The organism is Pedobacter gandavensis (genome assembly GCF_014172405.1).
GTDB lineage: Bacteria > Bacteroidota > Bacteroidia > Sphingobacteriales > Sphingobacteriaceae > Pedobacter > Pedobacter gandavensis.
Genome location: NZ_WNXC01000005.1, coordinates 1 through 115,343 on the forward strand (window position 1 = coordinate 1; position 115,343 = coordinate 115,343).

At 41.0% G+C, this 115,343-nt stretch carries 74 protein-coding genes and 1 tRNA gene; 35 read left to right on the top strand and 40 right to left on the bottom strand.

Annotation, left to right across the window (positions count from 1 at the left end; all coding sequences use genetic code 11):
- The first annotated feature begins 578 nt into the window (after positions 1-578).
- A complete protein-coding gene (gene queD / locus GM920_RS14170) occupies positions 579-932 on the top strand; it encodes a 6-carboxytetrahydropterin synthase QueD (RefSeq protein ID WP_182958532.1) in 354 nt (117 codons plus the stop codon).
- A complete protein-coding gene (locus tag GM920_RS14175) occupies positions 922-1,956 on the top strand; it encodes a COX15/CtaA family protein (protein WP_182958535.1) in 1,035 nt (344 codons plus the stop codon). The genes queD and GM920_RS14175 overlap by 11 nt, the downstream gene beginning before the upstream one ends.
- Before the next feature lie 191 nt (positions 1,957-2,147).
- Here GM920_RS14175 and tsf read toward each other — a convergent pair whose 3' ends face one another.
- From tsf to rplM, 4 genes are all read right to left on the bottom strand, one after another.
- A complete protein-coding gene (gene tsf, locus GM920_RS14180; protein ID WP_062550775.1) occupies positions 2,148-2,987 on the bottom strand; it encodes a translation elongation factor Ts in 840 nt (279 codons plus the stop codon).
- Positions 2,988-3,087: 100 nt separating this feature from the next.
- Entirely contained in the window at positions 3,088-3,915 is an 828-nt protein-coding gene (rpsB, locus tag GM920_RS14185; RefSeq protein ID WP_062550776.1) for a 30S ribosomal protein S2, read from the bottom strand.
- 19 nt (positions 3,916-3,934) lie between these two features.
- Positions 3,935-4,321 carry a 30S ribosomal protein S9 gene (gene rpsI, locus GM920_RS14190; protein WP_069378174.1) on the bottom strand — a complete coding sequence of 129 codons (387 nt, stop codon included), beginning with the start codon at positions 4,319-4,321 and terminating at the stop codon, positions 3,935-3,937.
- Between the two features lie 16 nt (positions 4,322-4,337).
- On the bottom strand, positions 4,338-4,781 hold the full coding sequence (gene rplM / locus GM920_RS14195) for a 50S ribosomal protein L13 (RefSeq protein ID WP_008240173.1): 444 nt from the start codon (positions 4,779-4,781) through the stop codon (positions 4,338-4,340).
- Between the two features lie 149 nt (positions 4,782-4,930).
- Here rplM and GM920_RS14200 point away from each other — a divergent pair, with 149 nt between their 5' ends.
- Complete coding sequence (locus GM920_RS14200) at positions 4,931-5,203, top strand: hypothetical protein (protein ID WP_182958537.1); 273 nt, start codon at positions 4,931-4,933, stop codon at positions 5,201-5,203.
- Positions 5,204-5,338: 135 nt separating this feature from the next.
- Here GM920_RS14200 and GM920_RS14205 read toward each other — a convergent pair whose 3' ends face one another.
- Positions 5,339-5,710: a hypothetical protein gene (locus GM920_RS14205; protein WP_182958539.1), complete on the bottom strand. Its 372-nt coding sequence runs from the start codon at positions 5,708-5,710 to the stop codon at positions 5,339-5,341.
- 184 nt (positions 5,711-5,894) lie between these two features.
- Between GM920_RS14205 and GM920_RS14210 the strand changes: the two genes are divergently transcribed.
- The 3 genes from GM920_RS14210 to GM920_RS14220 are packed head-to-tail and all read left to right on the top strand — an operon-like array spanning position 5,895 to position 8,225.
- The gene (locus GM920_RS14210; RefSeq protein ID WP_182958541.1) at positions 5,895-6,101 is read left to right on the top strand and encodes a YtxH domain-containing protein; all 207 of its coding nucleotides are present in this window, start codon (positions 5,895-5,897) and stop codon (positions 6,099-6,101) included.
- 8 nt (positions 6,102-6,109) lie between these two features.
- Complete coding sequence (locus tag GM920_RS14215) at positions 6,110-7,507, top strand: MBL fold metallo-hydrolase RNA specificity domain-containing protein (protein WP_182958542.1); 1,398 nt, start codon at positions 6,110-6,112, stop codon at positions 7,505-7,507.
- Positions 7,508-7,535: 28 nt separating this feature from the next.
- On the top strand, positions 7,536-8,225 hold the full coding sequence (locus GM920_RS14220; RefSeq protein ID WP_182958543.1) for a class I SAM-dependent methyltransferase: 690 nt from the start codon (positions 7,536-7,538) through the stop codon (positions 8,223-8,225).
- 125 nt (positions 8,226-8,350) lie between these two features.
- Here GM920_RS14220 and pepT read toward each other — a convergent pair whose 3' ends face one another.
- Positions 8,351-9,604 (bottom strand): peptidase T, encoded by a 1,254-nt coding sequence (gene pepT, locus GM920_RS14225; protein ID WP_182958545.1) that lies wholly within the window; start codon positions 9,602-9,604, stop codon positions 8,351-8,353.
- Positions 9,605-9,633: 29 nt separating this feature from the next.
- Here pepT and GM920_RS14230 point away from each other — a divergent pair, with 29 nt between their 5' ends.
- From GM920_RS14230 to GM920_RS14240, 3 genes are read left to right on the top strand one after another with little or no spacing between them, the layout of a single operon-like run.
- Positions 9,634-10,335, top strand: a complete 702-nt coding sequence (locus GM920_RS14230; RefSeq protein ID WP_182958547.1) for a hypothetical protein — start codon at positions 9,634-9,636, stop codon at positions 10,333-10,335.
- An 11-nt stretch (positions 10,336-10,346) separates the two neighbouring features.
- On the top strand, positions 10,347-12,086 hold the full coding sequence (locus GM920_RS14235) for a M14 family metallopeptidase (protein WP_182958548.1): 1,740 nt from the start codon (positions 10,347-10,349) through the stop codon (positions 12,084-12,086).
- A 2-nt stretch (positions 12,087-12,088) separates the two neighbouring features.
- Positions 12,089-12,697 (top strand): rhomboid family intramembrane serine protease, encoded by a 609-nt coding sequence (locus tag GM920_RS14240; protein WP_182958550.1) that lies wholly within the window; start codon positions 12,089-12,091, stop codon positions 12,695-12,697.
- Here the strand turns inward: GM920_RS14240 and GM920_RS14245 are convergent.
- A complete protein-coding gene (locus GM920_RS14245; RefSeq protein ID WP_182958553.1) occupies positions 12,687-13,655 on the bottom strand; it encodes a hypothetical protein in 969 nt (322 codons plus the stop codon). The genes GM920_RS14240 and GM920_RS14245 overlap by 11 nt on opposite strands.
- An 83-nt stretch (positions 13,656-13,738) precedes the next feature.
- Between GM920_RS14245 and GM920_RS14250 the strand changes: the two genes are divergently transcribed.
- Positions 13,739-14,785, top strand: a complete 1,047-nt coding sequence (locus tag GM920_RS14250; RefSeq protein ID WP_202986118.1) for a dipeptide epimerase — start codon at positions 13,739-13,741, stop codon at positions 14,783-14,785.
- Here GM920_RS14250 and GM920_RS14255 read toward each other — a convergent pair.
- Positions 14,754-14,960: a DUF6358 family protein gene (locus GM920_RS14255; protein ID WP_182958556.1), complete on the bottom strand. Its 207-nt coding sequence runs from the start codon at positions 14,958-14,960 to the stop codon at positions 14,754-14,756. The genes GM920_RS14250 and GM920_RS14255 overlap by 32 nt on opposite strands.
- A gap of 3 nt (positions 14,961-14,963) precedes the next feature.
- Entirely contained in the window at positions 14,964-15,281 is a 318-nt protein-coding gene (locus tag GM920_RS14260; RefSeq protein ID WP_182959209.1) for a rhodanese-like domain-containing protein, read from the bottom strand.
- Between the two features lie 170 nt (positions 15,282-15,451).
- Between GM920_RS14260 and GM920_RS14265 the strand changes: the two genes are divergently transcribed.
- The 3 genes from GM920_RS14265 to GM920_RS14275 all read left to right on the top strand — a co-directional run bounded on the left by GM920_RS14265 (position 15,452) and on the right by GM920_RS14275 (position 21,311).
- Positions 15,452-16,549: a DUF4407 domain-containing protein gene (locus tag GM920_RS14265; RefSeq protein WP_182958558.1), complete on the top strand. Its 1,098-nt coding sequence runs from the start codon at positions 15,452-15,454 to the stop codon at positions 16,547-16,549.
- 96 nt (positions 16,550-16,645) lie between these two features.
- Positions 16,646-17,953, top strand: a complete 1,308-nt coding sequence (locus tag GM920_RS14270) for a M20/M25/M40 family metallo-hydrolase (RefSeq protein ID WP_182958561.1) — start codon at positions 16,646-16,648, stop codon at positions 17,951-17,953.
- A gap of 16 nt (positions 17,954-17,969) precedes the next feature.
- Positions 17,970-21,311 (top strand): S41 family peptidase, encoded by a 3,342-nt coding sequence (locus GM920_RS14275; RefSeq protein ID WP_182958564.1) that lies wholly within the window; start codon positions 17,970-17,972, stop codon positions 21,309-21,311.
- A gap of 19 nt (positions 21,312-21,330) precedes the next feature.
- Here the strand turns inward: GM920_RS14275 and GM920_RS14280 are convergent, their stop codons facing one another.
- The 12 genes from GM920_RS14280 to GM920_RS14335 form a co-directional block, all read right to left on the bottom strand.
- The gene (locus GM920_RS14280; RefSeq protein WP_182958566.1) at positions 21,331-21,828 is read right to left on the bottom strand and encodes a GNAT family N-acetyltransferase; all 498 of its coding nucleotides are present in this window, start codon (positions 21,826-21,828) and stop codon (positions 21,331-21,333) included.
- Positions 21,825-22,388: a thiamine pyrophosphokinase gene (locus tag GM920_RS14285; protein ID WP_182958569.1), complete on the bottom strand. Its 564-nt coding sequence runs from the start codon at positions 22,386-22,388 to the stop codon at positions 21,825-21,827. The genes GM920_RS14280 and GM920_RS14285 overlap by 4 nt, the downstream gene beginning before the upstream one ends.
- Before the next feature lie 86 nt (positions 22,389-22,474).
- Positions 22,475-23,980: a RagB/SusD family nutrient uptake outer membrane protein gene (locus GM920_RS14290; RefSeq protein WP_202986120.1), complete on the bottom strand. Its 1,506-nt coding sequence runs from the start codon at positions 23,978-23,980 to the stop codon at positions 22,475-22,477.
- 19 nt (positions 23,981-23,999) lie between these two features.
- Positions 24,000-27,086, bottom strand: a complete 3,087-nt coding sequence (locus GM920_RS14295; protein ID WP_182958572.1) for a SusC/RagA family TonB-linked outer membrane protein — start codon at positions 27,084-27,086, stop codon at positions 24,000-24,002.
- A gap of 335 nt (positions 27,087-27,421) precedes the next feature.
- Positions 27,422-28,720: a sensor histidine kinase gene (locus GM920_RS14300; RefSeq protein ID WP_182958575.1), complete on the bottom strand. Its 1,299-nt coding sequence runs from the start codon at positions 28,718-28,720 to the stop codon at positions 27,422-27,424.
- Positions 28,704-30,092: a sigma-54-dependent transcriptional regulator gene (locus tag GM920_RS14305; RefSeq protein ID WP_182958577.1), complete on the bottom strand. Its 1,389-nt coding sequence runs from the start codon at positions 30,090-30,092 to the stop codon at positions 28,704-28,706. The genes GM920_RS14300 and GM920_RS14305 overlap by 17 nt, the downstream gene beginning before the upstream one ends.
- Positions 30,093-30,127: 35 nt before the next feature.
- Entirely contained in the window at positions 30,128-31,297 is a 1,170-nt protein-coding gene (locus tag GM920_RS14310) for an ABC transporter permease (protein WP_182958580.1), read from the bottom strand.
- A gap of 11 nt (positions 31,298-31,308) precedes the next feature.
- Positions 31,309-32,550 carry an ABC transporter permease gene (locus GM920_RS14315; RefSeq protein ID WP_182958582.1) on the bottom strand — a complete coding sequence of 414 codons (1,242 nt, stop codon included), beginning with the start codon at positions 32,548-32,550 and terminating at the stop codon, positions 31,309-31,311.
- Positions 32,551-32,561: 11 nt separating this feature from the next.
- Positions 32,562-33,227 carry an ABC transporter ATP-binding protein gene (locus GM920_RS14320; protein ID WP_182958585.1) on the bottom strand — a complete coding sequence of 222 codons (666 nt, stop codon included), beginning with the start codon at positions 33,225-33,227 and terminating at the stop codon, positions 32,562-32,564.
- Positions 33,228-33,238: 11 nt separating this feature from the next.
- Entirely contained in the window at positions 33,239-34,792 is a 1,554-nt protein-coding gene (locus tag GM920_RS14325) for a TolC family protein (RefSeq protein WP_182958587.1), read from the bottom strand.
- Positions 34,793-34,797: 5 nt separating this feature from the next.
- Positions 34,798-36,045 carry an efflux RND transporter periplasmic adaptor subunit gene (locus tag GM920_RS14330; protein ID WP_182958590.1) on the bottom strand — a complete coding sequence of 416 codons (1,248 nt, stop codon included), beginning with the start codon at positions 36,043-36,045 and terminating at the stop codon, positions 34,798-34,800.
- Positions 36,046-36,180: 135 nt separating this feature from the next.
- Positions 36,181-37,662 carry a gluconokinase gene (locus GM920_RS14335; protein WP_182958592.1) on the bottom strand — a complete coding sequence of 494 codons (1,482 nt, stop codon included), beginning with the start codon at positions 37,660-37,662 and terminating at the stop codon, positions 36,181-36,183.
- A 220-nt stretch (positions 37,663-37,882) separates the two neighbouring features.
- Here GM920_RS14335 and GM920_RS14340 point away from each other — a divergent pair, with 220 nt between their 5' ends.
- The 9 genes from GM920_RS14340 (at position 37,883) to GM920_RS14380 (ending at position 50,232) form a co-directional block, all read left to right on the top strand.
- Positions 37,883-38,434, top strand: coding sequence for an RNA polymerase sigma-70 factor (locus GM920_RS14340; RefSeq protein WP_182958595.1), 552 nt, complete (start codon positions 37,883-37,885; stop codon positions 38,432-38,434).
- A gap of 50 nt (positions 38,435-38,484) precedes the next feature.
- Positions 38,485-39,132, top strand: coding sequence for a hypothetical protein (locus GM920_RS14345; protein WP_182958597.1), 648 nt, complete (start codon positions 38,485-38,487; stop codon positions 39,130-39,132).
- Between the two features lie 64 nt (positions 39,133-39,196).
- On the top strand, positions 39,197-40,348 hold the full coding sequence (locus GM920_RS14350) for a hypothetical protein (RefSeq protein ID WP_182958600.1): 1,152 nt from the start codon (positions 39,197-39,199) through the stop codon (positions 40,346-40,348).
- 174 nt (positions 40,349-40,522) lie between these two features.
- A complete protein-coding gene (locus tag GM920_RS14355; protein WP_182958603.1) occupies positions 40,523-42,907 on the top strand; it encodes a TonB-dependent receptor in 2,385 nt (794 codons plus the stop codon).
- Between the two features lie 20 nt (positions 42,908-42,927).
- Positions 42,928-44,151 (top strand): DUF4374 domain-containing protein, encoded by a 1,224-nt coding sequence (locus tag GM920_RS14360; RefSeq protein WP_182958605.1) that lies wholly within the window; start codon positions 42,928-42,930, stop codon positions 44,149-44,151.
- A gap of 92 nt (positions 44,152-44,243) precedes the next feature.
- A complete protein-coding gene (locus tag GM920_RS14365; RefSeq protein ID WP_182958608.1) occupies positions 44,244-45,386 on the top strand; it encodes a PepSY-associated TM helix domain-containing protein in 1,143 nt (380 codons plus the stop codon).
- 1 nt (position 45,387) lies between these two features.
- Positions 45,388-47,811, top strand: a complete 2,424-nt coding sequence (locus GM920_RS14370; RefSeq protein ID WP_182958610.1) for a TonB-dependent receptor domain-containing protein — start codon at positions 45,388-45,390, stop codon at positions 47,809-47,811.
- 5 nt (positions 47,812-47,816) lie between these two features.
- Positions 47,817-48,056, top strand: a complete 240-nt coding sequence (locus tag GM920_RS14375; protein ID WP_182958612.1) for a transcriptional repressor — start codon at positions 47,817-47,819, stop codon at positions 48,054-48,056.
- A 115-nt stretch (positions 48,057-48,171) separates the two neighbouring features.
- A complete protein-coding gene (locus tag GM920_RS14380; protein WP_182958615.1) occupies positions 48,172-50,232 on the top strand; it encodes a response regulator in 2,061 nt (686 codons plus the stop codon).
- A gap of 70 nt (positions 50,233-50,302) precedes the next feature.
- On the opposite strand, the gene GM920_RS14385 is transcribed toward GM920_RS14380, so the two are convergent.
- Positions 50,303-50,374, bottom strand: a tRNA-Arg gene (locus GM920_RS14385).
- 5 nt (positions 50,375-50,379) lie between these two features.
- Positions 50,380-52,488 carry a methionine--tRNA ligase gene (gene metG / locus GM920_RS14390; RefSeq protein ID WP_202986121.1) on the bottom strand — a complete coding sequence of 703 codons (2,109 nt, stop codon included), beginning with the start codon at positions 52,486-52,488 and terminating at the stop codon, positions 50,380-50,382.
- Positions 52,489-52,528: 40 nt separating this feature from the next.
- Between metG and GM920_RS14395 the strand changes: the two genes are divergently transcribed.
- On the top strand, positions 52,529-53,425 hold the full coding sequence (locus tag GM920_RS14395; RefSeq protein ID WP_182958617.1) for a S66 peptidase family protein: 897 nt from the start codon (positions 52,529-52,531) through the stop codon (positions 53,423-53,425).
- A 158-nt stretch (positions 53,426-53,583) separates the two neighbouring features.
- On the opposite strand, the gene GM920_RS14400 is transcribed toward GM920_RS14395, so the two are convergent.
- The 6 genes from GM920_RS14400 to GM920_RS14425 form a co-directional block, all read right to left on the bottom strand.
- Positions 53,584-54,504, bottom strand: a complete 921-nt coding sequence (locus GM920_RS14400) for a DUF1735 domain-containing protein (RefSeq protein ID WP_182958619.1) — start codon at positions 54,502-54,504, stop codon at positions 53,584-53,586.
- 27 nt (positions 54,505-54,531) lie between these two features.
- A complete protein-coding gene (locus tag GM920_RS14405; protein ID WP_182958621.1) occupies positions 54,532-56,088 on the bottom strand; it encodes a SusD/RagB family nutrient-binding outer membrane lipoprotein in 1,557 nt (518 codons plus the stop codon).
- Positions 56,089-56,099: 11 nt separating this feature from the next.
- Positions 56,100-59,222, bottom strand: coding sequence for a SusC/RagA family TonB-linked outer membrane protein (locus GM920_RS14410; RefSeq protein WP_235964534.1), 3,123 nt, complete (start codon positions 59,220-59,222; stop codon positions 56,100-56,102).
- Positions 59,223-59,711: 489 nt separating this feature from the next.
- On the bottom strand, positions 59,712-61,223 hold the full coding sequence (locus GM920_RS14415) for a SusD/RagB family nutrient-binding outer membrane lipoprotein (RefSeq protein WP_182958623.1): 1,512 nt from the start codon (positions 61,221-61,223) through the stop codon (positions 59,712-59,714).
- Positions 61,224-61,234: 11 nt separating this feature from the next.
- Complete coding sequence (locus tag GM920_RS14420; RefSeq protein WP_182958625.1) at positions 61,235-64,369, bottom strand: SusC/RagA family TonB-linked outer membrane protein; 3,135 nt, start codon at positions 64,367-64,369, stop codon at positions 61,235-61,237.
- A gap of 329 nt (positions 64,370-64,698) precedes the next feature.
- Positions 64,699-67,182 carry a M14 family metallopeptidase gene (locus GM920_RS14425; RefSeq protein WP_182958627.1) on the bottom strand — a complete coding sequence of 828 codons (2,484 nt, stop codon included), beginning with the start codon at positions 67,180-67,182 and terminating at the stop codon, positions 64,699-64,701.
- Between the two features lie 88 nt (positions 67,183-67,270).
- On the opposite strand from GM920_RS14425, the gene GM920_RS14430 reads away from it, so the two are divergent.
- Complete coding sequence (locus GM920_RS14430; protein ID WP_182958629.1) at positions 67,271-68,572, top strand: UDP-N-acetylmuramoyl-tripeptide--D-alanyl-D-alanine ligase; 1,302 nt, start codon at positions 67,271-67,273, stop codon at positions 68,570-68,572.
- A gap of 336 nt (positions 68,573-68,908) precedes the next feature.
- Positions 68,909-69,811 carry a DUF6266 family protein gene (locus GM920_RS14435; protein WP_182958631.1) on the top strand — a complete coding sequence of 301 codons (903 nt, stop codon included), beginning with the start codon at positions 68,909-68,911 and terminating at the stop codon, positions 69,809-69,811.
- 13 nt (positions 69,812-69,824) lie between these two features.
- Here the strand turns inward: GM920_RS14435 and GM920_RS14440 are convergent, their stop codons facing one another.
- The 3 genes from GM920_RS14440 to GM920_RS14450 are packed head-to-tail and all read right to left on the bottom strand — an operon-like array spanning position 69,825 to position 73,076.
- Positions 69,825-70,304, bottom strand: a complete 480-nt coding sequence (locus tag GM920_RS14440; RefSeq protein ID WP_182958633.1) for a gliding motility lipoprotein GldH — start codon at positions 70,302-70,304, stop codon at positions 69,825-69,827.
- Positions 70,297-71,925 (bottom strand): PSP1 domain-containing protein, encoded by a 1,629-nt coding sequence (ricT, locus tag GM920_RS14445; RefSeq protein WP_235964535.1) that lies wholly within the window; start codon positions 71,923-71,925, stop codon positions 70,297-70,299. Before ricT ends, GM920_RS14440 begins: the two co-directional genes overlap by 8 nt.
- A 2-nt stretch (positions 71,926-71,927) precedes the next feature.
- On the bottom strand, positions 71,928-73,076 hold the full coding sequence (locus tag GM920_RS14450; protein WP_182958636.1) for a DNA polymerase III subunit: 1,149 nt from the start codon (positions 73,074-73,076) through the stop codon (positions 71,928-71,930).
- A gap of 50 nt (positions 73,077-73,126) precedes the next feature.
- Between GM920_RS14450 and ruvX the strand changes: the two genes are divergently transcribed.
- The 9 genes from ruvX (at position 73,127) to GM920_RS14495 (ending at position 81,188) form a co-directional block, all read left to right on the top strand.
- Positions 73,127-73,543 carry a Holliday junction resolvase RuvX gene (gene ruvX, locus GM920_RS14455; protein ID WP_182958638.1) on the top strand — a complete coding sequence of 139 codons (417 nt, stop codon included), beginning with the start codon at positions 73,127-73,129 and terminating at the stop codon, positions 73,541-73,543.
- Positions 73,544-73,603: 60 nt separating this feature from the next.
- Positions 73,604-74,239 (top strand): O-methyltransferase, encoded by a 636-nt coding sequence (locus GM920_RS14460; RefSeq protein ID WP_182958640.1) that lies wholly within the window; start codon positions 73,604-73,606, stop codon positions 74,237-74,239.
- A gap of 3 nt (positions 74,240-74,242) precedes the next feature.
- Complete coding sequence (locus GM920_RS14465; RefSeq protein WP_182958644.1) at positions 74,243-74,926, top strand: glucosaminidase domain-containing protein; 684 nt, start codon at positions 74,243-74,245, stop codon at positions 74,924-74,926.
- 17 nt (positions 74,927-74,943) lie between these two features.
- Positions 74,944-75,837: a glucosaminidase domain-containing protein gene (locus tag GM920_RS14470; protein WP_182958647.1), complete on the top strand. Its 894-nt coding sequence runs from the start codon at positions 74,944-74,946 to the stop codon at positions 75,835-75,837.
- Positions 75,838-75,885: 48 nt separating this feature from the next.
- Positions 75,886-76,668, top strand: coding sequence for a hypothetical protein (locus tag GM920_RS14475; RefSeq protein ID WP_182958650.1), 783 nt, complete (start codon positions 75,886-75,888; stop codon positions 76,666-76,668).
- On the top strand, positions 76,665-77,000 hold the full coding sequence (locus tag GM920_RS14480; protein ID WP_235964536.1) for a hypothetical protein: 336 nt from the start codon (positions 76,665-76,667) through the stop codon (positions 76,998-77,000). The genes GM920_RS14475 and GM920_RS14480 overlap by 4 nt, the downstream gene beginning before the upstream one ends.
- Positions 77,001-77,071: 71 nt before the next feature.
- Positions 77,072-78,073: a DUF3078 domain-containing protein gene (locus GM920_RS14485; RefSeq protein ID WP_182958654.1), complete on the top strand. Its 1,002-nt coding sequence runs from the start codon at positions 77,072-77,074 to the stop codon at positions 78,071-78,073.
- 84 nt (positions 78,074-78,157) lie between these two features.
- Positions 78,158-79,498, top strand: a complete 1,341-nt coding sequence (ffh, locus tag GM920_RS14490; RefSeq protein ID WP_182958657.1) for a signal recognition particle protein — start codon at positions 78,158-78,160, stop codon at positions 79,496-79,498.
- 148 nt (positions 79,499-79,646) lie between these two features.
- The gene (locus tag GM920_RS14495) at positions 79,647-81,188 is read left to right on the top strand and encodes a YifB family Mg chelatase-like AAA ATPase (RefSeq protein WP_182958659.1); all 1,542 of its coding nucleotides are present in this window, start codon (positions 79,647-79,649) and stop codon (positions 81,186-81,188) included.
- Between the two features lie 137 nt (positions 81,189-81,325).
- Here GM920_RS14495 and GM920_RS14500 read toward each other — a convergent pair whose 3' ends face one another.
- The 5 genes from GM920_RS14500 to GM920_RS14520 all read right to left on the bottom strand — a co-directional run bounded on the left by GM920_RS14500 (position 81,326) and on the right by GM920_RS14520 (position 84,857).
- Positions 81,326-81,604, bottom strand: coding sequence for a hypothetical protein (locus GM920_RS14500; RefSeq protein ID WP_182958662.1), 279 nt, complete (start codon positions 81,602-81,604; stop codon positions 81,326-81,328).
- A gap of 36 nt (positions 81,605-81,640) precedes the next feature.
- Positions 81,641-83,077 carry a COG3014 family protein gene (locus GM920_RS14505; RefSeq protein ID WP_182958665.1) on the bottom strand — a complete coding sequence of 479 codons (1,437 nt, stop codon included), beginning with the start codon at positions 83,075-83,077 and terminating at the stop codon, positions 81,641-81,643.
- A 25-nt stretch (positions 83,078-83,102) separates the two neighbouring features.
- Positions 83,103-83,696 (bottom strand): penicillin-binding protein activator LpoB, encoded by a 594-nt coding sequence (locus GM920_RS14510; protein WP_182958668.1) that lies wholly within the window; start codon positions 83,694-83,696, stop codon positions 83,103-83,105.
- A 33-nt stretch (positions 83,697-83,729) separates the two neighbouring features.
- The gene (locus GM920_RS14515) at positions 83,730-84,137 is read right to left on the bottom strand and encodes a hypothetical protein (protein ID WP_182958670.1); all 408 of its coding nucleotides are present in this window, start codon (positions 84,135-84,137) and stop codon (positions 83,730-83,732) included.
- 126 nt (positions 84,138-84,263) lie between these two features.
- The gene (locus tag GM920_RS14520; RefSeq protein WP_182958673.1) at positions 84,264-84,857 is read right to left on the bottom strand and encodes a TlpA family protein disulfide reductase; all 594 of its coding nucleotides are present in this window, start codon (positions 84,855-84,857) and stop codon (positions 84,264-84,266) included.
- Between the two features lie 84 nt (positions 84,858-84,941).
- Between GM920_RS14520 and GM920_RS14525 the strand changes: the two genes are divergently transcribed.
- The gene (locus tag GM920_RS14525) at positions 84,942-87,092 is read left to right on the top strand and encodes a S9 family peptidase (RefSeq protein ID WP_182958676.1); all 2,151 of its coding nucleotides are present in this window, start codon (positions 84,942-84,944) and stop codon (positions 87,090-87,092) included.
- Between the two features lie 146 nt (positions 87,093-87,238).
- On the opposite strand, the gene GM920_RS14530 is transcribed toward GM920_RS14525, so the two are convergent.
- Genes GM920_RS14530 through GM920_RS14540 form a run of 3 tightly spaced genes read right to left on the bottom strand, consistent with a single transcriptional unit; the run spans position 87,239 to position 115,006 of the window.
- Complete coding sequence (locus GM920_RS14530) at positions 87,239-88,219, bottom strand: tail fiber domain-containing protein (protein ID WP_182958678.1); 981 nt, start codon at positions 88,217-88,219, stop codon at positions 87,239-87,241.
- A 25-nt stretch (positions 88,220-88,244) separates the two neighbouring features.
- Positions 88,245-89,669, bottom strand: coding sequence for a hypothetical protein (locus GM920_RS14535; protein WP_182958681.1), 1,425 nt, complete (start codon positions 89,667-89,669; stop codon positions 88,245-88,247).
- Between the two features lie 5 nt (positions 89,670-89,674).
- Complete coding sequence (locus GM920_RS14540) at positions 89,675-115,006, bottom strand: choice-of-anchor Q domain-containing protein (protein ID WP_182958684.1); 25,332 nt, start codon at positions 115,004-115,006, stop codon at positions 89,675-89,677.
- Positions 115,007-115,343: the final 337 nt, after the last annotated feature.

Here is a 115,343-nt window from a genome sequence, read left to right on the forward strand (position 1 = left end):
CTTACCTCGCTACGTATATAAATGACATCTCTTTAATGAACTTCTCGAATCACCTCACGGATCCTCTTGTATATGTTGCAATCTGCTTTCTCTGTTTTCCGCAGGTCTTATCGTCCTGGGCAGGTTTCGAATCTCGATTGTTTCAGTCTTTTTGTTTTGTTACTAAACTCCGTTTAGTAACCCCCGTTTTTGTTGGGACTGCAAAGGTAGAAATCTTTTTGATATTGTCAAGCTTTTATTTAAACTTTTTTACTTTGTTTTATTTGGTGATTAAACCTTCAAAACAACCTCTGACTCTTCTCTACTGAAATCTTTCAAACTCTTCTCTCTGTATCTCTCGCACAAACCCTTCCTCCGAAGCGGGATGCAAAAGTAAGAAAATTAAACGCCCCCGCAAACAATATCAACCTTATAATTGTATTGCATTCCTAACTACATGCAGCACAGTCTATAAATCGTAAAACAGAGCCTGTATAACCATCAACTTCCCCTCATTATCATTTGATTTCTATCGAATATGATCTCCATCATTTCCTGATTCCTTCGTAAAGTGGAAATTTGGACATTATTCATTTGAGATGATCATATACAAGACCTTCAGTTTTGATTCGGCACATTATCTACCTTATGTACCGCTAGGCCATAAATGCGGTGGTATGCATGGCCATACCTATACCTTAAAAGTGTTTCTGACCGGGACTCCAGAAATAGAGAGTGGTTGGATTCTTGATTATACAGATCTAAAGAACGGCATCCGTCCTATTATTGATTTATTAGATCATAAGCTACTAAATGAAATTCCGGGTCTGGAAAATCCGACGGCCGAGCAGCTGAGTTTGTGGCTATGGAATAAAATCAAGCCAATATTTCCCGGCTTATGCAAGATAGAACTGAACGAAACACCAGGAACAGGAGTGATTTATGAAGGATAACGATAAGCGGGCTGTTGCCATTTGGCTATATTTCGGTGCTTTCTGTATTATGGTTCAGATCTTATTGGGCGGCATCACCAGATTAAGCGGTTCTGGTCTTTCTATTACTGAGTGGAAGCCTCTGATGGGCTTTCTTCCGCCATTAAACGAGGTAGAATGGCAACATAGCTTTGATCAATACAAGAAGATAGCTCAGTTTCAATTGGTTAATGCGCATTTCTCGTTGGAAGACTATAAATCTATCTTTTTTTGGGAGTGGTTTCATCGTAATTGGGCGCGATTTATTGGTCTCGCCTTTATCCTTCCCTTTGGTTATTTCCTATTCAAAAGAAAAATAGACCAGAAGCTCATCTTACCCATTTTCATTCTTTTCCTATTGGGCTTACTGCAGGCGGTAATCGGATGGCTGATGGTAAAAAGCGGGTTAAATGACACCGACATTAGTGTCAGTCACATCAGATTGGCCATACATTTCATTTCTGCCATCGTATTGCTTGGTTACACCTTATGGTTGGCCTTCAAATTAAGTCTGGATCACTTAAAAATGAGGCACCGACTACAATTTTCTAAATTAAATACAATTATAGTTGTATGGCTATTCATTCAACTGATTTACGGTGCGATGATGGCGGGAACACATGCTGCACTTGCTGCACCTACCTGGCCTGACATGAATGGGTCTATCCTGCCTCCAAATCTATTGGGACAAGTTTTTTCCATACATCAACTCACTGAAAATCTATTGATGATCCAATTTGTGCATCGTTTTCTGGCTTATACCATTTGCCTATTGATCTTTTTGCTGTATGTAAGAACATCATCATGGAAAATCAACAAGTATTTAGCTTATATCCGAATTGCGCCGGTACTATTGGTATCGATACAGATCATATCTGGTATTGCGGCACTACTTCATAGTTTAAATGGCGATTATAAGAGCTATGCCCTATTTCATCAGTTTATTGGAATGCTCTTAACTATATCTTTATTACTCCTGCTCTTCCTCAATCAAAAGAAAACATAACATTACTCTACTTAAAAAAGTATAGACAAGAAACGCTGTGTAAAGCCAAGGAAGTTAAGGAGGCATAACACTGGAGAAGCGTAAGACAGCGAGCAGTCAGAAAAAACAGGCAGTAATAAAGTCCAAAAACCGGACATAAAAAAATAGGGTGCCTTTTGGACACCCTATTTTTTTTTATGATTAAAGAAGGATTAAGCTCCTAATTGTACACGTTTGAATGCAATAACGGTTAGACCGGCAGCAGTATCATTTAAGAATTTACGAACGTCTTTAGAAGAATCTTTAACGAATTCTTGGTTTAATAAAGTACTGTCTTTGTAGAATTTGTTCAATTTACCAGCAGCAATTTTTTCTACCATTTCTTCAGGTTTACCTTCAGCACGGATTTGTTCTTTAGCGATTTCAGTTTCACGCTCAATAGTAGTAGCGTCAACATCAGCTTTATCTAAAGCAACTGGGTTCATTGCAGCGATTTGCATAGCTACATCTTTACCAGCTTCATCAGCGCCATCAAATGCTTGGTTTAAAGCAACCAATACACCTAAGCGGTAATTACCGTGGATATAAGGAATAACTTTTTCACCAGAAACAGTTTCGAATTTAGAGATACCGATTTTTTCACCGATTTTACCAGTGTTTTCGATGATAATCTCAGAAACCTTTTGACCATCAATTTCTAAAGATAAAAGTTCTTCTAAAGAAGCAGGGTTTTTCTCGATAGCAAGGTCAGTGAATTTGTTAGCTAAAGCTACGAAATCAGCATTTTTAGCAACGAAGTCAGTTTCGCAGTTTAATTCAACAACAACACCACGTTTACCGTCTGCTGTAGCTTTTGCGATAACAACACCTTCATTAGAATCACGGTCCTGACGAGAAGCTGCTACTTTAGCACCTTTTTTACGTAAGTAATCAACCGCTGCTTCGAAATCACCGTTAGTTTCGATCAATGCTTTTTTGCAATCCATCATACCAGAACCGGTTTGTTGGCGTAATTTATTTACGTCTGCTGCAGAAATTTGTACTGTAGACATCTTATTTCTTTTTAAGTTTTTATTAAAAAATTATGGGTTGTACGATGTATGTTGTAAGGAAGAACCCGCAACGCACAACATACAACCCATATTATATTATTTAAGCTTCTTCGCTAGTACCTTCTTCTTCAGTATCAGCATTTACTTTTTTTCTTCTTGCGCCAGGAGCAGCAGCTTCTGGAGCATCAGCAGCAGCTTTAGCAGCTACAGCTTCTTTTTCAGTTTCTTCGTCTTTTTCACGTTTGCGCTCGTCTAAACCTTCTTCAATTGCTTTGATGATTACATCAGTAATTAAAGAGATAGATTTAGTAGCATCATCATTCGCTGGGATTGGGAAATCGATGTTAGAAGGATCAGAGTTAGTATCAACCATTGCGAAAGTTGGAATGTTTAATTTCAACGCTTCGCTAACTGCGATATGCTCTTTTTTAACGTCAATTAAGAAGATAGCAGCTGGTAAACGGTTAAGATCCGCGATACCACCTAATAAGCTTTCTAATTTAATACGCTCACGTTGGATCATTAAACGCTCTTTCTTAGAAAGGATCGAGTAAGTTCCGTCTTTAGTCATCTTGTCGATGTTAGACATCTTTTTGATAGACTTGCGAACAGTAGCAAAGTTGGTTAACATACCACCTAACCAACGTTCAGTTACGAAAGGCATGTTTACTTTTTTTGCTTGATCAGCAACGATTTCTTTAGCCTGTTTCTTAGTAGCTACGAAAAGAATCTTACGACCAGATTTAACGATCTGTTTGATTGCTGAAGCAGCTTCTTCAGTTTTGGTTAAAGTTTTATTTAAATCTATAATGTGGATTCCATTGCGCTCCATGAAAATGTAAGGCGCCATTTTTGGGTTCCATTTACGGGTAAGGTGACCGAAGTGTACACCTGCATCCAATAAGTCTTGATATGTAGTTCTTGCCATTGTGTTTGTCTCCTTAAGATTAACGTTTACTGAATTGGAATTTCTTACGTGCTTTCTTACGTCCTGGTTTCTTACGTTCAACCATACGCATATCACGGGTCATTAACCCTTTAGCGCGTAATGCTGGTTTTTTCTCAGCATCCAATTCCACAATAGCTTTAGCGATAGCTAAACGAACTGCTTCTGCTTGACCTTTGATACCACCACCTGCTACATTCACGTTAACATCATATTGACCAGTCAATTCAGAAACTTCGAATGATTGGTTAACGATGTATTGTAAAGGTAATGTTGGGAAATATACTTTATGATCTTTACCGTTTACGGTAATAGTGCCGTTGCCTTCTTTTAAATAGATGCGCGCAACAGCAGTTTTTCTTCTTCCTGAAGTGTTAGTAACTGACATTTCTTTCTTCCTTTAATTAAAGTGTAATGGTTTTTGGTGATTGTGCTGCATGAGGATGTTCTGCACCTGCATAAACAAAAAGGTTGGTGTATAATTTAGCACCAAGTTTTGTTTTAGGTAACATACCACGTACCGCTTTCTCGATAACACGCTTAGGATGTTTCGCCATTAACTCTTTAGGAGAAATGAAACGCTGACCACCTGGGTAACCAGTGTAAGAAATATAGCGTTTGTCGCTGAATTTATTTCCTGTCAATTTAACCTTATCTGCATTGATAACGATAACGTTATCTCCGCAGTCTACGTGTGGGGTATACTCAGGCTTGTTTTTACCACGGATGATCATAGCGATCTTCGATGACAAGCGCCCCAAAATCTCGCCTTGTGCGTCAACAACAACCCACTGTTTGTTAACAGTTTTTGCATTGGCAGAGACAGTTTTGTAACTTAACGTATTCACTTGCTTGTATTTAATTTGTTAAACAATTATTTATTCACCCTAAGATTTAGGGACTGCAAAGATAGATAGAATTATTTAAATACCAAACAGTTGAAGAAAGATAGTTTGTTTATTTATCGATTCGAAAGAAAGTAACCGCAGCAACGGGAATGATTACTCGCCTAGAAACGTTAGAAACACACCATGCTCCTCAAAAAAGACACTGGATTCCAGCTAAAAAAACATTCCTTGCCATTCCTAAAAAGACTTCCAATTGCTTAAGCACCGATTGGAAGAGTCCAATTTTTGTAGCCCCATACCGAACCCTATACGAAGGAGCCACTCTTCCCGACTACTACCCGACCACAACTATACTTCGTCCTTTTTATCTTTCTTCACAAAAAACCGGGGGTTTTAAGGTAAAAAAGACGAATTCTTATTAAAACTTAAAAAAACGTTTGTAACCATAAATAGACTTCTCAGCCCATCTTAAACTATTTCTTTGATAAAAAGAAGCTTAAAGAAAAATCAGATTAAAGACAATTATTGGAGTTAAGCAGCAAAGCATGAGTTATATTTTACTTTTCGGTTACCTGATGCGCTTTAAAATACTGCAAACTGAAAAACAATTGTAGTATGATACTAAGCAAAAATAGCGAAGTCGGTATTAAATAATTCCAAACATCGGCAAAGTACCGATGTTCTATTGCGGACTGTACAATATACGTACAGCCCATTGTCAAATATGCCCAAAAACAAAGACAGCAAATGGCCAATCCGGCATAGACTAAACCAAATTGACCTTTTTTCTGTATCTTTTTAATCACAAATGCATTAAAAATCACCACGATACAAACTCCTCCAATCAGCACAAAATTTCTCCCCGTTACGAATAATAGCAGGTAAGCCATCGCTAGGAAAATATTCAGATATGACAGACGCTTCAACATTTAAGTTAATTTAAAACTTATCATCTCAAAATTTACACCAACCATTTCCATTGGGAAACCCAAACAAACTATTCGGCATCGTCTTTGTTAACTATTTGACGACAACTAACAACAGGAGCCGGCAGTTCTACCCTCATCAACAGAAGAGGTATTATTGGTGGATCGCAAATCAAAAACTACATTTATGAAAAAGGAAACTAAAATAATTGCAGGAATACTAGCTGGAGCCGCGCTTGGTGCTGCCATCGCATTAATTATTTCATCGGATAAAGATGGAGAAATGAAAGACAAAGTATCAGACTGGTTTTGTGACCTATTAGATTCATCAAAAGAGAAACTGGTAGATGCGGCGGGTCAGGTAAAAGACACTATTGCTAAAGTTAGAGCTTAAGAAAATTAATGAGGATTGCATTTCATGGGGCGGCACGTACCGTTACAGGTAGTAAACACCTAATTACTTTAAAGAACAACACTCAGATTTTATTAGACTGTGGGCTATTTCAAGGTTTGGGAAACCTGACAGAAGGATTAAATGAATCCTTTGGCTTCGATCCAGCTCAGGTTAATTATCTTATCCTGTCTCATGCACATATAGATCATTGCGGTTTATTGCCACGGTTGGTTGCTGAAGGTTTTAGAGGAAATATTTATTGCACCCCTGCCACCAGTGACCTCTGTCGTATTTTGTTATTAGATTCTGCAAAAATTCAAACACAGGATGCCGAATACGCGAATAAGAAATTGCGGGAGGGCGAACCTGCTGAAATGCCATTGTACACAGAGAAAGATGTGTTGCAAACCCTAAAACAGTTTAAAGTTATTCCCTACAACTGTGATTTTCAAATAGACATAAATGTGATCTTAGGCTTTACAGATGCGGGACATATTGTAGGCAGTGCAGCAGTGCATTTGAAAATTAATGAGGATGGCAAAACGACAAATCTTACTTTCAGTGGTGATGTGGGGAGATATGGAGACCTGTTATTGAAAAGCCCGCAATCCTTCCCGCAGGCAGACTATGTCATTATTGAATCTACCTATGGGGACTCCTTACATCAGGACGTTGCCCCGATAGAAGATACTCTAAGAGAAATCATTGAGCAAACTTGTCTCATTAGAAAAGGGAAAGTGATCATTCCAGCCTTTAGTGTGGGCCGGACACAGGAATTACTTTACGCGTTGAACGCAATGGAGCTGAAAGGCGAACTACCTGATGTCCAATATTACGTGGACAGCCCATTATCGCTACAAGCTACAGAAGTCTTGAGAGATCATCCTGAAGTATACAATAATGGTGTAAAAGAAGTGATGAAGGTAGACCATGATATCTTTGGATTTAAAGGGTTAAAATTCATTGAGAGTGTCGAAGAGTCTAAAGCACTAAACGGGGATCCACGTCCATGTGTGATCATTTCCTCTTCCGGTATGGCTGAAGGGGGGAGGGTGAAACACCATATCCGCAATAACATCAGTGATCAGAAAAACACCATTCTGATGGTTGGCTATGCAGAACCCAGATCATTAGCCGGTAAATTATTAGCTGGACAGAAGCAGGTTTGGTTGTTCGGTCAGGACTATGACGTGTTTGCCGAAATTCGCTCCATCAAATCGATGAGTGCACACGGTGATTATGAAGATCTATTACAATTCCTATCTGGTCAGAACCCTTCCTTAGTGAAACAAGTCTTTCTTGTTCATGGGGAATACAAAGTACAACAGGTATTTGCACAGCACTTAAGAGATAAAGGCTTCCAAAATGTGATCATTCCAGAACAGCATCAGGAATTTGAGGTCTAACCATTAAAGGTTTTTTTATCTTTGCAGGATGGACGTTTTTGGTGAAGCCTTAAAAGATCAGTTTAGAAAACCGCCTGCAGAAACCCTGTGGGTACACAATTCTTATGATGAGCCGGAAGAGATGCCGGTCGACATTTATTTTAGAGATGAAGCAGAAATGCCTGAACTTGAGCTTAAAGCTCTGGAACTCTGCAAGGGGAAAGTGTTGGATGTAGGTGCAGGTGTGGGCAGTCACGCCCTCGTACTTCAAAACCGCGGCTTCGATGTAACCGGAATGGACATCTCTGCTCCTGCGGTAGAAATCATGAAGGAACGTGGGTTAAATCAGGCCATCGAAGGCAATATCCTGGTCTATAAAGGTCAAAAATATGACACACTTCTTTTCATGATGAACGGAATTGGCCTTACTGGTTCGATTTCCGGGTTAAAATCATTTTTAAAACAGGTCAAAAATTTATTGAACCCTGGTGGACAATTGATCTTCGACAGCTCAGACCTCTCCTATCTTTACCAGGAAATTCCATTTCCTAGTCATGGGTACTTCGGAGAAGTGAGTTTCAGGTACGAATACAAAGGATTAAAAGGGAATTGGTTTAAATGGGTGTATGTAGATCAAAGTACCCTGATTGAAATTGCAAAAGCCAGCGGATGGGAACCGGAAATTATCTTCGAAGATGGACAGGATCAGTACCTCGCTAGACTTTCTCTGAAAGTATAATTATAATAATAGTAAAATCAATATTAAAGCAGTATTTAAAACACAAAAAGGCCATATCATTTTGATACGGCCTTTTTGTGTTTTATCGCGTTTAACTCAGCTATACTGCCAAGTAATATATTCGATTAGGCCTTTTCTTCCCAGATCGCTGCGATATTAATAATTGTTTCTACTGCTTTTTCCATATCCTGAACAGAAGCCCATTCTTGTTTACCATGGAATGCATGTTCTCCGGCAAAGATATTAGGACAAGGTAAACCCATGAAAGAAAGACGTGAACCATCTGTACCTCCTCTGATACTTTGTCTTTTTGGTTTGATACCAGCTCTTTCGATGGCTTCAATTCCATAAGCGATTACTTGTGGATACTCATCCAATACCTTTTTCATATTGCGGTATTGTTCTGTGATCTTCAGTTCGTAAGTTGAATTTGGAAAATCTTCAATAATGTTTCTTACTGTTGCGTCCAGCAATTCGCCATTAGCTTCCAATTGTTCATCATCAAAAGCGCGCAAGATAAAGCGTGCCTCGGCTTGTTCTACACTTCCGCTAATGGTTACCGGATGTATAAACCCTTCTTTTGCTTCTGTCGATTCTGGAGAAAGGCAATCAGAAGGTAATGAACTGATCACATCTGATAAGATTTTAATGGCACTTTCCATCTTATCCTTTGCAAACCCAGGATGTGTACTTACCCCTTTGATGGTCAATACAGCTCCATCGGCGGAGAAAGTCTCATCCTCGATAGATCCTAAAGTTTCTCCATCTACGGTATAGGCAAACTCAGCGCCTAATTTTTTCAGGTCCGCTTTATCTACACCTCTACCGATTTCCTCATCAGGAGTAAATAAAATTTTTATTGTTCCGTGTTTGAAAGTTGGATTTTGCATTAAAAAAGATGCCGCTTCCATGATTTCTGCCAAACCAGCTTTATTATCTGCACCGAGCAAAGTTGTCCCACTGGCAGTAAAAATATCATTACCGATCTGGTGTTTCAAATCAGGATGCTCCGACATTTTCAATACAATGTTATGGTCATCAGGAAGGACAAGATCCTGTCCCTGGTAATTGGCATGAATAATTGGTTTTACATTCGTCCCACTACAGTCTGGAGATGTATCCATATGTGAGCAAAAACAAATCACAGGAACCCTCTTCTCCGTATTTGAAGGGATAGTCGCATATACATAACCAAAATCATCAAGATGGGCATCAGTGATTCCCATTTCTAATAATTCCTCCACAAGAACCTTCCCTAAGTTCTTTTGCTTCTCTGTAGAAGGCACCGTTGGTGACGTTGGGTCTGACTGCGTATCGATCTGCACATATTTAGCAAATCGGTTTTGAAGGGAATTGTTTTTATTTTGATAATTTAGCATAGTCTTAAAAAAAAACAAAGCTAAATAATTTGAAAGCAATTATCACTGGATGCCTGACACTTCTATCTTTTATTACTGCTAAATCTCAGTCCAATTTCTATAAAATCAGCGTGGGCGGTGGTTTTGGGCTTACTCAATCGTTTACTGATGTCAGAAAACACGACTTTGGTCTCGCAGGTTCTGCTGTGTTGGATTATTATTTCACCCCTTTTATCAGTGTTGGGTTAGAAGGTCAAATGGGAGAAATCAATGGTGGGGATGCAAAAAAGGATCCTTATGGCAGACAGTTTATCAATTCCTATAAAGCGGTAAACGTAAATGCAAAGCTCGCGCTAGGAGAATTAATTGATTATGACCCTGGGAGTTTTGCAAATAGCATCAAGGGTTTATACTTCGGTACAGGAATTGGCGCAGTGATGAATTCCGTTACTAATGTGAGAAGAAGTACGTTGGAGCAAGAAAAACCATTTCCTGGTAAAAATGAATCTACTGATATGCTGGTTCCAATCAATTTGGGGATTAACTTTTATTTCGCAGATAAATCAGGATATACCCGATATATCCTAAACTTCAATTACCAGAGCAACCTGACTTTAGGAGAAGGGTTGGACGGTTATGACGACTCTTCCATTAAATTTAAAACTGGTAAGCCTGATGTTTACACTTATTTCTCGGCCGGACTAAGGTACCAATTTGGCAGCATGGGCCTTTCTTCCAGGACCATATTTTAACCTTAACATTCATGAAACGTCTCCTTCCTGCTATATTTCTTTGTGCTGCACTGAATGGCTTTGCCCAACAAACCCCATTTGAAAAGAGTGGAAAAACCGCAACGGCAACTTATGCTGAAGCCATACAACATTATCGGAACTTGTCAGAAAACTATCCCCAAGCAAGACTTCTGGATTATGGCATGACTGATTTTGGCAAACCATTGCAATTGCTTGTACTTTCAAAAGATAAAGTGTTTGACCCTGTGCTCCTCAGAAAAAGCAATAAGAGAATATTATTGATCAATAATGGGATTCATCCAGGAGAACCAGAAGGCATTGATGCCTGTATGATGTTGGCCAGAGACTTGCTTCAGAAGAAACAATTGCCACAAGACGTAGTTATTTGCATCATTCCGATTTACAATATTGATGGAGCCTTTAATCGCAGCGGAACCTCCAGGGCAAATCAAGAAGGACCTGTGGCCTATGGATTCAGAGGCAATAGTAAAAATTATGACCTGAATCGTGATTTTATAAAAACAGATTCCCGCAATTCCGCAGCTTTTCAACAGATTTTCAATATTTGGCAACCAGAAATATTTGTGGACACACATACCAGTAACGGTGCCGACTATTCCTATACCATGACACTCATTCCTACCCAGAAGGATAAGTTGCAGTCCGAATTATCAAATTACCTAACGGAAACCATGGTTCCCTCTTTATATGATAAAATGAAAATTAAGGGTTATGAAATGACCCCCTATGTGAATTCTGTGGAAGAAACTCCTGATCAGGGCATCACGGGTTTCCTAGAATCCCCGAGATATTCTACTGGATACACTACCCTGCACAATACCATCGGCTTTATGCCGGAAACACATATGCTCAAAGCCTATGATAAAAGAGTGGATGCTACCTACAAGCTTTTGCAAAGCTACATCGACATCGTTCAAAGAGATGCAAAGCTCATTGGGGAAAATAAGAAAAAGGCAGATGCAGCCGTTGCTTTACAACAAGAATTCCCTATCATCTGGACACTGGATAAGACAAAGGAAAGTTCAATTGTGTTTAAAGGCTATACGGCAAAATATAAACCCAGTGAAGTGAGCGGACTACCTAGGTTATACTATGACAGAGCGGCCCCTTATACCAAAGAGATCAAATACTGGAATACCTTTGCTCCTTCCCTAACTGTGCAAAAGCCGATCGCCTATATCATTCCTCAAGCCTGGACAAAAGTAATCGAGCTGTTAAAGTTAAATCGGGTAAAAATACAGCAGCTGGCAAAAGACACAACCATTCCTGTAGAAATGTATCAGATCAGTGATTATAAAACATCAACACGTCCTTATGAAGGTCATTATATCCACAATGCAGTACAGATAAATCCTATAAAGCAGGATCTGCTTTTCTATGCGGGAGATTATGTAGTCTATGTGAACCAACCGGTAAACCGCTATATTGTGGAGACCCTGGAACCACAAGCAATGGATTCATTTTTCAACTGGAATTTCTTTGATTCCATTCTTGGCATGAAAGAGCATTTTTCTGCGTATGTTTTTGAGGATACCGCAGCGGAATTGTTAAAAAATGATCCGACTTTAAAAGCGAAGTTGGAACAGGAAAAACTGGCGAAACCAGAATTATTAAAAAATGCGGAGGCACAACTCGACTTTATCTATAAAAATTCCGTTTATTACGAAAAAACTTACCTGCGATACCCTATTGGCAGATTACAGGTAGCACAACAATTAAATTTAAAATAACAATGGACTACCTTACCCAAACCCCCGTTGCCTCAGTCATCTTTCTTTTCACGATCGTTACCAGTATTTATGCTTTTAACGACCCCGGCCTGTTTGGGAAATTTATGTTACACCCTTATAGTGTATCCAGAAAACACAAGGTATACACGTTAATCACCAGCGGACTAATCCATGCAGATTGGATGCACCTGATCTTTAACATGATGACTTTTTACTTCTTTGCCTTCAGATTGGAAGCCATGATTGGTTCCTGGCAATTTGGTTTATTGTACTTTTTAGGACTGATTTTAAGTGATATTCCTTCAGTAATTAAGCACAAAAACGACATGTGGTACAATAGCCTCGGCGCTTCTGGTGCCATCAGTGCTGTATTGTTCAGTTTTATCTTATTTGACCCCATGTCAAAAATGATCATCTTCCCACTACCTATCCCAATCTGGGCATGGTTGTTTGGATTGATCTATTTAGCATATTGCTGGCAGATGGCAAAAAGATCTGGTGACAATATCAACCATGATGCCCATTTTTTCGGTGCCTTAACAGGAATGATCGTTACCGTATTACTTGTTCCGGGGATCATTCCTCATTTTATTAGCCGCCTTATTGGGTAGCAGGCAAACAAGCCGGTTCAAAATAACTGATCGGTTTTGTTGGGTCTTTAATAATTTCAAATAACGTATGTCCCCATGGTTTCCAGAAATCCTGTAATACCTGGGCATACGTTTTATGTTGCCAATGATCAAACAGGGCTTTATTCATTGTCCCTCTCAATGGCATCGCATCAATATAAATCGTTCCTTCTACCGGCATTACCGTGTACTCCGGCAATCTGTTGAACAGATATGCGGAATAATAAAAACGTGCACAAAGTTCTTCAAATTGTTGTGGAGAAAGAGGAGTAGTACCAATCTGCGTTAAAATCTCCTGATGAAACTTCTTATTCGTTCCATTATCTTGAAGGCAGGCGATAATTCCAAAATCCTTTAATTTCAAAGAGAAGGTCATGGTATTAATCTCATCTCTAAAACTAAAGCTTGTGTCTTGTTCTGCTAAAGGGACTACGATGATAGACCAAGGCGTAAAATCTTCATATACTACTGGTCTATAAATGCTTTGAAGCATAGTATTCAGATTTCCGAATTTATGCATCAATCCTTGTGACATATTCACGCCATCTGCGCTGATCTGCTGTAAACGAACTGCGGCATTCATTTCAATATAAATCAAGCTGTACATAAACTTACCGATCCACTTAAACAATTCGTCTTCAGGCAAAGCGGAAACCGCAGCATACCCCTCAGAGAAAGCAGTCGCAATTTTATCTTCCAAAGGTTGAATAAACTGGTTGTTTACTTCTGCACTACAAGGCACCTTTAAGGTATTGTAAGCACGTACACTCTCATCTAGCAGTTTAATTTGCTCTTCTCCAGAAAAATTGGCGACCTTCAATAGCCAGTCAGGCAATACATTGATTTCCTCCACTGGAGCATTAAAGGTGTCACCACTTAAGAAGCAGTTTTTATATTTAAAATCGAAGTTTTTAAATGGCTGATATATCGTGCTATTCATACTGGGTACAATATTAAGTATATTATTTTTACATTCGTTGCAGCGCTGATTTTTTAACTTTGATATTACTAATTACCCCATTTATGTCCATACAGGTCGCCTATACATCCTACAACCTTGAGTTAAAACATCCTTTTACTATTGCTAAATTTTCGAGAACCAGTACGCCTGTGATACTCTTAAAACTTGGACATGATAATCAGGTTGGATATGGGGAAGCCTCTATGGTTCCTTATCTGGGCGAGAGTATAGCAACGGCGACTACTTTTTTAAAAAAGGTAGACTGGAATCGCTTTTCATTTCCCTTCAACTTTGAGGAAATCAGTGCCTATTTAGACCATATTGACACGGGTAATACCGCTATAAAAGCAGCCATTGACATCGCATTAAATGACTTAAACGGAAAGCTTTTAGAGAAGCCATGTTATGAAATTTATGGTGCCGACCCAACAAAAATGCCCCTTGCTTCTTATACCATTGGTATCGATGAACCAGATGTGATCAGGGAAAAAGTATTGGATGCTAAAAAATTTAGCATTCTAAAAGTAAAGTTAGGTCGAGACAATGATAAAGAGCTGATCCAAACCATACGCAGCTTAACGGATGTACCCTTATACATCGATGCCAATCAGGGCTGGAATAACAAAAAACAAGCTATTGACATGATTTACTGGCTACATGACCAAGGTGCTGTACTCATTGAGCAGCCGATGGACAAGTCAGACTTAGATGGTAATGCCTGGTTAACTGGAAGGAGTCCTATTCCTATTCTGGCGGATGAAGCTGTACAGCGGCTAAGTGATATGGATGCCTTGAGAGGCGCCTATCATGGCATAAACGTAAAACTAATGAAAAGTGCAGGAATGTATGAGGCTGCTCTGATGATCAAAAAGGCACGCTCTTTTGGCATGAAGGTATTGATTGGCTGCATGAGTGAAACCTCTTGTGCAACACAGGCTGGAATGTCCCTTGCTCCCTTATGTGACTGGGCTGATTTGGATGGTCCCTGGTTAACCAGGAACAATCCTTTTGATGCCCCGCAAATTGTTGCGGGGAGATATCAGTTAAAAAATTTAGCTGGATTAGGTCTAGAAGGAATTAGCCCTTCAATTCAGCTTCCTTTTTCTTAAGTGTAGCGCGCATCTCTTTCATTAGTTGCAGCTTTACATAAAGGAAAAAAATACCCGTAGCCACAAAAAGGGCCATGGCCAGGTATTGTTTATTGTTGAAACCCCAGGTTCCACCAAAGATGGAAATGATAAGACCCAGGTTGTAAAATACGTTTAATGCTATTTTCTTTCCCATGATTTAGTAAACAGGCATGCTAGGATCGAAGGCTTCTTTCCAAGCAACGATACCACCTTTAAGGTTATATAAATTGGTTAATCCATTCATTGCTTCTAACTGCATCACTGCAGCTGCACTTCTTTTACCACTTCTGCATTGAATGATTACTGGTTTATCTGTAGCAATCTGATCTGCTTCAATTAAGATACCACCTAAAGGGATGTTCAAACCACCAAGATTCGAGGCTTCATATTCGAAAGTTTCCCTCACATCAATCAATTGGAAGTCTTCTTTATTGTCGATCTTTTCTTTTAGTTCCTGAACGGTTATTTCCTTTATCATATTTTTAGCTTTTTTCAAAGATAAGCAATGATCAAAATATTAAGGGCAAAAAAACCACAAAATCACATTTAGATGAAGATAATGGGATCATTTCGAGCAAATTACTGTAACAACTAGGTGAGCTAGGCGTTTAATAGACGGTCTTTAGTAACTTTGTATTTTACATCATGAATTCTATATCTCGTTTCTTCTGGTTTTGCTCGGGGGCGCATATTTCCACACTCGAGAAACACCCCACTGAACACAATAAATACCTGGGAATAGGCGCAACCATTTTCTTTACAGGTCTTTTTGCCGCACTATCTGGTGGCTATGCCATGTATTTCGTTTTTAAAGGAGATGCAGCCGCCGTACTTTTTGCGGTATTTTTTGGCTTAATCTGGGGACTGGCAATTTTTAATATGGACCGTTACATTGTAGCGAGTATCAATAAGAGTGCAAGTACCAATAAGCAAATCTTACAAGCAACACCAAGGATTTTACTGGCCATTATGATTGGACTGGTGATTTCCCGTCCTTTAGAATTGAAAATATTTGATAAAGAAATTAAAGAGCGGTTAAAAGTCAGTTACCTGAATAACCAGCGCTCCAAGATCGACACCTTAAATGCTTCTTTTGGGAATAAGTATAAGATCGAAATTGGAAAGCTTAATGAAGCCAAAGCGGAGCGCGATTCTTTATCCAACGCCATTAAGGAAGATCGTCAAAAGTTAAACTTTGAAATCTTTGGTAATAAAACATTGGAAACTTCCGGGGTAATGGGGTATGGTCCTTATGCGAAAAGGAAAGAAGCGGAGTTGAAACAAAGAGAGCAAAATTTGGACACGCTAACCGCGGATGTCCGGGCATTGGAAAAATTCGTTGACGGAAGAAAACAATTTGATGGACTGATGACGGAGAAACTTTATACTGGAAAGCAGTTAGACAGCCTAAGTAATATTGCCGGCTTTGCAGATAGGAACTGGGCATTGGGCCAATTGAGCTTCAATACCGATGGCACCAGAGATGTGAATACTTCTCTTGCAGTCACTTTCATTGGCCTTCTTTTTATCTTCTTTGAATGCCTTCCTGTATTTGTGAAGCTGATGAGCGATCGCGGCCCTTACGACCATTCAATAAAAAACCTGGAGGCTGTACAAGTTTACGCTTCTGATCGGGATAAAGATTATGAAATTGCCGTCATGGATGGCATACAGGAGACGCGGATCGAGACCGAAATCGAACGTAGAAAAAGGCAATTACTTCATCCTTCACAGGAAGAATAACATTCTACCTGGCCGCCAACATAATGAATCCTTAAAAATTACTGCCTGAAACAGTATAAATCATCAACGCTAACCCATAAAAAAACAATTATTCTGATGAAAAAAACCATTTACACCTTACTAGTCGTGTTCCTGGCGCAACAAGCATTTGCGCAAGACATTGATAAGATCATTACCAGACCTTACGTAGAGCGCCTAATCAAAACACTGAGCAGCGATGAAATGGAAGGCCGTGCAACCTACTCTCCTGGCATTGATAAGGCCGCAAATTTTATTGCCGCTGAATTTAAAAGCATTGGATTGAAACCTTTGGAGGGAAATGGCTACCGACAAACCTTCACCAAGAAAAAGCTAAAACCTGTCAGCACACAAGTAAGTATTGATGGCAAAGATATCCCTGCCGAGAACATCCTTGTCTACGGTAATACTGCGGAAACACAGGTATTCGATCAAAGCAATAGTGCTGGCTGGATCAAACTTGATCCAGCAAAACCTTTCAACGCTCAGCTGAGGGCATTGACTAAAGAAAACAAAAAGCAATTGGTTTTAGTTGATCCGAAATTTGCAGATGTTTTCAAAAGAATCCGTGAGTATTTAGCGCAGGGTGCAGAACTTGATGAGAAAAAATCAGATAATGGCAGTACTGCTTTTGTTCTTGTACTTGGTGTGGATACCGTAGCTAAAGATTTTAGAGTCAACTTAAAAAATAAACTGGAAACACTGACCTTATTTAATGTGGCCGGAGTGATTCCTGGGAAATCAAAAGCAAAGGAGTTTGTTGTTTTCTCTGGTCACTATGACCATTTGGGGATTATTAAATCCGGAGATACAGACAGCATTGCAAACGGTGCAGATGATGACGCTTCTGGAACCACTGCTGTGATTGCCCTTGCGAAATACTACAAAAAACTAAATAACAACGAGCGCACGCTCATCTTTGTGGCCTTTACAGCAGAAGAAATCGGCGGTTTTGGAGCAAAACATTTCTCTGAAAAGCTAAATCCTGATGAAGTAGTTGCCATGTTCAACATTGAGATGATTGGTAAGGACAGCAAATTTGGTAAAAACACGGCCTTTATCACTGGTTATGATAAGTCAGACTTTGGAAAGATTTTACAGAAAAATTTGGAAGGCACAGAATTTACTTTCCATCCAGATCCATATCCACAACAAAACTTATTTTACAGAAGTGACAACGCCACTTTAGCCGCGTTGGGAGTTCCTGCACATACGATCAGTACAGATCAGATTGACAGTGATAAATACTACCATACCGTAAAAGATGAGTTTGAGACCCTGGATGTAGACAACATTTTATCTACGATCAAAGGGATTGCAAAAAGTGCCAACAGCATTATTAAAGGTACAGACACTCCAACCAGAATTCCGAAATTGAGTAATTAACTATAGTTATATTTTTATGACCTTTCTTAAACCTAACAAACTATCATTTCTTGCTGCTGCTGCACTATCGGTCTCGATGAGCCTGGGCTTAACCCTCCCTACTCTTGCGCAAAAACAAGAAACCCTTTTAGTCCGCAGCCCTGCTGTAAGTGCTAATAATTTGGCTTTTGTTTACGGTGGCGATATCTGGATTTCCGACAAAGATGGAAGTAATCCAAGGCGACTAACTGTAAACCCAGCGGTGGAGCAAAACCCTTTGTTCTCTCCTGACGGAAAACAAATTGCCTTTACTGGAAACTACGATGGAAACACCGATATATATGTGATCCCAGTGGAAGGCGGCGACCCAAAAAGAGTCACTTTTCATCCTGCTGCAGATATGTTAAGGGGATGGCTAGACAACAACCAGTTGTATTTTACATCTACCCGAGATTTTCAGTTTGCTTTAAGTCCGAGGATGCACCAGATCAATATCGACGGCAGCGCTGAAAAAGCATTACCAATGCCAGAAGCAACTCAAGGTACCCCATCTGCTGACAAAAGATACTGGGCTTACATCAAAAACACCGATCCTACAGAACGCTCCAACGTAGCATTTAAACGCTATCGTGGTGGTGGAATGCCACAAATCTGGATTTTTGATACCCAGACAAAAGACATAGAAATCATTCCCGGACCAGGATCCAACAATGTGAAACCACAATGGGTTGGTAACAAGGTTTATTTCTTATCCGACAGGGATCTGACTATGAATTTGTTCAGCTATGATGTGAAAAGTAAAAAGACGGAAAAGCTGACGAATTTCAAGGACTACGATATTAAAACATTGAGTATTGGTCCTGGTGTTATTGCCTTTGAACAGGCTGGCAAAGCGCATATTTTAGAAACCGCAAACAACAAAGTGCGCAGTGTAGCGATCAGTATTCAGGCAGATGCACCTTACAAAAGGCCGCATTACATTGATATGGCTAGTGACATCCGCAATTCAGAAATCTCTCCTACAGGAGTTAGGGCTTTGTTTGAAAGTCGCGGGGAGATTTATTCCGTACCTAAAGAAAAAGGTGATGCCAGAAACTTATCAAACTCACCTGGAAGCTATGAAAAATTCCCGGCATGGTCGCCAGATGGGAAATATATCTCTTACTTGTCCGACAAGAACGGTAGTTATCAACTGGTACTCCTGAATCAGGCAACGAAAGAAGCGCCAATTTATATTCCACTAGGTAAAACGCCATTCTATTACCAGCCGGTATGGTCGCCAGATAGCAAGAAACTATATTATGGTGATGCCCACCTGAACTTATTTTACATCGACATCAATAATCGCAAACCGATATTGGTGAAAGCAGATACCCAAGGTTCTACTACTGGCAGGTCTTTTAGTGCACTACAGCCAACCTGGTCGCCGGATTCTAAATGGATTTCTTATGTAGCTACCTTGCCAAATGCGGTAAGTGCTGCGTATTTATACAATCTGGATACGGAAAGTCATACGCAGGTAACTGATGGGATGAGCGATGTTAATGGTCCGAGTTTCAGTAGAGATGGCAAATATTTATTCTTCCTGGCGAGTACGGATGTTGGCTTAACCAATAGTGGATTACACATGTCTGCTTATCAGCGCCCGGTAAATTACAACGCCTATGCTTTGATCCTTTCTAAAAAAACACCTTCTCTTTACAAAACGGAAAGTGATGAAGAGGTAATCAAATCAGAAGATACGCCGGCAAAGAAAAAAGAAGAGCCTAAGAAAGAAGATTCTAAAAAAGACAAGAAAGAAAAAGATAAAAAAGGAAAGGACGAAGAGAAACCTGCTACGCCAGCAGTAAAGAAAACCATAGAGGTAGACCTTGCTGATTTGAGTGGCAGAATTATTTCACTGCCTATACCTTCCAGCGGACTTCAAGGTCTTGATGGTGGCGTAGACGGACAGTTACTTTATTTTAGAAATGGGGAGCTAGGTTCCCTGGATTTGAAAAAAATGGAAACCAGCACGTTGATTTCTGGTCTTTCCAGTCTGAGCGTAAGTTCCGATGGAAAGTCTATGCTTTACGGCTCCCGAGGTAATTACTACATCGTTGACGCAGGTAAAAAACCCGCTAGTTCAGAAAGCGGAAAGCTAAAACTAGAGGGCATCAAAGTATTGGTCGATCCTACCGCAGAGTGGAAACAGATGTTTGATGAAGTTTGGAACATGGAGAAAGATTTCTTCTATGTAGAAAACATGCATGGCACCGATTGGCCGGCAATGAAAGTGAAATATGAAAAATTCCTTCCTTATGTAAATCACCGCTCTGATCTTTCCTATGTTTTCAATGAGATGATGGGCGAGATGGTAGTTGGACACAACTATATTTATCCTGGTGATGAGCCTAACGCACCTTCAGTCTCTGTAGGCATGTTGGGTGCAGACTATGAAATAGACAATGGACTTTATAAGATCAAAAAGATTTTCACCCGATTAGATTGGAATCCAACCTTTAAAGCTCCACTTGCGGAACCAGGCTTAAACATCAAAGAAGGTGATTATATCGTGGCTGTAGAAGGAGTCCCTTTAACTGCAAAGACTTCTATTTATAGCCTTTTTGATTTCAAAGTAGGCAAACAAGTCGCAATCAAAGTGAACAGTAAGCCGAGTTTGGATGGCGCAAGAGAAGTGGTTGTTGTGCCCGTGGCTGCCGGACAAGAGTTCGAGTTGAGGAAAATGGATTGGATGGAGAACAACCGCAAAAGGGTTGATAAACTTAGTGATGGTAAAATCGCTTATGTGTATATGCCAAATACCGGTCCTGATGGCTACACTTATTTCAACAGGTATTATTTCTCACAAATGGATAAAAAAGCCTTATTGATGGACGAAAGAAACAACGGTGGAGGTTGGGTTGCAGATTACGTAATCGACTTATTGAGCCGTGAATTAATGAGTTACTGGGCCATCAGAGATGGAAAAAGTTTCACAACTCCAGGCAACGGCATCTTTGGTCCAAAAGCAATGTTGATCAATGAGAATGCAGGTTCTGGAGGTGATATGATGCCTTATATGTTTAGGAAGAAAGGTCTGGGTAAACTAGTTGGACGTACCACCATGGGTATCCTGGTTGGAATCAGCGGTTATCCAAGGTTGCTGGATGGTGGAAGCATCACCTCTCCTAACTTCGGTGTTTATGATACTGACGGAAAATGGATCATCGAAAACGAAGGTGTAGCACCGGATCATTTCGTGGAACAAACACCTAAAGATTTACTGGAAGGCAGAGACCCTCAATTGGATCGCACGATTAAAGTGCTACAAGACGAAATGAAAACTTATAAATATCCGAATGTAAGCAAACCTAAAGACCCAATACGCGGACATTAGGTTAGAAAAGACCATCGCTTTATTCGATGGTCTTTTCCATCACATAATCATTCATAAAGAAACCGTTGCCAATTTCCAGGTTAACGGTTTCTTTTATTTTAAATCCGGCATTTTTATAAAATTCCGTCGATTTATTCTCACGATTCACATTTAATTCCAGGCTTTTTCCGCCTGCTTCTTTTACCTTATCAAACACCTCATTGATCAGGAGTTTACCAACCCCCTTCCCATGGACTTCCGGCAACACATAAAGCTTATGTAACTTATAGGCGTCATCGCTATTTTCTAATTTTGAATAAGAAGCAAATCCTACGTCTTTCCCCTCAACTTCTGCAATCAGGAAAACATAACCTTCCAATAGCTGATCTAACAGAACGCCTTTATTATACATCTTTTCCAACATATAATCGATTTGCTCAGCACTGATGATGCCACTATAGGTAGGCCCCCAAGTGATTTTTGCAATCTCCTGGATGGAACTTAAATCTTTCTCTTTTCCTCTTCTAAGCAGGATCATAGTTTTTCGCTGATAAACAGATAAGCACTATTAAAATCGAAAGTAACGAAGCCATCATTGATCACCACGAAATCCTCATTTTCATTTTGTTTCAGGTTACTGGTTTCAAAATAGGAAAGAACTTCAATATGGAAAATACTGTCTTTCGGTTTCCATACCGAGAATCCAGACTTTATCGCGTATGCTTTCTCCGTTGCGGTGAATACGACGATGTTGATTTCATCAATATAACTTCCCAATTCCCTTAGCTTCGCTTTGGTATCAATCACATTGACTGCAGAATATTTTTCCTTAATCAGGTAATCCAATACGGCGTCCAGTGCTTCCCCTTTGGCAGGAATGACTTTCGTATTTTCTTGAGAAAACTCCTGGTCTACAGGGTTCACTACAAGGTCTACTTTTAGGCCGAGGCTAATCATTTTCTCATAAAGCGCCGCATTGACGATTAATGTAGGGCTCCACTCCAATAGCTGACCCAGGTATTCTTCATTAAACTCACCTAAATCATGAATATATAAGGCTGGTTCTTGTTTTTCTCTAACGATGTGATGTGATGACATAAAACAAATATATTGTAAAAACCCTTAAAACAAAGGAAGGCCGGTAAAAACCGGCCTTCCTAATTTATTCAATATTATTGATATTACTATTCTGGATTCTGAACCAGATTAGGATTCGCAGTCAATTCACTTTGAGGAATGTAATAAATTACACGAGGAGAAGTATAAGGAATCTCTTGAGTAACTTGACCTGAAGGTAAATGTGTTCCAGGATAGTTTCTAACCATGGTCTGTTTATTTCTGAACACATCGAATTTACGTTGTGCTTCAAAAGCAAGTTCCAATCTTCTTTCATCCAACACCACATCCAATACATTGGTATATCCCATCATATTTGAGGCAGAAAACAATTCCAAACCTTTTAAGCCAGCACGTTCTCTGATGATGTTCACATCTGATAAAGCATCATTAGTATTCCCTCTTTTGGCAGAAACCTCAGCTCTGGTCAGGTACATTTCTGCAAGACGCAATATCACCGGAGAACTTAATGTTTCCACACCATCCTGATAAGAATACTTCATCACATAGTAAATTGGGTATCCGTTACGTTTTGCCAGAATTGGCTTACCATTGGCATCCAACTTCACATTTCCATCGGCATCTTTTTCGTAATTAGGACGAACAAAAGCATGACGCAAATCATTAGGGAATTTATCCAACAGGTTTCTATAACTTTCAGAAGCATACATCTCTCCGTAACCCATACCACCCGAAGTAAAGTACATAGATCCAATAGAATCATCACCACGGTCATCTTTTAATTCATGTTTAATGGCGAAGATGGTTTCCTGAAGTTTACTGTCACCACCAGGAGCTACCGTAAAGTAACTTCCAAGATTTGCAGAACTCACCAAGGCATATCTATTTGATTTAATCACTTCATCTGCATATTTATACGCATTATCATAGTCGCCCATATATAGATAAACTCGACTTAAAAGCGCCATTGCTACTTCTTTTGAAGCATAAATATTAGATTTAGTGCTGCCCATCAATTTAATCGATTCTAACAAATCGCTAATCACTACTGCATAAACGTCTTTCACTTTCGCACGTGAACCTCGCTCTTTAACATCACTATTTGTTTTGATCACGATACCTAAAGATTCTCCATTGTCGTCTGTATATGGGCGACCGAAGAACCTCACCAAATCAAAATGGATCATTGCTCTCAGGAAATAGTTTTCACCAAGCAATTGATTCATTACTGCGTTATCGCCTCTAGTAGCTTTTTCAATCACCACGTTGGTACCATAGATTGCCTGATAACCCTTACGCCAGATCATTTCTGTATTACCCTGACTTTTTAGGTGACGGTAGTTGTAAGCATAGAATAGATCATCAGTAGTAGTCCCGCTTAAGGATACGTTATCACTTGCATACTCAGAAAGCATGTGGTAATTACGCGTGTAATAAGGATCTTTGATATAATTATAAGTACCGATCGTTGCAGCAGTCAGACCTTCAACAGTGTTTACAATCTGCTCTGTCGTTAAGGCATTATAAGGTTTTAAATCCAGGTCTTCTTTGCAGGATGAAGCAGTCAGTGTCAATAATACCGCTACAGCCAATTTATATTTTTTCATCATCATTGTTCTCTTTAAAATAGTTTTAGAAACTAACATTTACACCAAATAACACCTTCTTACTGATTGGGTATTTAGTACCACTCACGCCAACAGCATTGTTCCCTTCTGAAACCAATGAAACCTCAGGGTCCATTCCAGAGAATTTAGTTAGCGTAATTAGGTTGTCTCCGCTTACAAAGAAGCGAACGTTAGACAGCTTTAACTTTTCGGTTACTTTATCAGATAAAGTATAACCTAAAGTTATGTTACGTAATCTGATGTAAGAACCATCTTCCAGGTATCTTGAACTTCTTTTGTTAGAGTTTCTATTGCCATTCGCTACTGCTTTTGGGTGTGTAGCAATATCACCTGGATTCTCCCAACGGCTCCATCCACTTTTCAAGATCATGCTGTTGTATTGAGGATATGCACCATCTGCATCAAAAAGTTCGCGTGCAGAATTGTACACAGTACCTCCGGAAACAAAGTTGAAGAAAGCATTCAGGCTAAAGTTTTTGTAAGAGAACTCATTCCCTATACCACCGATAAAATCAGGCGTTGAAGTACCTACAAACTGTCTGTCTGCATTATCTAGGTTGTTTGTGGTTACTCTGGACGCTACACCATTAGCATCTGTTTTTGTCATGTACCATAGTGGATCTCCGTTCTTTGGATCTACCCCAGCCCATTCTTCCATGTACCATGAATTCAGGTCGCGACCAACAGCTACTCTTTGGTATCCTCTTTCGATAGCCTGACCTCTGTAAAGGCCCAATACTTTGTTTTTGTTGATACCGATATTAAATGAGGTATTCCATTTGAATTCACCAGTTAAGTTTTTAGTATTCAATTCTATATCAATACCCTTGTTTCTTACTGATCCGATATTCTCCGTAGAAAAATAGAAACCAGTTTCTGAAGGCAATGGTACATCAAGAATTAAGTCTTTATTGGTACGTTGGTAGGCATCAATGCTCAAATCAATTCTGTTAAAAAAGCTGATATCCAAACCTGCATTGATCGTTGTAGGCGTTTCCCAAGTTAAATTCGGGTTTGGCAAACTACGAGGGAATGCTCCCGGAATACCACCATACTGTACATTGGCCAGGTAAAGATCCAAATGGGCATAATCCCCACCAGGTGTATTTCCTGTTACTCCATAACTACCACGTAATTTTAAGGTATTGATGACTTTAGATTCGAAGAATTTTTCATTGGCAATGTTCCATCCAGCTCCAAAAGAGTAGAATAAACCATATCTGCTATTCGCACCGAATTTCGAAGATCCGTCATTTCTCATGGATACTGTCGCAAAATAACGGTTATCATAGTTATAGTCTCCCATAAACAGCTCAGAAACGAATCTGCTCATTGATCTGTTACCCGAAAGACCTTTGGCAATCGCAGTAGCATCCATTGAACTTAGATCAGGAAGGATTCCTGTTCCTGTACCATTAAGTCCGTCCACATAGTTTTGCTGATATTCAAATCCGGCAATACCCGATAGGTTATGCTTACCGAAAGAATGTGCTGCATTGAACAAGTTAGAAGTAATGAAAGAGTTGGTGTAACCGTAACCATTGTACAGCTCTCCTCTATTCGCTTTTCCTGCTGGTGTACGCGGATCAATCAATCTTTCAGCACGTGAATTGGTTACTGTATAACGGTTAGAAGTGGCAAAATTCAACCAATCCGTTACTTTATATTCCAATTTAACATCTGCCGAAAGATTTTGTCCACGGGAGTTATCTCTGTTATATTGACTTACATACAAGAAATTACTTTTATCTCTACCATACCATTGGCTATTGGCATCCACATATTTTGGAGAACCATCTGCATTATATGGGTTGTCCCATGGCATATTGGTATAAGACTGATCTAAAGCACCACTTGGATCGTTGTTTGTTTTAGTAAAACCAGCATTAAGTCTTGCCGTTACTTTAAAACGATCATTGATTTTATGCTCCAGGTTAGTACGGAAGTTAAAGCTCTTATAGTCTGTATTTACTAAAGTACCTTGCTCATCATAATAGTTGGCTCCAACATAAAATTTCGTTTTCTCGTCACCACCAGAAATACTCAATGCCTGGTTATTGGTAATTCCTTGTCTGAAAGCTAAATCTCTCCAATCTGTATTACCTGGCTCAACTGGCATAAATCCTGCTAAATAACCCGGAAGAGTTAGTGCTAGATCCTTGCTTGCCAGAAAGTCATCAATCTGTTGTTGTGTTGGATTAGGAATTGTTTTCTGCAATTCTTTGATGAATGCTGCACGTTTTCCAGTATAATCATTGGTATACATGTAAGCACTATAATCACGTAACTGCTGTCCATTCATCACTTTAAAGTTTCCTTCTGAAGCAGTATTTAAACCAAAAGCGCCACTATAGTCAATTTTAGTTTTACCTGCTTTACCTTGTTTAGTGGTAATTACAATGACACCATTTGCTGCTCTTGAACCATAAAGGCCTGTTGCGGCTGCATCTTTCAGGATACTTATCGATTCGATATCACGTGGGTTTGCAGTTCCACCAATCACACCATCTACCACCATTAATGGTTCAGATCCTGAACTCAATGTACCTGTACCACGAATACGAATGCTTGTTGAGGCACCCGGTTGTCCTGAAGGAACACTTACGTTTACGCCGGAAGCTTTACCCTGTAACATCGCAGAAGTACTGTTACTCGTTACATCCAATAATTTCTTTGCAGAAACTGTCGATACAGAACTCACCAATTGCGATTTGTTTTTGGTTACATAACCAACTACCACCACCTCATTCATTAAGTTATCAGTTGGTTTCAAGCTAACTTTGATGGGATTTTTTGCCCCAGCGCCGATTTCCTGAGTATCGTACCCCATATAGGAAAACAGAAGTGCTGATTTATCATCAGTCTTGATGCTGAATTTCCCATCGTTATCTGTCATGGTACCGCCAGCTGCATTTTTGATTTTCACGGAAACCCCTGGTAAAGGCAATCCGGTTTCGTCAACCACTGTTCCAGTCTTGACACCTGTGGTCTGACTCATCCCTGTAAACACAGATAGTGCTATCAGGATTAAGGTCATTAAGGATTTCCTGAAATAAGGAATCCAATTAAATAAGTTGTAATTCTTGGTCATGAATTATTCTGATTAAATAAGTTATTTGTCTGATTTGCCCAACATTGGCGTTAGACATTTTTAAGAATTCGAATTTAGAGACTTAAAGGAGCATGCTCCCGACAGAAAGCTCATTAAATTCACGCAAACGTTTGATATTTACTTGCATCAACTTTAAAAACGAGAAGTGATTTCGTTAGATTTAAAACAAAAATTTGCCTTTATCTTAAAAAGACCCAATAAAGTGTTTTGAATCAGGGATAAAACAACGCGATTTTCCGATTTTACCGCTTTTAGGCAGGGAAATATCAAACGTTTGCGTAATGTTTAAATGCAATGAAGGCAGTTTTTGTACTTTATAAAACGTTTATAGAAAATTCTGCTCCTGTCATCTCATTATCAGCGAGATAAAAAGGATACTCATGCTTCAGGAGCACATCTTTGATTAAGGTTAGTCCGATGCCTTGTCCATCACCTTTTGTGCTAAAAAACGGACTAAATAAGAAAGGAGCCGCAGCCGCTGAAATCCCCTTTCCATTGTCTATAATACGGAGTCTTTTGGGATGATTTTCCGTCACAAAGGTGATGATTCCCTGCGGGTTATCACCAATCGCTTCAATGGCGTTTTTAACGATATTGATCAAGACCTGTTCCAGCTGTAGCTGGTCTGCGAAAATGATCAATGGCACCTGATGCAGCTTAAATTCAAAGCTGATATTTTTCTCTTTGGCAGCTTCAGACCATAAGGTCGCGACCGAATAAATTAATTCATGGAGATCCATGTACTTTTTGTCTGGCTCGGGTAAGCGTACCAGATCTGCGAGGTTACGCATAAATTTGTTGAGGTTGTAATTCCGGTCTATGGCTATCTGAAGCGCATTCGCCAAGGCACTATTCTCATTACGATCCTTTTCCATCAGCATCGCAGAGTCCAGAATGGAATTCACCGGGCCTATGGTATTGTTTACCTCATGGGCCATCATACGGATCACCTTACCATAACCTTGCTTCTCTGCTACTAGGAGTTCGGTAGTCAATTCCTGAATGATGACAAAGTTCCTGGAAAATCCCTGATCTATAAACTCAGATACCTGAATTTTATAAGATTCGGCTCCTCCCTTCAGTGTAACAGATCGTTTCTTTTCCTTGATCAGCATCCTGACCTCGTCAATAATGGAATGTGAGATGTCTTTTAACAACCATCCTTCAATTGGGATGGCATGTAATATTTTTTTAGCAACCGGATTGACCATCTGAATTCTATGGTCATGGTCCAGGATAATGATACCCACAGGAGAATGATCAATAAGCTTATCCAAAAAGAAGTGTTGTTGTTGCTGTACTGTTCTTTCTTTTCTCAATTGATCAATCATTTGATTATACACCTCAATCAATTGATCCATTTCATAAGTCCCCGTTTTCACGAACTTAATGGTAAAATCTTCATCTCTGATTGCATCAGCCCCCTGAACCAATAAGTTTAGCGGACGGATCATTTGATTGTACAATTGCCAGGAGATCACCACAGAAATGAGGATCAGCCCCTCCGCAACCAGGAAATAAAGCTTATTCTTTTCGAAAACAAAATAGCTTAAAAGCAGGGCGATCGTATGTAAAATGCATACGAACAAAAGGTATTTAGTCCGAAGTTTCATCGCAAGGAATGTTAAATTTTTCCAGTCGGCGGTACAAAGCACTTCTGGTAAGCCCTAAGGCCAATGCAGCTTTAGAAATGCGGTTCTGATGAAATTGTAAAGCGCGCTTAATCATTAAAATTTCCGTTTCTTCTAAGGTCATCGCGCCCACGTCAGGGATTTTTGTCGCTTGTACTATTGGTGTTTTTTCCAGCTGTGTACTAAAGTCGGCGATCTCCAGCAGATTTGTTCTGCTAATTAAAACAGATCTTTCTACCATATTTTTTAATTGCCGGATATTTCCTGGCAAAGGCAGTTGTTTCAACCATTTGACGGCCTCAGCGCTTACCTGTAAATCCGGGCGGTCATAAAGCTTTCTTAAATTATCCATCATAAAGTTTAACAACAATGGAATATCTTTCGCTCGCTCTCTTAATGGAGGCAGTTTGAGGGTAATCAGATTAATTCGATACAACAGATCCTCTCTGAACAATCCTTTTTCCACCATTTCTGCCAGGTTTTTATTGGTGGCACAAATCACACGCACATCTACTGTCTTTGTGCGGCTATTTCCCAACACCTCATAACTACGATCTTGTAATACCCGCAGCAATTTCACCTGACTACTCGCATCCAGGTCACCGATTTCATCCAAAAAGATTGTCCCCTTGTTGGCCATCTCAAACCTACCAATCCTGTCATTTCTTGCATCAGTAAAAGCACCCCTCACATGGCCGAACATTTCACTTTCAAACAAAGAAGTGGAAATTCCACCCAGATTCACTTTAACAAAGGCCCTGTTTTTACGCAGGCTATTTTGGTGAACTGCTTCTGCGATCAGTTCTTTTCCAGTCCCACTTTCTCCGGTGATTAATACTGAAGCATCTGTTTTAGCTACTCTACCAGCAATTTCCAACAGTTCCAACATTTGTGGATCAGCTCCAACGATGGCCTGAAAATCATATTCTTTGTCTAAAGCCTTCCTACTGGTCGTAGACTTCAGTTGTTCTTGTTGCCTTTCCTGATCCTTTAAGCTGATCAGTGTTTTTATAGATTGCAACAGGTGTTCATTACTCCAGGGTTTATTGATGAAGTCATTTGCACCGAGTTTCATACCTTGAACGGCCAGATCGATGCTCGCCCAACCAGTGATCAATACCACTGGCAAACGCGCATCGATTGCTCTAATTTCTTTCAACAAAGCCATTCCTTCCTTACCAGATGTATCAATTGAGAAGTTGAGATCCAGAATAACCAAGGAAATTGCCTCTTTTTTCAGCGTAGCGATTCCCTCCGCAGCATTGGCTACGGCAGTGACCTGGTAGTCTTTTTGCGTTAGTAAAAGCATCAGCGAAGTACGAACGGCTATATCATCATCAATTATCAGGATCATCGGCTAAATATTGGTAAGGCTAGTCAAAAATATCTTTATTCTTCATGTAATGCAACAGCAGGATAAATTGCTGCGGCTTGTTTTCCTGGATACAATGCACAAATAACCACCAACAGGTAAATAAATAGGATGGCAAAAAACTGCGCCAATAGGTAAACTGAGGTCGGTAAATCGAAAACTTTCATCAATGGAAACTGTACGGCAAAGAAAGACCCAATGATTAAAGAAAAAGTAGCGATCACCAATGCTTCACCTAATAGCTGTGTAGAAACAGCTGATGACGTGGCGCCAATCGCCCTTCTCAAACCAATTTCAGCCCTTCTTTTATTGATATTGTACCACAATACTCCGAAAATACCCAGCGCCACATTGATAATTAAAAAACCGGTTACAATGAAGAAGATGATCATGGGAATGATCGTTTCCTTGTTTTTCTCCGCTTTCATATCCGACAGGTGCTTGATCTCCAGATTCGTACTTTTAATCGTGGAAGCAATCATTTTATACATTTTCCCTTCAAATGCGGCAGTCGTTCCTGGCGCTACCCGAACAAGGATTTGATTCATCTGATTAATCTTACCGGTGTCAATTCTGGTATAAATTGCTGGCATTGGCGCTTTAAAGTCACTTTTATCTTTCAGATTCTGAATGACGCCAATCACCTTGGACGATCCATCGGAAATCATTTTCCCAATTGCATCCTCCTTGCCAAATAATCGCTCTTTAGCCTCCTCATTAAGGATCACCGTTGACTTTGCAAGGCCATTGTCCTCCGGAGAAAACCATCTTCCGGAAAGCAAGCTGAGTCCTAGTACCTGTTTATAGTCATCCTCGACCCTATTTACATCAACATTGATCCTTATTCCCTTATAACCCGTGCCTGAGGTAAACATGCTATTTGAAAAAGGAACATTGGCACTGGCATAACTGATCGCCTTTACCTCAGGTAAATTTTTAAGAACATTTCTTAGATTCTCATGCAGGACGCCTACAGAATCTTTGTTTTTACTGACATTCAGCTCGCCAAGATCCACAGACCAGACGTTTTCTTCCTCGAAGCCTTTAGGTACTGCATAATTTTGATAATTGTAAACCAACAAGGTAAATACCGCAAAAATGACCATAAAGGAGATCAGAATCTCTGAAATGAGCAGGAAATTTTCCTTCTTTTTATTCCAGATCAATTTGAATAAATGCTTTAACATATTCTTATATTTTAATTATTGGCTTTTAAAGCGGTAACTACATTTAGTTTCGACATTCTCCATGCGGGATATACACCAGACATCAGTCCGAAAACCAGACAGGCCAACAGGCTATAACACACGACAATGAAATTAATTTTCAAGTCCAGATTGGCGATCAGGCCGCTGGAATTGAGGATACTGATGGTGGCCATTGCCATAAACAAACCCATCAAACCACCAAGCAGCGTCAAGATCAGATTCTCGACCAGGAACTGACCAACAAGAGTCCTGCTGGAGGCACCAAAGGCTTTTCTGACCCCAATTTCCGAGGATCTTTCCATAATTCTACTCACATTAATATTCATCAGATTTACCGTTGGAAGCAGTAAAAAAACAAAGATCACCGCGCTCAGGATAAGAAAAAACTGATCTCTTCCAGAAGCTACACCTTTACCCAATACATAACGGGTAAAGCTTTCCAGGTAAGTGTCTGCATAGCTAAACAATAATTCTTCATTCTCCTCCGGATGCGGAACTCTTTTGAGCAATTGCTGATATTCTTCCTGCATTACAGGTAAATCATCAGCAGACTTGGCCAATAGCGTCACCAGATAACTTCCCATTAAGGACGTTCCCCCTGAAGTGGAAACATCCAGGGTATAGGGGAGGTAAATGTCTGAGGCAGCATAAAACACCGTAGCGGGTGCTGTTTTAACGACACCAATTACCTTGTATCTTAAATTGTTAAACTCAATCTCTTTTCCTAAAGCAGAAACCCCTTCTCCAAAATAATTATTCCCCAAATCTTCCGAAATAACGACCACTTGTTCCGCGTTTTTCAATTGTTGTTCAGAAAAAGGTTTACCCATCAAAAATTTGAACTGGTAAACCTCCCAGAAAGCAAGATTCGTATACATCAGGTCGACAGATAATTTCTTATTGTTCGGATAAGCATTCGTCGTGCTCCTGTTGGAATGCATCGCGATTTTCTCCGGTGTTTTCATTTTAGCAATGAAATTATTCACCAAATAAAAATTCAAAGCCCCCATCATCGTGTAATCCTCCTTACTAGACCGCAGCTCCACCCTGGTGATAAACAATTCCCGGTCGCGGTTTACATCCGGATAGTTGGGACTCAACATGACCTCTATAAAAGAAGTCAACACCATAAGGATGGTTAGCGTAAAGCTGATCCCAAATAAGCTGATAAAGGTGAAAAACTTCCTTCTTTTCAGTACTGCAATAGCAATTTTAAAGTAATTCTTAAACATAGCTATCTCCCCTATTGAACTTGTGAACCATCAAATAAACGAAGTAACCGGTGCGTACGCTGCGCCATATTCGGATCATGCGTCACCATCACAATGGTGGTGCCATCCACACGGTTCAATTCTAGAAGAATGTTCATGATCTCATTGCCCATCGCACTATCCAGGTTTCCCGTAGGCTCATCGGCCAAAATAATTTCGGGCCTGCCAACAATGGCTCTGGCAATGGCCACCCTTTGTTTTTGCCCACCTGATAACTGTGTTGGAAAATGATGAATCCTATTGCTCAGCCCTACCTTTTCCAGCGCTGCTGTTGCCAGCTCCCTTCTTTCTTTGGCACTTGAATTCCTGTACAACAATGGCAGTTCCACATTATCGACCACCTGCAAATCATTGATCAAATGATAACTCTGGAAAATAAAGCCAATTTTATTGTTCCTGAAATTCGCCAGTTTACGGTCATTCAAGGATAGGGTTTGCTGGTTATCAATCAGGATATCTCCTTTTGAAGGTGCATCCAACAAGCCCATGATGTTGAGCAAAGTACTTTTCCCACAGCCAGAAGGACCCATAATGGATAAAAATTCTCCCTTAGCCACCCGAAGGCTGATGCTATTTAAAGCCTGCGTTTCTACAGTATCGGTCCTGTATACTTTTTCAATATTTTTTAGTTGTATCATATCGATATAGGTTATAGTTTTATTTTCTCATTCTTCTCAAAATCGAAAAGTGACAAGTAACGCAACTGGTAATAGGCGCCCCAAAAATCACGTAAAGAATTGATATAATCTCGTTTTGCCTGATCGTTTTCCTGGAAAGCGATACTCAGGTCTGTGATGCTCAGATTTCCCAATACATAGCGCTCTTTAGCGATCTGGTATTTTTCGGAGGCAATTTGCTCCGCCCGGGCATTTAATAACAACTGCCCTTTCATCATTTCAAATAAGTTGACTTCCGTGATGATCTTTTGTGTAAAATTCTGTTTGTCCTGAGCCACTGCATATTGCGTAAACTGTTGGTTGGCCAAAGCCGTTTTTCTTCTTGATTTTTGTCGCCCCCAATCCAGAATAGGAATTTCTATGGCCAGTTCCAGCAATTGCTGGTCTTTAGGGTTTTGATAAACACTACCTATGCTTCTTCCGCTTTTTGCAAAACCAAGGTTTGCATTTAAGGTGGCATTGATCCCATTGTCTCCTTTTGCTTTCGCTACATCACGCTTGGCCTCCTCCAACTTTCTCCCAAAGGCGATGGCATCTGAGCGATTTTGAAAAGCTTCTGTCAAGGCTTTTTCCGTTACCACTTTCATCTCTACTGTAGATTTAGGGAGGGAAAGCTTGATTTTATCCGTGTTTTGTAAACCCGTATAGGCTTTAAGATTATAAGTAGCCACTTCCATATCACGCTTTGCGATCCCTACGGCTTTCTCCGCTTTTAATGCTTCCAATTGTAATTGGAGAATCTCATTTTTGGAAACTTTACCCATTTCAAATTTAGTATCCGCAATTTTCTGGATGGCAGTGGTATTATTCAAATTCGTTTCTGCAATTTGTAAATCTACCTGAGCAAGCAACAGATCAAAAAAGTAGGCACTGGCATTGATGGAAATCTGTTCCATGGTTTCAATATAGGCCTGCTGACTTTCATTGTATTTTAACGGCTCTATCCTACGGTCCCATTTTAAAGAATTAAACTGGAAAAGTGGCTGAATCAAGCCTACACTATAAGGAGCACCATTATAAAGCGTGTTATTACGGTCAAAGTCATCAAACCGTTGCAAGGACGTGCTTCCGTAAACCGTACCTCCGGTTTGTGAAATCCGCTGACTAAAGGACAAGTCCAGCGAAGAATTATTATTGTGAACCGAACGGAAATCAATCGTTCCATCAGGTTGCTGAACCGATATAGAAGATTTACTATATCCCGGCAAGATTCCTTTTAAGGAGAGTTGCGGTTGATAATTGGATTTATAGGTCATCCATTCCCAATACCGCGTTTCTTTTAAGGTTGCGGCCTGTTTTGAAGCAATAGATTGATCCTTTGCCATCGCAACCACCTCCTTTAATTCCAGTCGTAGGGTATCTGCAGATTGCTGGAGTGGTTCGGACTGTACCGTTATTTTCGACTGCCTAGCTGCTGTCGGTTGTGGAACTTGTGCAAATCGTATGGTTTGTGCCCCAGCCTGATCAAATGAAAAAGATGCGATACAAAAAGCGCCAATAAAGAAAGAGATCGATTTAATATTCATCTGTCTTATTTCTTTATGGTGATTTGATTGCTGTTTTTAAAAGAATGCATGTCGGAAGTAATGACCACATCCCCTTCTTTTACCTGATCTTTCAACTCCACAAAATCAAAATTACTCAGGCCGATCTGTACGTTCTTTTTTATCGCCACCCCATCCTTTAACACAAAGATCGACTGGGAAGGTGTACCCAGAAATGCAGGGCCATTACTTACCCTCAGCACCTGCTGGTGTTCGTCAGTAACCAGGAAAACATCTGCCTTTAAATTCGGTCTGAAGAGTTTATGGTGACTACTGTCTGGTTTAATATCAAAAGATACCGTTGCATTTTGAATTGCAGGATAAATATTCACCACCTTACCCCGCACCTGGTTCTCTCCAATGCGGATAATCGCAGTCATTCCATTTTTCAAAAGACTTACGTTCTGATCCGAAATTGTTCCTTTTACTTTAAAGCTGGATAGGTCTGCAATTCTGGCCAAGACTTCTCCCGGCTGTACCGCAGCGCCAATGTTTTTATTGACCCAGGTCACCACGCCGTTTCTACTCGCGGTAATATCTGCCTGTTGCAATTTCCTTTGCAGTACATCCAGGTCATTTTGTTGAATATTTGCCGCCAACTCCACTTCTCTCATTTGCAAGCGCATACTCTGTTGCTTGCTATTGATCTCGTTTTCCAGCTGCTGCTTTTCCAATTGCGCAACTTTCAGGTTCAATTCAGCCTGTTCTACATCTTCACGAGTACCGCCTCCGGCTTTTAATAAACGTTTCGTATTGTCAACTGAAGCTTTGAGGCTATTGATCCGCAGCTGCTTGATGTCATTGTTCGACTTGATGTCGTAGAAACTTTTATCCAGATCCAGCTTAATTTTGCGGATGTCATTCTTCTTGGACTCCAACTGGAACTTCAATTTCTCAAAATCCATCTGTGCCGCAGACTTATCTAAGGTCAGAATGGATTGCCCAGCCTGGATCTTGCTTCCTCCATCCAATAATACTTTCTGAATGGATGCTGCGATCGGACTACTGATTACTTCTTCAAATTCCGGTAACACTTCACCGGATGCATTAATGGTATTTTCTATGTTGCCACGATCTACAACTGAAGTGGTGATTTCTGAAGCGTAAAGCGTCGTATTGAAGATCCTGCGCAAACCAAAAATGCCCGCAACGAGTAACACAATTCCTATCAGTAAGTACAACAAAAGCTTCTTCTTTTTACCTGATGAAACTGCTTGTTCGATATTTCTGTCCATTGAATTTCTTTTAACAGGGCTTTCCAAAGGACATGCCACAGTTAAATCACTAAAATTCAACGCATTAAATATTATCTTGAAAGAAAAAGCGTTCGATATCGGACAAGAAGTTCTATATCAAACAAATTGAGCGATTTAGCTTCCCATTTTTTGTTCCTGTTGACTGTTAAAACGCTCCAGCTGATGCATGCTCCCTTTAAGACCCGGATACAACTGCCGATAAATGCTAAACAGTTCTCTGTAAATTTCATGATGTTTCGGATTGGGTTGAATACATTGCGCTTCTCCAGCGGGCCTGGGATATTCCGCAGCTAAACCGATAGTTTTAACAGCTAAATAAGCCGCTCCAATTGCAGAAGCATCTTCGGTTTGTACCAACACCACCTCTTTTCCAGTAATATCGGCCAGGATTTCCATCCAGATCCTGGCATGTACAAAACCACCACTAACCTGGAGTTGTAATATTTCTGCTGTTGGTGATTCCAGAGCGATCAACACTTCATTTAAAGCATAGCAAATTCCTTCGAGCACAGCCCTCGATAAATGACTTTGATCGTGCTGAAGTTTAAGGCCGAAAAATGTTCCGCAGCTTTCGGAATCCCATATTGGTGCACGTTCCCCGCTGAGGTATGGAAGAAAAATCAAGCCTTTACTCCCAGCCATTGTGGTCTTAATCTGATCAAATAGTTCCGAATAATCTGCCGAGGATAATTCCTTTTTACCCAGCACATTTTTTAACAACCATTGCAAGGCGATGCCCCCATTATTAACCGGACCACCGCAAATAAATGTTTGCTCATCCAGGAGATAGCTAAATGTCATCGCTGCTGCATTAAAAATCGGCTTCGGACTTGAAATCCGCACTGCGCCACTCGTCCCAATTGTCAATGCAGCTTTTCCTTTCTCATTGGCGTCAGTACCCAGGTTTGCTAAACACCCATCACTCGCTCCGATCACAAAAGTAACCCCCTCCTGATCTTTCTTTTGATAACTGGTACTTACAGGTTCCGATAAATGTACTCCAGTAATTCCGGCTAGCAATAGGGCTTCTTTACTCCAGGTTAAAGCTTTCCAATCAAATAAACCAGTACAAGAAGCAATAGAATGGTCAATTTTAAACTCTTTAAACAATCGGTACCAGATGTACTCTTTAATAGAGATAAATTTATGGCTGCGTTGAAATAGTTCTGGTTCATGCTCCCGCCACCAAATTAGCTTACACAGTGGAGACATGGCATGAATTGGCGTTCCTGTTTGGTGGTAGAGTTCCATTCCAGCTGCAGATTCAAAGATGCGTTGCGCGATCTCCGAACTTCTCGAATCTGCCCAGGTTATCATTGGAGCTAATGCATTGCCTGTTTCATCCACACTAATTAAACTGTGCATCGCAGCACTTAATCCGATACCTTCCGGAACAGCACCCATACGTTCCTTCATTTCCGAAATACATTGCTTAAAAGCTTCCCAGATTAATATCGGATCTTGTTCATTATATCCTGGTAAAGTTGAAAATGAAGGATAATGGTGCTGAACCGAATCGATAGGTTCATAATTAAGGTTTAAGGCCACCGCTTTAGTACTCCCCGTTCCAATGTCTATTCCCAGAATATATTTCATGTTGCTCTTATTTTAAATTAAACCTGCTGTTTCCTATTTATATTGGATTAATCACTACCTCAGAAAATCCCAAGGTCTATTTTTTCCTTAACGCGACAAGATCGAGATAAACAAAATAGAAAGAATAATTTACAAGCTGCAACGCTTTGTCCAAATCTTAATCCTAAAGCTATTTGGATCGATTATAAATAAATCTATATTTGCAGGCATTCTTAATATTTTGTCAGCATCAAACTCACATCATTCCAACGACTCTATTACAATTGATGAAAATACTTTTTTTCAGTTGTATGAATGCTATTGGAAAAAGTTATACCAGATTGCTTTAAAATATCTTGGAGATCGCTTTGAAGCGGAAGAAGTAGTTCAAGAATTATTCACCTCCTTATGGCAACGAAAAGATACCTTGGTATTACAGCGGGACACCGTTGAAAATTACCTGGTCAGGGCAGTACGATTTAAAATTGCGAGGATGTACAAAGATGAAATCAGAAAAACCGGTAAGCTCAACGAGCTGAAAGAACAACCGGTTTCCTTGAACCACCATACGGAGAAACAAGTCCTATATCATTTTTTAAAGCAAGATATCGAAAAGCTGGTGGTCTTATTACCGGAAAGATGTAAGGACATTTATAATTTAAGTCGCGAGAGCGGACTAAACAACAAGGAAATCGCCTTAGGCCTTTCCATTTCTGAAAAAACAGTAGAGAATCAATTGACAAAAGCCTTATCATTTCTGCGCAATGGTCTTAAAAAATATCCAAGAACATAACATGCATAGGGGAAAACCAGTTCATTTGATAATATATATAAAACTAAGCCATGAATCCTGATCTATTAAAGAAGTGTTTATCTGGCAAAGCATCCGATGCGGAATGGGAATTGTACCTATCCTGGATGGAAGGTGATGCCATAGAAACTGATCTGGAAGAACTGGATCAGCAGGCCGAGCCTATAAAAAATAGTATTCTGGCTAAAATTCTACAGAAAAATGAGCAGCAGCGCGTTCGGGATACTCGCACAAGAACGCTAACCATCGGTGTTGGTATTGCAGCTAGTTTACTTTGTGTTTTATACCTTTCATTCTTATTTCATACTGGTCCAAATTTACAACAGACACAGGTTTATAGGTATGAGGATCAATCTGCGCAATCAGAAAACAACTTCAACGGCATTATTGTACACCTGGCAAAGAATAGTCAGGCGAGCTTAAACCAGCAGAGTAGCGCGAACATCAATCTTCATTTTTTAGGATCGGTGATGCTGAGCAACCGTTCTTCAGAAGATCAACACATCATTGTCCAAAACAATAAGGACGAATTCAAAAAAATGTGCCTTCGCAAAGGACATTCTTACTTTTTAAGCTACCTAAACTTTAAATTTGAAGAGATTATCATGGTAGATAAACAAAGTATGAATGAGATCCCTCCTGCCCTGGCCATGAATATGCAACAACAATTCGATCTTTAATTTTAAACTGGTGAAATTCCTTCCCTTAACCCAACAACATCGCTTAAATATTTCACTCCTCTTTTTGGCGCTTTTATTTTTGTTGGCTTGTCAGCAGAATACTAAAGAACCCAGCTATAAATACGGGTTGATCAGTTATGACAGCCTGGAGAACAAGGTTCATTTGACGCGGCTCAACTCTTTAATGGATCCCAAAGAAATCGGGCCCCGTACGGAAGTAAACTTTAATGGATTTATTCTGGCTCAAAAAGATTCGAGGTATTTTGTGATGGATCAGGAGCAAAAATCTTTTGTTTGCTATCAGGTGGATGAAAAAGGAATCAAAGCGCTCAGTATGATCTCCATGAAAGACATCCCCTGGGAACCTTATATGTCCTGGGTAAATTGGATTGATGCACATACCATCCTGATCGGAACCGTTAACAACCATAAATTCAATTACCTGGAGATAGACCTGGATGCCATGAAAATCAATCGAAAAGGTCTGTTAAACGTTCCAGAAACCAGTGCCGATAACAACTACGTCGGTGTTTCGGGACAGTTCATCAAAGATAAATTATTTGTCAGCTATACTTTTCAGAAAGGAATGATGAGGGAGCATATTGTACCTTGCGATGATACCATGTATCTGGCGCAATTTAACTACCCGGATTTAACATTAGAAAATACCGCACAGGATCATCGAACTACCTGGCCGGGTTCCTATGCTATTTTAGCACCAAATTCGCTGGTTTACCAGGACAACATCTATGTTTTAGGCCAACCCGGAGGAAGAACAGGAAATCGCAAAGGCACAGCATCTGCTATCTTAAAAATTGACACCGAAAAGAATAATTTTGATCCATCCTATAATTTTAAAGTTGCCGATGGTATTCAGGAAGAAGCCTATACCCTACATGACATTGGAGATGGCCTGGCCATCAGCAGTGTGGTACAGCTGGACAAAGTCCATAGTTTTGAAAATTATATGATCAACAGGGTGGCCAATTATGTGGTCTTAGACCTGAAACATCAAAAGAAAACCCAACTGAACCTTCCTGACGTCCAACTCGATTGGATCTTTAATACGATATGGGATGAAGATTTCGCCTATATCTCTGTCTACCAACAAGACGGCAAAAGCCAGATCTGGCAATATAACCGCAAAGCTGCAACGCTAAAAAAAGGAGTGCTGATTAAAGGCGCTGTAGTACGCATAAGCAGGTTAGAAAAATAAACAACACAAGCTTATTTAAAAATATTCTAAATAGCGTAGGGGAAAAGTCCGACTTATGCTAATTAGTATATAGAGGGCCATACAGTTCGTACCTGTATGACCCAAACCCTAAAGAATAGGGTCACTCTTAAATCGAAACATCTAAAAGTAATGCAAATTAAGAAAATCTTGCTAATGGGCATATTATGCGCCAGCGTATTTTATGTGCAAGGACAAAAATTAAATAAAAGCAGCATCAGAGGACAAGTATCTGATGATCAAAAAGAGGGAATTCCGACCGCCACCATCCGGTTAATGCCCATCAATAGAACTCAAGCTACCGATCAAAAAGGAATATATGACCTTTCGGGGCTTCCTGCCGGAAACTATATCATTCAGATTACTGCGATTGGTTTTAAAAAGATAGAGCATAAAATCAGCCTTCAGGATAACCAAGACCTTCGCCAGAATTTCTCCATGAAAGAAAGTCAAAATGAACTGAGCAACGTTTCAATTAGTGGCAAAACGGAATCCAGGAAAGCAAAAGAGGCCGGTTTCGCTGTAAACTCCATCGATCTGAAGCCATATGCCAATACCACCAACGACCTCAACCAGATCCTAAACCGTTCTGCAGGGGTAAAAGTGAGAGAACAAGGTGGTCTGGGTTCAGATTTCGAATTCTCCATCAATGGCTTATCAGGAGGACACATCAAATTCTTTATTGACGGGATCCCAATGGAATCCTATGGCAGTGGCATGACGCTAAACAACTTCCCGGTAAACCTTGCCGAGCGTGTAGAAGTTTACAAAGGCGTGGTTCCCGCTTATCTGGGATCAGACGCTTTGGGTGGAGCCGTAAATATCATCACCAAAAAGAACAAAGGGAAATCCATCGACCTAAGTTACAGTGCAGGTTCTTTCAATACCCACCGTGCAGGCTTAACCGGAAGTTTTACCGATGATAAAACCGGAATTACGACCAATGTAAGCTCCTACTACAACTATTCGGACAATAACTATTACATGTACAACAATCCATCAGCGAATGCGCTGATAGAACTTCCCAAGCCAGGAGGCTTTGAACAGGTAGAAAAACTCCGCCGCTTCCACGACCAGTATGAATCCTTCATGGGACAGGTAGAAGCAGGAATTTCCAATAAAAAATGGGCCGATGTATTTGTTGCCGGAGTGACCTATACCTCCAACTATAAACAAAGACAAACCGGTGCAACACAGGAAAAAGTGATTGGTAAGGTAACAAATGATGGATATAATATCATTCCTTCGATTCGTTACCGTAAAGAAAACCTATTGATCAAAGGATTATCGGCAAGTGTATTCGCCAATTATTCTGCCAATAAAAATATCCTGACCGATACCAGTGGAAGTGTATTCTATTGGGACGGAAGTTCAAAAATCAGAGGAAAAAATGGTAGCGTAGGGAGCGAGTTATCGGGCGAGAAAAAATCTATCGCTCATTTTACAGGTAATAATATCCTGGCCCAACTGAACCTTGGCTATACGATCTCCCAAAATCATATGGTCAATATGAACAACAACTACAACAGTTCCTACAGAGAAAGTTACAATGAGATCGATCCTTACAACCATACCTATGATAAGTCTAACCGCTTAAACAAGAACATTACAGGTATCAGCTACCAACAACAGGTCTTCAATGGCAAAATGACCAATAACTTCTTTGGAAAAATGTACGGTTTAAGTGGAAAGACTTATGATAAAGACGGTAATGCCAGCAACAGTAGCAAACAATACTACGGTTATGGATTGGCTTCCAGCTATAGATTCAGTCCTGTTATAGGCATGAAAGCCTCTTATGAACACGCCTACAGATTACCTGGCTTGGTTGAATTATTCGGTGATCGGGAAGTGGTGAAGGGGAATCCTAATTTGAAACCGGAGAACAGCAACAACTATAACCTTGGTCTGTTTTTCGACAAAAGCGTAGGAAAAGGAAAAATTTGGGCAGAAGCCTCAGCTTATTATCGCGATGCAAATGATTACATCTCCACCGGAAAATCTGCAGCAAGTAATGATGGCAGCTATGCTGAATACAGCAATACGGACGGGATTATCATCAGAGGATTTGAGACAGAAGTCCGCTATGATTACAACAATCTATTTTCTGTGCTCGTCAACATGACTTATCAAAGTGCTGTGAACAGACAGCAATTTGCAAAAGGATCTATCCGCGAAAGCGCCAATTACCTGAGTAGAGTACCTAATGAGCCTTGGCTATATGGGAATGCCGATTTCAGTATTGGTAAAGACAATCTGATTGGCAAAGATACCAGGGTTCAATTCAACTGGTTCAGCCAATTCATTAATGATTACTCCGTTAACTGGTCTAAAATGGGTAGTAAGGATACTAAAGATTATATCCCCCGTCAGTTTATACACAACGCAACCCTGACTTATTCTATGCATAAAGGACGATACAATGTATCCCTGGAAAGCAGAAACTTAACCAACGTAATCGCTTATGATAAGTTTAAACTGCAGAAACCGGGCACTTCCTTCTTCATCAAATTACGCTACGCCATTTCGCAATTCAATTAAAATAAATAAAATCTATGAACATGTTTACTACAATTAAAACAAGGGTGCTGGTTCTGGCCACAGCACTAGTCTTTATTTCTGGCCTTTACGCCTGCAAAAAAGACAATAAAGGTTCCGGTACTGACGAAAAAGAAAATGGCGAATATGCCGTGATCTATTCCGTTGGAGACGACAGTTACCTCTTAAATATTAACTCCTTAACCGAAGGTAAAATCAGTCCAAAAGGCAGCGGGATTGATGTTTCAAACATCTTCACCTGGGGAGAAAACATCATGCAAAGAGGAAGATATTTTTACTTCCTAAACCCTACAGGAAGATTTAGCAAGCATTTATACCAAGACGGAAAACTGACAAAAGAAGGTGAAATTCCTTTTGATGCTTTTCCAAGTCCGTACGTAGGCTGGTCTTTATGGCTTGATAATAACCAATTGATGTTTGGCCCTAGAGGAAGTAACCTTTACGCAATTATCAATGTAAGCAACATGACCATCGTAAAAAGTGGTGAATTCGACCTCCCAAGTGTTCCTAAAGACCACAGTAGAAAAGTCTACTCCGCATTTACCAGTGGAAACAAAGTCATGATCGGATATGGATTGTATAATGAGATCACCAAACTAACCACTGATGATTCTTACCTGGCTTCAATGGATCTTCCAGCATTAGGTAACTTTAAAGTAACCAGCAAAGACGGACGTTCTGCTCCGGCAGGCCCGCTAAGAAACGGGTATTTCGGTCAGTTTGTAGACAATGGTAATGACTACTTATTAACTCACCCTATGCCCATGTTAGGTGGTAATAAACCAAATATGCCTACTGGTTTCTTCAGAATTAAAGCTGGTACGGATACTTTTGACCCGAGCTATTTCTTCAATATCTCAGCTTTGACAAACGGTGATAACCAATTGGGCGTATGTTATGTTGGAAACGGAAAAGCCATTCTTGCCAATGCAAAAGATGCTAAAAACCGCGTAAAAGTAAAAGACGACTGGTGGTATGCTGACATGTGGGAATACCTGGTTGTAGATGTAAACGCACAAAAAGTAGTTAAACGACTAGACTTTCCGCCTTTATTGAACTCTCGTTCTGCAATTGTTCTGGATGGTAAAGCCTATATCGCCGTGAATGATCCTAAAGCTGATGCGATTTACGTTTATGAATATGACCCTATTGCTGATACGCTTAAAAAAGGTTTAAGAATAGACGGTGGATCAGACAATACCCCAATCCTTTATAAATTAAAATAACAGCGTTTCTCCGCTAATGTTGATAATAAACCCCGGGCTTCCTATGGAGTGTTCCGGGGTTTTATCTCCTCCTATTTTACCCTTAAAATTTTATGTTCAACAAAATAAACGCATGGCTACACCTTTGGCTGGGACTAGCCTCAGGAATTGTAGTGGTTATTCTAAGCATCACCGGCTGTGTGCTGGTATTTGAGCAGGAAATCAAAAGCCTCAGCTACCCCTGGCTGCATGCCGAACAACCTGCAAATGCAAGAATATTGGCTCCTTCCATCCTACATAAAGCGGTGGAGCAAGCTTTACCCGGAAAACATATTGAATCAGTATGGTATCATGGTGCAGGTAGAACCGCACATTTTAACGTCCATGAATCAGATTCTTTGGTATATGTAAATCCTTATACAGCTGAAGTCATCGCCATGGTGGATGATGAAGATTTCTTTCATTTTATGGATGAAGGACACCGACACCTTTGGATGCCCCGTGCCATCGGACGCCAGGTAGTGGGTTGGTCTACTTTCATTTTCTTTTTGCTGACCCTCAGCGGAATCATTTTATGGTGGCCAAAGAAATGGAATAAAAGAAGTCGCGATCAGAGTTTTAAAATCAAATGGAATGCAAAGTTTAAGCGGGTAAACTATGATTTACATAATGTATTGGGGTTTTACTCCCTATTAATTGCCTTACTGATGGCGATTACGGGTTTAGTCATGAGCTTCTCCTGGTTCGGACAAGGCGTTTACTGGCTCACAGGGGGCGAAAATAAAGCCCGACAAAAAAGACAAAAGATGGAGGTTTCAGGTCCATCCGTAAATACTTCCCTCCAAAATGCAGATATCATCTGGCATAAAGTCGTGAATGAGATTGCCAGATACAACAAGGATCAAGTGATTATTCATTTTGCAGAAGAACCTGATGAGGCAATTTATGCCTGTACAGATATGATCAAAGGTTTTTGGAGAGATCTGAATTTTGATCCGCTGACACTGGAACTCCTGCCAAATTCTACCAAACGTCTGGAAGATATGAAGTTTCCAGATCAGGTGCGCAAACTCAATTATGCCATCCATGTAGGTGCCATCGGTGGCCTTAGCACAAAAATATTGTATTTCCTGGCCAGCTTAATTTGTGCCAGTTTACCCATCACTGGTTTCTACATCTGGTGGGGTAAAAAGAAAAAAACTAAAAAGCCAAAGCCAACAGTAAAACAGCCTAAGCCAGTTATAAGCACAACTTAACATGATGAAAAAATATATTCTTGCCCTACTTTGTACGCTTTCCATTGCCATGACCAGCAAGGCACAGCAAAATATCTCTGGTAAATTACTCGATGAGAAAGCACAGCACATTCCTTTCGCTTCCGTCCTGGTATTACGCTCGACAGATTCTGTAAAGGCTTATGCTGTGATGACAGATACGGCAGGAAATTTCATGCTTTCCGGGGTTAAAAACGGCAAGTATCTCATAAAAATCAGCTACATCGGATATGTGGATTATTATTCTCCGGTGATAGAACTGACCGAATTGAAAACATTACACCATCTGGGATCCATCCGCTTAAACGCCGACAGCAGGTTGCTAAATACCGTAAACATCAGTGGCCAACGCCCATTAATTGAGCAAACGCTGGACAAAACAGTGATGAATATCGAGAAAAGCATATTCGCGGAGGGCAATACCGCATTGGAGTTGCTAAACAAAGCCCCAGGTGTAACCGTCACAGAAAACGGAGAAGTATCCTTAAAAGGAAGATCAGGAACGACAGTCATGATCAACGGAAAGCCTACCTACCTATCCGGAGATCAACTGGCCAATTTGTTGAGAGGAACGAACTCGTCCTCCATCTCCAGAATTGAAATCATGGCCAATCCTACCTCAAAGTTTGATGCCGCAGGTAGCGGAGGAATTGTAAATATCATCATCAAAAAGAACCTGCTGCTCGGATTTAACGGAAGTATCAATGGAAATATTGGTGCTGGTAAAGACATCAGATATGGCGAAGGCATTGCGTTAAGTTACAATACGGCCCTACTGAATACCTATGGAAGCTATAACGCCAACAATCAGAATCTGGAAAGTAATAGCAATGCCGAACGCCTGTTTTATAATGATAACCATGAGTTATTGCAAAGTATCCGCCAGGAAAACCAGGAAAAAGCAAAACTACGTTCTCATAATTTTAGACTAGGGATAGACCTGAACCTTGGCGAGAAGAACACGTTGGGATTTCTAATGAATGGCGCAATAGGGAAATACCCCACTCAACAACCGAGCAGCAGCACTTTTAGGAATGCCAATGGCGAAACCCTATGGACTGCGTTTACGCAAACCAACAATAAGGAAAACTGGACGGACCTCCTCTACAATGCAAATTATGTCCACAAATTTAATAAGGATGGTCATGAGCTGAAAGCTGATGTAGATTATGTCTATCACTATTCAAAAATGAATCAATCCTTAGATACCCGTTACCTTCTGCCTGAGGGTACTACAAATATTGCCCCTTCCGGACGCAGGGGTAATATCCCTTCCAACGATGACATTTATGCGGCAAAAGTTGATTACAGCCTCCCTTTAAACAAGAAATCAAAATTGGAAGCCGGCTGGAAAGGGAGTAATGTCCGGACAGAAAACAACCTGCAATACGATACGCTAAAAAACAATACCTATCTGTCGGATGCTGGAACCAGCAATCATTTTATTTATAAGGAGCATATCCAGGCTGCGTACATTAACCTGAACACCGCATGGTCCAAATATCAATTGCAGGCAGGTTTACGTGCCGAATACACAAATACTAAGGCTGAGCAGATCAGCACCAATACCATCTTCAAAAAAGACTATCTGGGATTTTTTCCAAGCCTGTTACTGACCAGAGATTTCAATGAAAAGCATCAGGTAAAAACCGGTTATAGCAGACGAATTAAGCGCCCTGGTTATTGGGATTTAAATCCTTTCCGCGTATACGACGATCCTTTCGCTTTTTATGAAGGAAATCCACATTTAAAACCAGCGATCGTCAATGCGATTGAATTGGGATATGGGTTTCAATCTCGTTATTTTGTAACCTTAAGCTATAACCATACCGGCAATGTGATTGCAGAACAGGTAGGTCGGCTGAATAATGGAACCACTACTTTTCAACGCCCCGAAAACATCGGTTCTTTTGATAATTTCGGCTTGAGCATCACCGCCTCCACACAAATTTTTAAATGGTGGACTGGTAGCCAATTCCTGAATGTCTATCACAACAGATACAAGGTAAACACGAGTTCAGGATCTGATATAAATAAAGGGAATACCTTAAGTATTAACTCCCAAAATACCTTTATCCTGGGTAAAGGCTGGAAATCAGAATTAAGTGCATTCTATATTTCAGAGGAGGTATCAGGCATCAGCACTACCAAACCCTACAGCATCATTTCTGCGGGTATCCAAAAAGAAGTACTTAAAGGAAAAGGAAGCTTGAAATTTATGATGAACGATATTTTCGAAGGTTACCGTATCAAAAGAAAAATGGCTTATGAGTCCGTTATATTCTTAAGTCGCAGTAATTCTGACAGCAGGTATGGCCTGTTATCTTTTAGCTACCGCTTTGGCGCAAAAGGTACGCCTTCAAATGAAAGAAGTACCAGTAGTGAGGATCTAAAAGAAAGGATGTAACGGGGATGAAGGTGCAGCAAGGGATTTCCGGAATCAGCAAAATCATCCTACAATATATGGAAGAAAACGGCGACGGATTGGATGCAGAAGCCTTGTGGCTGAAACTCCGGAAACAAGGACACCAGATGTGTGTTTGTTCCGTTTACCTGAATCTGAAGACACTAGCGAAACTCAACCGGCTAAAAAAAACACAAACCGCAGACCGCAAATACGTGTACGCTCTAAATGTTACCGGAATAGGCTAAAATTAACCTATGGCATTGATCGTCATAATAGAATTAAAAATGTATTTTTTTTTCAATTACAGAAAATATAGAATGGTTTAATTAACTTAGGTTAACCCTCTTATCATTTTCAACGATGATTTCATTTTTAAAAAGGAAACTGCAGGATGTTACTATTTCCACGAAATTGTATTTCACGATTGGTATCATGGCGTTTTTGGTTATAATTGAACTATTCACCCTTTGGTTTGCAGTAAGTACTCTTTCTTCGGTAAGGGCATTTGTAAACGGTGAGGGTTTATGGTCAAAGGCGCAGAAAGATGCCGTTTATAGCCTGTTTCTGTATGCCAACTCGCACCAAGAAGCCGATTACCAAGCGTTTCAACAGTTTCTGAAAGTCCCTTTGGGAGACAATAAAGCCAGGCTTGAGCTTCAGAAGCCGAACCCTGATCTCGAAATTGCCCGCGAGGGATTCCTGCAGGGGCGTAACCACCCGGAAGATGTTGATGGTATGATCCACCTGATTACCCGATTTCACAATATATTCTATATAAATAAAGCAATTACCGCCTGGGGTAACGCGGCAACAACAATGGATCAATTGATAGCCATTGGTGATCAGCTTCACACCATAATCAGCGCTGATGTTGTTGACCAAAAGAAGATTGATCAGGTTATGGCACAGGCTAAAGATTTAAATAGAAAAGTCACGACCCTTGAAGACGAGTTTTCATTTACACTTGGTGAAGGTTCCCGCTGGCTCGAAAATATTATCTTGAATCTATTGCTTACGATATCGCTTACTATAGGGTCAACAAGTATCCTGATCACTGTTTCAGTAAGCCGCGGCATAGAAAAGGGGATCAAAGAAATAGTTGCCGGAGCGGCACTTGTAAGTCGCGGAGTGTTAAATGCAAGGGTTACCGTGTATTCAGGCGATGAGATCGGCATGCTTGCGAACTCTTTCAACAAGATGATCGATACACTTGAATATAGTTTATATAATATACGTAAACTTCAGGATGCCGAGAAAACCCTCAAAAAAGAAAAGGAAAAAGCAGAAACTTCAGAAAAGACTAAACAACTTTTTCTGGCTAAAATGAGCCACGAAATCCGTACCCCAATGAATGCCATCCTTGGCTTCGCAAGGTTACTGGAAGAGACCCTTGAAAACAAAGAGCAGCAAGAATACATCCAGATCATTATCAAATCAGGAGACGACTTGCTGGTTATCTTAAATGACATCCTTGATTTTTCAAGAATGGAGGCTGGTAAACTTGTTTTTGAAAGCATACCGCTCAATCTTAAGGAAATTATCCAGATGAACATTCTGATGATGGAACCGAAATGGAAGAAAAAAAACATTGAAATCAATTACCTCATTGATGAAAAAATCCCGGAAACAATAATGGGCGACGCCGTGAGGCTGAATCAAATACTTATAAATCTCATTTCAAATGCGCTGAAATTTACAGAAAAAGGCCATGTTAGCATTTCTGTTATCTGTATTGAGCAGAATGAAGAAAAAATTATACTCGACTTTGGAATCAAAGATACTGGCATAGGGATCGACGGAGGAAAACTGGGGCAAATTTTTGAGAGCTTTGAACAAGCAACAAATGAAACAGCCCGCAAGTTTGGTGGCGCAGGGCTCGGACTAAGTATAGTAAAACAGTTAGTCCAATTGCAGCATGGAGAAATGTTTGTGAACAGCAAACCCGGACTTGGTTCAGATTTCCATTTCCGATTGCCCTTTTTAAAGGTTAGCAGTCATGTTAAAAAAGATATTGCGGAGAAACTTCAAATGGGAGTTCAGCTTGGGACAGGCATTCATGTCTTAGTTGTAGAAGACAACCTGATTAACCAAATGCTGGTCATAAAAATCCTGAAACAACGGGGTTTTGAAACGGAAACTGCGGAAACCGGACTGATCGCATTGGCTAAATACGAAAAAAAACATTTTGATGTTATGCTGATGGATGTTCAAATGCCGGAAATGGATGGCTATGAAGCCACAAAAAGAATACGGGCACTAAAAGACCACAAAAATACTATTCCAATTATTGCAATGACCGCCCATACTATTAAAGGAGAATATGAGCGCTGCCTGGAAATGGGAATGGATGATTACATTTCAAAACCATTTGACAAAAAGGACCTATTTGAAAAAATATTTAGACTTTTAAAAAAGGATTGAACTTGCTCAGATTCACAATCCTTATGACACAAAAAAGCCAGTAGTTATACCTAACTACTGGCTAAATAAGTGGTCCCGACGAGAATCGAACTCATATCTAAAGTTTAGGAAACTTCTATTCTATCCGTTGAACTACGGGACCAGAACCTACCTGATTACGCTACCATTACCATGGTTTGCTACAGGAGCCACAAAAGTAAGTTTTCCTTCTGAATTTTCAGACATTAAAATCATTCCTTGTGACAAAATTCCTTTTATTTCTCTGGGAGCAAGGTTTACAACCAAACTTACCTGTTGACCAACAATATCTTCTGGTTTAAAAAACTCCGCGATACCTGACACCACCGTACGTTGATCGATACCTGTATCTACTGTTAATTTCAGTAGTTTTTTCGTTTTCTCTACTTTTTCTGCGGCGATAATCGTTGCCACGCGAATATCAATAGCACCAAACTGCTCAAATTGAATATTTTCCTTCACAGGGGCAACTTCAGCAGTAGACAATAGGTTATCCGACTTACTCTTATTTAACTTATCAATCTGGGCCTGAACTTCTTCATCTTCGATTTTCTCGAACAACAATTCCGGCTCATTCAATTGGTGACCACGGTGTAGTAAATGAATACTTCCTGCATTCTCCCATTGGTGACCGCCATAGTTCAACATTTTCATCAGTTTATCTGCTGTAAATGGCAAGAATGGCTCAATCAGAATCTCAATGTTAGCCGCAATCTGTAAACTAATGTTTAAGATCGTACGCACCCTATCTTCATCTGTTTTAATCACTTTCCATGGCTCAGTTTCTGCCAGGTATTTATTACCTAAACGCGCCACATTCATCACCTCCATTAAAGCCTCTCTAAAGCGATAATTTTCAATAGAAGCACTGATCTTTGCCGGATAAGCAGCAAGCTCATCAATAACCGCCTGATCAACCGGAGTAATCTCCATACACATTGGTACCTTACCCGCAAAATACTTATGCGTCAATACCGTTACCCTGTTGATGAAATTCCCAAGAATCGCCACCAACTCATTGTTATTTCTTGCCTGAAAATCTTTCCAGGTAAAATCATTATCTTTTGTTTCCGGAGCAGTAGCTGTCAATACATAACGCAATACATCCTGTTTACCTTTAAACTCTTCCAGGTACTCGTTTAACCAAACTGCCCAGTTTTTTGAGGTTGAGATCTTCTGACCTTCCAAATTCAGGAATTCATTTGCCGGCACATTATCGGCTAAAGTATAACCTCCATGCGCCATTAACATCGCAGGAAAAATCACACAATGAAAAACAATATTGTCTTTACCGATGAAGTGAACCAATTTCGTCTCCTCATCCTTCCAATAATCTTCCCAATTGCCTTTAGTTAATCCGTTTCTATTGATATAAAATTCTTCTGCTTTAGGATTCCATACATCCAGACGAGCATACTCGAACAACTCTTTAGTCGCAGAAATATAACCGATAGGTGCATCAAACCATACATAAAGCACTTTACCCTCTGCATCTTTAACCGGCACTTTTACACCCCAGTCTAAATCTCTGGTCATTGCACGTGGTTGTAAACCTGCATTTAACCAGGACTGACATTGTCCATAAACATTTGGTTTCCATTCTTTATGGCTCTCAATATAAGTTCTCAATTGATCCTCATATTTATCCAATGGTAAAAACCAGTTTTTAGTCTCTTTCCTTACCGGCTTCTCGCCAGAAAGTGTCGATTTAGGATTGATCAGGTCTGTTGCATTTAAAGTACTTCCACAGCTCTCACATTGATCACCGTAAGCATTCTCATTGCCACATTTCGGACAAGTTCCGGTGATATACCTATCCGCCAGAAAAGTCTGTGCCTTCTCATCATAATATTGTTCAGTCACCTCTTCAGTAAAAACCCCTTTATTATATAGGTTTTCAAAAAAGTCGGAAGCGGTTTGATGGTGCATCAAAGAAGAAGTACGGTGGTAAATGTCAAAAGAAACACCGAAATCCCTAAAAGAATCCCCAATGATTTTATGGTATTTATCAACGATCACCTGAGGACTAACTCCTTCCCTTTTAGCTTTAAGGGTAATAGGAACGCCATTCTCATCCGATCCACAAATAAACTTCACATCTCTCTTATTCGAACGCAGGTACCTTACATAGGTATCCGCAGGCAAATAAACACCCGCTAAGTGTCCAATATGCACTGGCCCATTTGTATAAGGCAAAGCGGCCGTAACCGTATATCTCTTTATTTTACTATTATCCAAAACTAATTTTATTATTTTGTCAAATATAAGTGTTTTACCTATGATTAAGCAGCCGCCATATTTAAAAAAAGGAGACAAAATCGGAATCGCCTCTCCCGCGAAGAAATTAACCGCAGACCTAAACAAAGCGATTGCCGTTTTGGAGCACTGGGGACTGGAAGTCGTACTGGGAGAACATGTTTATGCCGCGCATGATCAATTTGCCGGAACGGATGAACAAAGACGGGAAGACTTACAGAACTTTTTAGATGATCCGGAGATCAAGGCAATTTTCGCCTCCAGAGGAGGTTATGGAACGATCAGAATTCTGGATGGACTTGATTTTACTAAATTTCAGGAGCAGCCAAAATGGGTCATAGGTTTCAGTGACATTACGATCCTATTGTCTCATATCTTAGCTCAAACCAATACCCAAAGTATCCACGGACAAATGCCTAAAACCTTTGAAACTGGTACAACCGAGTCCTTAGAATCTTTAAGAAAATCACTGTTTGGAGAACCTCAAATCTATACTTATGAAAGTGATTTTGAGAACCGAGAAGGGAGCGCAGAGGGGATCCTGATTGGCGGAAATTTAACTTTATTAATCGCTGCTGAAGGTTCGGATTCTGCTTTTGAGTACAGCGAGAAGATCCTATTTATAGAAGATGTAGGCGAGCATGAATATGCAATTGACCGGATGATGAGAACACTCAAAAGAAGTGGGAAACTGGAAAAACTAAAAGGGTTGATCGTTGGCGCTTTTAATGGCTACGAGGTAGAAAACTTACCATTCGGACAAAGTCCGGAGCAAATCATACAAGAGATTGTAAAGGACTACGATTACCCGGTTTGCTATAATTTCCCACTGGGTCATATCGACGACAACAGAGCAATGCTGATCGGGAAATCGGTCCAACTCTTCATACAAAAGCATCTTGTGAAATTCAAACTTTAAAAGGAAAAAAAGTATTTCAAGAATAAAACACAGGGAATTACAAACAACGATGGCATTAGCCCCAATTTTAAAAAAAAGACAGCAGCAATAAAATCACGTCAAAATAGAAAAGGCCATCCCCGTAACTGGAGATGGCCTTTTGCTTGGATTTACAAAACCTATGGTCTTGGTCCTGTGTATGTATAAGTTTCTTCGAATGAACGTGAACCTGCTTTCCATTTCAAATACAACACCTTAGTTGCAGGGTCATATTTACTCGCTGGATCCATAATTGCTGGCACACCTAAACTTGAATCAGTCACTGTAGCAACATTTGTCACAGGGTCTACACTAACTGTAACAATATTACCTGTGTAATAGTTAAGCAAGGGATATGACACCGAGTTTGCTCCCGATGTGGCTAATTTTGCACCATTTTCATTTAGTCCTGGTCTTAAGGAAGTAGCTGCACTTGTTTTAAGGTTATATACCCCATCTAATCTGTTTCTTCCACTAATTTTAACAATTATATTACCAAAGTTACCACTAACCACACCTAGTGACGAAGACGAAATTTTAAATGGTAATGCATACGTTTGATCAAAAGTAAAAAGATTTGGTTTAAGTGCAACATCAAATGAAGCTGTTCTCTGACCTTTAGGAATTACCAAATTTAAATTCCCCAAAGTATATGAGTCCGGTTTTAAAGGCGCAATTTGATCAACTTCCGCTTCTGCTTCATCAGGATCTTGACCCAATTCGATCGCCTGAGCTCTGGCATCTTTTACATTTTTTGCATTATAAGTGGTTAGAATCGAAGGGTCCAATGCCACCACCACATTGATATCCGATGGTGCATTATCAACACCTGCATAATTAACTGTTACTGTTAATTTACCAGGTGCAGTAACCGGATAAGACTGAGCATATACAGGATAAATACTGCTCACATTAGATTTAATTTCCCCTATATTGGCAAATTCGATAACGTTTTTGATTGCACCAGGTGAATCCGGGCCAATCATAGTTTTATCCTTTAAACAAGAACTTAGCCCTGTTACCAGAATACCTACTAAAAATATATTTAAAATTTTCTTCATGTCTATTCTAATTAAATAGTTAAATTTTTATTTGGCCCAAAATATTTTAGAGCTAAACTTATCAACAGCAGGAATATTGCTTTCGTTGTATTTAAACTCAGACAATGGATAAAGAATCCTTGTTGGTAGTTTGTTTGCAGTTGTAGCTTGAGATACAATAGAGACAAATGTTTGACTTGGATTACCATTAGATAAGGTAACTGGATACCCTGTTCTTCTGAATTCGTTCCAAGCTTCATGTCCAAAAAACATATTGAATGCAAGGTATTTTTGGGTAATAATAGCTTCCAATTTTTGAGCATCAGTAGTCGCAAGACTAAAGTTCACATTTGGTTTAGTCACATTTGCAGCGATATATGCAGTTACATCACCAGTAGGGCTCTTTCCAGCAACAAGTGTTCCAGCACTATTCAGATATAAATATCTAAAGGCAGCTATCATACCCTCATTGAAGTTATCTTTAGCAGTTCCTGGAATTAGTCCAACTACATTAGCTTCTGCTTGTAAGAAATAACTTTCGGCAGCCAACATAATAGGTGAAGCAGCATCAGGACCTTTCAAAATACCAATACCTTTTACATACCATGAACTTGGAGAAGCACCTCTACCTGCATCAGACAACTGATAACCCAATTGATTGACAGCTGAAGTATTGAAAGTAACTGCTCTACGAGCAGCATCAAGAATTTTAGAGCCATCATAAAAACCAAGAACATAAGGCGTTAATGCATAGTTACTGGCAGCACTAACTACCGCACCAGAAGCTAAATAAGCCCATCTGTTATAAGTAGTGTTTTGTTTACCATCGATTTGTGTATAACCAGGATTAACTAAAACATCCAAAGGAGCAGTCGCATCCGTACTAGGAGTAGCAGCATCAGTAACAAATCCGATCGGATCAAAAGTTGTGTTGCTAAAAGTAACTTTTCCTCTACCTTTTAAAATCAATTTCAACTTTATAGTATTAGCCAATTTTGCCCATTTAGTCACATTACCACCATACATTGGATCTGCAGCGACAAAAGCAGGAGATCCCGCAGTTACCGATTTGAAACTTACGATAGCCTGATCACAAAGATCTGCAAGGTTTTTATAGATATCTGTTGCTTTATCATATTTAGGCTGAATCTTATCTAAACCTTGATTTGCTTCTGTATAAGGAATATCATTATAAGTATCTACTAATAACTCAAAATTATAAGCTTTTAATACTTTGGCTGCCGCATTAAACTCCTTTAAAGTAGCATCCCCTTCAGATTTATCAAGTACATATTTTACATCTGTTAAAATATCATAGGTATTACTCCATAAAGCATTGAATTCAGAGGTTTGATAGTCGTAAGAAATGATAGAACCCCACCCACTCACACCACCACCATTGGCAAAATATCCAACAACCTGACCTCCATAGAAGTTAAATTGAGAAAGGTTATTTGCTGTAGCTACAATTGCTTGAGGCAAGACCCTATTTGGGGTCGCTTCAGTTGGCGAATTAGGATTATTATTGATATCAAGTTGTTTCTTGCATGAAAACAACGCGGATACAAATAATAAACCAAATATATATTTATAATTTTTTTTCATATTGACTAAGATTAAAGTGTTAATGATAATGTAGCTCCATAGAATCTTGATGGAGGAGTTTGGTTTAAGTTGGTTAAACCAATCGCGTTACCGTTACTAGAACCGTTTCCATCACTATACTCTGGATCTGTGTAAACATTTGATTTAGGTAAGAAGATAAGCAAGTTACGTCCTTGAACACTAATTCTTGCCGCTTTAAACACTTTACTATGTCCTAATAGACTTTTTGGAAGGTCATAAGCAAGAGAAACCTCTCTAAGTTTCCAGAACGCAGCTGAAGTAATGTAGTTTTCATCAATTCCAGTTCTTGGTCCAGCGATAGTCCAGTAACCTGGTCCGCCATCACGAATTGTAATGTTTGTGTTTGCTACATAGTTTCCATTTGCATCTTTATAAGAAGAGTTTGGAATCACGAAACGGTCACGGTTGTAAGCAACAGTATTGATACCAGCACCACTAAAGTCAAATGTACCACCACCAGCATTATAAATCACGTTACCAGTACGGTACTCTCCAGAAGCATATAGGCTTAAAGATTTATACTTCACTGTAAAGTTTACACCTAGAGAATATTTCTGTTGTCCTTGTCCTAAAATGCTCAAGTTAGATGTAGCAGAAGGGTAACCTGTAATTGGGTCAACAATAATTCTACCTTGATCATCACGTACGTGAGTTGTTCCTTTAAGTACTGGGAAAGGCTGACCTGCTACTGCATAAGATCCTACGGCACCACCATAAGCACCTAAAGTAAGTTGGTCTAATCCTGAACCGATCTCTTTAACGATGTTGTCATAATAAGTGAATACACCACCTACAGTAACTTCCCAGTCTTTAGTTTGCAAAGGAATTAAAGCTAATGTACTTTCTATACCGCTTGATTTAGTTTTACCTGTGTTTAGCAAGAAAGATGAGTAACCACTTGCATTTGATACTCCTGTTGGAATGGTTTGGTTATCAGTTTTAGAATCATAATAAGTGAATCCACCGGTAATTCTTGATTTTAAGAAACTAAAATCAACACCCGCTTCCCATCCAGCAGTAAACTCTGGTTGAAGGTTTGGAGAAATCAAAGTATTACTTACTGTTAAACCACCTTTACTGTTGTAAGGGTAACCTGATCCCTGACCAAATGTTGGTACTAAAGCATAAGGGCCAATGTTTACGTTACCTACTTTAGACCAGCTACCTCTTAACTTAATAAAGTCAATTTGCTCAATCGCTTTAAGTCCTTCGATTGCATCTGTTGCAACAAATGAAAGGGAAACACTTGGATAGAAGAATGAACGGTTTTTAGGTGCTAAAATAGAAACCCAGTCATTTCTACCTGTTGCAGTTAAGAATAAATAATCTTTATAGCCAATATCTAATTTACCTGTCAAACCATAAGTACGGGTTAAGAAATTAGACTCAGATGCACTTGGAGGGTTGGTACTGTTCGATAAGTTGAATGTACCTGGAACCACTAATCCATTAACAGCTGCAGCTAAGTTTTTTGATTGGTCTTGACGGCTCTGGAATAAAGCAGTTAAGTTCACTTTAAAATCACCAAAATCTTTCTTTGCATGTGCGATGAAATCTGAGATCAAAGTCGTGTTATAACTTGAACCGTCACTTACACCACCCAAGATATCCTGTCTTTTGTACTCACTTGATCCAGAAATACTTTTTGTATAATCAGAGAAAATAAATACGTCAGAACGGCCTTTATTAGAAGCGTTTTGAGTAGTAATACCCACACGACCTGTGAAATCTAACCATTCTAAAGGCTTGTATTTAATTTCAGCGTTACCAATAAAATAGTCATTTCTTACTTTTGATCTGTAATTATCAGCCATGAAGTAAGGGTTATTATAATAAGCATTAAAATAACCGTTTGGATTAGCATAAGGATTATTTCTCCAATCTTTATAGTCTGTTAAGTTAGCCTGACTAGGCGCATTCAATAGGTAATTGTAGATCGTACCGGTTTGAGTAGTTTGGTCGTATCTGTTTTGAGTGTAATAAGTTGAATAGTTAAAGTCAATCTGATCAGAAACTTTACGTGTACCACCTACTCTTGCTGTTGCTCTGTTGTATTTATCACCAGGAGTTGTTCCTGTAGCAGTTAAATACTGACCAGATGCATAAATAGAGCTTTTCTCTTGAGATGAGGAAACTGAGAAATCAGTTACATTGGTTACACCAGTATTCCAGAAATCTCTTTTACCAGAAGTGTTTGAGTAAGGAACCATCTGGATTGAACCATCTTGCAATGGACGACCAATTGGTCTAACAATACCATCAAAACGAGGACCGTATTGCTGATTCTCATAAGGTGTGTAAATTTGCACATCATTATCAGATCCAGAACCAAAGTCATTTTGAAGTTTAGGATAAAAAGCAACCTGCTCTGCTGTAGTTGTGTTTGATACTTTAATATCAAGCGCATTGCCACCTTTACCTCTTTTTGTGGTAATGATCATCGCTCCGTTGGAAGCAGCAGAACCATATAGTGCAGCAGAACTACTACCATTCAAGATCTCTACGTTCTCAATATCGTCAGGATTTAAATTACTTAAAATATTGTTTGGAACAATCACGTTATCTACAACGATAAGGGCCTCGTTGTTACCTGTTAAGGAACGCATACCCCTTAAAATCACCCTGTAGTTAGGATTTACACCACTACCTACACTTTGAATGTTCAAACCAGCTACTTTACCAGTTAAACCCGCTGCAACGTTAGTAGGTTTAGCTGCGGTTAAAGCTTGATTACTAATTGTAGTTTGTGCAGCACCTAGTTCCTTTTTACGGGATTTCAAACCAGCACCAGAAACTACAACCTCATTTAGTGATTTAGAGTCAGCACCCATTTGTACGTTTAATACATTAGTTGTACCTGGGCGACGAGAAAAACCTGTGTATCCTAGGTAATTGAATTCAATCTCCGATGAAGCTGAAGGTAATTTAATGGAATACTTACCATCGGCACTGGTCTGAGTACCGATCTTTGTACCCTTAATCCTCACAGTTACTCCCGGCAGCGGCTTGCTATCCTCCTGGTCCGTAACTGTACCAGTAATTGTCCTTTCTTGAGCCATCACAGATCCTGCGATAAACATCAAAATGAACAAACTTTGTAAAAGTTTTTTCATAAAAAATAAATTTAGGTTAGTTAATAATGACTGAATATAGTCGATTTACTAAGCCTGATGATCAGAAATCAACTCCTTGAAAAACAAATGACAATACGATGACAATAAAAATCGCACTATAATTTGCTTAAAAACAGGGCAAAAAGGCCAATTGTTTTGCAATCAAGCCCATTTTCATGCATTTTGTTCTTAATAAAAATGAAGATTTAGCGAGCATCTGGAATTTTAACATTTTTTTAACATTTCAACACAATAAAATGAATTTGCATTTAAACAGAAAAGATTTAATTCCAGAAAATCGCTATCTCATTTGATCTCATGGCGTTACCTAAACGACTAAACAAAACGCTTCATCTTTAGCACCTCAGTTCCTTCTAAAAACAATAGAATTCTTAGTTATTGCTTAGAAAGAAAATTCCGGCCATAAAAAAAGAGGTTGCCTCATCCTATCGATGAAACAACCTCTCTTGTATTTTAAGACCCTTGTTCTTATTTATTCCACCATACTGGTGTATTTAATTCATCCGGACCTTGAATAGAAAGCATGTCCTGGTAGTTTTTATTGTTCAAACTAGGCTCATCATTCGAGTAGCACTGTCTAACCGGAATTTGTTTTCCAAGGTTTTGAGCATTAGCACTAGGCGTTAATACCGGGAAACCTGTTCTTCTCCAATCAGACCATGATTCTGTAGCATAGCCCATATAGTTCGTCATCCATTTCTGAGTGATGATTTGCTTAATCGCATTTCCAGCATCATAAGCAACACCTGGCTGATTAAAATAGCTTGGAGTAGCAGTAACACCATTTTGTTCCATCGAAGCTTTAATTGCTGCAAGATAAGCCACTTCAGCCTGAGCATCATCAGGAGCACCAGTGATCCAACCCAGTTTGTAAGCTTCTGCTTTTGAAAGTAAAGTCTCTGCATAAGTGAAAATACGAACAGGAGAATCCTGAGATCTGAAAGCCTTACCAATCAGAGAAACATTACCAGGAAAACCTACACTACCAGAAGAATAACTTTTTCCGGCCTCTCCTTGAGTCAATCCATATGGCATACCTACATAGGTACCAGTTTTAGTCGTATCTGCATAAACTGATAAACGTGGGTCAGCAATCGCCGCCAATGCATCTACCATGGTATTGCTAATCGCATAGTCATAACGTTTATTTACTTCATAGTTGTAATAAATGTTATTTTCATTTGATGAATCCTTTAAGAATTTATAAACGATATTTTGTGCATTAGAATTGATCACACCTTCAGCAAGTGCCAGGTTAAATTCAGTTTTTCCCAAAGCAGGATCAACTTTCGACAACCTAAGTGCCATGTTCATTCTGATTGTCGCAGCAAAAGTTTTCCATTTGTTTTTATCACCTTCAAATAAGAAATCTCCTTTAGCCATTCCACCATTGTCAAAACCAGCAACAGCCTCTTTTAGCTCTTTAAATAGCGCAAGATACACCTCTTTCTGTCTGTCAAATTTTGGCGTAATTAAAGCCATTCCTTGTAAAGCCTCTGTATAAGGAATATCTCCCCATCTATCGGTCATATTTTGAAAATAGAATGCCTTCAAGATTCTAGCTACTGAAATCTGATTCGCATTGGAACCATTTGTAACCACATTAGGTGCATTTTTCGTCAACTCATCCGTATTTAATTTGATAATCAAAGTCAAATCTTCCAATGGACTATTGTATATACCGCCGTAGTTATAAATTTTAGTCGCGTAACGTGATTCAGACGTATACAATACTTCTGAAATCTGCTGCGTATACAATTTAGCCGCATAATCATTGATTACCCCTGGAACTGTTGCTGTTGAAGTAACTGCAGTCGTTCTACCCATGTAACGCTCAGCACTCGTCAACATCAACGAGGTTACCGGCTTTGCTGGTGAATTCGGGCTTACATTCAAATCACCGAAATCTCCTGGCTTGCAGCCCGTAGCAAGTGCTAATGAAGCCGCAAATATTATATAATTTATAAAACTCTTTTTCATTTTTTACTTTTTTAGAAAGTCACTTTTAAATTCAATCCGATTGTTCTTGTTCCTGGCAACTGTCCGCCTTCCAACCATTCACCTGCAGATTCTGAAGGATCAATTCCTGGGATAGCAGTGTAAATCAACCAAGGGTTACGGGCAACCAGTGAAACTGTAGCTCTTTGTGCTTTGATTTTAGAAAGGAAACTAGCCGGTAATGCATAGCCAAGCGAAAGTTCTCTTAATTTAAAGTAAGTCGCTTTGTAAGTGTTAGCACCCCAAACATATGGCATTTTATCCTGGTAATATTCCTGCGTATTTACATACGTTGTATTAGGCTGACCATCAGATTCACGGATACCTGGAATCAGGATACCGCCTCCAACTGAAACGTCATCTCTTTTTGGATTACCTTTATCATTCAGACCTGCTGTTTGTTTTGCCAAACCTGATCCATTTAAGTTTCCTTGAGTTACAGAAAATAACTTACCACCGATTTGGAAGTCCATAGAAGCTCCAAAGCTGAAAGATTTGTAGTTCAACATGGAAGTGAAACCACCAGTTAAATCTGGAACAAAAGATCCCAGGTTTTGCTCTGCTTCGATAATAGGCATACCTTCATCATCAATCAGGTTATTTCCATTTGCATCTTTTTTAATCCCTGGCGCAACAATTGTTCCCCATTCCTGACCCACACGACGTTCTACATTGATACGAGGACTTCCTACGTAACCGAAGGAATCAAATGGGAAGTTATTCAATCCTGGGTAAAGTGAAACGATTTTATTTTTGTTAATCGCAAAGTTGGCATTGATATCCCAAGTCCAGTCTTTTGACTTAATTGGCGTACCACCTAAACTCATCTCAAAACCATGACTCTTGATTTCACCTGCATTTACTAAAGCAGAAGAGAATCCAGTTGTCGAAGGAAGACTCAGGGAAATGATCTGATCTTTCGAAGTTCTGTCATAGTAATTGAAATTAAATCTCAATCTGTCTTTAATGAACCTTAATTCTAAACCTGCCTCATATGCATCAGATAATGCAGGTTTCAAATTTGCATTAGGAATCTGGTTAGGCACAGTAAGAGAAGGGTAATCACCATAAAATCCATTTGGACTATACGTTTGATAAATCTTGTATGGGTCCACATCAGAACCAGTACGTCCGGCAGAGAAAGTTGCTTTACCAAATGATAAGATGTCATTTGCAGGAATTAAATCACTGAATACAAAAGACAATGCCGCTCCACCGTATAGGTAAGAGTTGTTATTATCCGGCAAAGAAGAAGACCAGTCATTTCTGATGTTTAAATCTAAAAACAAGAAGTTCTTATAACCCGTATTCACGTAACCATACATACTTCTAACTTTTTTGTTGAAAATATTGCTGGTTAACAATGGTCTGTTTCTAGAAGCAGAAAGGTTGTAATAATCAGGAACGGTAAAACCACCTACTGTAGTACCTTGCATATCTTCGCTATGGTTGATACGCAACTCACCGAAAGCACCTGCATTAAAAGAGAATTCTCCTACTTGCTTTTTATAGTTTGCATCTAAAACAAAGTTGTTTTCTCTGGTGCGCTCTTGTTTTGAACGGTAACTTTCCTGGTTTAATGTTCCTGAAGCTACTCTTGATTCATCTCTGAAACTACCATAGTTGCCTTTTGCAGTAAAATTAATGTTTAAGTCCGGCAGTAATTTATAAGAAGCCTGCATAAATCCGAAAACCCTGGAAGTATTGCTTTCTGAAATATTCTCATAAGCTTCCGTATATGGATTATCCCAGTATTTAGGTGCTGAATTTCTTGGGTCTGAAATGTTCCAAGAAGTAAATGTACCATCTGGATTTCTATAGTTTCTCAGTTTTTTGATGTTGGTATCTCTGTGGAACCACTGGCTGAATGAACCTGCAGTTTGTGTTCCATAACCATCTAGTGGTGTATTGAAATTGTTGATCACCATGAAGTTAATGCTGGAGTTAATCGTCAATTTTTCAATTGGCTTATAAGTTCCATTTAAGCTCATTCTATTCTGATCTGCCTTCGTGTTTGGAGAAACACCTGTCTGATTTACATTGGTATAAGACATTCTACCACTGAATTTATCTCCTGATTGAGAGATCGCAATATTCGTGTTATTCTGAACACCAGTCTCATAAAAATCTCTGATGTTATTAGGCTGAGCCACATAAGGTGCAGTTTTAGCGTAATCAGAATCATATTTATTCCATGAATAGAAAGGAGCATAAGGAAGACCATCAAATCTTGGACCCCAACTCACATCATCCTGGTAGTTATGGTATCTAACCCCATCCATCGCTTTCAAAGCAGGAGCATCTTTAGTTGGATCATATTTGAAATATTCCCATTCCTGAGAAGAACCACCACCATATTCATTCTGGTATTTAGGTAATGTGGCTACGTTTTCAATTGTAGTACTGTGATTCAATTCCACACCGAAACCTTTTTTCAAGGCACCTTTAGATTTGATCACGACCACACCAGCATCACCCCTTTGGCCATATAAAGAAGTAGCCGCAGGGCCTTTCAATACAGTAAGGTCTTCTACATCATCCATATTTACACTCGTAGAAGGAACTACAACCCCATCTACAACATATAAAGGATCACGACCGCCATCAACACTACTAATACCACGAACGCGGATCTTAGAAGTACCGAATTTTGCACCTGAACCACCCAAAACCTGTACACCTGAGATTTTACCTGCTAAAGCAGTTCCAAGATCCAGTTGTTTAGTTTGTGTTAGCTGTTCCGCTTTTAAGCTTTGTTGTGCAGTACCTACAGAACGTTCTTTTCTGGTAATACCCAATGCAGAAGTAATATTTACTTCAGAAAGTGACTGTGCGTCAGCTTCCATAACTACATTGATCACATTTGAAGCGCCAATTGCTTTAGTAACGGTTTTATAACCAAGGTAAGAGAATTCGAGAGTGGTTGCTGAAGCAGGAGCACTTAATGAAAATTTGCCCTCTCCAGATGTTTGTGCACCAATTTTAGTGCTTACGATTCTAACGGTAACGCCCGGCAGCGGATTTCCATCTGCTTTATCCGTAACTGTACCACTGATTGTCCGATTTTGTGCTACCGCAGTCCCTGCGATAAACATCAAAATGAACAAACTTTGTAAAAGTTTCTTCATAAAAAAAATTAAAATTTAGGTTAGTTAATACGGCCTGAATATAGACAAACCTGAAAGGCGCAGCTCATCCAAAACCCGCACCAGAGGCTTAAATGACGGTTTCCTGACATAAAAACAGGCAAAAAACCCCATTTTTGAGCAACCAAAAACAGATTAAATTTTACGAAAGAAGATTATTCCAAATTATATTTTTCTTAGCTATAACTAAGAAGTGCTAAAACCATTTTTTATAGCGAAATCACAGTTTTAAATTAAAATGCATTTTTTTTGTAACAAATTTTATCATTTGGAGTCATCGAAACTGGAAAAATGCTGATAAATCAGACAAATTAGTCAACTAAAAACAGCGCATTCAGGAAAAGTTGCTTCCCATTTTCCCAAAAAGAGCGGAATAAAACGTTGGTTCCGATGTAAACAATAGTGCCTTTACCTAGAGATTGCACACCCAGCGTCATACCAGAACTTAAGGTTTTCACGACCTTCTTTCCTGCTACCCCAGCTACATAACTATCTGGCTTGAGCAGACCAACATTCCAGCCTCTGTTTAATGGTGCATAAACATGGTTGTCTGTTTTTAGTGCATAGTAATAAGCTCCTAAACCCGTAGAAAGCGGATGACCTGCATCTAGATGCAGCTTAAATATGGCCCCCGGGATCGCATCAGATAGATCTATTGCGTTTCGATTTGCATATAATGCCGGATTAACCAATAACTCCTCTTCTTTCATCTCGTCCTTCTTCTTGACTTCAAAAATCTTGGAATCAGTAACGCTTTGAACGGCATCCTCCAACAAAATCACCTTCCCCCCAATCTTGATCCAATCTTCCAGTTTGTCCATTGTTTCTACTGGATAAGTGCCATCAGGAAGAATCAACACATTGATTTTATTCAGATTAAGATTGTCTATATTTCTTAAGGCAATCAGGCTAACCGGATAATTTAACTCCTGCTCCATAAAATGCCAGACTTCCCCAACACTTTGTGAGGAGCTCTCCGGACCAGCAACAATAGCAACCTTTGGTACGGTTAAGATCCGATAAGCCGATGAGCCAAAATCCTTTCCCTTATCCACAAACCCACTTACAGCCGGGTAAAAAGCTTTTTTTGTTTTCCGTTCTATCGCAGCGATTTTTGCCGTTAAGGTAGGAATGACCCGTTCATTTTCTGTGCGATACACCAATAAAGAGCCCAATCCGAATTTACGTCCCGCCATCATAAAAGGCTCTTCCGCAATGCGAACCTTTATGTTTTCCTTTTGCAATTCCATCAATATTTGGGCATCAGGTAAACCACTCCAGGGGAAAATCCAGGCATAAGGCTTAACCACGGCAGGAAAAACTTCCTGCTTTTCTTCTGGCAAAGGATAAAGCCCTTTTATCGCTTCTGTGGTAGCAAAAGCAGGTAACCCATAAGCATAAGGCAATGCCCAGGCTGTAATATCATAAGTATTAGAATCAGTCACAGCAGTTTGCGGTTCCATTAATACATTGGCTAAGACCGCTCTGGCTTGGTTTAAATTAATGATCAGGTCGTTCCGATCCACTTTAAACCGCTCCATTTTACCGCTTTCATAGCTATAACCTGTTACTTCTTTATCCAACCCATAAGCGAATTGGATGTGGTTTTTTTTCAAAAGCCCCGCCAATTTGTGAAGGCGATAAGCATTCTGGGATTTGATGACAAAGCTTTTATAAGCACCGGGAGGATCCAGTACGCCCTTTTCAAAATACTTCCTAAACTCCTCAATCAATTGATCTGCATGATTAGAAACAGTTTCCAAGGTGGCCATACCCGTGGTAAAATGATGCGCAATTCTATCTTTTAAGGTTAATGTATCCCCATCGATGGTAGCCACAGCCAATCCAGCACCAATTCCCCCTTGCTCATAGGTCATCCCGATAGCCCCATTATATAAAGGATAGGTGTCCCCATAAGAAGGATATAACAAATCAAACTGCTCTTTGGTAAAATATTGCCAGCCATTCTGATCAAAATACTTCGCATTGTTCTTCCCGACCGTAATCTGGAAACTCCTTTGCCAAGGGCTGATGTCCTGATGAATCGGCTCTGCAGCAGGAGCAAAATAGTAGGGTTCATTGTAACTTTGCTCATGAAAATCGACATGTACTTCCGGCATCCAATCCTGGTATAAATCCAATCTTTGCTGTGTTTCTATCTGTGATTGCCATGCCCAGTCCCTGTTCAAATCGAAATAATAATGGTTAGAACGCCCACCTGGCCAGGGTTCAATATGCTCTCTGGCCATAGGATTTGGATTGGGTTGAATTCCCATGTTGGAGCCAAAAAAGTTCAGATATCGCTCCCTACCATCTGGATTGAGGCATGGATCTATGATGACCACTGTATTCTTTAGCCAATTTTGAATGCCAATAGATTTCGCTTCAGCAAGCGTAAACAACATTTTCAAAGCAGTTTCCGTAGAACTTGCCTCATTACCATGAACATTATAACTTAGCCATAAGATAGCCGGTTGCTTCCCTTTGATGAGTGGTTTTTCTGCGTTGCTCAAACTCAGATTTTGCCTTCTGATCAAATCCAGATTATCCATGTTCTCTTTTGCAGAGATCACCGCGACTAAAAGTTCTCTTCCTTCGTAGGTTGTACCATATTTCTGAATTTTGATGTTCTTATTGGCGGATCCCAAATATTTAAAATATTCAAGCACCTTATAATGCGGTGTAAACTTACTGCCCAAAGCGTAGCCTAAAAATTCATCAGGCGACTTTAACTGCGCTTCCGCAGGCTTTAGTCCAATCAGCAACAGCAAGAATGAAAGCAAATAATATTTCATAATCAGGATTTATTCTCCAAAATACTAAAGAATATTTTTTGTTTCTCTTTCATAGTGTAATTTTACCATATCATTTAGATTTAAGCACATGTCAACCAGCAATTCCCTGTATCAACATTTTTTAAGCCACCGTACAGTATGCACCGATACCAGGAGCATTACCAAAGACTGTTTGTTTTTTGCCTTAAAAGGAGAAAATTTTGATGCCAATTCCTTTGCTGCACAAGCTTTAAATCTAGGTGCAGCCTATGCCATCATCGATAATCCTGATTTTCTTCTGGATGATCGCACTATTTTAGTGCCAGATGTGTTGACCGCCTTACAGCAACTGGCTAAATACCACCGTGAGCAACTCCATATTCCGGTTATTGGCCTAACCGGAAGCAATGGTAAAACCACGACCAAAGAACTGATCAATGCCGTTCTTTCTGAAAAATATAAAACTTTTGCCACAAAAGGCAACCTCAATAACCATATTGGTGTCCCGCTTTCCCTACTTTCCTTGACCTCAGAAACGGAAATTGCAGTGATAGAAATGGGTGCAAATCACCAAAAAGAAATCGAATTTTTATGTGAACTCGCACAACCAACCCATGGCCTGATCACCAATATCGGCATGGCTCATTTAGATGGATTTGGCGGGTTTGAAGGCGTTAAGAAAGGAAAAGCTGAGCTTTTTGCCTACCTAAAAAAACACGATGGTACTGCTTTTATCAACCGTGATAATCCCTATTTATTAGAGATGACTGCAGCTGCAGATTTAACAAAAACCGTGTATTATGGTAAACAAGCGAACAATACCATCTCCGGTACCTTATTAAAAACAGATCCATTTTTAGAACTTTCCTGGACGGATCAGGTAAAAAAGCATGAAGTTCATACCCAGCTAACTGGTGCCTATAATTTCGAAAACATCCTTGCAGCGATTGTCATCAGTCATTTCTTTGGCTTGACTGAAGCAGAGATCAATGCGGGATTATCTGGATACCAACCGAAAAATAACCGTTCACAGCTGAGCAAAACGGATAAAAACACGGTCATCTGTGATTTTTACAATGCCAATCCGAGTAGCATGATCGCGGCTCTTGCCAATATAGCATCCCTTTCTGCGACAAAAAAAGTGGTGATTATCGGAGACATGTTTGAGCTGGGCAGCGAAGCCGCTGCACAACACCAACTCATCATTTCCGAAGCAGAAAAAACCCATATCAATACGCTCATTTTCATTGGAAAACACTTTTACGATGAAAAAGGAGCCCATAGGGGCCATTTCTTCCAAAGCCCGGCTGAAGCCAAAGAATTCCTGGAAAAAGAATCCATTGCAGATAGCCTGGTCTTGTTAAAAGGCTCGAGAGGGATGGCTCTCGAACAATTACTGCCGTTATTATAAGCGGTAAATCATTCATTATCTTTATTCCGATACCATTTTTGTATAGAATTTCATTCTAAATACAAATCAAAAAGAAAACAAAAACGCCCTTAAAACACTTGTTATAGAAATCAAAATTTCAAGGGATTTTCTGCGGCTCTGCTAGGGCTTTGCTAGGGCTAAACAGCGCCAAATCAGCCTTTCAAAACCGGCGAAATCCCCTTGAAAATCACCAGCTATAACCTCCCAATTTAAATGAGTATATACATTGCAGCTGACATAAACTTCAATTATACAGGAATTTAAACGCTACCTTGATCAAGGTTAAAAATAAATTTAACCCTAAAAAAAAGATCAATGGCAACATTTAAAAGCAGTCCCCTCGGGATACCCAATGGAAAAATCGGAGACGTAATTTTCTATGAAAGAAACGGAAAATTGATTTGCAAGCAGGCTGGGGTTCCAGGCTCACAAACTGAATTACAAAAGGCCAATTGCCAAGCCATGGCAGTCACCACAAAACTGCTCAGTCCCATACTCAAATTTATCAATATTGGCTTTGGACAACAGGTAAAAGGGATCGACAAAAATCCACATAATCTGGCCGTCAGTTACCACAAAAAACATGCTTTAAAAGGAGTTTACCCCAACATTCGGGTCGATTTTACGAAGGTGATTGTCAGCCAGGGCGAATTAGCTCAAATTACGGATATGAAATTCCGTCAAACAGCAACTGGCCTGCAATTTAACTGGGACCCTAAACTAAAATTTAAAGCGGAAGAATATGACGATCAGGTCATGATCTTAATTTATTATACGGCCCGAAAAAAAGCGGATCAATATTTAAATGCGGCAAGGAGAAGCGAGGGCGCTCATTTTATAGCAATGGACGAAGAAGATCTTGACTCCCCTTTGGCGGTCTACATCAGCCTTAAAAGCGCTGATGGCGCCAAAATTTCAGACAGCATGTATCTTGGAATGCTAAATCAGCCTTTGGAACGTTTAGCGATGTCTGCAGAGATGACAGCGATGGATGTAAAATATGAAGAGAAAAGGAAAATTAACGACCTTAAATCCAGGTTAACACAGGTCACAAAATTATATATCCAACAATTGACGGAAATACAAAAGGGGGAAAGAATTGAAGACAAAGCTTTTATAGCCCTGGAAGCTAATTATTTAACCCTTAAATCAAGTATTCGCCATATCTCGGAAACATTAGATCCCCAAAAAGATAGCAGCAAATTACTGGATAATTAAGGTTAAATGCTTCTTACTGAGCTATTGCAGAAACCTTTATTCCCGCGTCACTGATTTCTTTAAGTGGGTTATCACGCATATTTTGCTCCAGTTCCAACTCATATTTTCCTGGAGAAGGAAACTTATAATTGGTCAGTAAGGGCAAAGTATAGGTGTAAAGGTTGCCGGATCCAGCACCATTCCATTGGCCATCAGGTTGTGCCAGACGGTATTCGTATCGTCTGCTCGCCTTTTTCTCGCCTTGCTTGTTCAGGTGCATTAAGACAAAGATGTTGGAATAGCCATAATCAGCGGTATGGCGAAGCTTAAAATAGATATTATAAGGCTTGCTGCTATCGGTAATGTCAACTACCGCTTTTACTTTATGGTCATAGCTCCAATTTCTGGAGGGCATAGAAACATTATTGTCAATCACATTATTGGTATCGCAACCGCTCAAAAGAGCGGCTGTGATACCCGTAATTAGCATTAAAACTGCTTTAAAATTATTCATTTGCAGGCTTATCCGTTGGTTTTTTTCTGCGGTTATTATTTCTGTTCCTGTTGTTACGGCTTGGCTTTGGAGCAGGAGTCGTTCCATCTGCAGGCGCTGGTGTTGCATTCGTAGCTGGAGCTGTGACACTACCTGCTGGTGTTGCTGCCTTTGGCTGTCCAGCGGCCTTTGGTTGTGCTTGATTTTTTTGCTGCCCTGCGTTTCCTGGCGTACCGGCAGCTTTACCAGCACCTCTAGGTTGCCCTTTCGGTTGGCCAGCATTGCCAGCTCCCTGTTGTGCCTTAGCAGGAGCTGCGTTTGGAGTAGTCCCTTGTCCTTTTGGCTGTGCATTAGGATTCGGCTGACCCGCAGGGGCATTTTTATTGCCTTCCGGACGAGGTCTTGGTGCTTGCCCAGGTCTCGCCTGTTTTTCCGGTCTGGCCGTTTTATCTCCCCGATTGGGGTTATTATTCGTTCTTTGCTCACCTGTACGTGGCGCACTATTTCTGTTGTTATTATTGCGATTACCTTTGTTTCTAGGCTTGTCATCCAAACGCGTTAAGCTGTCCTGTCCAACTACATTTTCGTAATCAGGGATTTTCTCAATAACCGTGTTAGAAACCAGTTCTACCGCTTCTTCCTTCAGGTTATTTGGCTTCAACCCTTTCTTATTCATGGCCATGATCTCTTTCACACGATCCACTTTCAAAGGAATCCAGTCTTCCATATTTGGGTAGCTGAACCACATCAATTTCTTAAAGATATCGGTCTTCTGATGACGTGCAACGCCAACTTCCGTTTGCAGGTTTTCTACACGATCTGGAATGTCTTTCAAAGCATCAAGATAGGTATCCAACTCATAGTTTAAGCAACATTTCAACTTCCCACATTGCCCGGCAAGTTTCAAGGTATTTAGCGACAAATTCTGATACCTTGCAGCAGCAGTAGATACCGTTTTAAAGTTTGTCAACCAGGTAGAACAGCACAATTCACGTCCACATGAGCCAATTCCGCCCAATCTGCCCGCTTCTTGTCTCATTCCAATCTGACGCATTTCGATCCTGATTCTAAACGTTTCCGCCATTTTCTTGATCAATTCTCTAAAATCTACACGCCCTTCAGCAGTATAGAAGAAAGTCGCCTTGGTTTTATCACCCTGGTAATCTACATCACTGATTTTCATCGATAAACGTAAATCTAAAGCTAAGGTACGTGCCTTATGCATGGTTTCCCATTCCAAACCTTTTGCCAGTTTCCACTTCTCTACATCCGCTTCAGTAGCTTTCCTGTAAATCTTTCTGGTTACCTGATCAATCGGGGTCTTACGACGTTTCATCTGCATACGCACCAATTCTCCTGTAAGAGAAACATGGCCAATGTCGTAACCGCCTGTTGGCCCTTCTACGGCCACTAATTCCCCAATCTCAAGATAGATGTTCTCGTTGTTCAGGAAAAATTCCTTCCTGGCACCTTTAAATTTAACTTCTACTACTTGAAAAGGTATATAATTTGAGGGCATATCTAAATTCGACAGCCAATCGTAAACTTCTAATTTCTGACATCCTCCAGTAAGGCATGAGCCATTACTTTTGCAGCCCGAGGGGGCGCAACCGCCACCTGTAGAACAACTTCCACATCCCATAGTTAATTGTATATATATTGAGTCCCTTTCGGGAGCGTTTTAAACTTAATTATTTTTACCAATTGTAAAGATACATCTAAAAACAGAATTTTAGGGTTTGCATTCCTTTCAATATGGTAATGAGCGCGTTCCAGTTCCTGGATAATGGCCTCCGCCATCGGCAAATCCAGAACCTTTTCACTAAGCTTTTTTGCGGTATCTAATGTTCTTGCAGGCAGTTTTACGAGCACTTCTGCATCACTCAACAGGAGGCTACATTCCCTCAGAAAATTAATTCCGTATTTTAAAAAATTCTTTTGATTTTCTCTACCCCAACCTGCGGCCTGATCCACAAAAGTAGTCAGTTCTAACACACGGTTGCCATACCCCATCCTCAGCCACTCCGCAAACTTATCCGCATTGCCATTTTGCGTGTTCGCCAATAGTAGTTTGGCCTCGATCAGATTTCCATCCGCCAGAAAGCTATATTCAACAGCCTGCTCCTCCGGCATCCCATGTCTTTCCGTAAGGTAATTTTCAATCGTCTCATGAGGAAGCTTAGGAATTTTTACAATTTGCGTCCTGGACAACAGGGTCGACAAAATCTGCTCCTGGTTATTTGCCACCAATAAAAACAAGGTGTTTGCAGGTGGTTCTTCAATAATTTTCAGCAGGGCATTTCCTTCTCTATCCAGATATTCGGGCAGCCACATGATCAAAACCTTTGTCTCTGCTTCAAAAGCTTTATAGCTCAGCTTTTTTATAATATCATGACATTCGGCAATGTTAATGTTTGCCTGTTTATTCTCCGCATTCAACTTAGAGCGCCAAATATCCATGTCAAAATAAGGATCTTCCAGCAGCATACCGCGCCATTCATCGATCAAATCAACGGCAATTCTGGCATCTTTTGAGGCGAAAAAAGGATAGGAAAAATGCAAATCCGGATGAATATAGCGCTCGTACTTCCGGCAGGAAGAACAAGCCCCACAGCTATCATCACCCTGCTTATCAACACAATTGATGTATTGCGCATAAGCGATGGCCAGAGGTAAAGCACCACTCCCTTCAGACGACAAAAATAACTGGGCATGACTCACCCTGTTTTCCGCAACCGTTTGTACCAACTGCGCCTTAATCTGTTCCTGTCCGATGATGTCTTTAAATTGCATTTGGTGCAAAATAACAATTTTTTAGATTATTGATTTGCATATTTGCATTTATGCCTAGAATTCTAGCTTTTGATTACGGAACAAAACGGATCGGAATTGCCGTTACAGACCCCCTGCAAATTATTGCCACCGGGCTGGATACCATACATCCGAAAGACATCATCGAATACCTGAAAAAATATATGCTCACAGAAGCTGTGGAAGCCTTTGTTCTTGGAGATCCCATACAAATGGATGGCACACCTTCGGAATCCAAACAGCATGTGAAAGGTTTTGCAAAAATCTTACGGAGAACCTTCCCTGATATCCCACAATTCTGGATCGATGAGCGATTTACCTCTAAATTGGCTCATCAAACCATTATGCAAAGTGGCTTCAAAAAGCAAGACCGAAGGGATAAAGATCGCGTGGACACCATTGCTGCAACCATCATCCTGCAATATTTTATGGAACAGCCCCGTTTATAGTGCAATTAATAATTGCACACCAGATCAAATGATAAGAATAAGAATGCTGAACAAATAATTATGAGCCTGATTAATGACGAAATGCAGCAACTGCTGCTCAATTACTGCGAACCTGAATCGGATTTATTGAAGAAGATAGACCGGGAAACCAACCTTAAAGTACTGATGCCAAGAATGATTTCCGGACATTACCAAGGTCGCGTATTGAGTTTTTTGAGTAAAATGATCAGTCCGAACAGAATTTTAGAAATTGGGACGTTCACTGGTTATGCGACGATATGTCTGGCAGAAGGGCTCACTACAGATGGTATTATTTATACCCTTGACAAGAATGAGGAACTGGAAGAAATGGTGATCCGCAATCTTGCTGCTGCCCCTAATCCAGAGAAAATCCGTTACATTTTAGGAGATGCCACGCAGACCATCAATGACTTAGAGGAGACTTTTGACCTGGTATTTATTGATGCCGATAAAAAAAACAATGGTACTTATTACGACCAGATTTTCGACCGTGTACGCCCCGGAGGACTGATTATCGTAGATAATGTACTTTGGAGTGGCAAAGTGTTGAAGCAGGATCAAGATAAAGGAACTAAAAATATAAGTACATTTAATGATAAAATTGCGGCAGACGACCGTGTAGAAAAACTGATCCTCCCCATTAGGGACGGATTGTTTATCATCAGAAAAAAATAAAATATGGTTAAAAAACTATGGTCGATTTTGCTCAGCATCACACTTTTTAGTGTTGCTGCGCAGGCCCAAAGTACAGAAGATTATATTACTGAACGTGTAGATCACGCCCAGGAGCTTATGCGGGACAATGGCATTCCGGCCAGCGTCATCATTGCCGTTGCCATTCATGAATCTGCTTCCGGACAAAGCAAAATTGCCCGGTATATGAACAACCATTTTGGCATCAAAGGTCCCAATAGCAATACAGAAATCCGTTCCGCCTATCGGGATTATGAAACAGTCGAAGCCTCCTATGATCATTTTATTGAATTTTTGAAAAGCAGGGCAACTTTCAGTCCTTTATTCGACAAATATGATCAGTACGATTACCGGGCCTGGGCCAGAGGAATCCAACGTGGAGGATATGCGCACAGCCGCTCCTGGTCCTCGCAAATTGTTGGTCTCATCAAAAAATACGAACTTTACCAATATGATGAAAGACCGGAGGATTATGTAGAGCCTGCCCTTGTGCCAGTAAAGCATAGTGCAAAAAGAGCTTCAACAGCCAGCGGAAGAAGATATACGGTTAAAAGCGGTGATAATTTAAGTACCATTGCCAAACGTTACCATACCAGTACCAAAGCAATTATGAAAAAGAACGGATTGAAGAGCATACGCCTGAAACCCGGACAAAAAATAAGAATCTAATGAACAATAACTTTCTAATGAAAAGTAGAATAGTACTCCTTTCCCTGATCCTCCCGTTATTCTTTGCCTGTAAAACCAAACAATACAGTCGCAATAACAAACAGATAGAGAAAGCGGCCAATAAAGCAAATCCAGACATGCCTTCTTATACTACTTTAAACTACATTGAGGCGTTTAAAACCGTGGCCATTGAAGAAATGAATGCATTTGGAATTCCTGCAAGCATTACACTGGCACAAGGAATCATTGAATCTGGTAGCGGAAACAGCAGCCTGGCTAAGTTTGCCAACAACCATTTTGGCATTAAATGTACTTCTGAATGGAAAGGAAAGGCTTATTATAAAGATGATGATCAGGCTGATGATTGCTTCCGCGTGTATAAAGATGCAAGAGAATCTTATAAAGATCATTCGCAGTTTCTCAAAAGAAAACGTTACAGCTTCCTTTTTGAGCTGGACAAGAATGACTACAAAAACTGGGCTTACGGTCTAAAACAAGCAGGATATGCGACCAATCCGAAATATCCGACGATGCTGATCAATATCATTGAAAAATATCAGTTGAACCAATATGATCAATCGGAAACGGAAAGAGAGAAACTGAAAAGAGAAGACAAAGTATTCGCGCAAATCAATGCAGGCATCACTCAGGAAAAGCAAAAATTTACTCCGGTAGCGACGCCTCCTTCTAAACAGGTGATCAAAACGCCAACCGATACCACAGGCACTGTACCTGCCGGACCGGGATCTGTAGACCCTCTGGGACCTGATAAGACTTATACGGTGCAAAAAGGAGATACCCTTTACAATCTTTCTAAAAGATTCAACCTGAGCATTGAAACGATCAAAACGTTAAATGGGCTCGCAGAAGAGGGTATCAAAATCGGACAAAAGTTGATCTTAGTTAAATAATGTTAATCTTTAATCCGGAGCCCTGGATATCTTGTAATTTTGTATTTAATGAAGCGGTTAGGATTATTCTTTTTACTTTCTTTTATAGGTTTTAAAATTTCAGCACAACAACCTGCGCTACAGCGAGCTGTGACTCAGCAACCTGTTGTAAGGGGATTTGTGGTGGATAAGGAATCGAAATTACGCCTGGCAAAGGTTTATATCTATAATTCCAGTAAGGATGAAGGTATTTACAACAATCCCAAAGGGGAATTTAGCATCAAAGCCACTGTTGGAGATACCTTATTCGCCGTGTTACAAGGGTATGCGCTGGACACGATCGTCTATAAAGGCCAGAATGCCGTTTACTTTCAACTCAAATCTTTGGGCATCAGCCTGAAAGAGGTCGCTATTATCGGCGATAAATATACGCCACAGCAACGTCATGAACTCAGCTTAAAAGAATATAAATATGCGCTGGATAAAGGCAAAGCTAAAGACCTGCTGAATCTTGGAACCGGAGGTGTGGGACTAGGTATTGATGCCATTTACAATTTACTGAGCCGCGATGGCAAGAATGCCAGACACCTGCAGAAGATCCTCGAAAAGGACTATAAAGAAGCTATTATTGACTATAGATTTAAACCCGAGTATGTCAAAAGGGTACTCCATATCGGGGATTATGAAGCCTCAGATTTCATGTTACAATATCGGCCTACGTATCAGTTTGCATTAACGGCATCCGATTATGCCTTTATTGTGTTCCTGAAAAACAGTTATTCCAGTTATAAGCGAAATCCGGCCGCATTCCGGCTTCAACCACTACCGAAATTAACCGTTGATGAGTTTTGAGGTATTTCTTTTTGATATGGCCCCGGATGTCTGCCAATGCGATGGCCATCTTTCCCTTTATCATTCTGCAAAATAAGCATCAAAAGACCAATCCAACGTTAATCAACCATGAGCGCATTCACTTGCGCCAGCAACTGGAACTGTTGGTCCTTCCCTTCTATCTTTTATACGGTTTGAATTATTTGCTCAACCTTTATCGCTTTAAAAACCATTATCTGGCCTACTTTAACATCCGATTTGAGCGCGAAGCCTACGCCAATGAACAGGATTTAGGTTATTTAAAAAGACGTAAGTTCTTTTCCTGGTGGCTCTATCGTGCTGAAAAGCCGTAATTACCTCAGCATCTGCAATAAGTTTGCTATTAAACTTTTAATAAGCAACATTTTTGTTTTTCTTTGTAGGAATGAAGATTTTTTACGTCAGCTTCTTATTGGTTTTAGTCGTGTCCCTCAATTCAGCATCTGCACAGGAAGTAGTAGATAGCATTCCAATTGATACCAAAGGTTTAGACATCAAACTTAAGCGCAGTCCGCTGCCTTCCAGAACAGGAAACCTAAACTTTAAACCCGTTCCCTTTGCTCCGATTGTAGTGGATGCAAAAGTGAATTACTGGAAAACCAGAACTTCTGTGGGCATCAATTTCAACCAGGCAACCTTTTCGAATAACTGGAAAGGTGGTGGGGTAAACTCCCTGGCCATCGGCGGATTGGTAAATTACAAAGCCGAATACAGCAAAGAAAGTTATAGTTATGTGAGTGAACTGATCCTGGAATATGGAAAGGTTAGAAATAAAGGACAACTTCAGAAAAAGACAAGAGACCGTATCTTCTGGGACAACAAGGCCGCCATTCAAATGTCTAAAAACTGGTATTTCTTCGGTTCCATCAACTTTGAATCTCAATTTGACAAAGGTTTTAAATATTCTACCAACAGTGAGGGTGTGGAATCAGAAATCTTGATTTCCAGATTTATGGCCCCGGGTTATTTAACAGAATCTATGGGTTTTGAGTATAAACCGAATAAGTTTTTCTCTACGAGGATTGGTACAGGTACTGCCCGTCAGACTTTTGTACTGGACACCACGATTTATAAAAATAACAACAGTAATTATGGTCTGGAAAGAGGCAAAAAGTTCAAAAATGAGCTCGCTTTTCAGGTGGTTGCCAATTTTGAGAAAGAAGTATTTCCAAATACCTTCTTAAAATCAAGGTATCAGATGTTTATTCCATACGACAGACCTTTGGAGCACATCGATCACCGTCTGGATGTAGAAGTGAGATCTAAGCTAAACAGGCTGATGAATGTCTCCCTTACCTGCGTAGGACTGTTTGATAAGGATAATGATCCGCGAATTCAGGCCAGTCAGGTCCTCGCCCTCGGCGTGATGTTTGTTTTCCCGAGGTAATACTTTACAATTATTCCGCATTCATTCCGCCAAATTTAATAACTTTGGCTTTCACAAAAAATTGAACACTAAGCATTAAAGAAAATGTTTGAAAATTTACAGGATAAACTAGACCGTGCATTTAAAGTTTTAAAAGGACAAGGCAGTATTACAGAAATCAACGTGGCCGAAACCATGAAAGAAATCCGTAAGGCTTTGTTAGATGCCGACGTAAATTACAAAACAGCAAAGAGCTTTACCGATGAGGTAAAAGAAAAAGCGCTGGGCTTAAATGTACTTACTGCTGTTTCTCCAGGTCAGTTGCTGACCAAAGTAATGAACGATGAGCTAACTGCCCTAATGGGTGGTGAAGTGACAGAGTTAGATCTTAAAACCAATCCAACCATCATATTGATCGCCGGACTGAATGGTGCAGGTAAAACTACCTTCGCCGGAAAACTGGCCAACCACCTGAAAAGTAAAGGCAAGAAACCTTTATTGGTTGCGGGTGACATGTATCGCCCTGCGGCGGTAGACCAGTTACAGATTCTTGGGGAGCAGATTGGCGTGCCTGTATATGCAAATATCGCATCGAAGGATCCGGTAGCTATTGCGATGGAAGGTATTGCTGAAGGTAAAAAGAACCACAACAATGTAATTATTATTGATACGGCAGGTCGTCTGGCAATAGACGAGGAGATGATGAATGAGATCGCTGCCGTAAAAGAACATACAAAACCACACGAAATTCTTTTTGTAGTGGATGCCATGACCGGACAAGATGCGGTGAATACGGCAAAAACATTTAACGAAAGGTTAGACTTTACCGGGGTGGTGTTAACCAAACTGGATGGTGATACCCGTGGTGGTGCGGCATTATCGATTAAATCGGTTGTGAACAAGCCGATTAAATTTATTGGTACCGGTGAGAAAATGGAAGCCCTGGATGTCTTCTATCCAGACAGGATGGCTTCACGTATCTTGGGTATGGGTGACGTGGTTTCCCTTGTTGAGCGTGCACAAGAGCAGTTTGACGAGAAAGAAGCTGCAGAACTTCAAAAGAAAATTCGTAAGAACAAATTCGATTTCAACGATTTCTACAGCCAGATTCAGCAGATCAAGAAAATGGGTAACATGAAAGACTTGATGGGCATGATTCCAGGGGTCAGCAAAATGATGAAGAATGTAGAGATCGAAGATGATGCTTTCAAAAATGTGGAAGCCATTATCCAATCGATGACCAAATTCGAGCGTGAAAACCCGGATAGCATTCAACAAAGCAGACGCGCAAGAATTGCTAAAGGTTCAGGAAACAAAATTGAAGATGTGACGAAACTGATCAAACAGTTCGAAGACATGCGTAAAGTCATGAAGCAGTTCTCTAATCCTGCAGCAGCAGCGAAAATGATGAAGAACATGCCGAAAATGCCAATGGGCAGAATGTAGGATTCAGCGCTTTAAAAAGAATATTTTTTGATAAAAATAGAAAACCCGGCTCTTCAAGGCCGGGTTTTTTATTTACGTTTTATTTGCCAGAATCCAACCACGGTATGTGTTATCCGCATAGATTAGACCTGAACCTGATCTCTTAACTATGCTGGTAAAAACTTATGGAAGTGCTGTTTTTGGCGTCGATGCGCTCACCATTACCATTGAAGTCTGCATTGGTGGCGGCAACAAATACCATATCGTGGGCCTACCGGACAATACGATCAGGGAAAGCTTAAGAAGGATAGAAAGCGCGATCCAGTCGGCCGGACTAAAAATGCCCAGACAAAAGATTGTCATTAATCTGGCGCCAGCAGACATCCGCAAAGAAGGCTCCGCCTATGACCTTCCTATTGCCATTGCTATTCTTGCAGCCTCAGGGCAAATTGAAGTGGCAGACACTGCTCAATACTTCATTATGGGAGAACTTTCCTTAGATGGCGGATTACAGCCCATTAGGGGCGCCTTGCCGATTGCCATACAGGCCCATGCTGCAGGATTCAAAGGCTTTATCCTCCCCAAAGACAATTCCAGGGAAGCAGCAATCGTAACAGAGCTACTTGTTTACGGCATGAACAACCTGATGGAAGTGGTGGCGTTTTTTAAGCATGTGGAGGACAAGCCTGCACCTACCTTGCTGGATACCACAACCGGTGTTCTTCCATTACCTGAGGGCTTTGAATATGATTTTTCTGAGGTTAAAGGTCAGGAGAATATCAAGCGTGCCTTAGAGATCGCTGCTGCCGGTGGCCATAACCTGATTCTGATTGGTCCACCAGGTGCAGGGAAAACAATGTTGGCGAAGAGATTACCAAGTATTTTACCTCCATTGAGTATTCCTGAGGCGCTGGAAACCACAAAAATCCATTCCGTTGCCGGAAAGCTAAATGCACTGGATGCGCTCCTAACGAGTCGGCCTTACCGTTGCCCTCACCACACCATTTCGGACGTAGCTTTGGTGGGTGGCGGTGCAAATCCACAACCCGGAGAAATTTCCTTAGCCCATAACGGGGTGCTGTTCCTTGATGAGTTACCTGAGTTTAAAAGAAGCGTTTTGGAAGTGATGCGCCAACCTTTGGAAGACCGTAATATCACCATTTCCAGAGCTAAACTGAGCGTTAGTTATCCCGCAAGTTTTATGTTGATCGCTTCCATGAATCCCTGCCCCTGCGGATTCTATAACCACCCCTCCAAAGAATGTACCTGTGGCTCTGGTTTAGTCCAAAAATACCTCAGCAAGATTTCCGGCCCATTACTGGATCGAATAGACCTCCATGTGGAAGTGACGCCCGTAAATTTTAAAGAGTTAACCTCTTCCGCGGAGGCTGAAAAAAGTGAAGAAATCAGGGGGCGTGTCATTGCGGCAAGAACCATTCAGGGGATCCGTTTTCATGGAAGACCCGATTTGCATTGCAATGCACAGATGAATGCCGCTCTGGTTCGGCAAGTTTGCCAGATAGATAAGAAAGGACAGGCCTTGATTAAGAAAGCCATGGAAAGACTGGGGCTATCTGCCAGAGCCTATGACCGGATTTTAAAAGTTGCCAGAACAATTGCTGACCTCGCAGGGACGGAAGATATCCGGTCAGAACATCTAGCCGAAGCCATTAATTACCGCAGTCTGGATCGGGACAGTTGGGCTTCTTAAAAGCAACAGACCACTAGGAGCCCGGAAGAAAAGGAAAAGGATAAGTACAGTTTAAGTAGGATACTCAAATTTGTTCATTTTTTTAACTGTTCAAAATATTAAACAGTTAAAAAAATGAACATTAGGCAGAATCGGGACTAGGCTTCGTCCTCTTCTTCCTCATCCAGACCTTCTTCGTCTTCCTCTTCTACTTCCGGCACATAGGCCAAAATCTCTCTACCGATATTATTGATTTCTTCATCGAACTCAAATAAAGGAAGGGCTGTTTCTTCATCCAATTTCAACCACTGAAGGTCAGTATCTTTTTGAATATGGGCATATTCTTTCCCTTCTTTAAAAATTACATAGGTATCATTTCCTTCTGGAAAAACCGCGTAACTCACATCTCCTATTTCAATATCAAAAGGCTCTTGCATAATTTTTATTCTAATTTATTGATCTGATCACTGCGACTAGCGTAAGGTGGAGTAGTTGAAAAACTGCAACCTCCCTGTGCCCATCACTTCTATTGTTTTTGTTTCTTCTGTCCCATTCGATGCTTTTAAATTCAGCGAAATGGTATTTTTCCCTTTTTGTAAAGGAATACGTGCATAACTGATGGTAGCCGGTAAAGACTGCCAGTTTCTGGTATCTGCTTTCTCAGAAAGTAGGCTATACAATTGAACGCCAAAACCAAGGCCTTCCAGTAAAGTGTTGTCTTTCCCATTCTTTCCAGTTCCTTTCGAGCTTTCCTTCAATACATATTCCGCACTCTTTTTCACCGCGAGACGGGTTAAAAGCTTAGTCATTTCCTTTAGAAAACGTTGCTGTAAGGTTTTATATGCCAATTCGTTAATATCTTCTGCTTGCTGAAAGCCGAAGATTGTCTTTCCATCTGTTAAGGTTGCAGTACTAAAAAATGGAGGCCTACTCACATATTTCGGATAAGTAGCCCTTAAACTCTGGATGGCATTGACGTTAAAATTCTCTCCGCTGCCATAACCATCACCGAAAGGAATGATGATTGTTCCGCCAACATTGGTAAAGAACAAATTGCCATCTTCCCCTTTTACCAAGGAGAAGAAAAACTCTTCCTGTGCTTTTACTGGTGCAAGTCCATTTTCCCAAAAGAAAACCAGCTCGCCACCTTCCGGTGCCTTTTCTGGTGTGTATTTGAGGTGGAAAAGCTCCTCAAAGCGGTTTAATTCCGCGGTAAAACCCATTGCCGCAGCCGTTCTCAGAACATCCTGTTTCAGCGTTTCCGGCATTGGTGTTCCATAATAAGTCTGATCTTTGCTGCTCAGATAAACCTCCGCCGCATTACGATAAGCGATAAAAGCGTTGTTCATATCACCATCATACTCATAAATCAAGCCCTGGAGCATTAAAGAAAATGCATCTTTCGCATAGCGGTTGTCCTTATTATTGAACTTATCACCTTGTTCCTGCGACTGTAATCCGATACGTCGGGCCTCCACAATTGCATCTTCCGGCTTAGCCAGATACACATAATTCAAAGCCTTATAATAATGGATCATGAACTTCTCAAAGTCTTCTCCTTTATACACCTGGTTCATTGGGTTCAGCAAAGTCCCAACCACAGCATCCATGGTGCCTCCCAGTCCATTTTCCAACAGCTGATCAGCCTCATTGAAGTAGCGGTTGCTATTTTCATAGTCTCCCATCAGATGAGTGGTTTTCCCTTTTTCCAGGAGAAAAAGCAATTTATTCCTCGGCTTTTGCAGAAGTTTGTTCTTTTCCAATTCCTTCATTGCCGCGGTATAATTCCCGCTAGCCACTTGCTTATAATATGGCGTAATCATCTCATTATAGCTGGAACAGCTAAAAAGAAAGAGCATCAACCCGATAAGGAGTGATGCTCTAAAAGTATAATTTTTGATATTAACCATGTTACATTTAGCCTGTTAAGCCAGACTAATTTTTAACGTATTTAGTGATTTTCTTATCGCCTATCCACACCACTTCATTGGTCTGAATATTGGTCAATTCAAGATTCACCTGGTAGTAAACCACCTTTTGTCTTTTGTGCGAATCAACAATAGAATTGATTGAACCCTGAAGGATGTAATCTGCACCATTTTCCAATCCGAATTTCTTCATCGTAGATACGGAAGCATTATCCTGCTGATCTGCTTTTTCGGCACGCAGCTCTTCTCTCTTTTTACCACCCTGAACCAATCTTACACGTCCACTCTGGATAAAAGCCTGCTCTACATCTTTCACGAAAGTCTCGGCATCAATGTGCTCATGACTCTTGTTAGTCACCACGCCTACGACAACTACTGGTTTCTTGCCCCCTTTAGCTTCTAAAAACTCCGGCAACCATTTACTTCCCAAAATGCTTTGAGTCATCTCCTGGGCAACTAACCGGGAGTCTGTATTGTTCCAATTACCGCTGATATCGATCGTTTGATCAGGATTTACACGTGTAACTTGTCTGGAGCAAGAACTGATCATGATTCCAGAAGCAGCAATCGCCACTAAGGTTATTATCTTTTTGAATTGCATATAATTAAAAAATAAATGTGCTATTGTTGTAGGTTACCAGCGGCCCCAATGTCTGTTAAAGCCAATATTAAAGCCTCCATTACGTCCATAATGACCATATCCCAGACCTAAAGAATAGCCAAATCTAGGATAATAATTAAACGATGGGTAATAATACCCACCACTATAATCGTAAGGACTATACCAGTCGCTATTGTTTCTTTCTCGACGCAACTGGCGACGCTCTTCTCTGGCAGTATACCAATCGTAAGCTTTATAAGTGTTTTGAACCGTACTCCCCTGCGTTAAATTCAGAGAATCAGCAAGGCCCATATATCTGGCGCGGCTTTCCAGATACCTAGGATTTTGGTCATGAACGAGTCCTGTTTTTTGCGCATAACTCATGGTAGAATAAACAAAACTGCTGATGCAGGTTAAGATAAATATCAAATTTCGTTTCATCTTTTTATGTTTTTATCTGAATGAAGAATATGTCAACATTTATGCCAATCATGTGGCTATACAAAGGTAATCATGGTACCGTTTTGAACGGCCATTTCAACGTTAAAAAATGTTAATTTTAAGGGTTTAATCCGCTTTCAACTGTTTTATAAAGTCGACAAACTTCTTATTCCCATAATCCGCAGCGCCAACTTCATGATAAGAAATACGGCCATGCTTATCCAAGACTACTGTTGTAGGCAATGAACCTGCAAACAGCTGCTGAGGAATGCGACTTGCTACCGCATAAACCGGCATCTGGTACCCTTTTCTATCCATATATTTCTTTGCTTTTGGAAAATCGCTATCTGCATCCACCATAATGAAAACTACACCCTCATCAGATTTAAATTGCTCATATAGTTTATTTACCGATGGCATTTCTGCTAAACAAGGAGGACACCAGGTTGCCCAGAAGTTAAGGAAGATCACTTTTCCTTTTAAATCCCCTAAATCCACTGTTTTTCCAGCAGCATCTTTGAACTTTATTCCCTCCAAATTTACGCTCTGCTCGGTTTCCGTAGCCTTTCTATGCTCAATGCTAGTGTCTGGTGCAAACAAACCTACTTTCATCAGTCCTTGAATCATCAACGCTTTTGCCGATGGCACAAAAAGAACCACCAAGATCAGCACACCCAACAGCCCATTGATCACATTACTCTTATTGAAGATCTTTCTCATTTAGATAAAGCTTTAATTGAAATTATCCCAAATTAGAGAAATTAATCTATTTTGTATAGAATATGCCTCAACCTTTACTAACTTATGATAAAAAAAACTCTTCCAGGATTACTGTTACTCAGCGTAGCTTTGTCCTGTACAAACAAAGCGCAGAAAATGGAACCCTATAAATGGCCAAATGCTACTCCACCGGTAGCGGAAGTTAAACCTCATATCAGAACAATTCATGGTGATACGGTGGTAGACAATTATTATTGGATGATTGACTATTTTAAAAAAGGTAAAGACAGTACTGAAGTAGTCGATTACCTCAGCGCAGAAAACAAATACCTGGATACCATGATGTCTGGAACGAAACAACTCCAGGCAGATCTTTTTAAAGAGTTGAAAGGTCGAATTAAGGAAAAAGATGAGTCAGTTCCGGTCTTTAAAAATGGTTATTTCTATTATACCAGAAGTGAAGAAGGCAAACAATATTATAAATACTGCAGGAAAAAAGGAAGCCTGGAAGCCAAAGAGGAGATCTTACTCGATGTAGATCAATTGGCAGAAGGTCTCCCGTATTATTCCGCTACTGGTTTTGCAATTAGCCCGGACAATAAAATGTTGGCTTTCGGCGTAGATAAAGTCTCCAGACGCCAATATGTGATCCATGTGAAAAACCTGGAAACCGGAGAAGTGTTTAAGGATGCCATTCCAAATACACAAGGTGATGCCACCTGGGCTGCAGACAATAAAACTATTTTCTATACGGCAAAAAACCCGGAAACCCTACTGAGTGAAAAGATAAAAAAACACCTGTTGAATACAGATGCTAAACTGGATGAGACGGTCTATGAAGAAAAAGATAAGTCCAATTATATAGGTGTAGGCAAGTCAAAATCCGGGAAGTATATTTTCATTTATTCACAAGCTACATTATCCAATGAGATGAGAATATTGGATGCGGATAAACCGAATGAGGCATTCAAGGTTTTCCAGCCAAGGATAAAAGAGGTATTGTATGATGTCATTCCATTAGATGATAAATTCTTAATTCTGACCAACTGGGAGGCGAAAAACTTCCGTCTGATGGAATGTCCATTGGATAAACCCGGTAGAGAAAACTGGAAAGAAGTGATACCACATCGCAAAGATGTTTTACTGGAAGGAGTGGATGAGTTTAAGACGCATATCGTGGTTACTGAACGTAAAAATGGGTTGACCGCTTTAGAGGTTCGCCCGCTAAAAGGTACGGCCTATCACATTGCTTTTGAAGAGCCAACTTATATGGCACAAGTAGGTGCAAACCCGGATTATCAAAGTAACAAGCTTCGTTATATCTATTCTTCACTAACTACACCAACTTCTACTTTTGATTATAACACAGACACGAAGACACAGCAGCTAATGAAACAGCAGGAAGTAGTGGGTGGTTATGATAAAACAGATTATGTTTCGGAACGCCTTTATGCGAAAGCTAAAGATGGCACCAAGGTTCCCATTTCTCTGGTTTATAAAAAAGGATTGAACAAGGATGGCAATGCTCCTTTGTTGTTGTATGCTTATGGCTCTTATGGCGCCAGTATGGATGCCACTTTCAATAGCAGCAGATTAAGTTTGCTGGATAGGGGTTTTGTATACGCCATTGCACACATTCGTGGAGGTCAGGAAATGGGCCGACAATGGTATGAGGATGGTAAATTGATGAAAAAGAAAAACACTTTTACCGATTTCATTGATTGCGGGCAATACCTGATTGATCAGAAGTTTACCAGCAAAGGTCATCTATATGCGCAAGGCGGTAGTGCAGGGGGCTTATTAATGGGTGCAGTAATCAACATGGCACCGGATATGTGGCATGGGATTATTGCCCAGGTTCCATTTGTTGACGTGATCAACACGATGTTGGATGAAAGTATTCCGCTAACCACCAATGAGTTTGATGAATGGGGAAATCCGAAACAAAAAGCCGCTTACGATTACATGAAAAGCTATTCTCCTTATGAAAACATTGAGAAAAAAGCTTACCCGAATATGTTGGTCACCACTGGCCTCCATGACAGTCAGGTACAGTATTTTGAGCCTGCTAAATGGGTGGCGAAACTCCGGGCGACCAAAACAGATAAGAATGTACTCCTGCTAAAAACAGATATGGACTTTGGTCATGGGGGAGCATCCGGCAGATTCGATTACTTAAAAGATATTGCGCTAAATTATTCGTTCTTATTTGCCCTGGAAGGGATCAATAAATAAATCGCTAAAAACAAAGGCCGTTTCTACTGTTTAACTCGAATTTCCCCATAAAGCGCTAGCTTTAGGAAACATTCAAGAGCAAGGGAAACGGCCTTTTAGTATGATTATTCTTTTCCTGCGATTTTCCAGGAACTTTAAGCTTGCGGTTATTTCTTTGCCTTCAATAGTTCTTTTAACTCCGCAACCGCCTTTTTCAATTCTTCTACTTCAGATTTCAGGCTTTTCAATTCCCTTTGCTGAATTGCAATTTCCTCATCATGTTCCTGCCATCCTTTCAATAAAGGAACAGTCATCGATTGATAATTTAAAGAAAGGGTTTTCTTTGGGTCACTATCAACTTTTACCAAAGAAGGGAAGAACTCCTGCACATTTTGTGCAATAAACCCGATCTGGTGCAGATCCATATCACGACGGTCGTATGATACCGCATGGAGCCTCCTCAACTGTTCTGAAACCGGAGGAAGTGTGACAATATTCTTCTTCAAGCGGATATCAGAATTAGCCGTTACATCACCGGAAGCCTTAATATCACCGTTCACGATCACCTGCCCCGTTACCGTTAATTCGGAATTCACATCCAGCGTAGTAAACTTTCCCTGTGCAGGGGTAGAATTACCAATCAGCGTACCATCAATTGCTCCTTTTGTGATTTCCACTGCATCTTTATTCTGAATGGCAAGCGTACCCAATCCTAAGTTTACTCTTGCTTCCTCAGCTGTTGCTGCTCCCGTTCCACCTTTCTCGAGGGTAAGGATCCCGGTATTACCACCGCCATCATTACCACCACCCATCTGACTTTCTACCCAATTGCTATTGGCTAATCCGCCTTTTAACTGGAAGAATTTTTCTTCCTGGATGGAATAAACCAACATTCCTACCGACCTTCTCGCAGGAGTAATCTCATCTCTTTCTTTATTGCTGGCTACCGAGCGGAAACCTCCTTTTCCATAGATATCGCTATGGGTAGAATATTTATCCGTCAGGTCATTCGGTTCTAGGGCACCAATCACTTTCACTTGCCCGACAGCCGAAAATGAGGCCAGACACAGGAGTCCGCAAAATGTATAAATCGCTTTCATTGGGATATAGTTTTCAAATCTTTTCTTTGCTTTTTCAAAATTCTTCATTGCTGTTCTAAATATGGAATGATGCTTATTGAATGGTAAAAGTTAAAGGCGCTGCAGTATTGTCTCTTTGCACATAAATCACATAATCTATGACTCCGCCCAGGGCATTCCTAAAGGACCTGGTTGTCCTTTCAAAAGCACCGGTAGAATCCAGAATGCCCACTACGATTTTAGATCCACCCCAACTTGAAGGGTAGGCAATCACTAGCTTTTGACGCCCTGAAGGACTTGCTGCTTTATTAGAAACTGCCGCTCCGCTACCAAATTCGTTATGGGCCAGCGACAAGATTTGTGCATCAGTTGGCACAAAGCTCTCCCCATCCTCTCCACCGGTAGCAAAGCCATAATAGCGCTTCCATTGGAAGTTTAAAGCGGCCGTTGCTTCAGCTGTTTTGTTATCGGCTGTTTTTACTGTCAGCTTAAATGACTTGGATTGATTGGCGGTTCCAGCCACACTAACCGATACATTTACCGTTCCTGTAACGGTTCCACCCGGAGTTGGAGAAGCACTAAAAACTTCCTGTCCTTCCACAATAATACTGGTGATTTCTGCCGTTTCTTTTGCTCTTCCTGCAGTCCAGTTCAGGACAACGGGAGTATTACCTGCCGGGCCCATTTCTTTGGTACCGGATGGGTTACTCGTTAAACTGGCTGAAGGTCCTAAAGATGGATAAAACACCGCTTCAATCCATTTAGCAAGATCATTAGTTCCAGGATTTACATCCTTATAAAAGTCACCGGTAATTGGTCTGTTTCCGTTAAACGCGCCAACACTACCACCGCCACCACCTAATGTTGCTTTATCCACCCAGGTTACCGTACCATCTGCGCCACTGACCATCACCTGATCTGCGGCATCAGATTTTATATGCGCTACTGTAATTGCTTTTTCCGCTATCGAAGGATTCGGATAAGTTCCTGTCAAAGCACCTCCGGCAGCGCCGTTAGGACTTCCCTGTAACAAAAGCGCTGGCCATGTAGCATCTTCTTTCTTCGGACCAAAAAGTGTTTGATCTGTCGTATTCACATAGAAATCTCCCGTTTTCCCTGTTGCTGCCATGGGTAAGCCAGCACCATAAATCAGGTTATTCCCCGCAGCCCCCGCTCCAGCAGAAAACAACACCCAATTGGCATTATTCTCCAGTTCAACTGGCACATCTGCACAAATCAATTGATAGGTTTTTGTTTTCCCGGTACCATCATCCATAACGGTACACAGCATCCCCGGCTGCCGCCTTAAAGGGCTCAGCTTATCCCGATCTGCTAGGGTTGCCACCTGATGATGTCCACCCTTCGCGTCATTGGTGTAAATGATCACTGATCCCGGAACCGGAATCAGTGGATTGCCTACAAATTGTGCCGCTCCCTGTTTCGGGGCAAAAAGCACAAAACCCATTGCAACCATCGCACATCTGATCCAATAATCTCTTCGTTTTTGTTTGATTTGCATATCCTTTATTTCTTTACAATTTCTATTAAACCTTTTTCATTTATTAGGAAAGCCACTTCATTTCCGTAAGCCAATCCTGATTTATTTATCGCATAAGCCTTCACATAATATGGAATTCCTGTGCTCAAGCCTTCGAGATTGATTACTGATGCATCCGCACCCGCAAGTACTTTAGCATCTGCCAGTGTCGGGTTTGGCACCGTACTCCAGCAGATTCCAGATTCAATAATTTCCGATCCGCCATCCGCTGTTAAAGCCATGCCCGTGATCACTTCAGTTGTACTTTTCGAAACCACAGCAACCGTCTTTAACATTGGCTTTTTGACTGGTGCATAACCGTACCATTCCGTCAATTTAAAGGGAGGCTGCTTATCCTCCAGGTGACTTTTCGCATTTAATCCTGCCAATGAAAACGGTGCTTTTCTCTCCGTATCATTTAGTTCACCGATGGCAAGCATATAATCTGCCACCACCTTCATGCTGATCCCACCGGAACTTGGCAATGGATTCAATTTCCAATCTGCATAAAGCGTCACGCTTTCTGTGATTGGGAGGCCAAAATTAAAAACAGTTTCCATATTCTGGTCACTATACCAGGCATAAAAAACAGCTCCATCCTTCGTGCTGACCGCTGGCGTAATCAAAGTCTGATCTTCTACCACCTGCGCTGCGACCACAGTTCCGCCATTGCTTTCCCAAGTGACTGTATGATAAGATCTGGAAATCTCTAATGATCCATTCACAAAAGCAAAATCGTAATTGTCTGCTTGTAAAGTGCCAATGCTCAGCAACACTGGATATGCCCCTGGTAAACTTGCCAAAGTAGCCGTTGTGCTAAGCTCTGGTTCCCCTTGAAGCTTGGCCGAGGCCCGTACGCTCGACTCTGTTTCTCCATATTTAAAGCCTTTCATTTGATAAGTAAATGATGGGTTTTCATGTGCGAAGAAGCGTTTCAAAGTATCCCCATGAACAGTCAGTAGAGCCTTGCTGATGACAAACCTTTGTTCTGCCTCCGCTTTTTCATAAAAGGCATTTCCTGCCTGAACCGCCCTAATCACTACCGCTCCTGCCCCTTCTATGGTTGCCAGATTGCCATTCAGATCAAGCTGACCATCTAACAATTCAAAAGTAACCGGCAAACCTGAAGAAGCCGTTGCCTGTAACTGGAAAGCATCATCACCATATTGCTTGTTTGGAATGGCGCTGAAATTGATCAGCTGTGTCCCTTTCTGAATATGAATGGTCGCTAATGCAGTTTTTAACATCGTATTGAAGGTATTTGGAGCCAATGTTAAATCGCCAACCAGGAGCAGGTCGCCAATTGGCGCAGCGGCATAAGCTGCAGCATCCCAACTTACCGTCAAGTCTTCTGTTGAACCATCATTATAGGTCACTTGTACCTTAGCAGGTAATCCCAATCCTGAGAATGGTGTACCATAAGCCACCGTTATTGGTGCAATTACCGCCACTGAGTCAATATCCTTCTGTAGTGTAATCTTGATTTTCGCTTTCAGATCTAAGGTATTTCTAATCTCATTTGTCAGCTGTACCACTCCGGTCACCGTTTGTTGTTGCAACAAATTACTTTGATAATCACTTTCTTCCCAAAGTACCGGTAACTCTTCTGTTGACTGATCGTCATAAGTCACCTTCACCGCCAATGGCAATTCTAATGCGCTAAATAACTTGCCATACACATCTACCAATGCAGTTGATTCTTCTACTGAAATGATGTTTTTCTGATCAATGATCACTTCAACTTTCGCCGTTAGATCTGTCGGATTTGAAGCGCCATCTGCGGGGTCTAATATTCCGATAAAGTTAAAGCTACCCACTTCGTTTTCTCTGAAATCTAACGATTGCCAATCTACTCCTGCTATCCCTGTTGTACCTACGGTATAAGTTACCGGCAATGTAGTACCCAGCTGTTTCATTACCGTTTCTTTGCTGGTTCCTAAAGGAAAATGAACTGGCGTGTTTACCGTCACCGCATTGATCTGCAATAATGGAATCTGCACAGTTATCTTGATCCCTGCCGATTTATTATCCTTGTTTTCTTCCGGGCTATCCGGTAGCAGAACCCCATTTAACAGGTAATTTCCGGCAGTATTTCCATCGAACGTTCCTGGCTCCCATAGGACAGACAGGGGCTCCACTTGCTGATTATTATAGGTCACATTGACCATAGCAGGTAGGGCCAGGTTGGTAAATAAAGTCCCATGAGGCACAGTCATATCTGGTAATGCTGCCACAGAAATCACAAACCTTGGAGCTACTTTAACTTCCAGCAAGGCAGATAAATCATTTGGATTTTCTGTATTCACTGGCATAGTCAGGGTTCCGATGAATTCATATGCTCCTGTTTCCAATGGGTTGTAATCTGTATTTTCCCAATTCAGAATACTTAACATTTCTGTAGAACCATCATCAAATACACCCGATACTTTGGCTGGTAAGCCAAGTGCGTTTAATGCGGTTCCATTAGCAACCATTAAGGAATCTGAAGCAATCTTTACCAGAGTTCTGATTTTCTCTGCTACAGTTATACTGATCGTTGGTTGCAGGGATTTAGGATTATCAATATCAGCTGGAATCACCATCGTTCCCGGAAGGATATAAGTACCTGCTAACTTTTCATTGTAATCCCCTTTTGTCCAATCTATCGACAATAAATCTTCCGACTGGTCATTGTACGTCACCTTCACTGATTCCGGTAAAGTTAGCGCGTCAAACCCAGTGTTATAAGGCACCTCTAGTGCGGCCACTGGTGCAATCGTCTCAATCGCTTTTCTTCCTACGCTTACCCAAACCTGGGCAGGTAAATTATTTGGGTTTTGTACCCCTTGAGGCAAGACCAAATCTCCTTCAAAAAGATAAACTCCAGAAGTTGTTTCATCATAATCCAGACTTTCAAATGATGGGTTCATCACTGGAATATCCAGCACTGTTCCATCATCCAATTTCGCCTTGCGGTTCGTCGGGAAAGACAGGTTTATCTGTTTTGTACCATAAACCACCTTCATGGTATCTGCCCCTAAAGAGACAATTTCTTTGGCTCTAGGCAATACATTGATTTCTATTTTAGGGAGAATTCCTTTGGAGTTTTCAATATCATCCGGCAGGATAAACACACCGTTAATTGAATATTTCCCTTCCAGGTTTCCTTTATAGTTTGTTAAATCCCAGGTCACACCAAGGTCTTGCATTCCGCCATCTTCAAGCGTTGTCATTAAAGCATCAGGTAAAATTAAGGCCGCTGCATCTGTTCCAAAAAACACCGTTAATGGATCAGGAGTCAGGTAAGATTTGATGATGCGTTTTCCAATAATCACTTTTAAATCTGCTTTTACACTATCTGGATTCACGAATCCATCTGGTGTTTCCAGTTCCCCAACAAGGTGGAAAGCGCCCGGTTCATCAGCTAAATAGTCTCCTTCTAACCAAGTCACATTTAAGCTGCCCTGACTTCCATTGTCATAGGTTACCGTGGTCTTTTTCGGGAACAATAACTTCGCTGCACTGAAGGCTGTTCCATAAGGAATGTTTAGGGAATCAGCTACTGCAGTTACGACCTTTAAAGGCTTTGGACCCACCTTCACAATCACCTCTGCATAGTGCAGATTTGGGTTTTCAATCTGATCGTTAATCACGATTTCTCCTTTAAAAGTATAACTACCTTCCTGTAAACGGTTGTACGTAGTTGAACTCCAAAGGACGCCCTCTGTTCCTTTTGACAGGTCATTATAAGTCACATTTACCTCATCTGGCAAACCAATCTCATCTGTTTCTGTACCATATTTTACATTAATTAAAGTAGGATTGGTTACCGAAACGATTTCTCTTTTACCCAGAACAACAGTAATGGTTGTGCGACGGAGATCTTTGTTTGCGACTCCAGGAATCAAGATCGGGTCACCATCAAAAGTATACACATCTGGCTTTAATGGGTCATAATCTTCCGTGTCCCAAGTCATATTTAAACTCCCAGTACTACCATCATCATAAGTAACAGGCACTGCAAGCTTCAAGGCTTCAATCGCATTGATCTTCGTACCAAAAGATACATGTACTGAATCTGGTTTACTGATAGAAACGATGTCTTTAGGTTTTGGAAGGACGGTTAAGACCATCTTTGCTTCCAGGTTGCTACTGTTATCGATACTTGCATTGTGCAGTAATTTCCCTGATAAATTATAGTCTGCGGATACCATGGCATTGTATTTTCCTGGTTTCCATTCTACGCCTACTGTGTCTGTTGTTCCATCGTCAAACTTAGCTTTGATCGTTTGTGGGAGTTCCACATCGTCAAACAAAGTGCCATATGGCGTACTTGCCGGAGCAACCGGAAGTACAGAAACAATGTTTTTACGGATAATCACCTTCTGTTCTCCAAACAAGCGTTTGCTATTTGAAATCAGTGGTTTCAACTGTAAATCACCTTTTAAATCATATTCATCTCCTTTATTTGGGGTGTAAATAGATTTATCCCAAATCACGCTCAGGAAGCCCGTAGTCTGATCATGGTAAGTTACCCTAATCGATGACTGCAATGGCAGATTTGCTGCTGGCGTATTTAAAGGCACAGTAATGTCTGCTAAGGGCTCTACAGCGATGATGTCATGTTGTGCATACACATCAACACTGGCTTCAAATCCGGCTGGATTGGCATGCTCTTCTTTCAATACCAAATCTGCATAAAGTCGATATACTCCCGATTTCAAGTCATATCCACCTTGTTTCCAGATTAAGGTTAGCATATCTGTAGTGATGCGGTCATCGTAAGTTACCCTAACCTGTTTTGGTAATAGCGGCAGAACTTCTGAGAACAGTGTGCCCGACAAAACATATACCGGAGGCAGTTCTTCCAGCGCAATGATATAAGGATAAACAGGATCTAAAACGGCTACTTTTGCGGTCGCCGTCAGGTTGTTCCTATTCATCTCCGGTTTAGGTACTTTAATATTTCCGATCAACGTATACAACCCTTCGACATTCCCGTTGTAATCTCCAGGTAGCCAGATCACCGGGAATTTCGCATGGCTCTGATCACTCATTACCACCTCCACCTGCGATACCAAGGTTAACTGGTCGAATGGCGTTCCGGTATCAATCTTAACTGGTAGCGGATAAGGCTTCAAGACCTCGATGATATAAGGTTCTCTTGGATTCACCTTCAACTTGATTTTTAGGGACCCGCACACATTATCTCCGGCAACTGCAAGTGTAAATTCGTATTCACCAGATTCCGTTGCTTCCCCGGAAATTAGTCCTGCCGGACTTAACGTCATACCATCCGGTAACAAGCCTTGAGACAAGGTAAACGTATAATTCCCTGCAGTAGCCAAAGTAACCTGCTGCGTATATGGACTCCATTGATCTGCATCCGGAAGTTGTTGCGCTGCATTTTCAAGATATAGTCCCTGGAACTCGTAAGCCCCGATATCTACCGTATTGTGTTGAATCCTGACTGCTCCAGCAAGATCCAGACCTAGCCCGCTTACCTTACTGTTATCCCCCATATTGATGGAAGGAGAGCATGGGGAAAGCGACAATTCATCTCCTTCAGGATTGTTGAACTGTGGGTCTTTCGTAAGAATTAGCGTACCGGTTTTATAGCCATTTTCAATGGTGCTATTGGCCACAACAATTCCTGTTGTCAGCTGGTCTGCTACTTTATTTCCACGTTTGTTACCCCATAAAATGGTATTGTAAATATTCAGCGTTCCTGTATAACGATATACTGCACCGCCGTATTGATTGGCAGCAGAAGTGTTCGCATAAGCGATGCTGTTATTGGCCATGGAGTTATTGATCAGGTTAGTGACCCCATTATAATGGTACAAAGCACCACCATAATAACCGCCAGTACTGGTCACCCTGTTCCTGCTGAACACCGCATTTCGGATGTCTAAAGTTCCCGAATATTGGTACACTGCCCCACCATGTTGTACTGCCGTATTTCCAATAAATCTAGCATTGGTGATGGTTGGTTTTCCGTTCGTAGAATTGTACAATGCACCTCCGGAAATGGCCGCAGCATTGTCTTTGAAATCCACTTTATCCATGGTGATTGCGGAACTGATGTTGAATAGTCCTGCACCATAGCTCGCTTTATTTTTGATAAACTTAACGTCCTTAAAAATCGCTGCGGCCGAGTTATATATCCCACCACCATAAGCATAACCACCTATACTAGCCGTGTTATTTTCCAGGGTGATATTGGTAAATTCAGCAGCGCCGCTATTGAAAATACCACCCCCATAATTATAGGCCACATTGTCTTTAACCCAAAGGTTTCTGAAGATGATCTTACCTAAAGCATTGTAAATACCGGCACCATAATATACCTCGCTACTGGAGTTAGAACCTACTGCAGTCTTCCCTCCAACAATACTAAATCCATCCACGATGGTTGCGTTTGTTAAGGCAACGCGGTTATAAAGGACATGGTAACTTCTATTTTCTCCGCTTAAAATCGTCTCATTTGTAGTCGCAATGGTTTCTGGATTCCGGTCTGCAAGTTCATTTTCTGTTCCTGCGAAACCACCAAAGAGCTTTACATTTTCTTTAAGGGTATAGTAGTCTGTTACTTTTGGTCCGGGGCTATATTTTCCTTTCGCGACCCAGACCGTATCTCCTGCCAAGGCAGAACTCATCCCTTTTTGAAGGTCAAGGAAACCATTGGTCCAGTCGGCACCATTGTTCATTCCGGTAGCTGCTTGATTCACATAAATCCGCACACCACCGACACCTGCTCTCACATCAACCGTATACAACCTATTCCCACAAAGTGTCCCATCATTTGCCGTTACATTAAACGTGTAAACTCCGCTATTGATCGGACGACCGGTGATGGCACCTGAAGTATTCATCAGCAATCCGTCCGGCAACTTACCATAACTGATGGCATAGGTATAAGTGCCATTACCACCGGTTGCGCTCATCTGTTGATTGTAACGTTGTCCGCGGATACCTTCCGGCAATGCCGCAGGGCCTACCATAATTCTGCTCTGCTGATTTTCATAAGCACCCAGATCTACGGCATCTGCCATGATCCTGGTTTTTCCGCTAATGTCTTTTGTTATTCCCGCAGCAAACACATTATCACCCATATTGATGGCTGGGGAACAATCCGATAAGGAAAGGTCGTCTGGATTGCTGAGGTTGAACATCGGATTCGCATCAATCACTGTTTTCCCGGTAAGGTATCCACCCCGGATCAGGGCATTACTCACCGTTACATTCAGGTTCAGCTCATCCGCTACATTATTACCTCTTGTATTGCCCCAAAGAATGCTGTTTTTTAAATTTAGTGTTCCTGCATTGCGATAAATACCACCCCCATATTTGGTCAGTGCAGCATTCACATAAGCGATACTGTTGTTACTAAAAGTAACGTTATTGAGGTTGGATGTTGAGGTGTACTGATACATACCAGCCCCAAAATAAGCCCCTGTACCGGTCACTTTATTTCTGCTGAACACGGCATTATTCAGCGTTAACACAGAAACATACTGATATAAACCTGCGCCATGCTGTACCGAAGTGTTCCCGATAAACTTAGCCCCGTCCATCATGATGTTACCAGTGTAAGCATAAAAACCACCTCCGGTTAACGTTGCCTTGTTCTCTTTAAAAACAACGCTTGTCATATTCAATGCAGCTGTTACATGGTACAATCCTCCACCGGAGTTTGCACTATTGTTCAGGAATTCCACGCGATTCATTTTAACTGCTCCGGAATTGTAGAGTCCACCACCAAAAGAGTAGCTTCCTGTGCTGACTGTATTATTTTCAAAAGTGATCTTTGTTAATACTGATGCTGCAGTATTATACATACCACCACCATAATTACTGGAGTTGTTATTTTTAATCCAGAGGTCGTTAAAGATCATTGCCCCTGAAGCGTTATAAATACCCGCACCAATGTAAGGCTCACCTCCACTATTTCCTATAACTGAGCGGCCGGCTGTGATTGTAAAACCATCCAAAACCGTTGCTTTAGTCAGGACTTTATTATTGAAAACGACGTGTCTGTTGATGTTTTTACCGTCTAAAATAGTTTGATTTAGTGTTCTTGTGTTTAGGCTATCTCTTTCAGATAGCAAGTTTTCTGTGGCGGCAAAACCACCGTATAATTTAACACCTTCTTTCATTTGGAAGGTAGAGGTGATGAGTGGCCCCGGACTATAGGTCCCTTTCGCCACCCAGATTTCATCTCCTGCAATAGCTACTTTCAATGCGTTTTGCAGATCGAGGTAAGCATTTTCCCAAGTACTTCCATTGTTATGTCCAGCAACTGCGGCCTGATTTACCAGGATGCGAACTACCCCTGTTCCTGCTACAATTTCCATGTTGTACATCCGGTAGCCGCAGAGGTTACCATCCGTAGCTTTGACCACAAAAGTATATTTGCCGATCACGATAGGATTACCACTAATCAAACCTGTTGGCGTCATCGAAAGTCCGTCTGGAAGTTTTCCTGAAATCACCTCGTAACTGTAGTTGCCTGTGGTCCCTCCAGCTCCGGATATGCCTTGTAATTGGACACTAACAGCTTGCCCGCGGTTCCCCTGAGGCATTGCAGCAGGTTTTACTTCAATCACCTCCTGTTGGTATTCTAATGCACCCATATCTACCCATTCCGACTTAATCCTATCCGCTCCTAAAAGGTCTTTGGTTCCAGCAAGGATGAGGTTATTCTCTCCGGTATTCAATGCTGGCGAACATCCGGTAAGGGCTAGATTATCTGTTGCTGCATTTACAAACATCGGTTCCGCATCAATGATATTTGCTCCCCCAACTGCATATCCTCCTTGAATCAAGGAATTGTTTGCTTTGATATTCAGGTTGAGCTGATCTGGCGTAGCAGAGCCTCTTGTATTGCCCCAAAGCACACTGTTATTTAGTGTGACTGTTCCAGCATTTCTATAAATGGCTCCTCCGTAATTAACCGTTCCTGCTTTGAAATAATTAATGCTGTTATTGCTAAAAGTATTGTTCGTTAAAACTGCCGTTCCGGAGTAAATATAGATTGCACCTCCGTAATTAGCAGCAGTTGAGGTCACGCTATTCCTACTGAAAGTACTGTTGTCAAGTTTAAACACACTGTTCGACCAAATTGCCCCACCGTGTAACGCAGCGGTGTTATTGGTAAATGAGGTTCTGTTTAAAGTTAATGTTCCGCTGGCATAAATTGCCCCTCCACTTCCGGTAGCGATGTTATCTTTAAAGGACACATTCGTAAATACTGGTGTACCATTGGCGATAAAAACTGCCCCTCCGGTAGTGGATTTATTGGCGGTAAAACTGGCATTGGTTATCGTTAAAGCTGCTCCGGAATTGCTATAAATCGCGCCTCCTTGTCCGTTGGTGATTGTATTGTTCTCGAACCGGACATCCGTCAGCTCTGCCAGCCCTGCATTGAACAAGGCCGATCCGTAGCCCGGATAACTGGCCGATTCAATGATCTTATTGTTTTCAAAAACACCTCCTTTAAGCTTAAAGCCACCAGCATTGTATACCGCAGATCCTCTTGCATATTGTCCGGTTGTCCGGTTATTGCTAAAGATGATGTTGCTGTAAGCGGCATTGCCACTATGGTAAATCCCTGCACCATAACTGGCGATGTTATTCTTAATCCATAGATGATTGAAAACTGCAGCACCGGCTGAATTGTAAATCCCTGCGCCATAATAATTACCATTGTAATAGTAACCGTTATAGCTGGTTCCTGCATTTCCTCCTTGAATAGAAAAACCATCCAGTACCGTTGCATTTGTTAAAGCAGCGGCATTGTAAACCACGTGATAACTCGGCTTGCCCTGACCACCATCCAGGATGGTTTCATTGGCGCCACGAACGGCTGTACTGTCTCTATCGGTTAGTAAGGTTTCTGTTCCTGCAAAACCACCATAGATCTTCACTCCCTCTTTTAAAGTGAAGTAAGAACTAATCAGCAAGCCCGGACTGTAAGTCCCTTTAGCCACCCAGATTTCATCACCTGCAGAAGTTTGTCCCAAGGCAACTTGTAAATCATTAAAGGCATTTGGCCAGTTACTTCCATTGTTATCTCCGGTTGCCGACTGGTGTACAAACAACCTACCTGAACCGTTCAATATGTTGACCGTATACTGTCTGTTTCCACCCATCGTGCCATCTGTAGCACCAATCACGAAAGTATAACTTCCCACTACTGTTGGCGTACCTCGTAAGGTTCCGTCCGCCAGGAATACCAATCCAGTTGGCAGTTTACCTCCCTGTAGAGACCAGGTAACCGGTAACATTGTTCCTTTTGCCGTCAGTTGGATTTCTGCATAAGCACCTCTTTTTAAAGGAGCAATCGTTACAGGATTCAGGATTAAACTTTCTCCGCCTTCGTTTTCATAAGCACCCAGGTCAATCAGATCGTTAATCACACGCGGATTTCCGGCAAGATCTTTATCAAATCCCTGCCAGCTATTTTTCCCGGCATCAATTGCTAGAGATCCTCCTTTTAGTTTCAAATTATCCCCTGCTGCGTTTTCAAACATCGGGTCTCCAAACTTGATGTCTTCTCCCGTAGCATAGCTGTTTTGGATTAAAGTACTCCCCGCAACAATACCTGCATTGAGCTGGTCCATGACATTGTTTCCTCGTTTATTACCCCAAAGAATACTATTATGAAGCGTAACCACACCAGAACTGCGGTACAAGGCACCACCGTAACTTAAGGTGGCACTGGCATTGATGTAATTAATGCTGTTGTTGCTAAAAGTGACGTTATTGATTAAAGCTTCTCCAGAGTTGACATACATTGCCCCACCAAAATAACCGGCTGTTGCGCTTACCTTATTTCGACTAAATATACTGTTGTCTATTCTTAGGCTTCCATTGGACCAAATGGCTCCACCGTGTTGGCCCGCGGTATTTTCAATAAATGAAACGCGATTTAGCACTGGTGTTCCGGCGGCATAAATTGCACCACCCATACCTGTACTTGCATTGCCTTGGAAAACAGCATCTGTGATTTCCGGGTAGCCATTCGCGATAAACAAGGCTCCACCGGTCGTTGCTTTGTTCGCTGTAAACTCCGATTTATTGAGCTTTATGCCTGCCCCAGAGTTGCTATAAATCGCACCTCCCTGTCCATTGGCAATTGTATTGTTTACAAATTTAACCTCCTCCAGTTCCAGTAAACCGGTATTAAAAATCGCGGCTCCGTAGCCAGTATAACTGGCAGATTCCGCGATTTTATTGTCTTCAAAGCTACCTTTCGTTAGCGCAAAGCCTCTTGTATTGTACACTGCTGCTCCACGTGCATAAGAACCTTTTGCCGTATTTCCTGTAAATCTAATATTACTGTATTCGGCATCTCCGGCATGGTACAATCCGGCGCCATAAGTGGCTACATTGTTCTTAATCCATAGGTTTCGGAAGATGGCCGTTCCAGCTGTATTGTAAATCCCGCCTCCATAATAGTTGGCATTGGAAGAAGAAGAATAGGTGGTCGCGGCATTTCCACCCTGGATACTGAAACCATCCAACACTGTTGCTGAAGTTAAGGCTGCGGTATTGTAAACGACGTGGTAACTCGCTACCCCTTTGCTACCATCAAGAATAGTTTCATTGACGGTGGAGATCTCATTTAGTGTCCTTGCGGTGAGCAAGGTTTCTGTTCCTGCAAAACCACCATACATTTTCACTCCTTCTTTTAGCGTGAAATAGCTGCTGGTTAATAAGCCTGGGGAATAAGTTCCTTTTCCTACCCAGATTTCATCCCCTGCTTTAACCTGGGCCATTGCTACTTGCAGATCTGTAAAGGCATGCTCCCAATTGCTTCCGTTGTTATCTCCGGTTGCGGTCTGATGTACAAATAACCGAACTGATCCTTCTTTTACGTTTACGGTGTATTGTTTATTTCCTGCGATTGTTCCATCTGTGGCCCCGATCACGAAGGTATAGCTGCCGACTAAGGTTGGTGTTCCTCTTAATTTACCATCTGGCAAGAACACTAATCCGGTGGGTAATTTCCCTCCCTGAAAGCTCCAGGTAACCGGCAATGTCGTTCCGGTTGGCGTAAATTGAAGATCCAGATAGGTCCCTCTGCTGAGCTCTGGAATTAATCCCGGACTGATCATCAGTTGTCCGGCACCATCATGCTCGTAAGCACCCAAATCTATCACCTCATTAACCAATCGTGGGTTTCCCGCCAGATCCAGATCAAAACTTTGCCAGTTATTCTCTCCAACATTGATAGCCAAAGAACCTCCTTTGAGCTTTAGGTTATCGGATAAAGCGTCTTCAAACATTGGATCTCCAATCTTAATGTCTGTACCTGTCGCATAATTATTTTGAACAATAGAACTACCGATTACGATCCCTGCATTCAATTGATCTGCAACATTATTTCCTCGCTTATTGTTCCAGAAGATACTGTTATGAACGTTTACTGTTCCCGAGCTGCGGTATAACGCGCCTCCGTAACTTAAGGTTGCACTTGGATTGACATAGTTGATGCTATTGCCGCTGAAACTTACATTGACCAGGTTTGTCGTTCCTGAACCAATATAGATGGCACCTCCAAAATATCCGGAAGTAGAAGTCACTTTATTTCTGCTGAAAATACTGTTGTCAACTTTTAGGGTTCCACTCGACCAGATGGCTGCTCCATGCTGAACCGCGGTGTTGCCAATAAATGTAATCCGGTTTAATCCCATACTGCCAGCAGTATATATCGCTCCGCCTGTTCCTGTAGCTGCATTGTCTTTAAAATTTCCCAAGCTTAGGTCAAGTGTTCCGTTTGCAATAAATAAAGCCCCTCCTGTGGTCGACTTATTCCCGGTAAATTCCGCTTCCTTAATTTTTATAATGGCAGAAGAACTCGAGTAAATTGCCCCTCCTTGTCCGCTGTTAATGGTGTTGTTGATAAATTTAACTGCATTCAGCTCTAAAGTTCCCGCATTAAAAATCCCAGCACCATATCCGGTATAACTGGTCGATTCTGTGATCTTATTGTTTTCAAAAACTCCATTCTGAAGCTTAAATCCGCCGCCATTGTAAACCGCAGATCCCCTCGCGTAATATCCTTTCGATTCATTGTTGCTGAAGGTGATATTGGTATAACTTGCGGTCCCCTGATGGAATAACCCTGCCCCATAAGTGGCAATGTTATTTTTAATCCAAAGGTTCCGGAAGGTCACTGATCCTGCGGTATTGTAAATCCCACCGCCATAATAATTGGCATTGGTAGAAGTGGAATAGGTGGTTGCTGATTTTCCTCCCTGAATACTAAAGCCATCTAATACTGTTGCTTCCGTTAAAGCTGCGGTATTGTACACCACATGGTAACTGGCCACACCCTTACTTCCATCAAGAATCGTCTCATTGATACCTCTAACCGCGATGCTGTCTCTATCTGTCAATAAAGCTTCAGTTCCTGCAAAACCACCATACATTTTCAGCCCTTCTTTTAAGATGAAGTAAGAAGTTGTAGTCGCTCCGGCACTGTAACTTCCTTTGGCTACCCAGATTTCATCACCCGCTGAAGATTGCGCTAATGCAGGTTGCAAATCGGTAAATGCGTTTGCCCAATTGCTCCCATTGTTTCCGCCGGTTGCACCCTGACTTACATATAAACGCGCAGCACCACCCGTTACGGTAACTGTGTATTGCTTGCTTCCAATCAGCTGACCATCTGTTGCCGCAGCGACGAAAGTATAGCTACCGATTAAGGTAGGCATTCCAGTAATGAGGCCTTCAGGTGTTAAAATTAATCCTACCGGCAAACTTCCCGATTGGATCACCCAAGTGTAGTTTCCTGAGCCACCTGTAGCGGTCATTTGAATCGCTGGATTTACCCCCCTTAAGAAAGGGCTAAGAGAAGCTGGTAAGATTTTCAACCCTGATCCCCCTTGATTTTCATAAGCACCAAGGTCGATCTGATCATTGATTACCCTAGCATTTCCTAATAGGTCTGTAGTACTGTTATTTTTTGCATTGTCCCCGGCATCAATCCCTGGAGAACCGCCCTTTAGCTGTAGGTTATCTGCCTCTGCCTGTTGGAATAAAGGATCACCAATCAGTACGTTTGTTCCTGTTGCATATCCTCCTTCCACTAATGATTGGTACAATACCGAGCCAGGATTGAGTTGATCCGGAATATCATTACCTCGTTTATTGCCCCAGAAAATACTGTTGTTGACATTGACGACCCCTGCACTACGAAATAAGCCGGCGCCACCAACAGTAGCTGCATTTGTGAAGGCAATCTTATTGCCACTAAAGGTCACGTTGTTCAATGTTGCAGCTGACGCAACGAATAAACCGCCACCATAATAATTACCTGCTGTGGTTACCGCGTTTCTGCTGAACACCACGTTTTCCAGGTTCGCTGTTCCTCCGAGGTGATACATACCACCTGCTTGTTGGCCGGCAGTATTATTGAAAAATGAGCTGTTGAAGAGGTTCAATACACCTCCATTATGCGCCAATCCACCGGCGTAAAGTCTAGCGGTATTTTGCTTGAAAGTGGCATTACTTAGGGTGATTCCAACATTTAAGTTGTACATCCCACCACCATAAGCATAGGCCTCATTATTTTGTAAAAGCAGTCGTGTAAATACTGCGGGACCTTGATTGTAAATTCCCGCTCCGCGATCTGCTTTGTTATTTAGAATTTGAAGATTATTGAATATTGCTTTTACCGATGCGTAGTTGTAAATACCCCCACCTCGATGGTTATCTGTATCCCCAGCGGATAGTGCTTGTCCGCCACTAACCGTAAATCCATCTAATACCGTCGCGTTGGTTAAGGCCAGGTTGTTAAATACAACGTGTCTGCTGGCCACTCCCTGGCTACCATCTAAAACAGTCTGGTTTTCGTTGTGGATTTTATCGGTTGATCGTGCTTCAAGTGTTTTTTCTGTTCCGGCGAAACCTCCATAAACTTTTACATTTTCTTTCATGGTAAACCAGTCTGTAGCTAATGGTCCCGGGCTATAATTCCCTTTTGCCACCCAGATCTGATCTCCAGCAATGGACTTGTTCCAGGCGTTCTTTAGATCTGTAAATCCATGCTCCCAACTGCTACCGTCATTGTTACCAGTAGCAGCGGCCACATTAGCATATAAAATTGTGCTGGCAGGATTCACAAGTAAAGTGTATTGCTTACTCCCAACCAATTCACCGTCGGTTACCCCAATCACAAAAATATAGGTGCCGGCAACCATTGGTCTGCCAGAGAATTCGCCATTAGGTTTAAGCACAACCCCCGATGGTAGGTTTCCTGAAGTAACTTTCCAGGTTAATGGATTTATGGTACCGGTTACGGTTAATGGAACTTCAAATAGATCTCCGCGATTATAAGTCGTTAAACTCGTTGGCGCAATAATCAGACTTGCTGTGCCTTGATTCTCATAAGCACCCATATCTACCGTTTCATTCACTAAACGCGGATTACCATCCAGATCTTTAGTGGTAGATATTTTAGCATTATTCCCCATGTCTATTGCTGGGGAGCCTCCTTTTAGTCGAAGGTTATCCTGCTCAGCGTTCACAAATAGAGGATTCCCAATCACAATATTTGTACCTCCTGAATAATTACCCTGTACAATACTCTGGTCAATTGTCACCACACCAGAAATTTGATCCGGCAAGTTTGCACCATAAGTATTCCCCCAGAAAATGCTATTGTAAATCGCTACCGTTCCGCTACTGCGGAATAATCCTCCACCAGCTGCAGCAGCTCTCGCAATACTGTTGTTACTAAAGGTCACGTTGATTAAGCTGGCATTGCCAGCAGCAAACATCCCTCCGCCATAAAAGGCACCCGTAGAGGTTACCTTATTCCTGCTAAAGATTACGTTGTCCAGCTTTGCCGTTCCTCCAGAATAAAAGGCACCCCCATGTTGTACCGATTCATTCGCAATAAAAGAAACGCGATCCAATACTGGAGTACCGATGCTATTTATGGCTCCACCAATACTTGCAGATTTATTTCCAATAAAGGTAACGTCTTTAAGCTCAACGACTCCTGAGCTCAGGTAAGCAGCTCCTCCGCTAAAAGCAGTATTTTCAATAAAGGTCGTATTTGATATTTTTGAGGTCCCTCCCGCAGCATGGTAAAACGCACCCCCTTGGGCATAAGCAGTTCCTTCTACCCTATTATTTTTGAAAACAGTATGGCTAATATTTGAAAGTCCATAATTTATCACCGCACCAGCATAGGTGTTACTACCCGTTGCTACCACATTGCTTTCAAAAGTGACACTGTCCATATTTACTGTTGTTCCGGAATTGATGTATAAACCGGCTGCTCTACCATAACTTCCGGTAGTCGTATTCGCGATAAATTTAGTATTTGTGATCGTAGCCGTTCCCCCGAGAACCATCATACCCCCACCGTAAACGGCATTGTTACCAGTAATGATGAGGTTGTTGAAGACCGGGTTTCCAAGACTCGTATAGATCCCAGCCCCATAATAATTTGCGCCCAGAGAGCTGCTATTGGAGGTCAGTGTTCTACCCCCGCTGATGGTAAATCCGTCCAATAGAGTAGCATTACTTAAGGCAACACTATTGAATACAACATGGTAACTGGCTACTCCCTGACTACCGTCCAGGATACTTTGATGAGTGGTATTAACCTCTGCTATTTTACGTGATGCTAAATTTGCTTCTGTTCCGGCGAAGCCTCCGTATATTTTCAAACCCTCTTTTAAATTGAAAGTTGAGGTGGCAAGTAAGCCCGGACTATAGTTCCCTTTAGCCACCCAGATTTCATCTCCTGCAGTTGCCTGAGTAATGGCCAACTGTAGGTCTGTAAATCCATTTTCCCAATCGCTACCGTCTTTTCTACCTGTTGCTTTTTCGTTGGTGAATAAATGAGTACTAGCGGCATTGATGATGTAAGTGTATTGTTTGCTGCCGATAAACTGGCCATCTGTTACCGCAAGGACAAAGGTATAGCTGCCTGCAAACATCGCCCTCCCCGTTAACCATCCTCCGGAACTTAAGGAAAGTCCTGGAGGCAAAGCTCCTGAAGATACCGTCCAGCTTAATTTCCCTTCGCCACCGGTTGCCGTAAACTGTTGGTTTAAGATGACACCTCTGGTTCCCGCAGTCAGCGTTGCTGGGATGATACTCAGGCTTGATCCGCCTTGGTTTTCATAAGCACCCATATCTACCTGACCATTCACCAGCCTTTCGTTGAGGTCCAAATCTCTGGACGTCCCTGTTGCAGCATTGTCTCCGGCATCAATCGCTGCGGAGCCCGCTTTAACCCTTAAGTTATCATTTGCAGCATCTGTAAACGATGGGTTTCCGATGGAGATATTGGTGCCTGTAACAAAACCTCCTTCTACGATTGAGCTGGCGATGGTTAAGCCTGTACCTGTTACCTGATCAGCCACATTTCCGCCTCGTTTATTGCCCCAGAAAATACTGTTGTAAATCGCTGCCGTTCCTGATGCAGCCTTGAAAAATCCTGCACCAGTTGCTGTTGTTGCATGAGTATATGCGGTAGTATTGTTGCTAAATGAAGTATTGGAAAGCGTAGAGGTTCCTGAAGCATGATATATTCCGGCACCATATCCAGTGGTATTTGGATTGGTTGCACTATTTCTACTAAAGATGACATTGTCCAACCTGATGATTGAAGTATTGTAAATTCCGGCACCATATTGTGCGCTGATATTAGCAATAAAAGAACCCCGATTCAGCGTAAAGGTACCGGTATTGTGTACTCCAGCACCAGTAGTACTGGTAGTATTGCCCTTAAACGTTAGATCTTCTCCATCTATGACCCCCGCATTTAAAATTCCACCACCGGTTGCCCCTGAAATATTACCTTCAAAATTTCCTTTTCTGATGGTTAGCAGTCCTGTTCTATGGTACAAACCTGCACCACCACCTGAACTGGCCTTATTGCGGATAAACTGTACATCCTCTAATCTGGCCTCTCCAAGGTAATTGTACATCCCGCCACCAAGAACACCTTCATTTTCAATAAAAGTCAGTTTTCTAAAATTAGCCTGGGCATTCAGGTTATAGAATCCACCACCATATCCGACTCCTCCAGACACGATGTTTTTTTCCATCCGGATATTTTCGAATGTTGCCGGACCGTTGTTATAAATCCCGGCGCCAACATAATAAGCGTTGTTATTCTTCACCCAAAGGTTTCTGAAGACTACCGTTCCAGCATTATTATAAATCCCTGCGGCACTGTAACCGATAGAAGTGCTTCCTACTGCCGTTCTTCCTCCACTAATACTAAATCCGTCCAATACTGTTGCAGCAGTTAATGCCAATGTATTGGTCACTACGTGATAACTTTTCCCGTTTCCGTTTAAGATCGATTCATGAGTTCCATACAAAGTATTTACATCTGCTACACGTTGCGATAATGCATCCTCTGTCCCGGCAAATCCACCGTACATCTTAACACCTTCCTTCAAGGTAAAAGTTGAACTGACATCCGTTCCTGGAAGGTAGTTTCCTTTGGCCACCCAAATTTCATCACCTGTTCCGGCCTGAGCCAAGGCGAGCTGTAAATCAGTGATGGCATGATTCCAGTCAACCCCATTCTTTGCTCCAGTTGCTGCTTCACGCACATAGATTCGCGTTGCCGCTTGTTGCACTTCTATTGTATATTGTTTAGATCCAATCAGCGTTCCATCAGTAACCGCAACAACAAATGTATAACCACCAATTACAGAAATCATCGGACGACCAAAGATCTTCCCTTGCGGAGATAGGAAAAGTCCGGTTGGAAGGTCTCCTGATAATAAGCTCCAGGTATAGGCAGCGCTGCCACCGCTAGCTTGCAGTTGAACGTTCTGCTCCTCTCCACGTGTCATGACAGCAAGAGATGCTGGGGTAATTTTTAAAGAAGCACCACCTTGATTTTCATAAGCACCTTGATCTACGATGGTATTGTAAAATCGAGGATTTCCTTCAATGTCTTTTGTTGTTGTAGAATAACTATTATTTCCTTTATCAATGGCCAGAGATCCGCTTTTCAAACTCAAGTCGTCTGTTGCTGCATTTGTAAATAAGGGATCCCCAACCAGAACCGCTGTTCCTGCAGAATAGCCATCTTCCACCGTACTACTCATGATCGTAACACCTGCATTCACTTGATCTGAAATGCCGGCACCCCTGGTATTACCCCAGAAAATACTGTTATAAACTTTTGCCGTTCCAGCATTTCTGAACATAGCCCCGCCAGCATTCAGGGTTGCAACTGCAACACTGTTATTGCTAAAGGTTGCATTGCTGATGTTTAAAGTACCACTTTGAAAATATACAGCTCCACCATTATAGGTTGGACCTGTTACCTTATTGCGGCTAAACACCACATTGTTCAGGTTACTTGTGACTGTACTATAATAAGCACCCCCATTTTGTACCGCGGTATTGCCCAGGAAAGACACCCTGTCCAGATCGATGATATTGACATTGTTTATTGCTCCACCATAAGTTAAAGCTGCATTTTCCCTGAAAACAACATCGGTTATAATCAGGTTACCCGCGTTATATATTGCACCGGAATGCGCGTCTGATCGGTTTTTATTGAATTCTGAGTTACTGATGGTCATGCCCACAGAATTATTCACCAAGGCCCCACCTATACTAGTTGCCAGATTGCTTTCAAATACCGAATTATTAATGGAAACACCCGTTGCAGTGTTGTAAATCCCTCCACCTTGTACTGCCTGATTGCCTCTGAAAACCGCCTTATTAATTATTAGATTGTTCCCAGTATTATGGAGCGCAGCGCCATAACGATTCCCACCGATAAGCACATTGGCTTCAAAAAGGACATTGTCTATTTTTACTGCTATGGCCTGATTTAATAAGCCAGCCCCATAATGATAGCTTTTATTATTTTTGATGATCAGGTTTTTAAAAGTACCATTTACCGCAGCAGCCAAGTGGTTAATACCTCCACCGGAATGGTTCGAATTTCCATCAGCAATAGTAAAACCATCCAGTAATGTTTCCAGTCCTAAAACTGTAGCATTGGTGATGACATGGCGGTTATAATCATTCCCGCTTAATATCGTTTCATTGGCAGTAAACCTGCCATTGGTCTCTGCTACACGCTGACTTAAATTCGTTTCTGTACCTGCAAATCCGCCGTACATCTTTACACCAGAAACCATATAAAATGCAGAATCCAGCTCCGCTACAGGAATGTATTTCCCTTTAGCCACCCAGATCTCATCGCCGTCTTTTGCCAAGGTCAAAGCACTTTGCAGCTTAACAAATCCGTTGTTCCAATCCACCCCATTGTTAATACCTTTAGCAGCGATATTAACATGTAAGCGCGCTGCTCCAGGATTTACAACCACTGTATATTGTCTGGTTCCTACCAAGCTTCCTTGCAAGGCGCGAAGCACAAAAGTGTAACTTCCAGCAATTATTGGAATCCCGGTAATAATTCCCGTCTGGCTATTTAAAGTAAGTCCTAATGGTAGTACTCCGGTAAATACTGACCAGGTTGCCGGAGCCGGTCTATTGCTCAGACTAAATGTTAATTCAGTCACTGCCCCACGAGTTAGCGGTGTTAAGGACTCCGGAAGGATCATTAAAGAAGCAGACATACCCAATGGATTTTCCACTGCGCCGAGGTCAACCTTTCCATTGACAATCCTGGTCTTCCCAGCAAGATCTGTTGCTGTAAAAACTTGTTGATTGTCTCCCGCATCAATAGCAACAGATCCATTTTTTAAACGCAGGTCATGTTGTTCAGGATTCTCAAAATCAGGATTACCGATCAGGTTATTGGTACCAGAACTGTAATTGTTCTGAACCAGGTTGTTCGACATATTTTTAAGCACTGAACCACCAATCTGATCTTCTACATTAGCGCCACGTTTATTGCCCCAGAAAATACTGTTGTAAATATTTACTGCAGTTGAGCCAGCCCATAAACCACCTCCAACAAAAGTTCCTGGGGAAGCCGTTGAGGCTATGGTATTGTTGCTAAATGTAGTGTTCTGAATATTTGCCGTACCACTTTCAACATACATCCCTCCACCATTATAACCCGCTACGACACCGGTTACACTATTTTTACTGAGGATTACATTTCTCAGGGTAATCGTCCCAAAAGAATAAATACCACCACCTCTTTGTTCGGCTATATTGTCCAAAAAGGACACCCGATCCAGGTTTCCAATGATCGTACTGTAAAAACCTCCACCATAAGTTTTCGCAATATTATTTTTAAAGACAACATCGGTTAAGCTAAGCTCCCCGACATTGGTAATTCCTCCACCTAATCCATCACTGATATTTCCTTCGAAAGTACTTTCCGTTAGCGTTACTTTTACCCCTGATACGGTATTGTGAATACCGCCCCCATTCAATGCTTTATTATTCCGGAAAACGACCTGATTTAAACTGGCATTAGGCCCTATATTGTACAGTCCACCGCCAAATCGGCTTCCATTAATTACTTCATTACTTTCAAAAAGAACATTACTTAGTTTTAATCCAATAGCCGCATTATACATCCCCCCACCAAAGATATTGGCTTTGTTATTTTTAATGATCAGGTTGTTGAATATCGCATTCCCTACGGAAGGTCCATTATATATCCCTGCTCCATGTCCACTTGTTGAAGTTCCATTTGCATACCCTTCTGAAATGGTAAATCCGTCCATTAAGGTGTTTAGAGAGAGAGCTGCGATGTTATATACCACGTGTTTATTGATGCCGTTACCACTTAGAATGGTCTCATTGGCCCTGAACTTCCCAGATACATCCGCTTGTCGCTGAGTCAAAACCGTCTCAGTACCGGCAAAGCCACCATACATTTTAACTCCTGAAACCATAGAAAAGGTAGAATCAGCATGTAAAAACGGGCTATATTTCCCTTTTGCTACCCAGATTTCATCTCCATCTTGTGCGATGGATAATGCATTCTGTAGATTGTTAAAGCCATTGCGCCAATCGATCCCATTATTGTCTCCGGTTGCCGATGCATTGACATGCAGTCTTGTTGGTCCTGCATTAATGACAACCGTATATTGACGTGTGCCCACTTTATTTCCCTGCAGTACACGAACAACAAAAACATAAGTACCAGCAACCGTTGGGATACCCGTTAACCTCCCTGTTTTCGGATTCAGACTAAGTCCATAAGGTAAACTACCCGTTAGCAAGAACCAGTCCTGAACGCCAGAACCGCCGCTAAGCGTCAGATCCTGGGCAAAATTAGCTCCACGAATCTGTGCGGTTATCTCTGTAGGCATGATCGTTAACGAGCCCGCTAAACCCAGAGGATTTTCCAATGCGCCGATATCGACTGTTCCATTTATAATCCTGGTATTTCCAGCATAGTCGCTATCCGTAAAAACCTTTAAATTATTACCCATATCAATGGCAATAGACCCGTTTTTTAACCTCAAGTCATGTTGATCAGGGTTTTCGAAATCAGGATTACCAATCAAGTTGTTTGTGCCTGAGCTATAATTATTCTGGACAATGTTATTGGCCATATCCTTAAGTATGCTTCCGCCAATCTGGTCCTCAACATCGCCAGCCCTTTTATTGCCCCAAAAAATACTGTTGTGAATATTTACCGCAGTTGAGCCAGCCCATAAACCACCTCCAACAAAAGTTCCCAGGGAAGCAGTTGAGGCTATGGTATTGTTGCTAAATGTACTGTTCTGAATGTTTGCTGTTCCACTTTCTACATACATACCTCCACCATTGTAACCCGCTACGACACCGGTTACACTATTTTTACTGAGGATTACATTTCTCAGGGTAATGGTCCCAAAAGAATAAACACCACCACCTCTTTGTTCGGCTATATTGTCCAAAAAGGACACCCGATCCAGGTTTCCAATTATCGAACTGTAGAACCCACCACCATAAGTTTTCGCAGTATTATTTTTAAAGACTGCATCGGTTAGGCTAAGCTCCCCGACATTGGTAATTCCTCCACCTATTCCATCACTGATATTTCCTTCGAAAGTACTTTCCGTTAGCGTTACTTTTGTGCCTGATGCGGTATTGTGAATACCGCCACCATTCAATGCTTTATTATTCCGGAAAACGACCTGATTTAAACTGGCATTAGCCGCGGTATTGTACAGTCCACCACCAAATCTGGTTCCACTAATTACTTCATTACTTTCAAAAAGAACATTGTTTAGTTTTAATCCGGTAGCCGCATTATACACCCCTCCACCAAAGATATTGGCTTTGTTATTTTTAATGATCAGGTTGTTGAATATCGCATTCCCTACCGAAGGTCCATTATATATCCCTGCTCCATGTCCACTTGTTGAAGTTCCATTTGCATACCCTTCTGAAATGGTAAACCCGTCCATTAAGGTATTTAGAGAGAGAACTGCGATGTTATATACCACGTGTTTATTGATGCCGTTACCACTTAGAATGGTCTCATTGGCTGTGAACTTCCCAGATACATCCGCTTGTCGCTGAGTCAAAATTGTCTCATTACCTGCAAAGCCACCATACATTTTAACCCCTGAAACCATAGAAAAGGCAGAATCTGCATGTAAAAACGGGCTATACTTGCCTTTTGCTACCCAGATTTCGTCCCCATCTTTAGCAATAGCCAGTGCGGTTTGTAACTTGGTATAACCGTTTGTCCAATCAATACCATTGTTTGCACCTATTGCTGCCAGGTTAACATATAATCTAGTTGCCCCCGGATTGATGGAATAATTATATTGCTTGCTTCCGGTCAAACTTCCGCTGGACGCTTTGATCACGACTGAATAATTTCCAGCAACGGTTGGAACACCCGTCAGCTGACCACTTTGGGTATTTAAGCTGATTCCTGGGGGCAATGCGCCAAAGGTCACTTGCCAATTGGTAGCAGTACCTCCTTTTATGCTGAGCGACTGGCTATAAGGCAGTCCGCGTTGCTGAACACTAATGGTAGCTGGAAGAATGTCTAATGTGGCCGTCATTCCTGAGGGGCTTTCTAATGCGCCCAGGTCGATGTTTGCGCCAACTAATCTTGCATTTCCAACCAGATCTATTGTTCCATTTTGTTTAGAATTGTCTCCGGCATCAATGGCTATAGACCCATTTTTCAACCTAAGATCATCTAAGTCTGCATTAACAAAATCAGGATTCCCAATCATATTGTTTAGGCCATAGATGTAATTATTCTGAACCAGACTATTTTCCATGGTGATCTTAACCCCAGCAATCTGATCATCCACATTGTTTCCTCTTTTATTTCCCCAGAAAATACTATTGTACACGTTGGATGCAATAGTAGTATTTAAAGCGCCACCGTAAGTATTATTATCGGCCACAGTATAGCCAATACTGTTATTGCTGAAGCTACAGTTGAAGATGTTCATCGCTGTAGTAGTACCATATATCGCGCCTCCAATGTTACTTGCAGTCGTTCCGGTTACCTTATTCCTACTAAAAATAGAATTGCGAACCGTCATCCCAGCCGCTGAGGCAATGGCTCCTCCTTGCAAACCGGTTATGTTTTGGATAAAGCTTACCCGGTCTAAATTCAGGAGACCGGTACTGCTTAATCCTCCCCCGTAGGAAACAGAACTATTATTTTTAAATACATTATCCTCCAGGGTTACTGACGCCGTATTATACAAGCCCCCTCCGGAGCTTGCGCCAGTATTATTGATAAATGAAACGCGGCTAAGCGTCACTGCTCCCGAATTATACATTCCGCCTCCATAACTAAAAGCAAATGTCCCGTTGTAAAAACTATTATTTTCCAGTACAAGATTGATCAAAGTAGCTGGACCTGCATTAAAAAATCCAGCGCCATAATGACTGGCGATATTGTCCTTAATCCAGAGGTTTTGAAAAGTTGCAGAACCAGCATTGTTATAAATTCCTGCAGCCCTATTCGCCACTGCAGCTGAATTGTTCGCATTTACTGTGCGTCCTCCACTAATGGTAAATCCATCTAAAACTGTTTCTTTAGGGACATTAACGAGATTGGTCACCACGTGATTGTTGACATTGCTACCTGTCAAAATACTTTGATTGACAGTATACAAGCCATTTGCATCGGCAACGCGCTGCGTCAATAGCGTTTCTGTTCCCGCGAAACCTCCATACATTTTAACGCCTGATTTTAGCGTAAATGTGGACGCTGCCGTTGCACCTGGGCTGTAAGTCCCTTTAGCCACCCAGATTTCATTTCCGGCAACAGACTTGGTAATGGCATTGAGCAAATCTGTATAAGCATTGCTCCAATCTGCACCGGTATTTGATCCCGTTGCAGTGGCGTTTACATAAATTTTAGTTTGAGCGGAAATTTGGAGAGCAGAAAAGAAAAAAACAGAAAAAGCAATGGCCTTAAAAAGGGAGGTACGCATAATTTGATGAAGGGATTTCTTCTTGAAAAAATTAAGATTCAGTATGTATAGGGCAATATGTTTTGTTCGCTTTCCACCAAAGAAAGAAAATTTTGTTAAATGGCATTTTTAAGAAATCACTCATAAAAATGACCAAATGAATATTGATTTATTGATGGTTTAAATAACAAAATCAACCCAGTAGCAAAGCTATAAAATAAAGTTTGCTTCACAATAAAATTACCGCCAGTCTTAGTAAAAAATTGGATAGCTAAATCAATAAGTTAGAATAAGTTAACTGAAGTTCGAACAGCTCTTAATAATTTGAATTTCAAACCACCACCAAGCGCTGGTATCT

Bases quoted from the DNA above. Each gene is read 5' to 3' on its own strand.
- queD (WP_182958532.1), top strand. From the start codon at position 579: ATGATCATATACAAGACCTTCAGTTTTGATTCGGCACATTATCTACCT.
- GM920_RS14175 (WP_182958535.1), top strand. From the start codon at position 922: ATGAAGGATAACGATAAGCGGGCTGTTGCCATTTGGCTATATTTCGGT.
- tsf (WP_062550775.1), bottom strand. From the start codon at position 2,987: ATGTCTACAGTACAAATTTCTGCAGCAGACGTAAATAAATTACGCCAA.
- rpsB (WP_062550776.1), bottom strand. From the start codon at position 3,915: ATGGCAAGAACTACATATCAAGACTTATTGGATGCAGGTGTACACTTC.
- rpsI (WP_069378174.1), bottom strand. From the start codon at position 4,321: ATGTCAGTTACTAACACTTCAGGAAGAAGAAAAACTGCTGTTGCGCGC.
- GM920_RS14200 (WP_182958537.1), top strand. From the start codon at position 4,931: ATGATTACTCGCCTAGAAACGTTAGAAACACACCATGCTCCTCAAAAA.
- GM920_RS14205 (WP_182958539.1), bottom strand. From the start codon at position 5,710: ATGTTGAAGCGTCTGTCATATCTGAATATTTTCCTAGCGATGGCTTAC.
- GM920_RS14210 (WP_182958541.1), top strand. From the start codon at position 5,895: ATGAAAAAGGAAACTAAAATAATTGCAGGAATACTAGCTGGAGCCGCG.
- GM920_RS14215 (WP_182958542.1), top strand. From the start codon at position 6,110: ATGAGGATTGCATTTCATGGGGCGGCACGTACCGTTACAGGTAGTAAA.
- GM920_RS14220 (WP_182958543.1), top strand. From the start codon at position 7,536: ATGGACGTTTTTGGTGAAGCCTTAAAAGATCAGTTTAGAAAACCGCCT.
- pepT (WP_182958545.1), bottom strand. From the start codon at position 9,604: ATGCTAAATTATCAAAATAAAAACAATTCCCTTCAAAACCGATTTGCT.
- GM920_RS14235 (WP_182958548.1), top strand. From the start codon at position 10,347: ATGAAACGTCTCCTTCCTGCTATATTTCTTTGTGCTGCACTGAATGGC.
- GM920_RS14240 (WP_182958550.1), top strand. From the start codon at position 12,089: ATGGACTACCTTACCCAAACCCCCGTTGCCTCAGTCATCTTTCTTTTC.
- GM920_RS14245 (WP_182958553.1), bottom strand. From the start codon at position 13,655: ATGAATAGCACGATATATCAGCCATTTAAAAACTTCGATTTTAAATAT.
- GM920_RS14250 (WP_202986118.1), top strand. From the start codon at position 13,739: ATGTCCATACAGGTCGCCTATACATCCTACAACCTTGAGTTAAAACAT.
- GM920_RS14255 (WP_182958556.1), bottom strand. From the start codon at position 14,960: ATGGGAAAGAAAATAGCATTAAACGTATTTTACAACCTGGGTCTTATC.
- GM920_RS14265 (WP_182958558.1), top strand. From the start codon at position 15,452: ATGAATTCTATATCTCGTTTCTTCTGGTTTTGCTCGGGGGCGCATATT.
- GM920_RS14270 (WP_182958561.1), top strand. From the start codon at position 16,646: ATGAAAAAAACCATTTACACCTTACTAGTCGTGTTCCTGGCGCAACAA.
- GM920_RS14275 (WP_182958564.1), top strand. From the start codon at position 17,970: ATGACCTTTCTTAAACCTAACAAACTATCATTTCTTGCTGCTGCTGCA.
- GM920_RS14280 (WP_182958566.1), bottom strand. From the start codon at position 21,828: ATGATCCTGCTTAGAAGAGGAAAAGAGAAAGATTTAAGTTCCATCCAG.
- GM920_RS14285 (WP_182958569.1), bottom strand. From the start codon at position 22,388: ATGTCATCACATCACATCGTTAGAGAAAAACAAGAACCAGCCTTATAT.
- GM920_RS14290 (WP_202986120.1), bottom strand. From the start codon at position 23,980: ATGATGATGAAAAAATATAAATTGGCTGTAGCGGTATTATTGACACTG.
- GM920_RS14295 (WP_182958572.1), bottom strand. From the start codon at position 27,086: ATGACCAAGAATTACAACTTATTTAATTGGATTCCTTATTTCAGGAAA.
- GM920_RS14300 (WP_182958575.1), bottom strand. From the start codon at position 28,720: ATGAAACTTCGGACTAAATACCTTTTGTTCGTATGCATTTTACATACG.
- GM920_RS14305 (WP_182958577.1), bottom strand. From the start codon at position 30,092: ATGATCCTGATAATTGATGATGATATAGCCGTTCGTACTTCGCTGATG.
- GM920_RS14310 (WP_182958580.1), bottom strand. From the start codon at position 31,297: ATGTTAAAGCATTTATTCAAATTGATCTGGAATAAAAAGAAGGAAAAT.
- GM920_RS14315 (WP_182958582.1), bottom strand. From the start codon at position 32,550: ATGTTTAAGAATTACTTTAAAATTGCTATTGCAGTACTGAAAAGAAGG.
- GM920_RS14320 (WP_182958585.1), bottom strand. From the start codon at position 33,227: ATGATACAACTAAAAAATATTGAAAAAGTATACAGGACCGATACTGTA.
- GM920_RS14325 (WP_182958587.1), bottom strand. From the start codon at position 34,792: ATGAATATTAAATCGATCTCTTTCTTTATTGGCGCTTTTTGTATCGCA.
- GM920_RS14330 (WP_182958590.1), bottom strand. From the start codon at position 36,045: ATGGACAGAAATATCGAACAAGCAGTTTCATCAGGTAAAAAGAAGAAG.
- GM920_RS14335 (WP_182958592.1), bottom strand. From the start codon at position 37,662: ATGAAATATATTCTGGGAATAGACATTGGAACGGGGAGTACTAAAGCG.
- GM920_RS14345 (WP_182958597.1), top strand. From the start codon at position 38,485: ATGAATCCTGATCTATTAAAGAAGTGTTTATCTGGCAAAGCATCCGAT.
- GM920_RS14355 (WP_182958603.1), top strand. From the start codon at position 40,523: ATGGGCATATTATGCGCCAGCGTATTTTATGTGCAAGGACAAAAATTA.
- GM920_RS14360 (WP_182958605.1), top strand. From the start codon at position 42,928: ATGTTTACTACAATTAAAACAAGGGTGCTGGTTCTGGCCACAGCACTA.
- GM920_RS14365 (WP_182958608.1), top strand. From the start codon at position 44,244: ATGTTCAACAAAATAAACGCATGGCTACACCTTTGGCTGGGACTAGCC.
- GM920_RS14370 (WP_182958610.1), top strand. From the start codon at position 45,388: ATGATGAAAAAATATATTCTTGCCCTACTTTGTACGCTTTCCATTGCC.
- GM920_RS14375 (WP_182958612.1), top strand. From the start codon at position 47,817: ATGAAGGTGCAGCAAGGGATTTCCGGAATCAGCAAAATCATCCTACAA.
- GM920_RS14380 (WP_182958615.1), top strand. From the start codon at position 48,172: ATGATTTCATTTTTAAAAAGGAAACTGCAGGATGTTACTATTTCCACG.
- GM920_RS14395 (WP_182958617.1), top strand. From the start codon at position 52,529: ATGATTAAGCAGCCGCCATATTTAAAAAAAGGAGACAAAATCGGAATC.
- GM920_RS14400 (WP_182958619.1), bottom strand. From the start codon at position 54,504: ATGAAGAAAATTTTAAATATATTTTTAGTAGGTATTCTGGTAACAGGG.
- GM920_RS14405 (WP_182958621.1), bottom strand. From the start codon at position 56,088: ATGAAAAAAAATTATAAATATATATTTGGTTTATTATTTGTATCCGCG.
- GM920_RS14410 (WP_235964534.1), bottom strand. From the start codon at position 59,222: ATGAAAAAACTTTTACAAAGTTTGTTCATTTTGATGTTTATCGCAGGA.
- GM920_RS14415 (WP_182958623.1), bottom strand. From the start codon at position 61,223: ATGAAAAAGAGTTTTATAAATTATATAATATTTGCGGCTTCATTAGCA.
- GM920_RS14420 (WP_182958625.1), bottom strand. From the start codon at position 64,369: ATGAAGAAACTTTTACAAAGTTTGTTCATTTTGATGTTTATCGCAGGG.
- GM920_RS14425 (WP_182958627.1), bottom strand. From the start codon at position 67,182: ATGAAATATTATTTGCTTTCATTCTTGCTGTTGCTGATTGGACTAAAG.
- GM920_RS14430 (WP_182958629.1), top strand. From the start codon at position 67,271: ATGTCAACCAGCAATTCCCTGTATCAACATTTTTTAAGCCACCGTACA.
- GM920_RS14435 (WP_182958631.1), top strand. From the start codon at position 68,909: ATGGCAACATTTAAAAGCAGTCCCCTCGGGATACCCAATGGAAAAATC.
- GM920_RS14440 (WP_182958633.1), bottom strand. From the start codon at position 70,304: ATGAATAATTTTAAAGCAGTTTTAATGCTAATTACGGGTATCACAGCC.
- ricT (WP_235964535.1), bottom strand. From the start codon at position 71,925: ATGGGATGTGGAAGTTGTTCTACAGGTGGCGGTTGCGCCCCCTCGGGC.
- GM920_RS14450 (WP_182958636.1), bottom strand. From the start codon at position 73,076: ATGCAATTTAAAGACATCATCGGACAGGAACAGATTAAGGCGCAGTTG.
- ruvX (WP_182958638.1), top strand. From the start codon at position 73,127: ATGCCTAGAATTCTAGCTTTTGATTACGGAACAAAACGGATCGGAATT.
- GM920_RS14460 (WP_182958640.1), top strand. From the start codon at position 73,604: ATGAGCCTGATTAATGACGAAATGCAGCAACTGCTGCTCAATTACTGC.
- GM920_RS14465 (WP_182958644.1), top strand. From the start codon at position 74,243: ATGGTTAAAAAACTATGGTCGATTTTGCTCAGCATCACACTTTTTAGT.
- GM920_RS14470 (WP_182958647.1), top strand. From the start codon at position 74,944: ATGAAAAGTAGAATAGTACTCCTTTCCCTGATCCTCCCGTTATTCTTT.
- GM920_RS14475 (WP_182958650.1), top strand. From the start codon at position 75,886: ATGAAGCGGTTAGGATTATTCTTTTTACTTTCTTTTATAGGTTTTAAA.
- GM920_RS14485 (WP_182958654.1), top strand. From the start codon at position 77,072: ATGAAGATTTTTTACGTCAGCTTCTTATTGGTTTTAGTCGTGTCCCTC.
- ffh (WP_182958657.1), top strand. From the start codon at position 78,158: ATGTTTGAAAATTTACAGGATAAACTAGACCGTGCATTTAAAGTTTTA.
- GM920_RS14495 (WP_182958659.1), top strand. From the start codon at position 79,647: ATGCTGGTAAAAACTTATGGAAGTGCTGTTTTTGGCGTCGATGCGCTC.
- GM920_RS14500 (WP_182958662.1), bottom strand. From the start codon at position 81,604: ATGCAAGAGCCTTTTGATATTGAAATAGGAGATGTGAGTTACGCGGTT.
- GM920_RS14505 (WP_182958665.1), bottom strand. From the start codon at position 83,077: ATGGTTAATATCAAAAATTATACTTTTAGAGCATCACTCCTTATCGGG.
- GM920_RS14510 (WP_182958668.1), bottom strand. From the start codon at position 83,696: ATGCAATTCAAAAAGATAATAACCTTAGTGGCGATTGCTGCTTCTGGA.
- GM920_RS14515 (WP_182958670.1), bottom strand. From the start codon at position 84,137: ATGAAACGAAATTTGATATTTATCTTAACCTGCATCAGCAGTTTTGTT.
- GM920_RS14520 (WP_182958673.1), bottom strand. From the start codon at position 84,857: ATGAGAAAGATCTTCAATAAGAGTAATGTGATCAATGGGCTGTTGGGT.
- GM920_RS14525 (WP_182958676.1), top strand. From the start codon at position 84,942: ATGATAAAAAAAACTCTTCCAGGATTACTGTTACTCAGCGTAGCTTTG.
- GM920_RS14530 (WP_182958678.1), bottom strand. From the start codon at position 88,219: ATGAAGAATTTTGAAAAAGCAAAGAAAAGATTTGAAAACTATATCCCA.
- GM920_RS14535 (WP_182958681.1), bottom strand. From the start codon at position 89,669: ATGCAAATCAAACAAAAACGAAGAGATTATTGGATCAGATGTGCGATG.
- GM920_RS14540 (WP_182958684.1), bottom strand. From the start codon at position 115,006: ATGCGTACCTCCCTTTTTAAGGCCATTGCTTTTTCTGTTTTTTTCTTT.